Source organism: Bradyrhizobium sp. Ken64, assembly GCF_055807555.1.
The window spans coordinates 164,071-272,273 of the sequence record NZ_JBVVPA010000006.1 but is presented as its reverse complement, the minus strand read 5'-3'; the positions used below and the strand labels follow the sequence as shown (position 1 = coordinate 272,273).

Genomic DNA, 108,203 nt, shown 5'->3' with positions numbered 1-108,203 from the left:
AATTGTCGGCTTCGGCGCGCAACCGCTTTGCGCTGTCTTTCATATCCTGCATGGGCATTCACCTCCGCAGAGACATCTTTCGCCTTGCCTGACGGCGGCCGCCGGATTTACACTTCGCGCCATTCTCAAACGGGAGGCGGACGTGGCGACTGGTACCGTGAAATGGTTTAACGCGACCAAGGGTTTTGGGTTCATCCAGCCCGATGACGGCGGACAGGATGTTTTCGTACATATCAGCGCCGTCGAACGGGCCGGGCTTTCAGGCTTGTCCGAGGGACAGAAACTCTCTTTTGAAGTCCAGGTTGACAAAAAACGGGGCAAGAGCAGCGCCGAAAATCTGCGCGTCTGACGTCTGTGAACGCGCTTTAGAGCAGCGCGCCGGTAGCGACCTTATCTTCTTTTTCAGAACCGCGCGCGACGATTTTAAGATCGGCATCAGGTAGAGGACGCTGCAACGCCTTGGCTTCATCCCAGGGCGCTCTCATCCAGACGTCCCGCTCCTCATCCGTTGCGAGAATGACGGGCATCGCCTTTGGGTGAATCGGGCCGACGACCGCGTTCGGCTCGGTGGTCAGAAAGCCGTACACCAGATGCGGGCCCGGGACCGGCTTTGACTTCGGCCCGCGCTCACCTTTGAATTCCGTCCAGATGCCGGCGAAAGCAAACAAGGGACGGTCCTCGCTCAGCGCGAACCAGACGATATCCTTCTTGCCGGTCGCAGGATTAGGTTCGGGCGCGTATTCGGAGAAGCTCGAAGCCGGGACAAGGCAGCGGCTTTCAGGCTTGAGCCATCCGCGCCAGTGCGGCGATGACGTGTTGCGGATATTTGTAACGGGCGGGCCGCCGAATTTTGGCGGCGGCGGCATACCCCAGCGCATTTTGAGGAGCTCGCGGCCGTCCGGCCTGTTCCGGACAACCGGGGCCTCCTGATCGGGAAACACTCCGGTCAGGCTCGGCAGATTGCCTGCATTATCCCAGACGGCGCCGAATAATCGGCGGATAGCTTCCTGGTTGGTCGTGACGCTGTAGAGATTGCACATGGCGCAATTCTACCAACAGCATCTTTTCGCGGCAAACTTAATGTATCGGCTTCGGCGGACCGAACAGCTCGTACGCGGATATTCGCGCCCGCTCCTTTGCTTTGTACTCTCCGCCGCAAGTGCACTCCTGATCGTAGTACGACTTCACTGCGCAAAACCGTGTGCCGCCGGGACCGTTTTTCGTGAGGACAAAGATCGGCTGCTCGCGTCCCTCCCGCATCGCTGACATCATGGTGGCGTACGAATAACCGCCCTTGTTATCTACCAGCTGTCCACGGATCTGCTTCTCGCCAATCGCATTGTCAGTTTCGTTCGTCCCCTCAGACTCGCAGATAAGGGCGAAGCGCGTCGGCCGGGTGGCCGTCCCGAGGCGCTTGCCCGCCAGCTTGTAGGAGAAGACCGACATGGCATCGAACGCATCTGCTTTGAGCGACCGCAGCGTATAGCTGAGAAGTGAGAATGTCGGGCCGACATGTTTCAGGCCATCCACCGCGATCATAACCGCGTAGAGGCATGCCAATGCCACGACAACCGCACAAACGAAGCGGCAGAGGCGCGTCTCACGTAATCTTTCAAGCCGGGAGAGCATGGGCGGAGAATAGCAGCCTGGCGCGAAACGAGCCGAGTTTCCCAGGTTAACCGTAAACCCGGCCCGTGTTAAAGCATGAAACCTCGCCGAGTGCGCGGCCCGCTTAACTACTTAGTCGTATCCCTCCCTCCTTGCGCCCCACATGGCTTGATTTAACGCGGGCAGCGCGCGAAGCTTCGTTTTTTAAAGAGGTTTTGATTGGAGAAACGCCATGGCGGGCCCCGACGACCTTTTAGTCGGCCTCAATCCTTCGCAGCCGCGAAAGAAGATTTTCTCACTTAGAAACTGCCTGCTGATCGCGACTGTGCCGGGCGCCTTCCTCGGATTTGCCGGCACATTGGTTGAATCCAGCCGCAAAGAGCCGTTCGCGTTGCTGTCCCATGTCTGGGGATTGTGCACGGATTTCCTTCCGGTACATTTCAGCAAGTCGCTCGACATGCTTTGGTTCGGCATCACGAATTTCCAGCTGTACTATATCTTCGTGGGGCTGCTGATCTTCCTGCTCATGAGCGGTTTTGCCGCCCTGATGGTTGGCGTCGTGATCGGGACATTGCTCGGCGGGATTCTGTACTGGTTGATTTCGATCGCTCAGCCGTAAGGCCGCCTGTGCTATCGGAAGTTACGCGACTTTACGGTCAGTGAGTCTATATGCAGGTCGGGGATGAATATGTCTCTCGCCGCGTGTCTCAGCGCCTTCGCCTCACGGCTGTCAGTCCCCCCGCCTCCGCCATGGACGGCCTCGTCCCCGCGTCCTGACGGTTTGACGAAAGCCTCATCGAGCCCCCCTATCGCGCGCAACATCTCGGTATCGTCCGTAATGCTCTCGCAAATCAGATGGACAACGCCGTTCGCGGCCTGCACCTTGCCCCGGCAGGTCATCATGCTCGACCCGAGAACCGCCCTGCGGTGCTTGTCGAATACGGACGGCCAGACGATAAGGTTCGCGATGTCGGTCTCATCCTCCAGCGTGATGAACATGACGCCCTTGGCGGAGCCCGGACGCTGACGCACCATGACGAGACCGGAGACAGTTATCCGGGAATTATTCTTCACGACACGCAGTGCCGCGCAGGGACTGATCTTCCTCGCAGCAAGATCGCGCCGCAGAAAGGCAAGTGGGTGCGCGCGCAGCGTAAGGCCGTGCGAGCGATAATCCTCTACGACTTCGCGACCGAGCGTCATGCCGGGCAGCGAAACTTGTTGTTCAACCTGCTCCGGCACGATTTCATTTGCGCGCTGTTCGGCAGCTTCGAACAGCGGCAGCGCACTACTCCGCAGAGCCTTGATTGCCCACTGCGCCTGGTAACGCGAGAGGCCGAGCGAGGAAAATGCATCGGCATTCGCTATGTGCACAAGCGCGCCGGGGCCGATGTTTGCACGCCGCGAGAGTTCGGCGATGCTGTGATAGGGTTTTATCCCGCGCGCTGCGACCAAAGCGCGCCCGTCTTTTTCGGCAAGGTGCCGGGTCATGCGCAGTCCAAGCCGGACGGCCCGATATTTTCCATCCGAGGGTTCTAGCGTGCAGTCCCAGAGCGACATGTTGGCGTTGATCGGCCGCACTTCGACGCCGTGCTTCAAGGCGTCGCGCACGAGGTCCGAGGGTTCATAGAAGCCCATCGGCTGCGCGTTTAGTATCGCAGCGAGGAACACGTCCGGATGGTGGCATTTCATCCAGCTCGACGCATAGGCGATCAGCGCGAAGCTCGCCGCGTGGCTTTCAGGGAAGCCGTAAGAGCCAAATCCTTCGAGCTGGCGGAATGTCTTGTCCGCGAACGCGTCATCATAGCCGTTATCGATCATGCCCTGGATCAGCTTGTCCTTGAATTTATTCACCCCGCCCGTGAACTTGAACGTCGCCATCGCGCGGCGCAGCTGATCGGCTTCAGTAGCGGAGAAGCCTGCCGCGACCATTGCGACCTGCATGGCCTGCTCCTGGAAGAGGGGGACGCCAAGGGTCTTGCCCAGCACTTTTTCTAGCTCAGGCTTGGGAAACTCGATCGGCTCGCTGCCTTCGCGCCTGCGCAGATAGGGATGCACCATGTCGCCCTGAATAGGGCCGGGACGGACAATGGCGACCTCGATGACCAGGTCGTAGAATGTCTTCGGCGCCATCCGCGGCAGCATCGACATCTGAGCACGGCTTTCGATCTGGAACGTGCCGACAGTGTCCGCCTTGCGGATCATCTCGTAAGTGGCCGGGTCTTCGGCGGGTATTGTCGCAAGATCAAGCACGATATTCTTCGAGAAGCGCAAAAGATCGAAGGCCTTATTCATGCAGCCGAGCATGCCCAGCCCCAGCACATCGACTTTCATGAATTTAAGCGCTTCAATATCGTCCTTGTCCCATTCGATCACCTGCCGGTTCTCCATCGCGGCAGGCTCGATGGGCACAAGTTCGTCAAGCCGGTCGAATGTGAGCACGAAGCCGCCCGGATGCTGCGAAAGATGGCGCGGCGTTCCCATCAGCTGGCGAGCGAGTTGCAGGGTAAGCTGCAGGCGGCGGTCGGAGAGATTCAGATTGAGTTCCTTGAGCTCGGTTTCAGAGACCCCGTCCTCGCTCCAGCCCCAGGTGATGCGCGCAAGCGCCCCCGTAATGTCTTCAGGAATGCCGAGGGCCTTGCCGACGTCCCGGATCGCGCCGCGCGCGCGATAGCGGATAACGGTCGAGGTCAGCGCTGCCCGCGTCCGGCCGTAGTTTGCGTAAATCCACTGGATGACCTCCTCGCGACGGCCGTTCTCGAAATCGACGTCGATATCGGGGGGCTCGCGCCGTTCTTCCGAGATAAAGCGCTCGAACAGAAGTCCCTGCCGAACGGGATCGATGGAGGTGACGCCAAGCACAAAACACACCGCAGAATTCGCGGCGGAGCCCCGGCCCTGGCAAAGAATGCCTTGCGAGCGCGCAAACCGGACAATTGATTCAACGGTCAGGAAGTAAGGCGCGTATTTCAGGCGCTCGATAAGCCCAAGCTCATGGCGCAGCTGCATCGCGACGTTGTCGGGCAGGCCTTCGGGATAACGCTGCGCCGAGCCCTCCCAGACCAGTTTTTCAAGGCGATCCTGCGCGGACAGCCCGTCTTTCAGTTCTTCGGTTGGATAGGTATAGGTCAGCTCATCGAGAGAAAACCTGCATCGCTGTGCAATCTCTGCCGTGCGCGCCACAGCCTCGGGATAACGGCGAAACAGTCGTTCGACCTCCTCGGGGTCTTTGAGGTAGCGGTCGGCATGCTTCTCCTTGAGAAATCCCGCGCGGTCGATGATCGTTCCCAGCCTGATGCAGGTAACGACATCCTGCAGCATGCGCATTTCAGGGACGTGATAAAGAATATCGTTGGTCGCAACGGTCGGCACGCGCGCCCGGCTCGCTATATCCGCGACATCATGAATACAGGCGGCATCGTCCGGCCGGAAGCGGCGCGTCAGCGCGCAATAGGCGCGGTCTCCAAATGCATGTTTCAGGCGCTGCAGCTGCGAGAACAGATCATCCGTCAGCTTGTCGGTCACGAGGACCGCAATCTGTCCCTCGCTCCAGGCGACGACATCATCAAAGAAGAGCGTGCACTTGCCTTTGCCTGCGCGTGATTTGCCAAGGGTAAGGAGGCGGCAGAGCCTGCCATATGCTGCGCGGTCAGTCGGATAAACGAGGATCGACGGAAAGTCTTCAAGATCGAGACGGCAGCCCACGATAAGGCGCACGCCCGTGACGCTCGCGGCTTCATAAGCGCGCACAACGCCCGCCAGCGAATTGCGGTCGACGACTGCCATGGCTTCGATGCCGAGGGTAGCGGCAGTGGAGAACAGGTCTTCCGCGCTTGAGACGCCGCGCAGAAACGAGAAATGGCTTGTGGCCTGGAGTTCGGCATATTTCATGCCTCACCCAGCCCATGCAGCCACCATTTTCCGCCAGCCTGCGCAGGCGCGTCGCGAAACAGCCAGAAGCGCTCGCCAGTCTCGTTTTCGACGCGGTAATATTCCCGCTGCATGCCGAGCTCCTGATCTGAGAGCCACCACTCGCCCAGAATGCGTTCCGGCCCGTCGGCGCGGGCAATCTTGTGCCGGGTTTTGCGCCAGACAAAGAAAAGCGGCGGGCTGTCCGGGACCTCGGCGACAGCCTGGACTTGTTCGGGCGGTGCGAGAAGCCGCGCGGGCCGCGGCAGATCGCGCGGCCAGGACGCACCGTCCATCTTCTCCGTCGGGGCGATACGCCGTGTCGAGCGCTCGGGAATATCGCTCTCGACAGGTGAGAGGCGGTAGACGCGCTCGTTCCCAAGCCGCACGCGGAGCGTATCGACGAGCTGGCTGATATCGGCTTCCGCGCGGCCATCGCCGACATGACTGCCGACAATCTGGCGCTCGGTAAGAGCTTCCACCCAGGAGGCGGTAAGGGTTGCTTCCTCGATGCCAAAGCCCGGCTCGACAAGGACAAGCCGTTCGGACAAAAGCTTCGTCAGATGCTTCGCGTCGCGGTTTGGCCGAGAGGTGCCGATGCGGATGGCCTGTGCGATATTATCCACCCGCTGGAACACCATATCGAGACGGCGCGCACCGACACCGCGCGCGGCAAGGTCAACCATGAGCTTGTCGCACAGCAATGCGAGCACCCGCTCAAGATCATCGGGATTACCGATAGGCTCGACGAACCTGATGGTCATGCGCGGCACCTCGCGGGCGATAAGCGGCGCGAGCACCTCAACACTTGCGCCAAGCGCCTGATCGAGGCGCAGAAGGACGTCACCGGAAAACCGCTGGCGGAGCGAGGACCGGGGCAGCGCGGCAAGCTGGGCGATGCGCTCGACGCCCACCTCCCGGAGGCTGATGACATCGCGCCCCGAAATTCTCAGGGCAGCGACGGGAAGCCCCCCGAGTGCATCCGAGCTGCGCCCCTGCGAAACAATCTCCTCCTTCCCGAAATGCGCCACTGCCCACGCACAGCCGGGCGTGTCGGCGATTGCAACACGGGCTTTAAGATGCGCGGATGACAGGCGCGCATGAAGGTCTACAAGAAGCGCGGCCTCACCTTTGAACAGATGCGATGAACCGGCAACGTCGATAAAGATGGTGTCCGGCGGCGCTGGCGTGACAAGCGGTGAATAACGCGAGCACCAGTGTCCGAGCCGCGCAAGCGCGGCTTCATCCTCCTCCGGCTTCGCCTCCTCGACCAGAAGATCCGGCACGAGCGTTTGCGCGTGCGCAACCGTCATGCCTGCAGCAAGTTTGAGCTTGCGCGCGGCGTCATCAGCCGACGCGAGCACGCGGCGGCTGCCGTCCTGGATCGCCGTGACCATCGGCCGCTCACGCGGTGGATCGCCGCCGTTCCTCCGCCGAATCTGATCGGTAGGGAACGTCGGCAGGAAGAGCGCAACGACCCTCCGCATTGCATGCCTCCAAAATCCAGTCTTTAGGCGATGCGCCCCTGCATCGCATAAGTTCAACATGCCAGAGCGGGCGGCCCATCCTGATCGGGTCGATACGCGTCGGCGGCGCAGGAGAGATGCTCCAGCGCGTCATCGCGGCGTTATTCTCGGTAAGGTGCTCGGCAGAGCGCCTGATGATAAGGCACGGCACGGCGGAGGTCTCCGCGGCAAGCTGCAGCCGCCGTGACGGCGTAAGAGGCAGGCGCTTCAGTTCACCGACAACGCCCGCGAGGCCGCGCATGCGCAGCCCTTCTTCCATCGCAGGCAGGATCTCCGCGTCCTTGTAAGTTTCACAAAATATGATGCGGTCAGGATGCAGCCCGACGCGGGCAAGCGCGGGTGCGAAGAGGTCGCGGCTGTGCAGGCACCACAGGACCGGACCCGTGAGTCGCGCGAGAATGCCGGCGGCGAATAGCACGGCGCTTGCCGCATAATGTCCGCGGACGCCGACTTCACTGAACTCATGGAGCGCGCCGAGCGCGAGACCGCCGCCGGGCAGCGCCGCGTCGATGTCCTCGATACCGAACGGCAAGACCTCCTGGGGCGCAGCTGCGTCACCAGCAGCCGTCATCATCCGGCGAAGCTCGGCCAAAGAAACAGAAGATGGATTGGCCGCGCTTGCCATAACTTGTTTGTCCTCCTAATACTAGAACAAATAGTGAACACGTTCGGTTGCCATCGAGTCAATGAATTTTGGTGAGGCATTGATTCAGCTGGATTTTTGCGTTCGGCGGAAACGGTCGATAGCAGTCTGGGACGGGCGGGGCTGGAACCGCAAAAACCTCCCGTCGTTTGACTTACAGTCATGGCCAAAACCGACACGCAGACAGTCATCCGCCTCCTCCGCGAGTATGCGCTGAGGTCGTCGCTGCGCGGCGGCAACCCATACCGCGCGAAAGCTTATCTGCGCGCAGCGGAAAGCCTGTCCGCGCTCTCGCAACCGCTCGCCCGCATTATCTCAGCCGGCACGCTCACTGACATTCCGGGTATCGGCGATGCCATCGCGGACATCGTCACCAAGCTTCACGAAACAGGATCGCATCCCAGCCTCGACAAGCTGCGCAAGGAAGTGCCTGAGGGCCTCCTGGAATTATTCGCCATCCCCGGCATCCGTCCCGAGAAGATCCTGAAGCTGCACCAGGAGCTCGGTATCTCCTCGCTCGCAGAACTTGAGACAGCCGCGAAGGAGGACCGTATCCGCAGTGTGAAGGGCCTTGGCGCCGCACTGCAGACTAAGATCCTGCAGAACCTTGAAATCGCCCGCAGCGGAGAAACGCAGCTTCATCTGCACAAGGCGGCGGCTCTCCTTGAGCATTCGGTTGCGACGGTCAAACAGGAGCATCCTGAATATCCGCGTGTGGAGATCGCAGGAGATTTTCGCAGAGGATGCGAGCTCGTCACCAGGCTTGCGCTCGTCGCGGAAGCAAAGAAACCGCAGGCGCTTGAGGAGCCGTCCGGCGGGCTGCAGCTCGTCGTCACCGACAAGAAGCGCTTCGGCGCAAGCCTTCTCGACGCGACGGGATCGGCGGAGCATCTGGAGCAGCTGAAGAAATACGCTTCCGGCAAAGGCTTCGATCTCAAACCCGACGGGCTCTACCGGGGCAGAAAGCTGATCGCCTCGTCAACCGAACAGGATATTTACAAAGCCCTTGGCCTGCAGTTTATCGAGCCCGAACTGCGTGAAGGCCGGGGCGAGATTGAGCAGGCCGCGAAGCATAAACTGCCCTCCCTCGTGGGCGATGAGGATTTGCGCGGCATCCTGCATTCCCACACGACAGCCTCAGACGGCACCGAGACGCTTGAAGCGATGGCGGAAGCCACGCGCAAGCGCGGCTTCGAGTATTACGGCGTCGCCGATCATTCGCAGTCCGCGCATTACGCAGGCGGGCTTTCCTTAGAGGAAATCGCGGAGCAGCACCGTGAGGCCGACCGGCTGAACAAGCGCTACGGGGGCAAATTCCGCATCCTGAAAGGGATCGAGGCTGACATACTCGCGGACGGCTCGCTCGATTATCCGGACGATATCCTGGAAGACTTCGATTTTGTGGTTGCGAGCGTTCACAGCCGGTTCAAACTGCCGAAGAAGGAACAGACCGAGCGCATTCTGAAAGCGATCAAAAATCCACATACGACGATTATCGGACATATGACCGGACGACAGCTGCAGCGCCGTCCGGGATACGACGTGGACATCGACAAGATTCTAAAGGCCTGCGCGAAACACGGCGTAGCGGTTGAAATCAATGCGCATCCGTGGCGCCTCGACCTTGACTGGCGGTGGCATCAGAAAGCGCTCGGCTATGGTTGCATATTCAGCATCAATCCCGACGCCCATTCCATCCGGGAGCTCGACCACATGCACTGGGGCGTCGAGATGGCCCGCAAGGGCGGCGTGCCGGCCGATCGCGTCCTGAATGCCATGCCCATTCCGAAACTGCTTGCGCATCTCTCGAAACGAAAACGCGCGACTGCAAAAGGCTCTCGCCGCCGCGCGCCGTCGCGGGAAGCTACCGTGCGATAGATGGGCAGCTCGCGCGCAGTATCATTGCCAAAGACTAGCGCAGGCATTCTCCTGTTCCGGCGCAATCGGGGAAGTGTGGAAGTTCTCCTCGGGCATCCGGGCGGACCGTTCTGGAAGAAAAAGGATCATGGCGCCTGGAGCATTCCGAAGGGCCTGATCTCGTTCGGCGAAGCGCCGCTCGATGCAGCTAAACGGGAATTCGAGGAAGAGACGGGGCACAGGCCCCGCGGAGAGTTCACCCCGCTTGGCGAGGCAAAACAGCCGGGCGGCAAAACCGTTCATGTCTGGGCCGCGGAGGACGACTGGAATCCGGATGAGCTCAAGAGCAACATGTTTGAAATGGAATGGCCGCCGCATTCAGGCAGGCTTCAGAGCTTTCCCGAGCTGGATCGTGCCGGGTGGTTCGACATCGCAGAAGCCCGTGAGAAAATCCTGAAGGGCCAAGCCATATTTCTTGACCGGCTCGTGGAAGGGGCGCGGTCGCACCAGCCGACAGCGGAACTGTAATTCGACACAAACGTTGTTCCGCATCTTAACAGGAGGCTCAAATGGGATTCGGCAAAGGCGCACTTCTCTGGCTTATCGGAATTCCGCTTCCGATCATCCTCCTTCTCGCCCTCTTCATGCATCACTGAGGCGGCTATGTCCGGTTTGACGCACAAGATCCAGCCGGACCGCAGCAAGATCAACCTGCATGATCGCAAGGAGCTCGATTACTGGCTCAGGCATTTCCACGTTTCGCAGCAGGACCTGCAAAACGCCGTGGACAAAGTAGGAAATTCGGCGGCCGCCGTCCGCAAGGAGCTGGCAGTCTAGCCGAGCGCGTGCGGTATACTCGCGATCTTCTGGAGCGAGGCCCGCGCGCTGCGCTCATGTTGAACGGCTCATTTTTTTTGTTGGGGCGAGCCCGTTTGCGCGAGGATTTGAAAATGGCACATTCCTTCCGGCATGCCGGGCTTCGATCCGTCAGAGCCGGCATTCTTCACGACCGTCTTACCGATACCAGGCAGACATGGACCGGTGACGACGTGGAAGACTTCAAGAGCAATTCGAGGGCGCTGCCGGACGGCGCCATTGCATGGCGGGATTTCGAATTCGACGGCTGGGGCAACGTGCTCGGCGGCTGACAGATCTGCACCTTACGAGCGAGGCTTCTCGCGCTCCAGGACGACATCCTTCGCCTGCTTGTCTGTTCTCAGCCCGAGATAAACGGGATGCCGCATCTCTCCTGAACTTGTCCATTCGGTAAACTTTATTTCAGCGACGAGCTCCGGCTTGACCCAGGTGGTGACCGCTTCATCCTTTACCTTCTTGCCGAAAGGCGATTTGACGGTCTTCAGCTTGATAAGTTTTTTGTGGAGCTCTTCCAAGGTTTCATGACTGAAGCCCGTCCCGACATGGCCGATATAACGCCAGCCGTTGCCTTCGCGCAGCGCGAGCGTCAGCGCCCCGAAAAAAGGCCGCGTCTTCCGCGGGGCCGTAAACCCCGCTATGACTGCTTCCTGGCGTTTCGACGTCTTTATCTTGAGCCAGTCATTGGTTCGCGCGCCTGACAGGTATTTGCTGTCGGCGCGTTTTGCCATGATCCCTTCGAGACCCTTGCGCTCCGCCTCCTCGAAGAATTTGACGCCGGATGTCTTCCGATCCCGGCTGTACCCAACGAGCCTGTGCTTCGGCAGGATGGCCTTGAGGCGCTTCTTGCGCTCGGTGAGGGGCAGGCCACGAAGGTCTTCCCCTTCGTGAAACATCAGGTCGAAGGCGAAGTACTGCAGCTTTGCTTCATGGCGCAGGGCGTTCTGCAGGAGCTGGAAATGCGACACGCCGTCCTTGCCGATCGCTACAAGCTCTCCGTCAATGACGGCATCGCCTTTGACAGCTTCGAGCGCCCGGGCGACTTCGATATAGCTGTGGCTGATGATCTTGCCGTTACGGCTATAGAGTGTGACCTTGCCGCCGTCGATCTTTGCGACCATGCGGAAGCCGTCATACTTGTCCTCGAATATCCAGCCCTTGTCGTCGAACGGCGCGTCGGTCAGTGTCGCGAGCATGGGCTGGAGCCGCTTCGGCAATGTGGATACGCGCGCCACTAGGATGCAACTCCTTCGAGGAGGTTACGAAATGTCAGCGAGTAGCGCAGGCTTTCGACGCCGGGAATGCTGTGCTGCCATTCGGTGCGCGACGACCCGCGCAGAAGGTAGATGGAGCGCGGCTCGGCAACGAGCGTCGCCCTCTCGAATGAAGTGGCCGTTCGCCTGCGCAGCCTGAAGCTACATGGGGCAAGCAGCGAAATGCCGGCAACATCGCCGAAGACCGAGCGATCCTTATGCCAGCCGATCCCGGCGCCGGGCGCGTACTCGGTCACGAGAACCTGCTGGAAGCTGCCGGGCGCAATGCGGGCGAACGCCTCGGCACGCGCCCGGACCGGGGTCAGGAATACAGGCATGTCCTCGGTTCTGGTGAGACCACCGCCATTGAAGTCGTAGCGCCAGCCGAAGGAAACGGTACGGCGCTTGCCAGTGAAGCCGCGGAATTCGAATTCCCTGAATGGAAGCTTTTCGATGTCAGTCAGAAGCGCACGCTCTTCGTCAGACGAGAGAAACTCCGGCTGGTACTTCATGCCTTCCGGTAGGAAAGCGCCTCCGAAGAGATCGAGGGTTGCGTTACTTGCGGGCACTCGATTTTTTCCGCGCCTTGGATTTTGCAGGCTTGCGGTCGCCCCGGTCACCCTGCCCCGCTTTGACTTTCTTCTTGGCCGTCTTGCGGCGGTCCTGGGATAGCGAGCGGCTTACATCATCGCTTTCCTCGATGCGGCCTTTCGCATCGCGGCGGATATACCGCTTGTCGCCGCGCGGCGCGATCAGCTCACGTTTCGCCGCCGCCCGCCATTTCGTAACTCGCTTCATGTGCTTCCCCAGCGTTAATTTCCTGCTCTACCAACTTACCCTGCAGGCTCCCGGTTCCGTGTTGGGCGCGTCCGCCTGCTGCGCAGCCGGCCGGGCTCTAGCGCGTCCCGCGCCCGGGTCTTCGTCCCGGCCATCCGGTGACGATCCCTCGCGCGAAAGGGGCTGCCGCCCCTTCAGCCGTCAAGGGCAAAGCCCGCGCGAGCGCGGTTGCGTCGCCGCACCCTTGACCGCTTTCCCCTGCTCATTGCCGCGTGGCTAGCCGGGTTGCTGGCCGCAACCCTTTTCAGGCAGGAACCAAGCCCGGGCCGCTCCGTTGGAGCTCACTTTCGAGGACGGCGCCAATGGCAAAGAACGATGAGCTCCGCTACGGGGCACCCGGAGAAAATGCGGTTTCGCGCAGCGCAAGCATGAGGCTTGTGTCGTGAGCAATTCCTATCTCGTGCAGATTCTGCTGCCGAAACAGAAAGGCGGCGGCGAGCCGGTTTCGCAACGCTGGTTCGAGGACTTCCTGGAAGAGCTGACCGGCCGGTTCGGCGGAGCGACCAGCTTCGTCCGGGCCCCGGGCCAGGGTCTATGGCGCAGCGGCAACGAGACCGAGCGGGACAATATCGCCGTCATCGAGGTCATGGCCGCGAAGCTTGCACCCGAGTACTGGCGCAGCCTGCGCGAGCGTCTCGAACGCGAGCTTGCGCAGGAGGAGATCGTCATCCGCGCCCAGGAAATCATCCCGTTGTGAGCTCTCCACGGAACGCTCGTCCCTACCGGTTGTTTGAAGGTGCGGACCCACCCAAGGAGGATACGATGGGCTTTTTCACCAAGGACATAAAAACACTGGACGACCTCTTCGTGCACACGCTGAAGGATATTTACTACGCCGAGCAGCAGATCGCGAAGAACCTGCCGGACATGATCGAGAAGGCGAGCGATCCCGGCCTCAAGAACGGCTTCCAGACGCATCTTTCCGAAACCAAGGGCCAGATCACCCGGCTTGAGAAAGTGTTCGAGATGCACGGCGTGCAGGCGAAGGGCGTCGATTGTCCGGCCATCGACGGCATCCTGAAGGAAGCGAGCGAAGTCGCGGGCGATATCGATGACAAGCAGGTATTGGATGCGGCGCTGATCGCGGCCGCCCAGGCCGTCGAGCACTATGAGATCACGCGGTACGGCACCCTGATCGCATGGGCAAAGATGCTTGGCCGTGAGGACTGCGCCATGGTCCTGCAGCAGAACCTCGACGAGGAAAAGGCGACGGACGAGAAGCTGAATACGATGGCGCTGCGCAGCGTGAACCGAAAAGCCGCTTAACCGGTTAGCCACATGCAAGCGAAAGGGCCGCCCCGGGCGGCCCTTGTTTTGAGAAGGGACACATGAGCCTTGAAGTATTAAGAACCGTGGCAGCCGCCATGACGATAATCGCGGCCGCCATGGTGGCGGCGAACTGGAACGCGCGCATAACCGTGTGCGGCTTCGTCCTCTTTATCGCGGCATCCATTGCGTGGATCGCCGACGGGATATTGGAGCCGAAAAGTTCGCTCGTCATCCAGAACGCCGTTCTTCTCCTGATCAACGTGCTCGGCGTATGGCGCTGGCTGCCGCGCGCCGGCAAGGAAGCCGCCGCATCCGGGGATCGCGCGACACGATAGGATTGGGTCAGGCCTGTTTTCTGTCGGAGATAGCCCACCGCGCGAGGGCAGCTTCCCCCGCTTCAGTCAAGGCACCGAGCGTAGTCTGACCCTTCTTCGCGCAGGCGACCATGGCGTCGGCGATAAAGGATCTCAGTCCGTGATCGGCACCGTCCGGTCTGCCGTCGCAGACCCGGTCAAGCGCGGCTTCCAGGTTTGCGATAGTGCGGCGATCAAAGCTTTCAAGGATCATGGGCGCATCTCCTGTAGCGGCCGAACGAACTCCAAAGCCGTAAGTTCCATGGCCGGAACCGAATGTTCCGTCCTAGGGAACAAAGCTGCATCGGGGAACATTTGACCATGATGCCGCGCAAACTCAAGGTTTTTCAAACGTCCCAAGGGTTTTTCGATCTCGCGATCGCGGCGCCGTCCATGAAAGCGGCGCTGGAGGCATGGGGCGCAAGCAGCAACCTCTTCCATCAGGGCTTCGCAGAGGAATCCGAAGACGGCGCGGTGATCGCAGCCGCCATGGCGAAGCCCGGCATCGTGCTGCGAAGGCCAGTCGGATCAAGCTCCGCTTTCAGGGAGCACGCGGACCTGCCGTCCGCCGCATCGCTTGACGCACGCCCGCACAAGGAAAAAGCCAGGGCGAAGAAGGCGGCTTCCGCAAAGCCTTCGCAGCGGGATGAAAAATCAGAGCGTGAGGCCGCCGCAAAATACGAGAAGGAAGAGCGGCAGCGGGAAAAGCTGCGCGCGAAGGAAGAGGCTGAAGCCGCGAAGGCCCGCGAGAAGCGAAACGCCGCGGTTGAGAAAGCGCAAACTGCCCTGCTGCAGGCGGAGGCGGAGCATGAGGAAAAGGCCGACGCTCTTGCGAAGGATCTGGATGCGGTACAGCGCCGCGTGGAGGCCGAGGAAGAACGCTGGCGTAAACTCAAAGAGCGTCTCGACACAAACTTGCGAAAGGCAAAGGACTGACCGATGCCCCGCTCGCCTGCTCCTGAGATCAAAGAATTGACGATAGAGGAAAGACGCGAACGGCGCCGGCTTCGGCGTGAGAAACAGCGCGAAAATAATGTCGCACGCGCAGCGAAGATGCACCGAACCCGCCTTAAAATGGAGAGCGAGGGACTGAAGCCCGCGACGGCTTTGAAGAAGACCGTCTTCGTAGGCTGTTCCGGCTGGCGCTACTGGAAATGGCGGGACTCGTTCTATGCGGACGTGCCGCAACCGGACTGGTTCGAGCATTACGCGTCCGCCTTCGACACGGTCGAGATTAACGCGTCCTTTTACTCATGGCCGACCGTCGCGAATGTCCAGGCCTGGCGCCGTCAGCCGGGCGGCAAGGATATCGTCTACACCGTGAAGGTCTGCGAGCTCATCACACACGTCAAAAAGTTCACAGGTACAAAAACGCTGATCCGCGATTTCGGGATCATCGCCGATATTCTTGGCGAGCAAATGGGCTGCTTTCTTTTCCAGCTGCCGCCGAGCTACCGCTATACCAAAGCCCGGCTGAATTCGATCGTCAGCCAGCTCGATCCGGCCCGCCGCAACGCGGTCGAGTTCCGGCACAAAAGCTGGTGGAATGAAGATGTCTACGCTGCCTTCCGCAAGGCCGGGATTATCTTCTGCTCCTGCAGCGGTCCGCGTCTGCCGGACGAGCTCGTCCGGACGGCAGACGAGGTGTACGTGCGCCTGCACGGGCCCGAGCGCTGGTATCGGCACAATTACTCAGACGATGAGCTATCGAAATGGGCCAGCAGGATCAAGGAGAGCGGCGCCAAGCGCGCGTGGATTTATTTCAACAACGACTACGACGCCCATGCGCCCCGAAACGCGAAAACCCTGCACCGCATGCTCTTGCCTCCGCGGCCCAAACGACGAAGCACCCGTCCTACTTAGGAACTGCGGCGCCCGCGCAAGCTTAACCTGCGCGGCCCGCCAAATGCGTCAGTGCCGTCCGGCAGGGTCGTGCATCCGGCCGGTGCCATTCCGAACCCGGAGGTCGCATGCTTTTCTGGTATTCAGCCCTAATACTGATGGCCGATGCTCTCCAGGTGATGGATATGCGGCTTCGCCAGATTGCGGCGGGCAATGGCACCTCCGATGAAATGTTTCTTATGGTGACGGAAAAGCTCGATGCTGCGGCAGAGGCCCGCACCATTTTCGTTCGTGGCGGCGATTACAGTCACGTCCTTGATCACTACCGGAAAATCGTCGCCGCGAATGTCGAGCGCTTGTCGGCGAGGTAGACGTTGGGTCAGCGCTTTTTCTGTGTTTAGGAACGTGGCGTCTGCAAAAGTGACGACCGTCTTGCGATCACGAGGACAAATCTCAAAGGTCCTCAGTCGACTGCAAATACCCGCTCACATTCCGACTTGTAGAGGCGCCATTGGGTTTTCCGGCAGGCGGTGGGCTCGGGTTCGGTAAGCCGTACTGCTCAGCCCGTTTAATTGCCAGCTTCCGATAGGAAGCCGCTTGCTTGAGCAACTCCGTTCTGAACGTGCTGTCGGATTCGCCGTCCGCAAGACTTTCCAGTTGCAGCGCCCTTTCAAGATACTCGGTGAGCAACTTCATCTGTAAGCCGATCTGGTCGTTCCGGTCACGAACGTCGGGCACCTGCCAAAGGTTCCTGTCAAGGAACCGTAGAGCCGTTCCAACGCTCGTATATTAGAAATTGCCGCTTTATCCCAAGATTTTTCTTGCCGAATAATTTCGCTCTGGCATGCTCTCCAAACCGGGGGCTGGTTCATTTCGTATCTATTTTCACCCGGGCCGGTGCGGCAGCAATGCTGCACCAAATGTTTTGAGTACGCATTTATCACGGCTGGTTCTACTACTCGGGCCGCCTTCGGGCGGCCTTCCCTTGCAAGTTAAGAGCGCAGCGATCGAGTTTCTTGCTAGCTTTTCCTTCTGGAAATCGGAAGACATCCGCTTTTAAAGTATCATTCTCGGGGACATTGCGATGGCAAAACCTGCCGTTTCCCGTAATGCGTTTCGCGGGCTATTCGCCTTCTACGCCGCGAAGGCCCATCACGACCACAATAGCGAGGGCGAACATCGCCTTCTGAAGCTGTTCGGCTCTGCGAACGACATTCCCGACGGTTTATTGCAGCGATGGTCGGATGGAGTGGATCCACTCAACTCAGAGACGGTCGGTAATATCTTGGGGCCTCGCGCCCATCAAATTGCCGAAGGTAAAGCGCAGTACGATCACGCTAGCGATTTTCTTCGCACGCTCCTGAGAGACCTCGGACAAAAATCGCAGTGATCGAACTGAGCGGCGCGTTGTCGGACCTGGCGCTCGGGCATTGGGCAAGCTGATCGCGGCAGCTACCGCGAGAGCGTCGCTATGCACCGCTGCAGCTCGTCCAACTTGAAAGGCTTCATCAACAAGGGCCGACCGTGAAAACCTTCCGGCAGTCCGTCGGCTCCGTATCCACTTGCGAAGGCGAACGGGATTTTGCGGCTCTCTAAAGCTTCAGCGATTGGCCTGCTGCTGTCCCGGCCTAACTGCACATCCAAAATCGCCAAGTCAAAATCCTTACCGCCTTCCGCGAAGGCGAGCCCGGAAGCCAAATCGCCAGCTTCGGCCACGACCTGATGCCCAAGCTCAGTGAGCATGTCATCCACCATCATGCGGATGAGTGCTTCATCCTCGACAAGGAGTATGGAAGCCATCGCCTTGTCCCTTAGCTAGATTTGCGTGTGCTTGTGACAGGTACGAGTGCCTGAAGGGCAGTAGCGCGCAATTCTCCCAGCGCATAGGAAAGGCGTTCCGCAGCACCAAATGTTCGACGAGTAATTTCAGGACCACGATGAGGAAGCTCGCGGCATAGGCCTTCCAGCACCAATTCCATCTGGACGCGTTCAGATAGGGTCATCGCACTCACCAGGCGCAGAAACAGCAGCAGGGAACTTTATGGAACCCTGTCCCGATTGTCGTCAAGCTGCCGTCTAGGAATTGCTGACCTGCTCTGTGCCCCGTCTTCAGTCCGCCCAAGCGACATCGACGCCTCACGTTAGGCGAGCTCGGCAACCAGATGGAAATACTCTTGGTTTAGTCTGGGCGCACTTCGGCAGGCGCGTATCAAAAGCCAGCCTGACAAGTGTGCGAGGTCGTTTGCCTCTGTCGAGGCCGCTTGGGCCTCATCGGCGGAGTCGTCTGACTCCTTGTTTTGTCTGGGGCGCAGGTCCCTCTAGGCGCGATAGATGCGACGTGTTTACACAGAATAACTACACATAACACATCGTACAGCAATATAACCATAAATTTCAATTAGTTAGCTTTACGCTCAAGGGACTTAAAATCCCTCAACGGCAACGTTATCCGGGTTCGAGTCCCGGTGTCCGCACCAACCATTTCAACGACTTAAACTGGATTTTTGTTTCAGGTTTCAAATTTCGATTTGGTGTCGTCAACAGACCGTCAACAGCCCATACACTGCTTGATCGCACACGAATTCACGTCGAGCCGATGACCCCCTACCCCGTCAAGATCACGTTCGGCGAGATGCGCCAGATGGGCGTGCGCGGCGTCCTGATCTACTGCCGCCACCGCTGCGGGCATCACACCGATCTCAATGCCGAGCAATGGCCCGACAACGTCCGGCTCAGCGACGTCGAGCCGAAGTTCGTCTGCACAAGATGCGGTCGACGCGGCGCCGAGATCCGGCCGGATCATCAGCCGGCGCGGATGGGCAGCAACGCTTGACGCCGAAGGACTGCCGCTCTTTTTTACCGCTCTTCAGGTTCGGATCGGGATGCCCGATACGAAAATCTTGTCTCCGGCATCCGAGACACCGGCAGTAGTAAGCGCACCCTTGAACGCCTCATACATTGCCAGAGGATAAGGTGAAGGACCGATAATCAGACGGTCAAACATCGCCGCGAGATCAAGCTCTGCGAGAACAGGCGAAACCGAGTCATCGAGCGGAATTTTACAGATCATCTGTGGGACACCGCCGATGACCGCCGTCGATTGCTCCATGAAAGCGGAGGGCGCTCGCTTCGGCGAGTAAATCGCCCGCCATTCCAACTCCTCGCCGAACCCCTCGTGCTTAAGACAAGTAACACCAGCCAAAAGCATCTGGAAAACGTAGTTTTTGATGACCTGCCGATCAACACCGCTTAGGAGATCACACTCGCGGCCTACGTTCTTAATGACCTCGCCGATGATGTCGTGAGTTTCAGTTTCGGTCAGATACGCCACCGGACTGAACAGCAAATTCAGAGCGTCCGCTCCAGCCGAAGCGTACGGAACGCGAATGACCAACGCGACACGGGCGGACGTGTTTCCGAACGCGCGCCACATCGATAAACGACCATGGAGGTCTTCCGTCGCTTTGTGTTCGGAAATCGATGCAATATAGGTGTCGTCACGAATGTTGTTCCACCACCCATTAAACAGGTTGATGGCTTCCATGGCCGCGCCGGGCGCGCACTGATCAAGCGCGGTCGTAAAAGCATCCAGACGCGGCTTGTCGGAAAAAAACTTCGCAAGAATGTCGAACCCATGATGCACCTCGCGATAATCCGACATGCACGTCGTGTTGCGCATCCACAACCGCTTCGTGTTGATGATGTTGAGCGCGTTTTCTGCTGACGTGTAATGAACAAACCGTGGGTCTGGATTTGGCCCGCTGAAGAGAGCATCGCGTTGCTTCCGGGCTTGAGGCATGAAGATGGCCTCCATCCGGTTTGCGAATACAATCTGTTCTGGCGTCCGCGCAGCACTTGGTGGTGATGCCGTCATTTAATCACTCCCCGTTATTATTTTTTCGGACGCACTCAAGGCGACTTCGGAGCGGTGACCGCAGGCGTCGACGGATAGAAATGCTCTTTCACCACTACGCCCGCAAAAAACGCAACGATTGCGCTGACCATCATTAGGATCAATTGATCTCGGTTTCGTTGAAAGAAACCACGTCTTTCGGAGCGGCGCTGCATCTTGATCACAGATACCCGGCGCAGGTTCACGTAGCTAACCCACGGTCCCCACAGCGACAGTCCATTCAAAACGCCAGAGGCTATCTGAGCGGCCAATTCAGGCCGAGCGTTCAGAACGAAAATATTTAGCAACACCGATACCGTGGGGAGGAGCATCGCGAACCAGAAACGGTATGCCCAAGGAAACGGCCTTTGACATCGCGACAGAATGCCGTCGAGTTCGAGCCGTAGCTGCGCCGCTTGTGGACCCGGCGAGATGAAGAGCCGCGCCTCCATGCGACTGAGTTTTATCGAAACGGACGGCTGAGTGGTGTCGACATCCAAGACGAAGATTGTCGCTTGCTCACCAACATGTTCTTTCAATTCATCAAGACTTTTGAACTCGTAATCCGCCGTGCTGATGGTGACCTCGGCGTGCTGTTTCAGAGAGTTGACGATCTCGGTTAGATCCTCCCACCAAAGCACGACCGGGCCATAGCTGCGCCAAAAGGACTGTTGCTTCCTGACTTTTTCCAATGTTGATCCCGCGCTCAGCTTGATGCGTGCCGGCGGGATGCTAATCGACTATAGATTGCCGGCGATATGGGACTGTGCCGGCTATCCCCAGCCAAAATGACTGGCAATCGGCTCAGCCAAGCGCATCCATCACGCGGGCAAAGGCCGGATGCTGCCGGTTTTTCACCTTGATCCAGTTCGGCGACCGGCCGGCGCGATACCAGCTGTCGGAGCGTTTCGACACCAGCCCCTCAAGGCCGAGCTTGCAGGCGTGCCTGAACAGATCTGGGCCAACCTCGCCCTGTTCGAACGGCGCGAGGTGGACGCCGTCAACCGGCCGCGCCAGCAGCCGCTGCAAATTTGTCTTGCGCAGGGTCAGCGGCAGCTTGCGCAGATCCTCGCCATCCACGATCAGGACGTCGAAGGCGTAGAGCTGTACGGCATCGTCGTGCTTCCTCGAATGCAGGCCGTCGAAGTCGGAGACGCCGTCAACGTTGAGCAGCACCGCCTCCCCATCGATCACGAAGTGCGCAGTCCTGACACGCAGCGCCGCCTCGACGATCCGCGGGTAACGCGTGGTCCAATCGTGGCCGTTGCGCGTGAACAGCCGCACCCGGTCGCCAACGCGCTGGACGATCAGCCGATAGCCGTCATGTTTGATTTCGTGGATCCAGTCGGGACCGGTGGGAACCTTGGTGCTGCGCGTCGGCAGGCACAGCTGGAACGGGGATTTCCGCATGCGGGCTATCTAGGCAGTTTCGCTGCACTGAACAACGGTCTCAACGGGCTCACTCGCGCCACTCAAAGGCGATCAAATATTTTCTTGCAGCTCCGATCCCAACGGAACCTTGGATCCTCTTCGCGAGGTTCAGCTTTTTGCCCTGAAGCAAGGTTGCATACGCGATGGTTGCGTAATTTACAAATGCTCGCGGACGGATTGTGATCACGTCAGGCCCTGGCAGAGCCCCCAAGCAATTCGAACACGTCGCGCCGCAAGCCCCCAAAGCCCCGGCATGACGTCTAGGCGATCCGGTCTCTTCTGACAGGGCGACCGGGTCGCTGCTTGTTTGGAGGGAAATGATGTCGGACATGCCGAGTGCCAGCCGCATTTTTGCCGACCGCTACTGCCGCGACCTGAAGCGGTTGGAAGCCCTGCACGCCAGTAACATCTCGCCCGGCACCACAACATGGCGCGATGCCATGATGTCGCTGGTCGCACGGGTAGCGCAGGCACGCAGCCCGATCAAGCGGGCGGACATCCTGCGCAAGGCCAGCGCCTATCTCGACAGTATCGAGCCTGAGAACCACACCCATCTCAGGATGGCCACCCAGATCGCATCGAGGTCGGCCCGTCTTGCCCTTGCCACCTTCAACGTCGATCTGCATCCACTGATCGGCGTCGAGGAAGTTGGCATCAAGGTCATGCATCATGCCTGCCAGTGCGAACGCAATGGCCGCTATGACGGGATGTGCGATGTCGATCTCGCCTTTATCTCAAAGCACGCTATCGGTCGCCTGCACGAACGCGGTCATGAGCCGAGCAAGCTCGGTACGACCCGCGTGATCGCCTTCATCGGCATGCTCGGCTATCTGACCAAGGCCAGCGACAAACACTTCATGGGCCAGCTCTGCCTGCACTTCGATGACACGCTGGTGGTCGGCTCCCTGAAGCATTCGCGGAAGCTGCTGCTGGACGGTCAGCCGATCAACGGCACGTTCTATGACGTTCGCACCGTGCTGCCGGCCGATGAGGTCAAGAACACCGACATGATCGAGCAGGGCCGCATCGCCACCGGCGTGGTCGCGTCGTGCTTCACTGACCCCACCAAGGTCTTGCACAAGCTCGCCGATCAAATCCCGTTCCTGCCGCGGCGCCCGGATGACTACACGCTGCGCGTGGCGGTGGTGAGACATTGATGACGACGTGGAGGGAACAGCAATGACCGAGAAGCCGTCAAATAAAGTGACCGATGCTGATCTGATTGCCTTCGTAGAGAAGGCACGGGAAACAGCGCAACTGGATCTAGGGTACGAGGTCAAGGAACGCTACGCGCGGATTTTCACCAGACGAGACCAATTTGGCGAACAGGTCAGATCAGTTTTCCGCTTCGTCGACCTGACCAATGGCAATGTCCTGAGAGCCGATGGCTGGAAGCGCCCGAACCTGAAGGTGAGCAATTCGATCCAAGGCAACATCTACGATGCTGATCGAGGCTGCGCTCTCATGCTTCCTGGCGGCGGGCACCGCCGAGAAATATGACTGTCCGGAAACAACCGAAGCTTCGCCACAACGCGCGAACGTATGAGCAGCAATGCATGCGTGACGCCGAGATGCGCAAAGCGGAGAAAGCAGCGGAAATGTCTGCACCATATAGATTTGGGGTGGATGCGCGCGCTGCGGCGCGCAAGATCCTGCGCGGGCAATGGGCCATCGAAGATGCCGAGCAAGCCTCGCAGGCGGTGTCGCTGCCGCCGCACATCAGCCGACTGGAGCCCGGCGAGCTCGACTCCGACAAGCTTCAGTATCTGCGCCGGCCATATCTAGCGGCGATGCGGTTGCTGGAGCCTCGCGACCGTGAACGCGAAGTGCAGCGGCTGATGCGGGAGCTGGCACTGGAGTGAGCCGGAGGAGAGATAAACTGACCGCTAAGCAGTGAGAGATACTGCAATTAGAAGCCGGAGAAACTTGCTGGACTGAGCGGCGTGTGATCGGACATTAACCCAACTTGCAGGAGGTTGTTTTTGAACCCGCAGCTGCCCTAATTTGCCTTATTGGCCGCCCACTTCTGGACGTTGCCCAAAAACAAAAACGGGGCGCGGAAATGGTCCGTACGACCGGAGTTCCTAAAACTTCTACCATTTGGTTGAAACAGGACGAAGATCAGCTCTTGCAGATGCGCGAGAGCGGAGTCTCATTCAGAGAGATCGCGAAAGCCCTCGGTCGCAGCCAAGCATCGGTCGAATCTCGTTTTACCTTTTTGAACAAACGGATCAAATCGAAAGCTTGAGCCACTCACGGGCTTGATGGGTGCCCGAAAGGCCGCACACCGTCTCTTGCTTGCGCTGATATTGGAGCCGCCAGTTGCTTGCTACCGTGGTGGTCCTTCTGACGATTCCGAAGCAAGTGCCGCCAGCGTCAGTTGTGTTGGCTGCCCGCGCGAGCCACCGGCATTGGCACAAAGTGCAGTAGCCAAATACGGGCATTCTGTTTGTCTAAGGTGGCGCCTTGCCAGTCTTTAAAGCCCCCAAGCTTCCGACGATTGGCGAGAGCGTCGAAGGCCCCGGCGCGGCCAGCTTCGCCGGGGCCGGTCAACGCGGGATAGCTCAAGACGATGGACGCTGAGGCCGAACGGCAACGTGGTTTGGAGTTGGGCCGGCGGTGGGCGGAGCACGCTTCGGCACACGAGCTGGCCACCATGGTGAGCGGCTCATTCGATGACCTTAGCCAGATGCTGCCAGCGGACCTGTCAGATCATTTCGTCGGCGGCTTTCGCGAAGGCGTGTTGCACGTCTGGCGTGGAGCCTAGGCCCTCATCACTGCCCCCCGATGATTATCATTTCCGGGCGCAAGGCGCTTGCCGCTCCACTTCTGATTTTACGGAAACTTAATAAGTCATTGCCAACGTCTTGAGCATTGCAACGCGTCGCGGCAGCGACTCCGTTTCCGCCAGTTATCATCTAGGACCTGCTCGGTTGGCAGTCTCTTCATGGGAGAGGCCGATGCTCAAAGGATGCATGATTGCTGCTTTCGCACTGCTTTTTTTGGCGTTGTGCGATCATCAAGTGTCAAACGGAAAGTACACTGACGCGGTTCTGGTCATGACGAAGCAGATAACTCGCTCGTTTGGCGTCTGACAGAGCGGCGAATCCATTCAGACGGACGAAGCATAGACAAACGTGAAAAGTATCGGCTAGTCATTTCGCATGGGCTGGATTCCGAATTGGCTGCGACGGGCAGATGTCACGCTGCGGCCTAGGGCCGGCGCTCAGGTCGACTTACAACCGCTGTCGGAGCGCAGCGGCCGATGGCTGAAGGCGAACTTGTTTCGCTTTCCGGGCGCGGTGTGGTCGCGGAAGCGTGGCTGTGTGGAGCTGTCAGAGGGCGACGTGATCGCGCTGCATCTTGTTGTCGAACGGATCACGGAAGCCGGGTTGAAGGTGCGGCTGTCGGGGCGCCTTCGCGGCTGGGACGGCGCATCGCCTGTCTGGACTTTGCTGGTGCGCAAGCGTTAGCGGCGCAAAGGGGCGCTCCTAAATTGAAGTAGGATACTTTGGGCCAGAGGCCCACCGCCAGCAAGAGAGCCGCCTGCTTTGGCGGCCTTACTCTTTGGTCTCGGGGTGTAGTTCAGCCTTCCTTGCGATCAGGTCGGCGACGAGTTGGGCGATTCCGGTAGCGGCTATCTGGTCGTTCACGCGAGAAGCCATCTCGCGGTATCGTTCGATCTTCTTGTTGAGATCGATGCACTTCTCACACATGGGCCGCCCCGCTGCGGGTGTACGCGGTTCCCAATTGACAAATGATCAGATGGTTCCCCCGCTAAGCCCAAAGCAGGGGCCTTGCCGCCGAATGTTGCGCAGTCCCACCAAGGAACATTCGCCACGTTGCCCCATTGTCCCGACGACGTTTCCCCAACGTCAAAACAAGTACAAACGGCCTCAGCTTCTCGCCTTGCCCCCCGGAGCTGAGGTCGTTTCGCTTTGCCGCTATGTCACGTCTCTTTGGCACAGGCATTGCACATCGATTGGTGACTGGGATTGCTGGTCCCCAGTTCGGTACAGGGCGCCGCCGGGACGCTTCATTTCGAGCCCGGCGGCGTATCTTTGTGGAACATCAAAAAGCGCAGCTAACAGGTCGGTATCCTTGTCGCGGATGCGGGCGCCCCTTGAGCGGTGGCGTGATGGCTTCCCGTTTGTTAGCGCAACAGAGACGCTAGACAGCGCTCAAGCTCCTCGATTGGGAACGGCTTTTCGAGGACCGGATAACCCTTAAATCCTTCAGGCACGCCGCCCGCCCCATATCCGCTCGCAAAGGCAAACGGAACGCCGTTGCTTTGCAGCACTTCTGCGATGGGAGCAGAGCTATGTGCTCCAAGCTGTATATCGAGAATGGCGGCATCAATGCCCGGCATGGAGGCGAGCAAAAGCCCATCTTGCAAATCATTAGCCTCACCAGCGACGCTATGACCTAGCTCGACCAACATATCCGCCATCATCATGCGTATGAGCGCTTCATCCTCGATCAGAAGCACGGACGCCATAACACTACCCCCGAGCACGTTTTGCGCGAGTCCTACATCGTTCCGGCTACGGAACGCAAGTTCCGATCCTGCGTTAATAGCCGGTGCCGGTGCGTCTTCGGCTTTGTTGCGCCAGCCTATGAAGCCGAGCGAGAAAGTTTACTCTTCGTGAAATTGTTAACCGAATACCTCGAACGAGCACTTCAGCTAGAACAGCTGGCTTTGGGCGAGGCCGACACCCGCTTCAAAGACCAATTGTTAACCCAAGCACGCGCCTACCGGAAGCTCGCGGCCAACCGGGCAGCGGAATACGGGCTTACGCCACCGAGCCCGCCTGATCCGAACGCGTCCGTTTGAATAGACGCCGAGATCTCGGCGTTTCCTGATTCCCACCGTCGCGACTATGCTGTCTCGAAACTGATGGGAGACCAAAGCGAGACCAGCGTCAGTTTGCTTTCCTCGGGACAGGCGCGTGGCGATCACTGGAATTGGTTGTTTTGCTTGGCCCTAGCAAGAGTTTGGGAAGGTAGTTCACGAAAGGCGCGACGGTAGATGCGCGAGAAATCGCCCAGGTGCCAGAAGCCGTTGGCGAGTGCCACCGCCTTGACGCTACACGCGCCCGTCGAAAGTTGAAGCCGCACATTCGAGAGCCTTCGCGAACGAAGGTAAGCATGCAAGCTCATGCCAAGCACGGAGACTGAGGCCGAGTGCAACTTGCGCACGGATGTACCGATTTGCTCCGCGAGATCTCTGCTGTAGAGCGGTCGTGAAGGCGGCAGTACGCGAACGAGCGCGTCTAGCTCGGCAATAATTGCACGTTCACGTCGTCGCAGCTCATCGGTGGCGCTCATCGGTCCCTCGAGCACCATGACCGGTCAGCTAAATGATCGAGTGATGTGGGACAGCATGGTAGTCGCCGCTCGTGAGTAGCGGCCATGGTTATATTGCTCGTCCACGAAATTAAGCGCGAGGAGAGCGACGATAATGGCGCCTGCAACTCTCATACCGAGACGATGGTCCTTACCCATTAGATTTCAGTTAACAGCTCGCAATCTTCGTGCCTTTCGGACCGGTCGACCTGAAGCAGGCGTATGAAAATACCTGCATTACAACTAGCAGCGGGACGGCGGCTGCCGCCGAAAGAAATTTCGCTCGGTTTGCAGCGACACCGAAATCACGGCGGCAGAGGCGCTCGTCGGCTTCGGCCACACGCGCCGGCGAATTCGGAAAAATCCCCGTCAGGCTTCGCGCACGCGCACGAAACGCTTCTCGGGCGGCGTCTCGCGCTCGACCTCCTGCGGGACCGGCATCGCAAAGAACTCTCCAGCCCAACCCGGACGTGACCGCGTGACGGTTGTCGGCTTCGGCTTGACCGGCTGCGGGCCGGTGACGGTGGCCTTGGCGACGGCCTCGGCATCGTAATCGTTTGGGCCGCGCTGCCACGGGTCGGGGCAGACATAAGATCGCACAGGCTCGCGGTTTTTGGACCGAAGCAGATCCTGTTCGGCGTCGAATTCGGCGCTGATGTCCAGCACTTTGGTCAAGGGGTGCTTGATCGCCGCAGGAAGATCGTGGCCGGCGATGAAGTTTTCCAGATCGCTGGAGTTGACCCGCGGTCCGCTGTGGTCCGGAAGATTGCCAGCAAAGCTCTTGGCGAGCGCGGCAGTAGTGGCATCGTCAGCGTCGTCGCCGGCCATGCGGCGGGCGATACCGAGCGCGGCGGTCCTGTTGCTGTCCTGATCGAGGAGCTCGTTGATGTCGCGCGCAAACACCGACAACGCGCGCCTGCGGGCGCGGGCTTCCAAGGTCCGGCGCAGGATCATGGTCCCGGTGATCGGGGCCTCTTCAGCTTTCTTGGCGAACATACTCATGGCTTGGGATCTCCTTTGATGCCGAGAACACGCGCGATGGCGACGTATTGCTTGTCGGTGAGACGGTCAAAACCGAGCGCGACCTGCTGTCTGGCGACGTCGATGCCGGCTGCGTTGGCGACTTCCGGCGACAGTGCGTAGACCAATCGTCGTTTGACGGTGGCGATGAGATCAGCGGACATGATCGTCGCCTCCGGTCGGGAGTCTCGCGACCAGCGTCGAGAAAGACGTCGGTTGCCGCTTCAGGCGCGCGGCGGGCAACGTTCCGATGATGTAGGCCGGCGCTGCGGCAATCGTTAGCTGAGGCGGCGGTGGCGGTGTCGGGGCCTTCACGGTGTTGCTGACGAACACCTCCAATCCGTCGCGGAGGCGCCCAATCGATGCCAGCAGAGCATCGTGCGAGCTCAATTCCGCTTGAGCGGAATTCATGTCGCGCCGGTTGAGGACGACCGCGTTGGCGTTGGCAGGCGACGGCGTCAGAGAGATTTCGGTGATGACGGCACGGCGGATCAGTGCGTGGAATCCCGATGGGCTGTCGGGATAGACGATCTCAGCCTCGAGGACGGTCGCGCTGATCGAAAGCCCGCCCATGCGGCAAGCCTCGAGGTCGTTGACTTCGGCCTTGATGGCGAGCCGGCCGCGGTCGTCCTCGGTGAGCTCGAGGATCCGGCCGGCCGGGCGAGCGGCATCGTGCCGGACGAGCAACGGCAATGTCTCGAGCCTTGGCCAACTGAGTGCACCCTTACAAAAGGCCATCCGATCCGAATCGGCGTCGACGGTCGACGCGAATCCGGTGATGAGTTGCGGACCGGTGACGGGCTCGAGCGGCGGCAGCGACGGACGCGCGACTGGTTGCACGCGGTGTCGCTTGCACAGTTCGGCGAGCTCGATTTTCAACTGGTACCCGCGCAGCATCGTCATTTCCGCTTCGTCAGGTTGAGCCTCGCCGTCCTCAGCCGACCCGCGATCTCGGCGACCGCCTGCTCGAGCGCGGTCCCGGTTGGCAGATCCCGCGAACGACGCTTGATGATCGGGCTCGAGGTCAGGCGCATGCCTTTCTTGATCTGGCTGCGGCGCGGATCGTCGGCCGGGTGCGCGACGCCTGTGAGGAATTCGCCGGCCATATGAATCCGCTGCGTCATCGTTTGTCTCCGTCCTTTTAGGGCGAGGAAGCCGGACGCCTTCACTCGTCCGGCCTCCCGCCTCCTGACCGGGGCCGATGGGTGCAACACCGGGAGCCTGTAGCCTAGCACTTCACCGCTTAGTCTTCGCCTTCGTCCTCCAGAGCGCTGCCAGTGCCTGTAAGCCGGTGCGCAGGCATTCGAGCTCGGCAAGTCCGGTCGGGACATAGTCGCGGACGACGATCTGGTCGACGGCGGACTCGGCGCAGCGGCCCGCGGTCTTCAAGGCGTGTTTGCCGGCGATGAAGGCGGCGCTGGCGCGCTCGTGGCGTCTGGCCTCCCGGATGCCTGCGGGGGAATCCGGATCGAGCGGCGAGCCGCCTGCTTTATCGAGCGCGACGGTGCGCGGTCCCTGCGGCGCCTGCGTCGCGACGGAGTAGCTGGCCGTGAGCTCGGCCCATCTACGGCCCGCGGAATACTCCCCCTGCGAAATCTTGCCGGCAAGCAGCAGCCGGCCGGCGATGGTTGCCCATTCCGCGCTGCGCAAGCCGATCTCGGCCGCGTCAACGAGGCGGCGGACCTCGCCGGGCGGCAGCATCTCGCTGGTGCCGGCGGTGGAGATGCGACCGCTCGGCGTGCGGGCCCGGAGGACTTTGCGGCGGGACATGGGCGAACCTCCACGGTTCGCGCAACAATCAGCCCGGATCGTTGCCCTGGCAACTGTCAGTTTCGAGCTCGGGGTACAGTCGAGGTCGGGGTTTCTATCAAACGGGAATGTCCCGAATGTCAGAGCCCGCCCACTGAGGCGGCCTTACCCACATGGCGGAACGTGTTCACGGTGGGAGAACTATGCGGGGTTTTGTCTCTAGTCGGAGAACTACGGTCCCCCTGAGGCGACCTTAGGTCTTGTCTCGGCGCGGCTTTTCCCAAAGGAGCTTTTTACAGTCGGGGCAACGGAAGATAACAATCGGCCCCTCGGGTGAGCCAATCGCGTCAACAAACGTCATTTGCTTACTGCACGCCGCACAAACCGGCGTCAGTTTAGTCGCTTGCTCCGCCATCGAACCCGAACGCGGGAACAGTGGGCGGGGTTTCTATTCCTTCGAGTTGCTCTAGATGCCACATCTTGGGGGGGCGGCTTTGAAGCAGCGCTATCGATGCTGCAATCTGCTCCTCAGACCGGCGAATCATTTCCGCCGACATTTGCTTGCTGCCGAACTGAGGCTGCACGACCGGATGCGTGTCAAATTGCTGGTCTGTGTGCATGGCGGAGTTCCACCGGGTTGTTCCATAGGTCTAGGTTAAGAACTCGATCTGAACAGCCCAAAAGTGAACTTAAGCCACTGCGAAAAGCAAACTAGGCAACTAGCGTCGGAAACAGGCCAGTGCCAATCCGTTCGGGACGCCTGCGGCTCGGACCAGATCGTACACCAGGACGGAAAGCCGCCGCGCTCCGAGCGCACAACGCCCGCGCGGCCGCAATGATTGGCCGGCGGACGTTGCTCACGCACTGGCCCCGCGAAATGGCAAGGTACCCCAGCCCTTCAACGTACGTGACTGCCGGGCTGAGGTTTCAAATGCCGCCGGGCTGGCAGCCCCAGCGCCGGACCGACCGCCAGATCGTCAGCGGGGCGGCTGGGTGCGTCGGCCGGGCTGGCCGCTATCGGACAGCGGCCAATGCTCGAGGGGCTGCGGGAAAGCTTGGGAGAGCCGGTTCCCCGGTCGATTTTCGGCGAAAAACTCCGCGGGATTTCCGGGTTTGGCTGGAGATTGTGCTTTATTTTGGCGTTTATTGCAGGTTGAGTAGCGGATTTTGGATAAATGTCTGAACTCGGTGCCGCCCTCGCGAAGTTCGAGGCCCGGAGGTAAACACCCCTCCCCCCTGGTGGTCAGTGGTGTTCGAAACCGGTTGACCTCGCTTCAATCAAGCGTCACATACTCGTCAACGTTCGTTGACCGATTTGTTACGGTGATGAGTAGAGGTACTGAGATGACGTCGCACGGCAAATTTATTGCGTATTTCCGAGTCAGCACCAAGCGACAGGGCCGAAGCGGGCTCGGTCTGGCTGCGCAGCGTGAGGCCGTTACAAATTATTTGAACGGTGGCAAGTGGCGGATCGTCTCCGAGCACGTCGAGGTCGAGACCGGCAAGCGTTCTGATCGGCCGCAGCTCGATGCAGCGCTGGCCGCAGCGCGTCTGCATCGGTGTCCGCTGGTGGTGTCCAAGGTCGACCGCTTAACCCGCTCGGTGGCGTTCTTGAGCCGCTTATTGGAAGCCGGAGTCGATGTCCGCTTTGCCGATCTGCCGCAGATCGAAGGGGCCACCGGCCGATTCATGTTGAACCAGATGGCGGCGGTCGCACAGCTGGAAGCCGACTTCATCAGTTCGCGGACGAAGGCAGCACTGGCCCGCTCGAAAAAGCAACTCGGTGGTGATCGTGGTCAGGTGCCGTCTCGGCGCGCGCATAAGGCTGCACAGGAGGCGATTCAGGCGCGCGTCGCGGCGCGGGCTGCGGATCTGGCGCCAGCCGTGCGCAAGCTACAGGCGGCCGGCGCTACGTCGCTGCGGGCCATCGCAGCGGGACTCAATGCTGAAGGCATCTCGACCGCGCGCGGTGGAACGTGGAATGCACAGCAAGTGTCGCGGCTACTCGAACAGATCGGCTGAGCTACATTCCCCGCGGGAATCTTTTCGGCGGAATCGGCGACGGCCCTCGCATCGGTGCGCGCTGCTCGCGCAATCGCCGCAAATAAAGCGGCTCTTCTTCCGGCTGGTCGAACGACGTCGCGACCTCTTCGACCGGCTCGAGCTCGCGCGAGAGTTCCGGCTCTTCGATGACCGGCGCCGGCTCGGGTGACGTCGGGCGATATTCCAGCAACTGCGGTTCGCGCGATTCACTGGCCGGCGCGCTGGTGATGTTGACCACCAGCGGACCGGCAGTCTCAGCCGGCGGTGCGACCGCGAGTTCACTTTCGAGCGTGCCGCGGATCTCGCGCAGGCAGAAAAACAACCTGGTCGCTTCCTCGGACGGCAACCGACCACGAACAACAGCCCGATAAAGCCGGCTTTGCTCGATCCGGATCGCCCGGAAACTGTCCAGCCGCTGCGTATGATGCGGATTCAGTGGAGAGAGAGCCTCCGCTTTGGCTTTCCGTGGCAAAAGGATGCTCCCGCTATGCTTGGGGGAATTCGGTACCTTCCGAACCTACACCGGTCCGGTCATTCGTCCAGCACCGGTTCGAGCTCGGGGTTTTTTCGTAACTCCGCCGGGATCGTCGGGCGTCAGACCTCGCACGGCCTGCCACCGCGTGGTGTCGTCAGACCGCGCTCCGCATAGGCCTCTCGGGCCGCTGCAAGCAGCTGGAGTGAGTCCCGGATCTCGGCGGCGCTGCGGTTGCGATTGAACAGCGCGCTGATCTCCGACCGCCGCAAGCCGTCGGGTTCGGCCTGTAACGCGGTCAGGATGATGGTGTCTGGCGGCATCGGCGGTTCCTCCGACCCGTGGAAGCTACACCCGACCACCGAAAAATGTGCGACTACCGCCTAAAATGTTCAGCTGAGAGACCATTCGTTCTGACCTTTTCGTTGAAATCATTGAGATGTTCACGAGTTCGGCTTGTTCGGCTCCAAAAACCGCCAGCCCCGGAGACCCCATCCAAAGACCGCCAGCTTCCTTTGGCTGCTATTCTTATTTTTAAGTAGAACAAGTAGAACAATAGAACACTGGTGATGGATCAAGGGGTTGGAGTGTTCGCCTTCACCCGCGCATGTCCCCCCAAAGCCGAACACGATTTTGGGGACTATTAGTCATCCTCTTCGTCGTCCACCTCCTCGGCCTTCCTCCGTCGCAGTGCCGTCAGCACGTCCTCGGCCTCCAGATGCTTCAGCTCGGCAAAGTCCTCGAAATCGGTGTGCTCCGGTTGCCATTCCGCGAGATCGGGATTGCGCCACGTCCATCCCGGATAGAGCGCTTCCCATGCGGCCCGGCACTCGCTCAGCGGCGGAAAGCTCCAGCCTTGTCGGCGCATCACCTTCCTGGTGTTGCTACACCCCTTCTCCTTCAGGAAGCGACCGAGCATATGATCGCTGGTGTAGTTGCGCAGCCGCGGCTCGATCTGTCGTGCCTGATCGAAGATGCCAAGCTGGGTGAAGGTCCGCGGTTGCTTGCTGACCGTCGTGCTGTAGGTCACCGTCTCGACCTCGACGATCCGGACATACGCATTGCAGACCGCGCGATGGGGATAGCGCGGATCTGATCCGCGCAACGTGCCGCTCTCCAGCAGCTCGCACCACCATGCATCAAGCGGCGACAGGCTCTGGTCGCGCTGTTGTCGCAGCGCTTCGGTCTGCGGCACTCGGCGCACGTTGAAGCCGGTGAGGTCGATGTCGTACAGCAGATGGTGCAGCAACGCCTCGTACCCGCCATTGTCGAGCTCGGCCTGCAAGCCGGTGAAATAGGCATGATCTCCAACGCGCGCTGCTGACATCGTCGGAACGAAGAACCGCCGCGCCGTGGTGCTGATCGGGATGAAATGCTCGGAATTGCTGAGGATGGTCATGTTCAAATAGTTGGGCGCGGCATAGACGCCGCAGCCCTTCGGCTCGATGGTCAACGCAGGTTCGGTGATCAGGCCGAACAGCGCGTTGCGATGCCGGGGATCGCCGACGAACAGCGCTTCGTCGGCCGTCAGCCGCAACAAAACCTCCAGATGCGGATTGAATTTGCCGGTGATGTGGTCGGCGTTGCCGAGCTGCATCGCGTGATTGCCGAGCAGCCGGCTCATGGTGCGCTCATAGAAACCCTTTCCTGCGCCTTCCTCCTTGGTCTGAAGCGCCAGCGCGACCTCGCTGCGGGTACGCTTCTGCACGATGAAAGCCTCGCGCCTGATCAGATAGTCGAAGTGCTCCTCGACGCCGTTGCAGACGACGTCACGGGCGAAGCCGAGAAATTTCGAGCAATCTCCCCTCACCGGTTTGACGCCGAAGCCGCGCCACAAATTCAGCTTTGGGCCGGTGTCCGCTTCGCGCTGTGGCATGAATGCCATGCCTTCGTCGTACTGGCGGCGCTTCGGATTGGTGATCCAGTAATTGCCGAGCGGGATTTCCTCGATCTCGCCCTTCGCATTCTTGTAGGTGTGACGATAGCGGTTCATTAGCGCCTTGAAGTCGTCGATGGTCTGCATCATCACGATGGTGGTGCGGCCGGGGAATTCGGGCAGCTCGCCGAACGTGACGACGCGGGTCTTGCCGCCAATCGGCAGCACCGCGTGCTTTCGATTGAGGTGATCGATACTGCTTTCTCTGACGGGACGGGCCTGATCGGGGTCGGCGATCAGTTCCTCCGCGCCGCCGACCAGTCGTGGAATATCGTCATAACGGTCCAGCCAGCGCTGATCTCGGGCAGCGGCTGACTTGTCCATGAACCCGCGCAACATGTTGGTGGCGGCGCCACCGCCCATGCCGGATCGTACCAGCTTGGCTGCGAGATCGCGCAAGCTGTCGTGCAACTCCTCGCCTGCGAGAATGCGAGCGATCAGAAAATGCCAGTCTTCGGATCCGTGAGGATCGATGTCAGAACCGTTGAGGCCGTTTGACTTCTTTCGGCCACTGCTGCGAACATAGCCGAATTCGGTTACCAGCAATTCCGCGGCGGCTTCCATCAGCTCGCCGGCTTCAGCTTCCGTGATCGGCGGCAGCTCCGAGCGCTTCACCTTGTCGGGCTCGCCGCCGAACCAAGCGTAAGCTTTCTCGGTGTCCGGATGGACGCCATCGACGATGACCTGCTGACCGTCACCGAGAAACTCGATCTTCTCCTCGGTGCCAGCGAAGTTGATGATGATCTTCTTGAACGGCGCATCGGTCCGAAAAAAATACGCGCGCTTTGGCGGCTTTCCAATCCGCACCATGAGGTGACCGAGCTCCTCGAACCGCTCGCGGACCAAGGCCTCGACGGCTTCGGCAGCTTCCGGATTGAGGATATCGACGTCGAGCGTGGGCACGTCACGGGTCAGGATGCCGGTGTTGATCGCACCGGGCCATGTCCTGCCCCACAGCTTCAGTTGATCCGCAGTGACAGCTTTCAGCTCTGACCAGTTGTTAGCCGAAGGCTTCTTGCCGAACGCCGGCAACGGTGTGTAACCACCGCGCAGCAAGTTGAGCCGCAGCGCCGACACGTTCACGGGCGGACTGCGCTCGCTCACGACTTCGTCTCTCTTGAATTTGCTCATGGTCGCTGGGCCACGCTGATGTCGAATTTATTTTGTTCGGCTCGACGTTGCTTCGTCATCACCAATCCGGCGAGCGTCTCGGTGGCGGCAAACGTCGCGTGGTAGCCGCCCGTGAGTTCGTAGAATCGCCCGGTGCGCTTATTGAGCCAGCCGCAACCGCACGCATCGCCGATCTTGGCCCGGATCTTGGCGTGTGAGACCACGGCGCAATTGTGCCGGCGGCCGAGCGCAGTCGGCGAGACGACAACCGAGACGAAGATCTCGTCATTATCGGTCCTGACGGCGGCGATCACGGGCAAGCCGACGATCTCGAATTCAAAAAACCGGAGCTTGTCGTCGTAGACGATCAGCCCGCGCACGAACGCGGTATCCAGTGTGGCCGTCAGCAGATTGAGCTTGGCCTTTTCACGGATGGCTGGACGTTGGCCGTTCATGACAACGTCCTCCGCAGGCTGGTACTGTCGGGACTAGGGCCGTCGCCAGCGGGATCGCTGCTGCGCCCCTTGATCGTACCGCTACGGGAACGGGAGCGGCGGCGTCGTGCCCGTGGCCGGCGCCGTGAACAGGCGCCGTTGTCCGGGCTCATCGAACACGGGCAGACCGTGACGATCCGCGCGTCGATGTCGCGCCACGGTGCGTCGTCGGGAAAATCGTCGCGGAAGATGAGGCCGCTCTTGGTCTCGAACATGGGCGCAGACTCCACACTGGAAGGAGCGCGGCACCGGGTGCCTATTGAGAAGGGACCGTTCGCGTGATAGTAGGAAGCTTCCGACATCCTACTCGCGCTGCCTGACAGTCTCCGCTCGGTGGCGCCCGCTACCGGGCGGTTTCGTTCTTAAATAAGCGTCATGTTGCGCGTCCCTTTGTGCCGCCAGCCTTAAGCCACCTTGTGAGCGCTTGTTTAGAATAAATGATACGGCGGGCCACCTCGGCGTAATCGGGGCCGACGCCTTGCTTGCGATATTCGATGAGAGTTTTGGGCTGAACATCGATGGCAGCCGCAGCTTCGATTTCATCGAAGTAGCCAAGCTCAGCCAGTAGATATCCGGGCGGCGGAGGATCGCGGGGTTTGCTCATCGGGACAACTCCACTTGCTTGAAGCGCCCTACTCAAATGCCCCAAAATCGACTGTCATTAATAGCCGGAATCTACTGTCATTTAATCGGCAGGTCCTCTGGATCTACAATAAGGTCATAGAGTTTGAAAATGTTGTATTCGTAGAAACCGAGCTTCCCTGTCGATAATGGGGTCTGTCGCTGGAACGCGCTCTCGATTTTTCGGAACAATTTCTCTTCGGCTGCGCTCAATTGATCGGTTGCTTTATCAATGTGCCCGATCATCCATTCAATTTTCCTCAGACGGTTCTCTAACTCGCGGTCGCGGCGACGGGCCTTATCCTGATTGAATGCTCGCCAGAGGCGATACATTTTCGAGAGTGACCCCCACCGCTTGGCGTTACGCCGATGCACACGAAAGAATGCCAATTCAAGGTTTCCGTGGCGCTTCATGGAATCGCGCCCGCGCTCACGCTCGACCATACGACCGAACGTAACGGCCTCATCAATCGATGACGCCGGTCGCCCGCGTTTCTTGGCCGTCATTTACGAACGCTCGACCAGATCGACCAGATCGCGGTCAACCAGATGCGAATAGCGCGCTGTCGTTGCCGGTGCAGTGTGGCCGAGCACCTTGCCGATCTGCATCAGCGACGCGCCGCCACGGGCGAGCGCACTGGCGCGGCTGTGCCGGAGGTCGTGGATGCGCACGTCAGGGCGGCCAATGATCGCTTTTGCGCGATCCCAAGCACGACGACAGGCGTCGTAATCAGGTAGCCCAATGCGCAACAGCTCCCTGGCGATGGGCAGCACTTCGGCCTGTAGCGGCACAATGTGTGTTTTCTTTTGCTTGGTGTGTGCGCTTGGCTTGATCCAGATCCGACGCTTGGCGTCGATCTGGGCAGGCTCGATCAGCAACACCTCACCAATGCGGCATCCGGTGAGAAGCGCCATCCTGAGCGCCAACGCAGCGTTGCGGGTACCGTCTGCATCGAGCGCGGCATGGGCGGCTGTGATCTCGTCGGCATCGAGAAACAGATGGCGCTGGTTCTCGGTCCGGCGGCGCACCCGCTTGCACGGATTGGCAGCGATCTTCTCGTCGTGCTCCAGCCATGACATGAACGCCGACAAGGTCGCCAGCGCGCGGTTGGCTTCAATCGGCGCGCTCTTCGCGATCTGGCCGTGCCACTGTTCAATGGCGTTGCGGCTAATCGCCCTCGGCTCGCCCTTGCCAAAAGCAGGCAGGATGTGTTTGTCGATCAGGCGCAGATAGCTCTTGGCGGTGCTTGGTCGCCGCGTCAGCTTGACGACGTTGCGCCACAGCGTGTTGTCATCCTCATCCCGCCCCCATTCGCCGATCAGGTCGGCGACGCGACTGCCACGGCCGGGTGTGACGACCTCGCCTGTATCGGCCTTGAGACGCATCTTGCCGGCGGCGGTGCGGGCCTTGCCGATGGTCCACGCGGGGTGCTTACCGATGGTGGTGCGGCGCTGCTTGCCGTTCTCGCGCCAATCAAAAACAAAAGTCTTGCCGCCGGTCGGGTAGACACGGACGGCCAAACCGCTAACCTCGCTGTCGAAGAAATACTGGTCCGCGTCGGCTGCTTTAATGGCGGCGATGCCGCGATTTGTAAGGCGTTCGGCCATGAAATCTCGCGGTTGTCCCTTGGTGAAACCGTCAACAAACCGTCAACACTTGAGATTTAATTCAGAGGGTTTTGAAGGGCAAGTGAAAAGGCAGGCAAACGGTAGGGAAACCGATTAAGCCACTGATCCTGTTGAAGTTATCCGACACAAACCATTGACGCTGCTGAGCAATCAAAACGCGCCCAAGAATGACTTAAAATCCCTCGGTGCGCAAGCGCTGTGCCGGTTCGACCCCGGCTGCCCGCACCACGATCAACGGGGCCAAGATCAGGCCCGCGCTCCTGTTGATTGCTCTGCGGTCACGACCGGCCCTCCGGTAGCTCATCAAAATATCGAGAATAACCCATCCAAAGGAGCCGATGCGATCTCCATGAGGCCCTCTGCAGTATCGTGCAGATCGCACCGTGACTGAACGTCCTGGTCGGCCGGTTCGGGTTGAGCTTCAGCAGCGTGTTCATTACGCGAGCTTTAGCGCACTGCCACCGAACCCTGCGTCCTCCGGACGTAAAGCAGACTTTACTACCGCCCACGGTTGTGCAACCTTGAGACGTATTATTTTAGCGATTTAAGCTCTCCGTTGGGAGATGACATGCCCGGGCGCCAAGTTGACAACGAGACTGATTCCTATCCCGCCAAACTAGCAAAGCTAATTCCAGCCGAGGTGTCAGCGGCGTACTTGGCGATCAACTCGCTCGTACCTGCAGGAGAGGGCTTCAGCCCACCCATCTGGGCCTCGCTCGTCGTTCTGACGGTGTTTTGTGCCTTGTACCTCTGGAAAATACAGAATGTAACAAACGTTCTCCAGATTGCTTTCACAACAGCGTCCTTCCCGATCTGGGCATTGAACATCTCATCGACCCGCAGCGAGATGATTAACCCGGTCGTCCTTGGCGTCGTCTTGATTCTCGTCACCGTCGCAATTCCGCTAGTACCCACGTCTCGCCAAGACTGACTGTCATACGAGGTCCACCATGCGCTTCCTTCTACGAGCGTTTCTGATAGTTGCGGCCGTCTGTGTCTCCGATGCGGTTCATGCGCAATACGGCGCCGCGTTCGTATTCAATGAGCAATCCACCTATGGAAGCGAGTTTCTGCGGCAGCCCGCGGCGCAGTCTGGTCTGATCGTCAAAAGCGGCTGCGGCACAACGGGCCTGACCGGTCGACGGTCCTACTTGGTCAAGAGCGGCGCGATCTATTGGGGCCTCGCCGATGAATGCGTTCGCGTTATCGTCAATCACCGCGCGACAGATACAGATACCGCCGTGCCCACCTACCTCGGCGTTCAAGTTATCGGCTTCTACGACGACCCGCAGAGCAGCTCGATTGTTCTGAGGCGCAAGGGCGCGTTCGTACGCGACGGAAAGATCCTTCCCCCGTATGACGACAAGAGCCTATCGTCCGATGAACTCGATCACGACACGTGGGATAGCCTGCATACCGATGGCACTCTCCAAAACGTTGATGACAAGGTTGGCAAGTGGCACGGCACTCCGCAGGGCGGGATTCACGATTCCTGGGACGATCGCCGCTGGTTTCGAACGTCCCGTGCTTACGATCCGCAATTGCAGGTCAAATACAAGACGCTCGACAACCGCCTGATCCGCTTCACCCCGTACCCGGCGAATGGTTCGCCTCAGGACGGCCCGCTCAGCTTCAATGTAAATCGTCGTGGCGCTCGCGTAGTGGTCGTACGGGTATTTTCGCCCTCGAATGCAGATTATGAAAACAACTTTGCGTTGGTCTATGAATCCGACCCGGACCGGGTTGCGCAGCTTGTGAATAATATACAAGTCGTGCAGGCGGGCTTGCTGTGGCGCATCTTTAGATAATCGTCGCACCGATCGCGACCTGCATGAGACTCGCAACCTGCGAATGCCGCATCATCGACCGAATGTTCGACTACAATCCCAACACGGCGCGGCGGATACTGTTTCGACACGGCGAGCGCTTCAAGATTGGGAAGCCGGCATCGCGCGCTCTACACGTCGGCCCACGGCTGCCGACCTCTCCTACAAGATCGAAGACGCCAGCCGTCTTTTGCTTTCGATGACCCGTCGCGGGTCGATGGCGACCTCAGCAAGGCTTGTCCGCATCCGCCACGCCTGCCAGCTATCCCGAAACATGGGTTGTGCGACGCAACATCGGCAATAGATAAGACCTCTGAAAATCAGAGGTGCGCTTCTTGTCCGACGTCAATGCCGACGATTGGGTGTCCTCGGGACACCGTCCGATGGGTTTTCCCGAATTCGTCATCGTGATCGCGTCGATCATGGCGCTGAATCCGCTTGCGATGGACATGATGCTGCCGGCGCTGCCCAATATCGGGGCAGCCTTCCAGATTCCCAACGCCAATCATCTTCAACTGGTGCTGTCGACCTTCCTGATCGGCTTTGGCGCGGGTCAGTTCGTCATGGGCCCGTTGTCGGATCGCTTCGGCCGCCGCCCGGTGCTGCTCGGCGGGATGGCGGTCTATGCGGTGGCGAGCGTGCTGGCGATTGCCGCGCCTTCGTTCGAGACGCTGCTGCTGGCGCGAGCACTGCAGGGCTTCGGCACCTCGGCGACGCGCGTGATCGCGACCTCGATCGTGCGCGACTGTTACGTCGGCCGCCGCATGGCGAGCGTGATGTCGCTTGCGATGATGATATTCATCGCGGTCCCCGTGATCGCGCCCTCGTTCGGACAGGCGGTGCTGCTGGTGACGGCGTGGCGCGGCATCTTCCTCGTGCTGATGCTCTACGGTCTGCTCGCGCTCGCATGGTCCGTGCTGCGGCTTCCGGAGACCTTGCCCGAGAGCGAACGCAGGTCGCTTGCCCCGGCCGACGTGCTCACGGCCTATTGGCAGACCGTGACCCATCGCCAAACCCTCGGCTACGCACTCGCAGCCGGCAGCGTCATGGGCGCGCTGTTCGCCTACGTCTTTTCGGCCCAGCAAGTTTTTGTCGGCATCTATCACCTCGGCCATTATTTTCCGCTGGCCTTCGCCGCGATCGCGGCCGGCACCGCCATTGCCGGCTTTCTCAACGCAAGATTCGTCGGGACCCTCGGCATGCGCGTGATCTCGCACGGCGCCCTGACGCTCTACACCACGGTGGCAGGCGTGATGCTGCTGACGGAAAGCCTTGGCGCGTTGCCACTTCCCCTGTTCATGGTGCTTTCGGCGCTGATGATGTTCTCGTTCGGCATGATGGTCGCGAACTTCACCGCGCTCGCCATGGAGCCGCAGGGCCATATCGCCGGCACCGCGTCCTCGCTCTACGGCTCGATCACCACGCTGATCGGCATCGCCATCGGCATGGCGATCGGACAAAGCTTCGACGGCACGCTGCTGCCGTTCTCGGTCGGCTTTTTCGTGTCGTCACTCGCCGCGCTCGCGATCGTGCTGGTGGTGGAGAGGGGACGGCTGTTCAAGCCGCATCATCGCGCCATCGGGTGAGGAACTTCGCGGCGCTCTCGATGTTGTACTGCAACATTCGAGAGGAAGGCGAGATGGAACCCGAGAGCAGATTCGACCAGCCCGCGCGCGAGATCGAGCGGCCCGCCCCACGGCAGCCGGTTTCTGAGCAGCAGCCGGACAGAAGCCTGCCGTTCGCAGGTGAAGGGCTCGAGCAGCTGCGCGACAGCCACTGCTAGAAGAGGTCGAGCCAGTACCGCTTCATGGAAACGGCGCCGCGGAGGGATCCACGGCGCCGTTTCGCTTTTAGACCAGGAGCCTTCGCCCTACTCCGACTTGTCGACGTTCCAGAACAACGGGGTCGCGGGACCGTCGAGCACGCCGGTCAGCGATTTGCGCCAGCCGCTCGGCAGGAGATACTGCCCCAGCGGGATGTAGATCACCTGCTCATAGGCTTCCTTCTGGATGTCAGCAGCGATCTTCTTCTGATCGTCGAGCGAGGCGGCGCGAACGAAGTCGTCCTTGAGCTTTTCGATCTTGGCGTTCTCGGCCCAGCCGAACCAGCCCTTCTTGCCCTGGCCGCCGATCGAGAGATTGGCGATCGGGTTGGAGACGTCGGCCGCGACCCAGTTCGTGAAGAACATGTTCCAGCCACCCTCCTTCGGAGGCTTCTGGCTGGCGCGGCGGCTCACGACCGTCTGCCAATCGGTCGCTTGCAGGTCGACCTTGAAGCCTGCCTCGCGCAGCAACTGAGCCGCAACGATCGGCTGTGCCTTCAGCGTGGTGACATCGCCGGGGGCCATGATCACGATCGGGGTGCCGTCATAGCCGGATTCGGCGAGCGCCTTCTTGGCTTCGGCCATGCCGTTGCCCTTCACCAGCGTCTCCCCGCCGACTTCGGTCGCGAACGGCGTATCGCACACGAAGAAGGCACCACAGATCTTCTGATATTTGGCGTTGCCGACGAGCGCGTCGAGAACGTCCTTCTGGTTGATCGCCAGCAAGGCAGCACGGCGCACTTTGACATTGTCGAACGGCGGATGAAGGAAGTTCATTCGGCCGAGCGTCTGGAAACCGAACTTGTTCGAGACCTCGATCGTGATCTCCTTGTTCGCTTCCAGCAACGGGAGCATGTCGTAGGGCAGATTTTCCACGAAGTCGATGTCGCCCGACTGCAACGCGTTCACCGCGGTCTGCGAGTCCGGCATGGTGATCCACTCGACGCGGTCGACCTTCACCACCTTGCCGCCGGAGGTCCAGCTCGACGGCTCCTTGCGCGGCACGTAATCGGTGTTCTTGACGTAGACCGCCTTCACGCCTGGCTGGAATTCCGACTGCACGAACTTGAAAGGACCCGAACCGATCTGCTCGGGGATCTGCTTGTCCGGCGGCGTCTCGGCGAGGCGCTTCGGCATCATGAAGGCAACGCGGGAGGACGGCTTGCCGATCGAGTCGAGCACGAGGCCGTAGGGCTCCTTCAGCTTCAGCGTGATGGTCTTGGCATCGGTCGCCTCGATGCTCGCGGTGAAGTCGAGCAGTTTCTGGCCCATGCCGTCGACTGCGGCCCAGCGCTTGAGCGAGGCAACGCAGTCCTCCGCCGTCACCGGCGCACCGTCATGCCACTTCAGGCCGTCGCGCAGCGTGAACGTGTAGGTGAGCTTGTCGTCGGAGATCTTCCAGTCCGCCATCTGCGGCTGGATCTTGAAGTTCGAATCGGGCGCCACGAGCGTGTCGTAGATCATGTAGCCATGGTCGCGCGTGATGTAGGCCGTGGTGAAGATCGGATCGATGATGCGCAGATCCGAGTGCATCACCGCCGTGATGGTCTTGCCGGCCGCAAGCACCGGCGAGGCCAGTGCGGTCGAAAGCGCGACGACCGACAGCGCAAGTTTGGAGGCGAACGCGCGAGGCCCCCGGCGCATCAACTTAAACATAAAAAGTTCTCCTGACGTGAAACTGTTCAAAGGCAGGTTATCGATTGAGCATCCGGTTCGTTCTTTAGGCGAACTAACCTCATGCAATGCCTTTATCTTTTCGAGACTTGCAGACAGTGCCGAGCGCGTCAATCCGGTTTCGCTGCAAGCCCAAGCGGCGCGCGCACGGGCTCCACAAGGATCGGTTTGGCTCTACAGTGCTCTCCGCCTGTCCTGCCCTGCCCTGCACCGATGCAATGCGCGTTCCATGTTCCGAAGCCCAAGAGACATTGGAGAGACATTGAGATGAATCCAGCCAATCTTCCCTTCGATTCCGAAGCAATGCTCCAGGGTCTGCGCGGCTGGGTGGAATGCGAAAGCCCGACCTGGGACGCGAACGCCGTGAACCGCATGCTCGATATCGCAGCGCGGGAGATGGCGATCATGGGTGCGACGATCGAGCGCATCGCCGGTCGCCAGGGCTTTGGCGGCGTAATCCGCGCCCGCTTTCCGCATCCGAAGCAGGGCGAGCCGGGGATCCTGATCGCCGGACACATGGATACCGTCCACCCCACGGGTACCATCGAGAAGCTGAAATGGCGCCGCGAGGGCAGCAAATGCTACGGACCCGGCATCTACGACATGAAGGGCGGCAATTATCTTTCGCTGGAAGCGATCCGCCAACTGGCCCGCGCCTCGTTCACGACGCCGCTGCCGATCACCGTGCTGTTCACGCCCGACGAGGAAGTCGGCACACCCTCCACGCGCGATATCATCGAGGCGGAGGCCGCGCGCAACAAATACGTGCTGGTGCCCGAGCCCGGGCGCGCTGACAACGGTGTCACCACCGGACGTTACGCCATCGCGCGCTTCAATCTCGAGGCGATCGGCCGGCCCAGCCACGCCGGGGCGACCTTGTCGGCGGGCCGCTCTGCTATCCGCGAGATGGCGCGGCAAATCCTCGCCGTCGACGCGATGACGGGCGAGGACTGCACGTTTTCGGTCGGCGTCGTGCACGGGGGTCAATGGGTCAATTGCGTTGCCACGACCGCCACCGGCGAAGCGCTTTCGATGGCCAAACGCCAAGCCGACCTCGATCGCGGTGTGGAGAGGATGCTGGCGCTCTCCGGTACAACCAATGATGTCACGTTCAAGGTGACGCGCGGCGTGACACGTCCGGTCTGGGAGCCCGATGCCGGCACCATGGCGCTTTATGAAAAGGCGCGCGGAATCGCCAAATCGCTCGGCGCAGAACTGCCGCATGCGAGCGCCGGCGGCGGCTCCGATGGCAATTTCACCGGCGCAATGGGCATCCCGACTCTCGACGGCCTGGGCGTGCGTGGCGGCAACGGCCACACGCTCGAAGAGTATATCGAGGTCGAAAGTCTGGCCGAACGCGGCCGGCTGATGGCGGGGCTGCTCGCGACGCTCGAGTAATGGCGCGAGCCACGTCACCAAAACCGGGCCAGGTCACCAAAGCGGGGTGACCGCACTGCAAAAACCGCGGCCCGGATGGCATGGGAATTGCTGAAATGTTAGGCTGGTGGCAGAACCCCAGGCTCCAGCCGCTGTCTCTGATTTGACTCTAATCTGACGGGATCCAACTTGCTCGGATATCTCCTTCGCCGAATTCTCGCCGCCGTGCCCGTGATGGGCGTGGTGGCGCTGTTCGTCTTCCTCCTGCTCCGCCTCACCCCGGGCGATCCGGCCGCGATTCTTGCCGGCGACAACGCCACGCCGGAGCGGCTCGAGCGCATCCGCACCTCGCTGGGCCTCAACGAGCCGCTGATCGTGCAGTTCATCACCTGGCTGAACAAGCTGCTGCATGGCGATCTCGGAACTTCACTCATCTCCAACCTTCCGGTGATGAAGATGATCGGCCAGCGGGTCGAGCCGTCGATCTCGATTGCGCTGTCGACCATCATCCTCGCCGTCATCGTCGCTGTTCCCCTGGGCGTGATCGCGGCCTGGAAGCACGGCACCTGGATCGACCGTTTCGTGATGGGCCTGTCCGTGCTCGGCTTCTCGGTGCCGGTGTTCGTGGTCGGCTACATCCTGATCGAGGTCTTCGCGATCGACCTGCGCTGGGTGCCGGTGCAGGGCTTCCGCAGCATCTCGAACGGTTTTGGGCCGTTCTTCGAGCGCATCATTCTGCCGACCTGTGCGCTGTCCTTCATCTACATCGCGTTGATCGCGCGCATGACGCGCGCGGCGATGCTCGACGTGCTCGGCGAGGATTACGTCCGCACCGCGCGCGCAAAAGGCATCAACGAAGTCGCCGTGATGATGCGCCATGCGCTGCGCAACGCCGCCGTGCCCGTGATCACGGTGATCGGTACCGGCTTTGCGCTTCTGATCTCCGGGGTCGTCGTCACCGAGAGCGTTTTCAACATCCCCGGCATCGGCCGCCTCACGGTGGATGCGGTGCTGGCGCGCGACTATCCGGTGATCCAGGCGATGATCTTGCTGACGTCGTTGATCTACGTCGTCGTCAATCTCCTGATCGACGTCGCCTACACGCTGCTCGATCCCCGGATCCGGTACTAGGGCTAAGGATAACAACAAAAAATGTCGGTCGATACCCTTCCCCAGTCGTCCATCCCGATCACGTCGCCGCTGCGGCCGCGCTTCGGATTCCTGACCTCGACGCCGATCATCGCGGCAGCGACCATCTGCCTGGCGTTGGTTGTGCTGATCTCAATCCTGGCGCCGTTGATCGCGCCGTATGATCCGATCCAGCTTGCGCCCTCGCAGCGGCTGAAGCCCTCTTCGGCGCAATTCCTGCTCGGCACCGATGCCTATGGCCGCGACCTGCTGTCGCGCGTCATGTATGGCGGGCGCATTTCGCTTCTGATCGGCATCGGCTCGGCGATCATGTCGATCGTCATTGGGTTGGCGATCGGCCTCGTCTCCGGCTTCTTCAAGCTGGTCGATTCCGTCATGATGCGGATCATGGACGGCCTGATGGCGATGCCGAGCATCCTGCTGGCTATCGCCGTGGTGTCGCTGTCCGGCGCCAGCCTCTGGACCGTGCTGATCGCGATCACGATCCCCGAGGTTCCGCGCGTGGCACGCCTGGTGCGCTCGGTCGTGCTGTCTGCGCGCGAAGAGCCCTATGTTGAAGCGGCGATCTCGGTCGGCACATCCCTGCCAAAGATCATGTGGCGGCATTTGATGCCGAACACGATCGCACCTCTGATCGTGCAGGGCAGTTACGTCTGCGCGTCCGCGATCCTCACCGAGGCCATCCTCTCCTTCCTCGGCGCCGGCATCTCGCCGGAAACGCCGACCTGGGGCAACATCATGGCCGAGGGCCGCCAGTACTTCCAGCTCAAGCCGACGCTGATCTTCTGGCCCGGCCTGCTGCTCTCGATCGCCATCCTCAGCATCAATTTGATCGGCGACGCCGCCCGCGACGCACTCGATCCGCGCATGAAGCAGCGGGAAGGCAAATGATTTGTCTCGCCGGCCGTGCCCCTTGTTCCGTCATTGCGAGCGAAGCGAAGCAATCCAGTCTGCATCCGCGGACAGATTTCTGGATTGCTTCGTCGCTTCGCTCCTCGCAATGACGACGGAGTAACCTGATGACCAGCCCCATCCTCGACATCAACAACCTCGTCGTATCCGTCGGCCAGAAGCCGAATGCTGCAAACATCATCGATCGCATCTCGATCCAGGTGCACGAGCGCGAGACGCTGTGCCTCGTCGGCGAAAGCGGCTCGGGCAAGTCGGTGACCTCCCTGACCACGATGGGTCTGCTGCCGAAGGGCACGCTGATTCCCACCGGCGGCAGCGTCAAGCTGGTCGGCGAGGAGATTCTCACCGCGACCGACCGCCGCCTGCGGCAACTCCGCGCGACCCGGATGGCGATGATCTTTCAGGAACCGATGACGGCACTCAATCCGGTGATGCCGGTCGGCCGCCAGATCGACGAAGTCCTGCGCGCGCACACCAAACTCGATGCGAAGGCGCGCAAGAAGCGCATCCTCGACATGATGGAGCAGGTCCGCCTGCCCCAAGTCGAGCGTATCTTTGCCTCCTACCCTCACCGACTCTCCGGCGGTCAACGCCAGCGCATCATGATTGCGATGGCACTCGTGCTCGAACCGAAGCTGCTCATCGCCGACGAACCAACCACCGCGCTCGACGTGACAACGCAGAAGCAGATTTCGACCCTGATCCGCGATCTCCAGCGCGATCACGGCACCGCCGTGCTGTTCATCACCCATGACATGGGCGTGGTCGCCGAAATCGCCGACCGCGTTGCGGTGATGCGGCAGGGCCGACTGGTCGAGACCGGAACGCTGGATTCCATCCTGCGCAATCCGACCATGGAGTACACCCGCAACCTGCTCTCCGCAGTGCCGAGCCTGGTGCCGCGCGCGGCACGGCCTGAGACCAAGGAACCGGTGGTGCTGGAGGCCAACGAACTCGGCAAGGTCTACCGCGAGCGCGCGTTCTTCGGTAAAGGCCGTGAAGTCGTCGCTGCCGACAAAGTCACGCTGACGCTGCGCAAGGGCCGCACGCTCGGCATCGTCGGCGAGAGCGGCTCAGGCAAATCGACCGTGGCGCGCTGCATCGTCCGCCTGATCGACCCGACCTCCGGCGGCGTGCGCCTCTCCGGCCGCGAGATCTCGGACATCTCGCGGCGGCTGTTGCAGCCGCATCGGAAGAAGATCCAGATCGTATTCCAGGACCCCTACCGCTCGCTCAACCCGCGCGTCACCGTCGGCGAAAGCATCGCGGAAGGCCCGATCAATTACGGCGTGTCGCATGCCGACGCAATGAAGCGTGCCCGCGAGTTGCTCGAGCTGGTCGGCCTGCCCGCCGATGCGGTCGCGCGCTATCCGCACCAGTTCTCCGGCGGCCAGCGTCAGCGCATTGCGATCGCCCGCGCGCTCGCGCTCGATCCCGACGTGCTGGTGGCGGACGAGGCGGTCTCCGCCCTCGACGTCTCCGTGCAGGCGCAAGTGCTGGAACTGTTCGACGAGATCCAGAAGCGGCTCGGCATCGCCATCCTGTTCATCACTCACGATCTGCGCGTCGCAGCACAGATCTGCGACGAGGTCGTGGTGATGCAGCACGGCCGCGTCGTCGAGCAGGGTCCGGCCGCCGAAGTGCTGACGCATCCGAAGGAAGCCTACACCAGAGCCCTGCTCGAGGCAGCGCCAGGCCGCGGCTGGGATTTTGCGAACTTCCGGCCGGTGTCGGAGGGCGTGGCGGCCACTCTGTAGCAACACTCTCCGCTGTCGTCCCGGCGAAGGCCGGGACCCAAACCGCGTGATCTATCGATCGCGTGCGGCGCCAATCCCAAACATCCAGTCTTCGCCAAACTGCTCCCTGTGGCTATGGGTCCCGGCCTTCGCCCGGCCTTCGCCGGGACGACACCGAGAGCGTGGTGGCGTCTTTAGCACCAACACCCACGCATCCGCAGCAATCCCAAAATGGCTTGACCCTATGCGCGGCGCGATTGCTTCCCGGCTTGCTCTCGCCGCAAGCACGGGGCTAACGTCGCGCACTTTCAATTGCTGGACTTGAGTTGATGACACGTATCGCCGTCGGCGGCTTCCTGCACGAGACCAACACCTTCGCTCCGACGAAGGCGACCTTCGCGGACTTCCAGCACGGCGGCGGCTGGCCGGCGATGACGCAAGGTCCCGACGTGCTGAAGGTGATGCGCCGCATCAATGTCGGTCTCGCCGGTTTCGTCGACAGCGCCGAGGCCAACGGCTGGGAACTCGTTCCGACAATTGCCTGCGGCGCGAGTCCTTCGGCGCACGTCACCAGGGACGCCTTCGAGCGCATCGTCAAAGCGATGATCGACGGCATCGCGGCCGCCGGCCCGATCGACGCCGTCTATCTCGATCTGCACGGCGCGATGGTCACGGAACATCTCGACGACGGCGAAGGCGAGATCCTGGCGCGCGTGCGCCGCGTCATCGGCAAGGACATTCCGCTGGTCACGAGCCTCGACCTGCACGCCAACGTCACGCCCGAGATGATGGAGCACGCGGACGCGCTGATCGCCTACCGCACCTATCCCCATGTCGACATGGCCGAGACCGGCCGCGCCTGCGCGCAACATCTCGCATTGCTTCTGAAGACAAAGCAGCGTTTCGCAAAGGCCTTCCGGCAATTGCCGTTCCTGATCCCGATCAGCTGGCAGTGCACCAACGACCAGCCCACCAAGGGCATCTACGAGAAGCTCGCTGCCCTGGAGAGCGATGCGGTTCCGACCCTGTCTTTCGCGCCGGGCTTCCCGGCTGCGGATTTTCGCGACTGCGGGCCGAGCGTGTTCGCCTATGGCAAGACGCAACAAGACGCCGACCGCGCGGTGGATGCGATCGTGAAACTGATCGAAAGCCACGAGGACGATTTCGACGGCAAGATCTGGTCGCCGGACGACGGGGTGCGCCACGCGATGGAACTGGCGAAAGGCGCCAGTAAGCCGATCATCATCGCCGACACCCAGGACAATCCCGGCGCCGGCGGCGATTCCGACACGACGGGCATGCTGCGCGCGCTGGTGCGCAACAAGGCGAGTGCTGCGACCGGCGCGATCTACGATCCGGCATCGGCGAAAGCCGCGCATGAAGCCGGCGTCGGGGCGACCGTCTCGCTGTCGCTCGGCGGCAAGTCCGGCATTCCCGGCGACGAGCCCTATCGCGAAACCTTCGTGGTCGAAAAGCTCTCCGACGGCCGCTTCATCGCGCCCGGGCCTTATTATGGCGGCCGAGAGATGGAGATGGGCCCCTCCGCCTGCCTGCGGATCGGCGATGTCCGAATCGTCGTCTCCTCGCACAAGGCGCAACTCGCCGACCAGGCGATGTACCGCTATGTCGGCATCGAACCGACCGAAGAGAAGATTCTGGTCAACAAGAGCTCGGTGCACTTCCGCGCCGATTTCGAGCCGATCGCGGAAAAGCTGATGATCTGCGCCGCCCCCGGCGCGATGCCCGCCGACACAGCCACGCTGCCATGGACGCGCCTACGGCCGGGCATCCGCATCAAGCCGAACGGCCCGGTTTTCACTCCCTCCTCACGCTAACTGGACAGAACACATGCCCACGATCGACCGCATCGACGGCTATGCCGACGAACTCACAGCTATCAGGCGCGACCTTCACGCCCATCCGGAAATCGGCTTCGAGGAAGTGCGCACCTCCGGAATCGTCGCGGACAAGCTGAAGAGCTGGGGTATCGAGGTGCATCGCGGTCTCGGCGGCACCGGCGTGATCGGCGTCATCAAGGGCAAGGGTTCGGGCGGCAAGCGTATCGGGCTTCGCGCCGACATGGACGCGCTGCCGATGGAGGAGAACACCAATCTGAAATGGAGTTCGAAAATCCCCGGCCGCTTCCACGGCTGTGGCCATGACGGCCACACCACCATGCTGCTCGGCACCGCGCGCTACCTCGCCGAGACCAAAAACTTCGACGGCACAGTGCACCTGATCTTCCAGCCGGCCGAGGAAGGCCTCGGCGGCGCCCGCGCCATGATCAAGGACGGGCTGTTCGAGAAGTTTCCGTGCGACGAGCTCTACGGCCTGCACAACGCGCCCGACCTCAACCACGGCGAAATCGCGATCCTGCCCGGCCCGGCGATGGCCAGCGCCGACTTCTTCGATCTCCGCATCACCGGCTATGGCGCGCACGGCGCGATGCCCGAACGCTCCAAGGACGCCGTGATCATCGCGACCACGCTGGCGCAGGCGATCCAGACCATTGTCAGCCGCAACGTCGAGCCGCTGCAGGCCGCCGTCGTCTCGATCACGCAGATTCACGCCGGTTCGGCGTACAACGTCATCCCCGGCGACGCGCATCTTTGCGGCACCATCCGCACTTTCTCGAAAGAAGTCCGCACTCTGATCAGCGAACGCATTCGCACGATCTGCGCCGGCATCGCGAGCGCCTATCAGTGCGTGATCGACGTCGACATCCGCGACACCTTCGATGTGCTGGTCAACCAGGTCGAGCAGTCCAAGGTGGTCGAGGAGGTCGCGCGCACCATCGTCGACCCCGCCAACGTGATCACCCGCGCCCAGCCGAAGATGGGCAGCGAGGATTTTGCCGACATGCTGCAAACCATTCCCGGCGCCTATTTCTGGGTCGGCCACGACGGCTCGGTACCCGTGCACAATCCCGGCTTCGTGCTCGACGACAAGATCCTGCCGATCGGTGCCAGCATGTTCGCCCGGATCATCGAGACCCGTATGCCGGTGGGTGCCCATGCATAAAAAGGGTGTCGAAGAGGAAGTCACCTCGCTGCACGATCTCTCCGCGGTCGACCTGATCGCGGGCTATCGCGCCAAGCAGTTCTCGCCGAGCGAGGTGCTGGAAGACGTACTCGCGCACGTCGCCGCGTGGGAGCCGCACCTCAAGGCGCTTTATGCATTTGATCCCGACGGTGCGCGCGAGGCCGCGAAGGCCTCGACCGCACGCTGGTCCGGGGGCGAGCCGTCCGGCGCGCTCGACGGCGTGCCGGTGACGGTGAAGGACAATATCGCGACCAAGGGCGTGCCGGTGCCGCTGGGCGCGGCCAGCGTCAAGCTCGTGCCGGCCGAGAAGGACGCACCACCGGCCGCGCGCCTGCGCGAGGCCGGTGCGATCATCTTCGCCAAGACCACCATGCCCGATTACGGCATGCTGTCCTCGGGGCTCTCCAGCTTTCATGCGCTCGCGCGCAATCCCTGGGACCTCTCCAAGAATCCCGGCGGCTCCAGCGCCGGCGCGGGCGCTGCGGCTGCGGCCGGCTATGGTCCGCTGCATCTCGGGACCGATATCGGCGGCTCGGTCCGGCTGCCCGCGGGCTGGTGCGGCCTTGTCGGGTTGAAACCGAGCTTTGGCCGCGTGCCGATCGATCCCACCTATGTCGGCCGCGTCGCCGGTCCCATGACCCGCACAGTCGATGATTGCGCGCTGATGATGAGCGTGATCGCAAAGCCCGATCGCCGCGACGGCATGAGCCTGCCCGCCGAGCCGCTCAACTGGAAGGGGCCGGAGAAATCCCCGCGCAAACTCCGCATCGGATTGATGCTCGATCCCGGCGTTGGCCTGGCGCTGGAGAAACCAGTGCGCGAGGTCGCTGTGAAGGCGGCGAAAGCGTTCGAATCCGCAGGGGCCGTCGTCACCGAGGTCGACGGCATCCTCACGCGCGAGATGCTCGACGGCCTCGACAACTTTTGGCGCGCACGGATGTGGGATGATCTGTCGAAGCTGACGCCCGCCGAACAGGCAAAGGTGCTGCCCTACATTTTCAAGTGGGGCGAATCCGGCGCGAAGCTCTCGGGTATCGACGTCATCAGGGGCTTCAACCAGACCATGGCAATCCGCGCTGCGGCATCAAAACTGTTCTGCGAGCTCGACTATGTGATCTCGCCGACCGCGCCGAACGTGAACTATCCGGCGGAGTGGGCCTCGCCGACCAACGATCCCATGAAGCCGTTCGAACACATCGCCTATACCGTGCCATGGAATATGTCGGAAAATCCGGCGATCTCGATCAACGGCGGCTTCGACGCCAGGGGTTTTCCCATCGGCGTGCAGATCGTCGGCCGCCGCTTCGACGATATCGGCGTGCTTGGCATGGCCAAGGCATTTGAGAGCCTGCGCGGGCCGCAGAAGCCCTGGCCCAGCCCGCCGGCGAAGTAATCTACATACTCCGTCATGGCCGGGCTTGTCCCGGCCATCCACGTCTATACGCTTGCACCGAAGCAAGTACGTGGATGCCCGGGACAAGCCCGGGCATGACGGCAGGCTGCGTAGCAACACCAATAACAAAGAAAAGGAAGGAAACCACCATGGCGTATGAGACGATCAAATACGAGGTCGCCGAGCAGATCCTCACCATCACGCTGAACCGGCCCGACAAGCTCAACGCCTTCAACGCGCAGATGCAAGGAGAGCTGATCGACGCGTTCGACGCCGCCGACAAGGACGACGACGTCCGCGCCATCATCGTCACAGGCGCCGGTCGCGGTTTTTGCGCGGGCGCAGATCTTTCGTCTGGCGCCGACACCTTCGATCGCGACGCACGGCGCGGGCCCGTCAAACGCTTCGCCGACGGCAAGGTCGACTACAGCGATTCCCAGGTGCGCGACGGCGGCGGCCAGGTGACGTTGCGCATCTTCAAATGCCTGAAGCCGGTGATTGCCGCGGTAAACGGTCCCGCGGTCGGCATCGGCGTCACCATGCAGCTCGCGATGGACATCCGCATCGCGTCCGACGCCGCGCGCTTCGGCTTCGTGTTCTCCCAGCGCGGCATCGTGCCGGAGGCCGCCTCGAGCTGGTTCCTGCCGCGCATCGTCGGCATCTCGCAAGCGCTGGAATGGTGCTATTCGGGCCGCGTCTTCCCGGCCCAGGAAGCCCTCGCCGGTCGCCTCGTCAGCAAGGTCGTAGCCCCTGATGATCTGCTGCCGACCGCCCGTGCGCTCGCCAAGGAATTCGCGGCGAAGACGGCGCCGGTGTCGGTGGCGCTGATCCGCCAGATGATGTGGCGCATGATGGGCGCGGACGATCCGATGGAGGCCCACAAGGTCGACAGCCGTGGCATCTACGCCCGCGGCCGCTCGGACGATGTGAAGGAAGGCGTGGTGTCGTTCCTGCAAAAGCGCCCTGCGCAGTTCAAGGACAAGGTGTCGAGCGATATGCCGGACTATTTCCCGTGGTGGACGGAGCGGGAATACAAGTAGCGCACCGTCATTCCGGGGCTCGCGAAGCGAGAACTCTGGTGCGCACTTGCGCACCTGAGAATCTCGAGATTCCGGGTTCGCCCTTCGGGCGCCCCGGAATGACGGTGGATGGAGGTCACTCCATCAACAACGCCACGCGCCCGATCGCCTTGCGGTCGATCAGCAGCCGCATCGCCTTCGCAAACTCCTCCAGCGGCAGGCGATGCGAGACGTTGGGGCGCAGCTTGCCCTCCTCGGCCCATGTGAGCAGCGCCTTCAGCCGCACCTCACCGAGCGCGGGATTTTTCCGTACCGCTTCGCCCGCGCGCACGCCGAGCACGCTCGCGCCCTTGATGAGCAAGAGATTGGTTTTCGCTGAGCCGATGCCGCCGGTGAAGCCGATCACCAGCAGCCGCGCGCCCCAGGCGATGCAACGCATCGAATTCTCGAACACTTCGCCGCCGACGGGATCGAACACGACGTCGGCACCGCGACCGTCGGTGATGCGCTTGACAGCATCACGAAACGGCTCGCGGTCGTAGCGCACGAGATGATCGGCGCCGCGCGCCTTGGCAATCGCGAGCTTTTCGTCGCTGGACGCCGTCGCGATCACGGTCGCGCCCAGCATCTTGCCGATCTCCACGGCAGCAAGGCCGACGCCCCCGCCGGCGCCATGCACCAGCAGCACCTCTCCCGGCGCAACCCGGCCGCGGTCGATCAGCGCGTGATAGGCGGTGCCGTGCCCGGCGAGATAGGTCGCGGCTTCCGCATAGTCGAACGTCGACGGCATCGGCGTGAGCTGCGATGGGATCGCCACCGCTTCATCGGCGAAGGCGCCGTGCCGCATCTTGACGATGACCTTGTCGCCGACGGCGACGCCTCTCGCCTCTGCGCCAACCTCGGTCACGTCGCCGGCTGCCTCCATCCCCGGCGTAAACGGCAGCTCCGGCTTGAGCTGGTATTCGCCGGCCGCCATCAGCACGTCGGGGAAATTCAAGCCGGCGGCACGGATCGCGACGCGCACTTCGCCCGGCTTCAGGGCGCGCGACGGAAACGCTTCAAGCTGCAATTTTTCGGGCGCGCCGAGCGCGCGGCAGACGACAGCCCGCACCATCAGGCCGCGCTCGCCTTGCGCAGCAGAGCCTCGCGGATCAACGGCAGGCGGTCATTGCCGAAATACATGTCGGTCTTGCCGACGAAGATCGTCGGCGACCCAAAACCGCCGCGGGCGACGACCTCTTCGGTGTTGGCCTTGAGCTGGTCCTTAATCCCCTGCCCCGAAATGCCCGCAAAGAATTTCTGCTCGTCGAGGCCCACCTTCCTGCAGATCTCGGCGAGCACTGCGTCCTGCGAGATGTCCTTGTCTTGGCCCCAATAGGCCTCGAACACCGCCGTGGCGAAAGGCACCGTTTCCTGCCCGAGCCAGATGCAGCCGCGCATCGCCTTCACGCTGTTGACCGGAAACACCGTCGGCGGCATCTTGATCGCGAGACCGGCCGAGCGGGACCAGTCGGCAAGGTCCTTTTTCATGTAGCGTGCCTTCAGCGGCACCGGTGTCTCACGCTGCGCATAGACACTTGGGTTGACCGTATTGAAGATGCCGCCCACCAGGATCGGCCGCCAGATGATCTCCACGCCAACCTCCCTGGCCAGCGGCTGGATGTTGTGGAAGGCGAGATAGGTCCAGGGGCTGGAACAGTCGAAAAAGAATTCGATCATGGCGTTTCCCGTCCGGCGCCGCCGGTTTCGAGGCGACTTTTGTTGTTCTGTACCTCGACGTTAAGACATGGCAGGAAGGGGCGCAATCATAACCCGCCGTGAGGGCCGCCATGCTGTTTCCAACCACGATCGCCGGCTCCTTGCCGAAGCCGGAATGGCTCGCCGAACCCAACATGCTCTGGGCGCCCTGGAAGTCGCAGGGCGAGGAGCTCGTCCGCGCCAAGCGCGATGCGACGATGCTTGCCGTCAAAGTCCAGGAGGATGCCGGCATCGACATCGTCACCGAGGGCGAGCAGGCCCGGCAGCATTTCGTCCACGGTTTCCTGGAGAAGATCGAGGGCATCGACTTCGCCCACAAGGTCGAGATGGGCATCCGCAAGGATCGCTACAAGGCGATGGTGCCGCAGGTCGTCGCCCCGCTCCGGCTGAAGAGCCGCGTCCACGCCGACGAGGCGCGCGTCGCCCGCGCGCACACGAGAAAGAAGCTGAAATTCACCCTGCCCGGCCCGATGACCATCATCGACACCATTGCCGATCGCTACTATGGCGATCGCGTCAAGATGGCCTTTGCGTTCGCCGAACTCCTGAACGAGGAAGCCAAGGCGCTCCAGGCCGACGGCGTCGATCTCGTGCAGTTCGACGAGCCCGCCTTCAACGTCTACATGGACGAGGTCAACGATTGGGGCATCAAGGCGCTGGAGCGCGCCGCGCAAGGCCTGACCTGCGCCACCGCCGTACACATCTGCTACGGCTACGGCATCAAGGCCAACACCGACTGGAAGGAAACGCTCGGCGCGCAATGGCGGCAGTACGAGCAGATCTTTCCTGCGATCGACGCCAGCCCGATCCAGCAGGTCGCGATCGAATGCCGCAACTCGAAGGTGCCGCTCGACCTGCTCGCCCTGCTCAAGACCAAGATCGTGCAGGCTGGCGTGATCGACGTCGCGAGCGACACGGTCGAGACCGCCGAGGATGTCGTGCAGGTGATCGACGCCGTTTCGAAATTCGTGCCCAAGAGCAACATCATCGCCACTACCAATTGCGGCATGGCGCCGATGCGGCGCGAGATCGCCGAAGCCAAGCTGATGGCGCTCGGCGCCGGTGCCGCGCTGGCCCGCGAGAAGCTGGGTTGAGGCGGTGGTCCGTCTGACGTTCACCATTGCAGCGCTTGCAGCGTTCGCGCTGCCTGCGCATGCGGAGGATCGTTCCGTGCTGCTCAATTGCAAAGCCATCGTGGAGCGTGCGTCGAAGGATGCGAATGTTGCGAGCGAAGCCGAGCTGACACGGTGCCGCCAAGTGATCCGCGAATGGGCGTTGCGCGATGCGCGGACGACAGTGGATGAAAACGGTAAGCCGCTGCGCTAGCTGCGCGCGGTCGGATGCAGCACAGGTTGATATCCAGCGATGATCGCGCGCAGCGTGGAAGGCGGCGTCAGCAACATCGGATGATCGAGGGCGCTCGAATGCGGGGCGTAACCCGCGGATGACCACAGCAGCGCCTTGCCCTGCGCGATGAGGAAGCAGTCGTCGCCCTGTTGCACCATCGCGCCGGCCGGCAATTCCGCGAGCGGCATCGGCAGCGCGTGCAGTCGTTTCTTGCCACGATCGAGTCGTTCCCGATGCAGTACGGCATCCATCGCCTTGGCGCTGGTGCCGCGGGCATCGTTGCCCATCTCCCATGCTGCGCGAAAGCGCTTCGCATCATCGCGGCGGCAGAAGAAGCAGGGACGGTGTCCCGCGGCAAAGGCGGTGGCCTCGTCAAGGAAGAACAGCTCGGTCCAGCTCCGCCGTGCCATCACGGGCCGGCGCCAACCGCGGAATTCGCACAGGCAGGTGATCCAGGCCGGCGACGACCAGCGCTTTTTCAACAGCGTCTTCGTCGCGGGATCATGGATGATGCCGCGGTTGCCGGTGAACAGGCCGCGGTGCGGCGTGGCAATGATCTCGCCAGTCGGCGTGACGCGGTTTTGCAGGGGCATGGTCGCCTCCGCCCGTCATTGCGCGGAGCGAAGCGACGAAGCAATCCAGACTGTTTCCGCGGACACATTTCTGGATTGCTTCGCTGCGCTCGCAATGACGGCGATGATTACGCCGCCCCGTCGCGAAGCGGCGGGTGATAGGACAGCGCGGTGTCCCAGGGGAAGAAGATCCAGGTGTCCTGCGAGACTTCCGTGATGAAGGTGTCGACCAGCGGACGTCCCTTCGGCTTGGCGTAGACGGTTGCGAAATGCGCGTCGGGCATCATCGCACGCACCAGCTTGCCGGTCTTGCCGGTGTCGACGAGGTCGTCGACGATCAGGAGCCCCTTGCCGGTGCCGCCGCCAAGCTTCATCACGTCTTCGGAAATGCCCTTCAGCACTTTGAGGTCGCCCTGCTTGTCGTGGTCGTAGCTGGCGATGCAGACCGTATCGATCACGCGCACGCCGAGCTCGCGCGCCACGATCGCCGCCGGCACAAGGCCGCCGCGGGTGATCGCGATCACCGCATGAAACGGACCAACCTCATTGAGCCGCCAGGTCAGTGCCCGGCAATCCCGGTGGAACTGGTCCCACGAGACCGGAAAGGGGCGGCCCGCCCGTTCTTCCGCACTTAGTTCCGGTGCTTCACCAGCCATCCTCGTCTCCTGCTTCGCCTGCCGGCAGCTAGGTTGCTAGCGGGTGATGTTCAATCCCGCCAGCATTTCCTTCACCGCCGCCATTGCGGCTGCGAGCTTGTCCGCATCGCGCGAGCGCACCACCAGATTGGTGTTCGGCTTCTGCTCTTCATCCATGAAGGGATAGCTGCCGATGATGGTGTCGGGATGTTGAGCGGCAATCGCCCGCAGCGGGCCGCCGATGTCGCCCTCCCGCGCATTGGCGCGGACCGATTCGGAAAGCATGCGCACGCCCGATTTCAGCTTGGGCGAGACGATGTCCATCATCGCCTGCATGATCGAGGGCACGCCCGCCATGACGATGACATTGCCGATCTTGAAGCCCGGCGCGAGGATGGTCGCGCTCTGGATCAGCTCGGCACCATCGGGAATGCGGGCCATGCGCAGGCGGGCCTCGTTGAGGTCCTGCTCGCTCCAGCGCTCGCGGAAACGGGCGACCACCTCCGGGTGATGGTCGATGCCGACGCCGAACGCCTTGGCGACGCTGTCAGCGGTGATGTCGTCATGGGTCGGCCCGATGCCGCCTGTGGTGAAGACATAGGTGTAGCGATGCCGCAGTGCATCCAACGCCGCAATGATGTCGGGCTCGTCGTCGGAGACGACCCGGACCTCCTTCAGGTCGATGCCGATATTGGTCAGGTATTCGGCGATGAAGCCGATGTTCTTGTCCTTGGTCCGGCCGGACAGGATTTCGTCCCCAATGACCAGAATGCCCGCCGTGACGATCTCGCTCATACCTCAAGTCCCTCACCTATCGGCCCGACTTTGCCGAGGTAACGCGTTGAAGTCACGCGGTTTTGCTGCCGAAATAAGCAGTCCTCAGCCATTTTTTCAGGCAAGCCGCCGGCCATCCCCGGCAAATGTCCTCTCCCCATGCTTATCGCGCTGGCCCGGCCCTTGCTACCGCATGAAAGTCATGCACTCTTGCCGCATGGCCAGGACGTTGCGGTCTTCACCAAGGCCTGGCGACCTGTCGAATGGCGCAACGCCTTGCGGAGACAAGTCGGGATCTATGGCAGTCGCGTTTGATGAAATGAACATTCCCGGTGGGGACCTTCGCCCCGCCTATCAGGAGCTGGCGCGCTGGCTCAAGGAGACGCCTCCCGAGGCGCTCGAATATCGCCGCCAGGAGGCCGAGCTCCTCTTCCGCCGCATCGGCATTACCTTCGCGGTCTACGGGGACTCCGAGTCCACGGAGCGCCTGATTCCCTTCGACGTGATTCCGCGGATCATGTCCGGCAAGGAATGGGCGCTGCTGGAGAAGGGCCTGAAGCAGCGCGTGCGCGCGCTCAACATGTTCTTGCGCGACATCTATCACGGCCGCGACATCCTCCGCGCCGAGATCGTACCCGACGACCTCATCTTTCAGAACCCGGTCTTCCGTCCTGAGATGAACGGCCAGCAGGTGCCGCACGACGTCTACGTGCACATCGCCGGCATCGACATCGTCCGGGTCGATTCCGAGGACTTCATCGTGCTGGAGGACAATGCGCGCACGCCCTCCGGCGTGTCCTACATGCTGGAAAACCGCGAGATCATGATGCGGTTGTTTCCGGACCTGTTCGCCCGCCACAGGGTGGCGCCGGTCGAACGCTATCCGGACGAGTTGCTGTCCGCTCTTCGCTCTGTGGCGCCGCAAAGCGCCTCCGGCGAGCCGACCGTCGCGTTGCTCACGCCGGGCGTCTACAACTCGGCCTATTACGAGCACTCCTTCCTCGCCGACAAGCTCGGTATTGAGCTGGTCGAGGGCCGCGACCTCATCGTCAAGAACAACGAAGTGTTCATGCGCACGACCGAGGGCGTGAAACGGGTCGACGTGATCTACCGCCGCGTCGACGACGACTACCTCGATCCCCTCACCTTCCGCCCCGATTCCGCGCTCGGCGTGCCCGGGCTGATGTCGGCCTATGCGGCAGGCAACATCACGCTCGCCAACGCCGTCGGCACCGGCATCGCCGACGACAAGGCGATCTACTCCTACATGCCGGACATCGTAAAATTCTACCTCGGCGAGGAGCCGATTCTGAAGAACGTGCAGACCTGGCGCTGCCGCGAGCCGAAGGATCTGGCCTATGTGCTGGATAATTTGAGCGAACTCGTCGTGAAGGAGGTGCACGGCTCCGGCGGCTACGGCATGCTGATCGGTCCTGCCGCGACCAAGGCGACGATCGAGGCCTTCCGCGAAAAGCTCAAGCGCGAGCCCGAAGGCTTCATTGCGCAGCCGACGCTGGCGCTCTCGACTTGCCCGACATGCACGGCATCCGGCCTTGCGCCGCGCCACGTGGACCTGCGGCCGTTCGTGCTCACAGGAAGCAAGAGCACCACGATCGTGCCCGGCGGGTTGACACGCGTTGCCCTGAAGGAAGGCTCCCTGGTGGTGAATTCGAGCCAGGGCGGCGGTACCAAAGATACCTGGATCCTGGACGAGTAGAGAGATGCTGTCGCGTACCGCCGAAAACCTCTATTGGCTCGCCCGCTACGTCGAACGGGCCGAGTATCTCGCGCGCACCATCGATGCGACGCTGCGCGTCACCGCGCTTCCCGCCGCCTATATCGGCAAGACCAACGAATGGGACTCGGCGCTTTTGACCGCCGGCGTCGCCGCCAGCTTCTATCAGCAGTATGAAGAAGCCAACGAGCGCAACGTCGTCGACTATCTCTCGTTCTCGGCGGATAATCCGTCGTCGATCAGGAATTGCATCGAGGCGGCGCGGCTGAATTCGCGCTCGGTGCGCACGGCACTGACGAGCGAGATGTGGGACACCATCAACTCGGCCTGGATCGAATTGCAGGAGGTCTGGAGCAGAGGGACCTCCACGCGCGAGGACCTCGCGAAATTCCTGCGCTTCGTGCAGGAGACCTCGTTGCGCTTCGACGGCTCGGCCTACCGGACCATGTTGCGCAACGACGCCTACTGGTTCTCGCGGATGGGCCTGCATCTCGAACGCGCCGACAACACCGCGCGCATTCTAGACGTGAAATACCATGTGCTGCTGCCCGAGGAGGAGCATGTCGGCGGCCCGCTCGATTTCTACCAGTGGACCTCGATCCTGCGCTCGGTCTCGGCGCTGACGGCCTATCACTGGGTCTATCGCGAGACGCTGAAACCCTGGCTGATCGCGGATTTGCTCATCCTCAACGATTCGCTGCCGCGTTCGCTCGCAAGCTGCTACGGCAATCTGGTGCGCAATCTCGATCAGATCGGGGTCGCCTATGGCCGCCAGGGCCCGGCCCAGCGCCATGCCCGCGGCATCCGCAACCGGCTGGAACACAGCAATATGAACGACATTTTCCAGCATGGCGTGCATGAATTCATTCAGGAATTCATCTCGGACAATTCCAGGCTGGGCGAAATCATCACGAAGCAGTATTTGATCTGATCTTCTGTCATTCCGGGATGGTCCGTAGGACCAGACCCGGAATCTCGAGATTCCGGGTTCGATGCTGACGCATCGCCCCGGAATGACCACCTAGAAATCACGGTCCCCCATGCGCCTGCGAATTCTGCACACCACGACCTATCGCTACGAGCCGCAGGCCACGAGCGTGATCCAGATCCTGCGCATGACGCCCGGCAGCCATGACGGGCAATATGTGGCGGAGTGGCAGATCGACGTGTCGACCGACACCAAGCTCGACACCCACGAGGACGCGTTCGGCAACGTCACCCATGTGCTGTCCTGCGGACCCGTCGGCGACATCAAGATCACCGCCGAGGGCCTGATCGAGACCCACGACACCGGCGGCGTTCTTCGCGGCGCCGACGAGCGCTTTCCGGCCGGCATGTTCTTGCGCGCCACCGACCTCACCACGGTCAATCCGGCGATGAATGCGGTCGCGCGCCAGCTGCGCAGCGAGGCCGAGAGCGACACGCTCGGCTTCCTGCACACGCTCATGACGCAAATCAGCGATCACATGACCTTCGACGAGGACCCCACCAACAGCGGCACGTCGGCGGCGGAAGCATTCACGCTCAAGCGCGGCGTCTGCCAGGATTACGCGCACATCTTCATCGCCTGCGCCCGCAGCGGCGGCGTGCCGGCGCGCTTCGTCTCCGGCCACTTTCTGCGCTCCGACGGCACGGTGCATCAGGACGCGGGCCATGCCTGGGCGGAGGCCTACGTCGACGGCCTCGGCTGGGTCGGCTTCGACCCCGCCAACAGCATCTGCGCCACCGACGCCCATGTCCGCGTCGCGATCGGGCTCGATTATCTCGGCGCAGCCCCCGTGCGCGGCACCCGCTATGGCGGCGGCGCGGAGACGCTTTCGGTGGCGGTCAAGGTCGAGCAAGCCGGCCGCGGCGGACAGTCGCAATCGCAGTCCCAGCGGCAGAGCTGAGCCGCGCGGCGCGCGCCCCTCAGCCACGGCCGGTTTCCACCCTGCCGCCCCGCGGCAATCGGGGGTTGGAGCGGCCCTTGAAATTGGCTAGTAATTCCGCGCAAACGCGTTCGGGGACAGGAAATGACCTATTGTTGCGGAATTCTGGTTCGGGACGGTCTGGTGATGATCGCCGACACCCGCACCAATGCCGGCCTCGACAACGTCTCGACCTTCCGCAAGCTCCACATCTTCTCCAAGCCCGGCGACCGCATCATGGCGATCGCCAGCGCCGGCAACCTCGCGATCAGCCAGTCGGTGCTCTCGACGTTGACCGAGGGCCTCGAAGACCCCAACACGGGTGAGATCGAGACGCTGATGAACGCGCCGACCATGTTCCAGGCCGCCCAGCGCATCGGCCGGGCGATCCGGGCCGTGCACACGACCGAAGGGCCGGCGCTCAAATCAGAGGACGTGTCGTTCGACGTGTCCTTCCTGTTCGGCGGCCAGATCAGCGGCGCGCGCATGCGCCTGTTCATGGTCTACACCGCCGGCAACTTCATCGAATGCACCACCGACACACCCTATTTGCAGATCGGCGAACACAAATACGGCAAGCCGGTGCTCGACCGCGCCATGCATTACGACGTCGAGCTCTACGAGGCGCTGAAGACCGGGCTGATCTCGATGGATTCGACCATGCGCTCGAATCTCGGCGTCGGCCTACCGATCGACGTGCTGGTGGTGCGCGCCGACGCCTGCGAGGCCGATCTCAACCACCGCATCGAGGCGGGGGAGCCCTATTTCCACGATTTGCGCTCGCGCTGGTCGGCGGCCTTGCGCGCCGCGCATCAGAACATTCCGCGGCCGCCCTACAAGAACGAAAAAGAATCCAAAACCTGACAACTCAAGAGAAAAGGCAGGAAACGATGAGTGAAGCGAAAAAGATCGCGGTGGTGACGGGCGCCGGCACTGGAGTCGGGCGCGCGGCGTCGCTTGCGCTGATGAACACAGGCTTCACCGTGGTACTCGTCGGGCGCCGGCCGGATATGCTCGAGGAGACGGCCAAGCTCGGCCCCGCCGGAAAGAGCCTCTGCGTCACCGCCGACATGACCAAGCCGGACTCGATCGCCGCGCTGTTCGACAAGGTGAAGGCCACCTATGGCCGGCTCGACGTGCTCTTCAACAATGCCGGCATGGGCGCACCGCCAGTGAATTTCGAGGATCTCAGCCTCGAACAGTGGCAGGCGGTGGTGAACACCAACCTCACCGGCCCGTTCCTGTGCACCCAGCACGCCTTCCGCATCATGAAGGAGCAGAGCCCGCGCGGCGGCCGCATCATCAACAACGGCTCGATCTCGGCGCATGCGCCGCGGCCGTTCTCGGCGGCCTACACCTCGACCAAGCACGCCATCACCGGCCTCACCAAGGCGTCCAACCTCGACGGCCGCATGTACGACATCGCGGTCGGCCAGGTCGACATCGGCAATGCCGCAACGCCCATGACCGACCGCATGGTCAACGGTCCCGGCGTGCTGCAGCCCGACGGCACGTCGAAGCAGGAGCCGCGCATGGATGCGAAAGCGGTCGGCGATGCCGTCGCCTACATGGCCGGCCTGCCGCTCGATGCCAACGTGCTGACCATGACCGTCATGGCCACCAAGATGCCGTTCGTGGGACGGGGCTGAATCAAAAACGCGAAAACAACCCCATGCACAGTAGGCGGCATGGGGTTGCGACCTCGCTCTGCAAGCGGACGTGAGGTCGGCTAAATCTCACCACTGCTTCAACAATCGTCATTGCGAGCGCAGCGAAGCAATCCAGACTACCACCGCGGCAAGATTCTGGATTGCTGCTCCTACTCCAGCCTCTCCACCTGCCGCAGGCTCGGGAACAGCTTCATCCACAGCAGCGCCACCGCGACCGTGCAGACGCCGCCCAGCACGGCTGCCGGCATGGCGCCGAACAGTGCGGCGGCAACCCCGCTCTCGAACTGGCCGAGCTGGTTGGAGGCATTGATGAAGAGGAAGTTCACCGCACCGACCCGGCCGCGCATCTCGTCGGGGGTCGCGAGCTGCACCAGCGAGAAGCGGATCACGACGCTGATCGTATCGGCCGCGCCGAGAACGGCGAGCGCGAGCACCGACAGCCACATCCAGGACGACAGCGCGAACACGATCGTTGCGACGCCGAACACGATCACCGCCTGAAACATGCGCAGGCCCACATGCCGCGAAATGGCGTGACGGGCCAGCACCAGGGTCATCAGCAGCGCGCCGACCGCGGGCGCAGCGCGCAGGATCCCGAGCCCCATCGGGCCGGTCTGGAGGATATCTCGGGCATAGATCGGCAGCAGCGCCGTGACGCCGCCGAACAGCACCGCGAACAGATCGAGCGAGATGGTGCCCAAGATCGCCGGATTGCTGCGGATGAAGCGCACGCCGGCAAAGATATTGTCGGCGCCCGCCATATCCTTGGCGATGGCCTGCGGTCGCGGCCGGATGAAGCCGGTCAGGATCATCCCAAGGATCCAGAACAGCACCATCACTGTGTAGGCAAGATGCGGCGCGACCGCGTAGGCAAAACCGCCGAGCGCCGGCCCTGTAATGGTCGCGACCTGCGCCGCACCACTGGAGACAGCGGTGGCGCGCTGGAGCGAGCCCTGCGGCGCAATCGCCGGCAGCAGCGCGGCAGTGGTCGGACTTTCGAAGGCTCCGGCAATGCCGAGCACGAAGGTTGCCACGAAAATCTGAACTTCGCTGACCAAGCCGAGATAGGTGATGATGCCGAGATAGAGTGCGGTCGCCGCCTCCACCAACTGGCAGAGCTGAACCACGCGCTTGCGCTCGTAGCGGTCGGCGGCATGGCCGGCGACGAACACCAGCAGCGCCGTGGGCAAGAACTGCACGAGACCGACCATGCCGAGGTCGAAGGCCGAGCCGGTGAGGTCGTAGATCTGCCAGCCGATCGCGACCGCCGCGATCTGGCTGGAAAAACGCGACAGGCTGCGCGAGAGCAGGAAGAACAGGAAGGCGCGATGGGAGAGGAGCGCGCGGGCACTGACCGGCGGGTTTCCCGATATTGGCTGGTCTGGCATCGCCTCTTCGGTCACGCTCGGACTATCCGGCTCCTGATGTCGACGTGCTCCGCGTGGCTGACGCGGACCTGCTTGTCAACAGCGTGACGCCCCGCCAATCTCCCGGCATTGCGTTTGCAACGCAGGGGTGGCCATAATCATCGGGGTTTGGGGGCATCATGCTGCGGCTGCAATCGGCACTCGGCGTTTTCGCATTGCTGTTGATCGCCCTGGCACTGAGCGAGAATCGCCGCGCGGCCTCGCTGCGCCAGGCGGCGATCGGCCTCGTCGCCACCTTCGTCACCGCGATCGTTCTCCTGAAGGTGCCAATCGTCGCGCGCGCCTTCGGTGCCATCAACGACGCCGTGGGCGCGATCTCGGCGGCCTCGCGCGCCGGCTCCTCCTTCGTATTCGGCTATGTCGGCGGCGGTCCCCTGCCCTTCGACCTGAAAGCACCGGGTGCCGATTTCATCCTGGCTTTCCAGGCGCTGCCGATCGTGCTGGTCATGAGTGTGCTGACGACGCTGCTGTTCTATTGGCGTGTGCTGCCGCCGATCGTGCGCGGCATGGCGTGGCTGCTGGAGCGGACGCTCGGCGTCGGTGGCGCGGTCGGGCTCTCGACCGCCGCCAACATCTTTCTCGGCATGGTCGAGGCGCCGCTGTTCGTGCGGCCTTATCTCGCGCGGATGACCCGCAGCGAGTTATTCCTGGTAATGACCGGCGGCATGGCCGGCATCGCCGGCACGGTGCTTGTGCTGTATGCGACGCTCCTTGCTCCCCTCATTCCCGACGCAGCGGCGCATTTCGTCATCGCCTCGGTGCTGGGCGCGCCGGCCGCGATCCTGGTCAGCCTCATCATGGTGCCCGAGACATCCGACAAGCGCACCGGCGGCGCACTGGAAGATCCCGACATGGAAGTCTCCGGCACGATGGATGCGATCGTGAAAGGGACCGGCGCGGGGATCGAGCTGCTGATCAACATCGTCGCCATGCTGCTGGTGCTGGTGGCGCTGGTCTACCTCGTCAATGCGATCCTCGGCCTGCTGCCTGATATCGGCGGCGCCGCGATCTCGTTGCAGCGCCTGCTCGGCCTCATGATGGCGCCGGTGTGCTGGTTGATGGGATTGCCGTGGGACCAAGCGATCACCGCCGGCAGCCTGATGGGCACGAAAACCGTACTCAACGAACTGATCGCCTATGTCGACTTCTCGAAGCTGCCGCCCGGCACGCTCGATCCGCGCTCGCGCCTGATCATGCTCTATGCGATGTGCGGCTTCGCCAATTTCGCCAGTCTCGGCATCATGATCGGCGGTCTCGGCGTGATGGCGCCGGAACGGCGCGAGGAAATCAACGCGCTCGGGCTGAAGTCGATCGTGTCGGGGACGCTGACGACGTGTCTGATGGGCGCGGTGGTGGGGGTGCTGACGTGAAGCTTGTGTGAGGCTGGCGTCCTCGTCGCTCCGATGGGGCGCAGCGCAATCCGAACAATCCTTCCATGTTAATCTCGTCGGGAGATTCGGGTGGAATTGATTCATGAGCGACAGCGTCGGCCAGCGTGCATTTCAAAACTCGCGGCTTCAGAAACGGCAAAAAGCAGAGGTGGGGCCGTTGCTAGCGGGCGCCCTCCAGCTGCATAAGGCAGGACTTCTCCGCGAGGCCAAGACGGCCTATCGCGAACTCCTGGAGCTTGCGCCCAACCAATTCATAGCGCTGCATTTGCTGGGCGCCCTGGAGTCTGAAGCCAAAAACTATCGGCAAGCCCAAGTTCTGCTGAGCCGAGCGGTTGCCGTGGATCCGCGATCTGCCGAAGCTCATATGAGCCTGGGCGTCGCGCTCAACGGGCTAAAACGTCACAATGAGGCCCGCGAGAGCTATCGAAAGGCCCTCGCCTTGCGACCCAACTACGCCTTGGCTTTGTCTAATCTCGGTAACGCGAGCGCGGCCCTCGAGCTTTACCAGGAAGCGCTCGAGAGCTACGACAAGGCGCTCGCAATTGACGGAAAACTTTCCGAAGCCCATAACGGCCGTGGCTGGGCGCTCTGCCGTGTGCGCGCCTATGACGAGGCTATCGCAAGCTTAAACCGCGCGCTATCGATCAAGGCTGACTATGCCTCGGCGCTGTCGACCCGCGCCGTTGCTTTGCGAGAACTTCAGCGATTTGACGAAGCCATGGCGGATTGCAATCGCGCAATCGCGCTTGCACCCGACGACGCGAATGGATGGCTCTGGCGGGCCAGTATCTTGCTCCTGACCCGGCAAGTTGCCGAAGCATTGTCCGATTGCGAGAAGGCTCTCGCGGCCGATCCCGGCTTCTCTCAGGCCCACAGCCTGCTCGGACAATGTCTCGCGGCACTTGGCCGGGTCGACGAAGCCCTCGCCAGTTTCGACAGAGCTATCGACATCGAGCCTGATCAGAGCACGATCTCGAGCAAGATATTCACCCTCGATTTTATCGCCGACGCCAGCGTTGCGCAGCATCAGCAAGCGCGACATGTATGGTGGGAGCAGATCGGTGCGAAGATCGCCTCGGCAGCGGCGGCACCGCATGAGAACAGCCGAGATCCGGATCGCCGTCTGGTACTGGGTTATGTCTCGTCGGATTTTCACGCACATTCGGCGGCGTTCATTTTCAAGCCGGTCCTGCAGCACCACGATCGGGCACGATTCGAGATCGTCTGCTACGCGTGTTCAGTGAAAACGGATGCGACGACCCGCGAATTTCAGGGGATGGCCGATCGCTGGCGCGACGCCTCGCAATGGTCCGACGATCGCCTCGCCGCTCAGATCCGGGCCGATGGCGTCGACATCCTGATCGATCTGTCCGGCCATACCAGCGGAAACCGCCTCGGCGTGTTTGCGCGCAAGCCGGCACCTGTTCAGGCGCATGGCTGGGGCCACGGTACCGGGACCGGGCTGCCAACGATCGATTATCTATTCTCCGACCCCGTCGCGATTCCTGTCGCGGTTCGACATCTGTTTGCGGAGACCATCGTCGACCTGCCGTGCTTTGTGACGCTGGCGCCGCTGCCGGCCGGGATTGCGCGGGCGCCGACGCCGGCGATTGCGAACGGCTTCATCACATTCGGTGTCTTCAACCGCATCAGCAAGATTTCGAACGAGGCGGTGGAAGTGTGGTCCAGGATTCTCGAGCGGGTGCCGGGATCGCGACTGCTGATCAAGGATACTGCGCTGGATGCTCAGCTGGTCCGCGACAATCTACTGGCGCGGTTTGCCGCTTGCCGTTTGCCGGCCGAACGCGTCGATCTGCTCGGAGCCACGTCACGAGACGAACATCTGGCAGCGTTCAATCGCGTCGATATTGGCCTCGACCCATTCCCCCAGAATGGCGGCGTCAGCACGTGGGAAGCATTGCAGATGGGCGTGCCGGTGGTGGCGAAGCTCGGTCACAGCCTGCCGAGCCGTGCTGCCGGCTCCATCCTCACCGCGCTGGGCCTGCCGGAGTGGGTCGCGGATAGCGATGAGGCCTACGTCGAAATCGCAGCGAGCCGTGGGTCGCAGATCGGCGAGCTCGATAAGTTGCGCGGCGAACTGCCCGGACAGATCAGGGCTGCCGCCGCCGGCAACCCCGTCTCATACGCGCGAGCGGTGGACGATGCCTATCGCGCGATGTGGAAACGCTATTGCAACGACGGCGGCTGATCTCCGCCTCGCCTACGCCTTCAACTCCACGGTCCTGAACTCCGCCGGCAGGATCACCTCCAGCAGCTCGACGTCGTCCGAATAGTCCAGGATCATGTGCTTGATCTTCGGCGGCTGGGTCCAGGCGCTGCCTTGTTTCATCAGCGTCTCGCCCTCTCCGTCCATATAGGTCTTCACCCAGCCCTTGAGCACGTAGACCATCTGGAATTCGACGTCGTGGAAGTGCAGCTTCGACACCTCGTCCGGATTGCAAGGGCCTTGCAGCCGGATCACGTGCGCCTGCGCGAGGCCGTGGCTCGCGGCGGCGATGCCGAGATCGCGATACTTCGCGTAGGTGCGCAGACCGTCGGCCTTGAAGTCTTCCTCGCGGTGATGGCTGATCGCAATGCGCTGCTTGGGGCGCGCCGGTTTCTTGACGGATGACTTTGCCGGTGTCGCGCGAGCTTTCGCCTTCACCGCCTTGCGCGCCAAGGATCGTGCGGCGGGTTTGGCCCCGCTTCGCTTCTTCACCGCCGCCTGCGATGCGCTACGCGATTTTGCTTTCTTGGCCATGGGCGGTCTCCCCTTTTGTTATGGGGAGAGGCTAGCACAGAATGCGAAATCGCAGGGTGGGTTAGCGCTAACGTACCCACCACTTCTTTCCGCAACCGTTGAAGCATGGTGGGTTACGCTGACGGCAACCCACCCTGCAGCCCCGCGCTCGCCTTCAATGCAGCCGGAACACGCCGTCCACCGCGCGCAACTCGGCCGGCTTGATCAGCTTGGAATGCGCCACTGTCACCGAGTGAAGCGGTCCGTCGAGCTTTTCCTGCCAGAACGCCAGGAAATCCTTCAGCGCCGGAAATTTCGGAAACATGTCGTAGTCCTGCCAGACGTAAGTCTGGAGCAGTGAGGGATGATCCGGCATCCGATAGAGAATCTGCGCGGTCGTCATTCCGTAACCCAGCAGCTGTTTCCGGAAATCGTCCGAAACGGCTCCACTCCGCAAGCCCATGCCAACCTCCTTTGCAGGAGCGCATTCAAGGGGTGGCTTTCCGGTGCGCCTTAAGAGCCACCCGCTGCTGATGCGCTCACATGAGAGAAATGTGACGCAAACTGACAATCCATCTCAAGCCCAAAAGTTTAACAAGCTGTTGAAATTCAATGCGTTAGCAGCAGATACAGCTCCGTGCTAATACGGGCGCCGAGCGCGATTAACGATGGAAAGAGATTTTGGCAGGCGGCGCTTCCGAGTGCTATTTTTCTGCTACAAGCCCTTGCTCCCGCCAAAATCCTGCCTTATCTCAGCTGTGCCTGTGCTAGCACTCGCCGGCACAGACTGCTAACAATCCAAAATTTCCAACTCGTGCAAAAGCTTAGGAGAACTGCATGAATTTCCGTCCGCTTCACGACCGCGTCGTGGTCAAGCGCATCGACGCAGAAGAGAAGACCGCTGGCGGCATCATCATTCCCGACACGGCGAAGGAAAAGCCCTCGCAGGGCGAGATCGTCGCCGTCGGCCCGGGTGGCCGCGACGAAGCTGGCAAGCTGATCCCGATCGACCTGAAGGTCGGCGACCGCGTGCTGTTCGGCAAGTGGTCCGGCACCGAGGTCAAGATCGACAACGTCGACCTGCTGATCATGAAGGAAAGCGACATCATGGGCGTCCTCGACGTCCCCGCTTCCAAGAAGAAGGCGGCCTAAGAGCCCCTCTCTCATCCAGTTAAACACCTAAGGAAAAAATCCAGATGGCAGCTAAAGAAGTCAAATTCTCCGTCGATGCGCGCGACAAGATGCTTCGCGGCGTCGACATTCTCGCCAACGCGGTGAAGGTCACGCTCGGTCCGAAGGGCCGCAATGTCGTGCTCGACAAGTCGTTCGGCGCTCCCCGCATCACCAAGGACGGCGTCACCGTCGCCAAGGAGATCGAGCTCGAGGACAAGTTCGAGAACATGGGCGCGCAGATGGTGCGCGAAGTCGCTTCCAAGTCCGCCGACGCGGCCGGCGACGGCACCACCACCGCCACCGTGCTGGCCCAGGCGATCGTGCGCGAAGGCGCCAAGTCGGTTGCCGCCGGCATGAACCCGATGGATCTGAAGCGCGGTATCGACCTCGCGGTCGAAGCCGTCGTTGCGGACCTCGTCAAGAACTCCAAGAAGGTCACCTCGAACGACGAGATCGCCCAGGTCGGCACCATCTCGGCCAACGGTGACGCAGAGATCGGCAAGTTCCTCGCCGACGCCATGAAGAAGGTCGGCAACGAGGGTGTCATCACCGTCGAGGAAGCCAAGTCGCTCGAGACCGAACTCGACGTCGTCGAGGGCATGCAGTTCGACCGCGGCTACATCTCGCCCTACTTCGTCACCAACGCCGACAAGATGCGCGTTGAGATGGACGACGCCTACATCCTCATCAACGAGAAGAAGCTCTCATCGCTGAACGAGCTGCTGCCGCTGCTCGAGGCCGTGGTGCAGACCGGCAAGCCGCTGGTCATCGTCGCAGAGGACGTCGAAGGCGAAGCGCTTGCGACCCTGGTCGTGAACCGTCTGCGTGGCGGCCTGAAGGTCGCTGCCGTCAAGGCTCCGGGCTTCGGTGATCGCCGCAAGGCCATGCTGCAGGACATCGCGATCCTGACCGGTGGCCAGGCGATCTCGGAAGATCTCGGCATCAAGCTCGAGAACGTCACGCTCAACATGCTCGGTCGCGCCAAGAAGGTGATGATCGACAAGGAGAACACCACGATCGTCAACGGCGCCGGCAAGAAGGCCGACATCGAAGCGCGCGTGGCTCAGATCAAGGCGCAGATCGAGGAAACCACCTCGGACTACGACCGTGAGAAGCTCCAGGAGCGTCTTGCCAAGCTCGCTGGCGGCGTCGCGGTGATCCGCGTCGGCGGCGCGACCGAGGTCGAGGTGAAGGAGCGCAAGGATCGCGTTGATGACGCGATGCATGCGACTCGCGCGGCTGTGGAAGAAGGCATCGTCCCGGGCGGCGGCGTCGCCTTGCTCCGTGCCTCCGAGCAGCTCAAGGGCCTGCGCACCAAGAACGACGACCAGAAGACCGGCGTCGAGATCGTGCGCAAGGCGCTCTCCGCGCCCGCTCGCCAGATCGCGATCAATGCCGGTGAAGACGGCTCCGTCATCGTCGGCAAGGTCCTCGAGAACAAGTCGTACGCCTACGGCTTCGACTCCCAGACCGGCGAATATGTCGACCTCGTCAAGAAGGGCATCATCGACCCGACCAAGGTGGTCCGTACCGCGATCCAGAACGCAGCCTCGGTTGCGGCTCTCTTGATCACCACGGAAGCCATGGTCGCCGAGCTGCCCAAGAAGGGCGGCGCCGGTCCGGCGATGCCCCCGGGCGGCGGCATGGGCGGCATGGATTTCTGATCCAGCCATTCCGGCAAACGACAAAATGCGAAACCCCGGCAGCGATGCCGGGGTTTTTGTTATTCGGTGTCATTCCGGGGCGCGCGAAGCGCGAGCCAGGAATCGATAACCACGAGCCTCAGTTCGCTATCCCGGGATAGAGATCATCCCAGTTCGGGTTTTGCTCCTCGATCAGCCGCGTCTTCCAGTCGCGCCGCCACTTCTTGAGCTCTTTCTCGCGGGCAATGGCAGTTACGGCGATGTCGAAGATCTCGAACAGGACGAGCTTGTTGACGCCGTACTTCGTTGTGAAGCCGGGAACGGCTTTAGTCCTGTGCTCGTACACGCGACGCACGAGATCGTTGGTTACTCCAATATAGAGCGTGCCGTACTTCCTACTTGCAAGGATGTAGACGTAGTAGGCCATCACACCTGCCTGGGGTTATGGATTCCGGGCTCGGCACTTCGTGCCGCCCCGGAATGACGAACTCGAATCACCACACCTTCCCCAGCCGCTCCATGTGCGGCTCGCCGTGTTGGTCGAGCGACCAGAATATCCGCGTCACCTTGCCGACCAGATTGTCCATCGGCACGAATCCGATCGACGACATCACGCGGCTGTCGCTCGAGTTGTCGCGATTGTCGCCGAGCACGAAGAAATGGCCCGGCGGCACGGTGTAGACGTCGGTGTTGTCGTAGTAGCCGTTGTCGATGCAGTCCTGCGTGACGTAGGAGGCGCCGTTCGGCAGCGTCTCGCGCCAGCGCTTGGCCTTCGCACCGTCATCCACGCCGCAGGTGGAGCCGGCCACCACCGCCTTCAGGGCAACGCGCGTCACCGGGCGGTCGTTGAGGATGAGTTGGCCCTGCCGCATCTGGATGCGATCACCGGGCAGCCCGACCACGCGCTTGACATAGTCGACCGAGGTGTCCTTTGGCGTCCGGAATACGACGACGTCGCCATACTCGGGCTCGGCGGCCCGGACACGCCCGGAGATCCATGACGGCGCGAAGGGAAACGAATAGCGGCCATAGCCATAGGCATATTTTGCGGCAAAGACGTAGTCGCCGACGACCAGCGTCGGCGTCATTGAGCCGGACGGGATGTTGAACGGCTGAAACAGGAAGATGCGAAACAGGAACGGCGGCGACCACAGCACCGGGATCAGGAGGATCAGGATGACGATCGCCTTCCATTCCCGCACTTTGGCCTGCGGGTGGATGGTTTCCTGAAGAGTGGTCATGCGCCTGCCCTAATCAAGCCCGTCGTCGTCGCGAGATTACGCAACCTTTGCGCGCGCGCAATCCCATAACTTGGTCGCGCCGCGCACGGATCGCGTTCACGCCGCAATCAGCCGCGCGCGAGATCGCTGAAGCAGCGGCGGATCCATTCGATGGTGAGCCGCGTCGCCGGATCGCGCTTGAGATGGTTCTGCACCAGCAGCCAGACGTCGCGGCGCCCAGGCAGCAGCGTGGCGCGCAGGCGGCGATCGCCGAGCAAGTCGGCGCAGACGTGCTCCGGCAACACACCCGCGGCCTGATGCGCGCGGATCAGATTACGGATGACGCGAACGTTGTCGGTGACGCAGCGCGCGCGGGCTTTCTTCGTGCGCAGGAACTGCATCTCGGGAATGGCACCGAGTTCGTCCGGATAGGCGCACAGCACCGGCTCGCCCTCGGTCGCGACAGGCTCGAAATAATAGAGCTTGACATCACCGAGCCTGGAGATCGCGAAGTCGCCCTTGTCGGGCTTGCGCAGCCGGATAGCGAGATCGGCTTCCCAGCGCGAGAACTTGACGTTCTCGCTCGAGGTGAGGAATTGCAGCGTCAGGCCGGGATTGGCGCGCAGGAAGTCGCTCGCGCGCGGCGACAGAACCTCCTCGGCGACCGTGTTGGTGGAGGCGATACGCAGGCGTCCCACCGGGCCTGCCAGACTCTCGCCGACGCGACCGATCTCGGCGGCATGTGCGGCCATCGCCTCGACATGCGCCAGCACCGCCTCGCAACTCCGCGTCGGCCGGCGCTGGCCGTCCACCGCATCGAACAGCGGCACGCCGAGATCACGCTGGATGCGTGCGAGCCTGCGGCCGACGGTGGTCTCGTCGATGCGCAGCCGCGCGCTGGCGCCGGCATAGGTGCCCTCGTCCCTGACCGCGGCGATGATGCGCAGATCGTCCCAATTCATGGTGATGAGCCTAGCAGGCGCGACCGGTGCCTGCAAATTTGCAGCCATATGCTGCAATAGTCCTGCACATTGGCAGGGCGCCACCACGCTAGTGTCGCGCCATCCGATATTCCCCAAGAAGGCCCGACCCGCATGACCGCCCCTAAAACCCTGCTTGAACTGTCCGGCGCCGATCTCACTCCGCCCAGGCTCGCCGATTCCTGCCTCGTGCTGATCGACATCCAGAACGAATATTGCGCCGGCCCGCTCGCCTTGCCGGATGCGGAGCCCGCGATCGCCGCCGCCGCGCGTCTGCTCGCCCGCGCGAGGGCGAGCGGCGCCGCGATCTTCCATATCGCGCACAAGGGACGTGCCGGCAGCCTGTTCGACCGCGAGGCCGCGCGCGGCGCGATCGTCGGCAAGCTGGCGCCGCTCGCCAGCGAAGCCGTGATCGAAAAGGCGCTACCGAACGCTTTTGCCGGCACCGACCTGCAGGGCCAGTTGGCCGCAACCGGACGCACGAACATCGTGCTGGCCGGTTTCATGACCCATATGTGCATCAGCTCGACCGCCCGCGCCGCGCTCGACCTCGGCCTGCGCACGACGATCGCAGCCGATGCCTGTGCCACACGCGATCTTCCCGACGGCCGCGGCGGAGCGCTCTCCGCAAGGACCATCCACGAGGTCGCCCTGGCCGAATTGTCGGACCGGTTTGCGATCATCGCGCAAACCGAGACGTTGACCTGAAGGAGCGTGGGCGATGCTGCAACTCTATTTCTCGCCGATGGCCTGCTCGCTAGCGAGCCGCATCGCGCTGATGGAAGCGGGCCTCGATGCGCGCTATCATCCGGTCCGTCTCCAGACCAAGCAGGTCGTCGACGACGGCAGCGATTTCCTCGGCGTTTCGCCGAAGGGCGCGGTGCCGGTCCTGGTGCTGGAGAATGGCGAACGGCTGACAGAAAGCTCGGCGGTGCTGCAATACATCGCCGATCTGAAGCCGCAGGCGGGCCTTGCACCCGCATTCGGCGATCCCGACCGCTATCGGCTCCAGGAATGGCTCAGCTTCATCGGGGCCGAGATCCACAAGGCGTTCCTGTTTCCGACCTTCTGGTACAAGGACGACGCCTCGCTCGCCAAGCCGCGTGCAAGGATCACGCAGACATTATCGGTGCCATCCGCGCACCTTGAGGGCCGCGAATTCCTCGTCGGCAACAGTTTTACAGTCGCGGATGCCCACCTCACCTGGGCTTTGCTGCTGCTTCGTCCCGCAGGCGTGGACATCGCGCAATGGCCATCCTTGTCGACCTATCTCGCGCGCATGCAGGCGCGGCCCGCCGTACGGGACGCGATTGCGACCGAAATGGCGGTGCGCAAGACGATGGCGGCGAGCCCGGCGTGACAGGATGTCACGGCCGCGAAATCCAAGCGTTTTCTCTGGCGGGGCATTGATGTCGGCGCGGCATGCGCTAATCTGGAGGGATATTTTTCTACATTTCCTTGGAAGGCATTCATGCGTGCTCTTTCCAGATTTTGCCTCGCCAGATTTTGCCTCGCCAGACTCTGTCTCGCCCTCCTGGCTTGCTGGCTTTTCCTTGCGCCGGCATCGGCAGAAACCCGCGTCGCGCTGGTGATCGGCAATGGCGCCTATGCCAGTACGGCGAAGCTTCCCAATCCGTCGCACGATGCCGAAGACGTCGCCGCCTCGCTCAAGCGCAGCGGCTTCGAGGTGCTCCAGGGCATCGACCTGCGCCAGGCTGACATGCAGGACCTCACCATCCGCTTCGCGCGCGCCGCGAGCAAAGCCGATGTCGCGATGTTCTACTACAGCGGCCATGCGATGCAGTACAACGGCGTGAACTATCTGATGCCTGTCGACGCCGTGCTGAGCGACGAAGCCGACCTGAAGCGCTTCGTGCGGGTCGACGACATCGTGAACGATCTGCAGCAGGCCAAGAACCTGCGCATCCTCATCCTCGATTCCTGCCGCGACAATCCACTGGCCGACATGCTGAAGCGCTCTGCGACTCGCGCCGCCTCGATCGGGCGAGGCTTGTCGAAGGTCGAAGCACCGCGCGGCACGATCGTGTCGTTCTCAACCCAGTCCGGGCAAACCGCGGCCGATGGCAACGGTCGCAACAGCCCTTACACGACGGCGTTCCTGAAGCACATCGAGGAGCCGCAGGAGATCGGCGAAGTCTTTCGCGACATCAGCAGCGACGTCTACGATTCCAGCGGCAAGACCCAGCTCCCGGAGCTGTCGCTCTCGATCATCGGCAAGTTCTATCTGAACGGACCGGTGTCGGTCACGGTGGCGCCGGCGGCGCCGCAAGCCGCATCCCGGGCTGACCCTTGCGCGCCAGCAGAAGCGCACTGGAAGGCCGCGGACGGCATCGGCACGCTTGGTGCCTACGAGGACCATCTCACGAGATTCCCCAATTGCATCTTCGCCACGCTTGCCAAGGCGCGAATTGAAGGCCTGAAGCAGAAGGTGGCGCTCGCGCCTTCAGGCAACGGCCGGACCGGCGGCAGCAAGGATTATGACGGCAACTGGGACGTGACGTTGAACTGCCTGGCCTCCGGCAAGGCGCAGGGCTTCACCAGGCCCCTGGCCGCCACCGTCACGAACGGCGTGTTTCATGCCGAGGCGCAGGACCCCGGTAACAACATCAACCGGCTGGAGATCGACGGCCAGATCCCGGCGGACGGCAAGACCACCTTGAGCGCGCGCGGAACGACGGGGGCGAGCACCTATACCCTCAACAATCTCGCGCCCGGCTCGCCATACGCCTTTACGGTCGATGCACAGTTCGACCGCACTCGCGGCACCGGCAAGCGCAACGAGGCACGCGCCTGCAATCTGGTCTTCGTCAAACGCTAGCCGCGCATCGTCCAGCGTTCATACGCCGGTCTGGCTGATGAACTTTGTGTTGAAATAGCCCTCCATCGCCTCGGTGCCGCCCTCCGAACCGTAGCCGGAATCCTTGATGCCGCCGAACGGCACCTCGGGCAGCGCGAGACCAAAACTGTTGATCGACATCATGCCGGCTTCGACCGCCGCACCGATCGCGGCCGCCGTCTTGGCCGAGCTTGTGAAGGCGTAGGACGCCAGCCCAAAAGGCAGCCGGTTGGCCTCCTCGACCACCTCGTCGAAGGATGAGAAGCGCGAAATCAGCGCGAGCGGGCCGAACGGCTCCTCGTTCATGGCGCGCGCATCTTTCGGCACGTCGCTCACCACGGTCGGCTCGAAGAAATGGCCCTTGTTGCCAACGCGTTTGCCGCCGGTCTCGAGCTTTGCACCCTTGCCGACGGCATCCTGCACCATGCCTTCGATGGCGGTGACACGGCGCGGATTGGCGAGCGAGCCCATTTTGGATTCGGGGTCGAGCCCGTTGCCGACCTTGAACGACTTGGCGCTGTCGACAAAGGTGTCGACGAATTCACGGAACACGTCATCCTGCACCAGCATCCGAGTCGGCGAGATGCAAACCTGTCCGGCATTGCGATATTTTGCTGCCGCCAGAATCTTCGCAGCCGACGTAACGTCGGCGTCCTTGAAAACGATCGCCGGCGCATGACCGCCGAGCTCCATGGTGGCGCGCTTCATGTGCAGGCCCGCGAGCGCATTGAGCTGCTTGCCGACGTGCGTCGAGCCGGTGAACGAGATCTTGCGGATCACCGGATGCGGAATGAGATATTCAGAGATCTCGGCAGGAGCTCCGTAAACCAGGTTGATGACGCCATCTGGCACGCCAGCATCCGCAAACGCGCGGATCAGCTGTGCGGGCGAGGCCGGCGTCTCCTCCGGGGCCTTGACGATGATTGAGCAGCCGGCGCCGAGTGCGGCGGAGAGCTTGCGCACGACCTGATTGATCGGAAAATTCCAGGGCGTGAACGCCGCGACCGGACCGACCGGCTCCTTCATCGCGATCTGGTAGATGCCCGGGCCGCGCGCCGGGATCAGCCGGCCATAGGCGCGCTTGGCTTCTTCCGCAAACCACTCGATCACGTCCGCGGCAGCCATCGCCTCCATTTTGGCCTCGCCAAGAGTCTTGCCCTGCTCCATCGTGAGCAGCGGCGCGATCTCGTCATTGCGCTCGCGCATGATCGCGGCGGCCTTGCGCATGATCCGGCAGCGCTCGAAGGGGGCAACGTTTCGCCAGATCTTGAAGCCGGCGCTGGCTGCGGCGAGTGCCTCGTCGAGATCGGACTGTCCGGCATGAGCGACGGTGCCGATCACCTCTTCGGTCGCGGGATTGCGGACCTCGATCACCCTGCCCGAATGAGCCGGTCGCCATTTCCCGCCAATGAAAAGTTGGGTGTTCGAATAGGCCAACGGATTCTCCTGTGGTCTTTTTTGCCTTAGGTCGGGATGGGAATGGCTCGGTGACAAATCGCGTCCGCCGCCTTTGTCATCTCCGGCCCAAGATAGGAGCGGAAGCGCGGCTCGGCGACCAGAGCGCCGAAATCGGCCACGCGCGTCACCCCGCCGCCGGCCACAAAAAGGAATCGCCCGGCAATCTCGGCGAGAATGTCGAGGTGCCAGGCCGCTGTCGGATGCATGCAGAGAATGACCAGCCGGCCCTCGTCGCGCAGCTTGCGGAAGAAATCGAGCATGAAGCCGATATAGCCATCCTGCAGGTTGAACTGCGGTTCGTCGAACAGGTGAACCAGGGGCGTCCGGGTCGGGGACGGCGCCAGGAAGGCGGAGGGAATGCGCTTGCGGAAGCGCCTGACCTGATAGGACTGGTGATAGTGGATCGCGAGCCGGTCGCGTTCCCGATATTTGACACCATGGATATCGGTGCCCGCGACCAGCACGCGTCCCGAGGTCGGGGCGTTCGAGCCCGTCATCATCTCAAACAAGGTCGTCTTGCCGGCGCCATTCGGGCCGACGACACCAACGATATCAGGTTCGTCCAGCGACAGATTTGCCTGTAGCGTGAATGTCGGTCGGCGGATCACGCGGCCCCTTGTATAGACCTTGCGAACGTCGTCGAGAACCAGCAGCGGTGCGGCCACTTATTGTACTCCCAGCAAGCGCTGACGAAGCCCGCGATCATCCCGCAAGACCGCGGCCTCGCCGGTCCAGACGATCCGGCCGCGATCGATCACCGCGGCATGGTCTGCGACCGATAGCGCGATCTCGGCGTTCTGCTCCACAACCAGCGAGGCAATGCCCTCGTCCTTCATGCGCAGAATCGTCGCAAGCACGTCGCCGACGATTTTCGGCGCCAGTCCCTGGCTCGGCTCGTCGAACAGCACCAGTCCCGGCGAGCCGACCAGCGCGCGGGCGATCGCCACCATCTGCATTTCGCCGCCCGACAGGTTTTCGCAGTCGCGCTCCATGAGATATTCGAGCGGCGAGAAGATCGCAGCGGCCTCCTTGACGCTCCAGTGGCGAAAGCGCGTGCGCTTTTGCGCGATCGACAGGTTGCGCGCGACCGTCAATGTCGGGCACAGCCGTCGGTCGTCGGGCACCCAGCCGATGCCGGCGCGCGCAATCTCGTGGGTCGGATCGCGCGTGACGTCGTGACCGTCGAAACAAACCGAGCCGCGGCGCGGACGCGTCAGCCCGAGAATCGAGCGGAGCATGGTCGTCTTGCCGGCGCCGTTGGGGCCGAGCAGCGCAAACACCTTGGCGTGCTCGATGGCGAGCGAGGCGCCGAACAGCGCCTGGGTCTCGCCGTAGAAGGTATCGACCGCGTCCACTTCGAGGATCATGCGAACTTCCCGAGATTGGAGCGCCGCACCCATTCGTTCTGCTGCAGTTCGTGTGGCGTTCCGCGCGCCACCACCTGGCCCCAATGGATGACCGAGATCCGGTCAGCCAACGAGAACAGGAACTCCATATCGTGCTCGATGGCGACGATGGTCAGCCGCCCCTTCAGGCGTGCAATCAGGGCTGCGAGCCGCTGCACCCCGTCGGAGCCGAGGCCGGAGGTCGGTTCGTCCAGGCACAGCACGCGCGGTGCCTGCGCCAGGGCGACCGCGATCTCCAGCGCGCGCCGGTCGCCATAAGACAGGTCCTTGGCGCGGATGTCGCCCTTGTCTGCAAGCCCGACTGCCGCCAGCGCTTCGGAGGACTTCGCGGCAAGCCGACTGTCGCCCGCCGCTGCGTGCGCGATATCGTGGCCACGGGCGCGAAACTCGGGCAAGCCCATCATGACGTTGTCACGCGCGGAGAATTCGTCGAACAATGTCATGATCTGAAACGAGCGGGCGATGCCCTTGGCGGCGATGCGGTGCGGGCTGAGGCCCGTGACATCCTCGCCGCCGAGCAGGACTCGGCCCCGGTTCGGCTTCACCCGTCCGGTAAGGACGTTGAAGAACGTGGTCTTGCCGGCGCCGTTCGGACCCATCACACCGTGAAACTCCCCCTCCGCGACCGCGAGATCGACGCTCTCCAGCACGACGCGATCGCCGAAGCGGACATGAACGGCTGCGGCCTCGATCATGTTCATCGCCCGCTCCCGAACAGCAGCCGCATCGCCGACGTACCCCTCTGCCGTAGGGCGCCAAGTGAGTGTTGCTGCACGGCAGCAGATATCGCGCCGGCAATGCCTTCGGGGCGAAACAGCACGATCGCGATGAACAGCAGACCAAAATAGAGCATCCAGGCATTGGTCAGCGCGCCGATCACGTCTCGGGCGGTGAGGAAGAGAAACACGCCGATCACCGGACCCCAGAAGCTGACAAGCCCACCGCCGACGAGCGTCATCATCACGACGTAGCCGGATTGATGCAGGCTCATGACGTCAGGGAATGCGGCGAGCTGAGCCATGGCGAACAACCCGCCGGCAAAGCCCGAAACTGCGGCCGACAGCGCAAAGACCGCGACCTTGTAGAGCCACACATTATAGCCAAGATGGCTTGCCCGAACCTCGCTCTGCCTGATCGCAGCGACCACGCGGCCATAAGGCGAGTTCACTAGCCGCCACAACGCGGCGGTGCCGACCGCAAAGACGGCGAGCACGAAATAGTAGAAGGCGACATTGTCGTTGAGATCGAACGACACAAGCCCAAAATCGGCCGGCAACCGTTTAATCTTGAGAAGACCGTCTTCGCCGCCGGTGATCCGGTGCGATTTGATCGCCAGCGTCCAGAAGATCTGGCCGAACGCAATCGTCATGAAGGCGTAATAGATGCCGCGCCGGTGCGAGATGAACATCGCCACCAGCACGCCGGCGAGGCCCGCGACCGCGGCCGCGGCAATCAGACATATCCAGAGATTGGCAACGATTTCGAACTGGCAGAGACCGAACGCATAGGCGCCGATGCCGAAATAGGCACCATGACCGAACGACGGAAGTCCGGCGGTGCCCAGCACCAAATTGAACGCGAGCGCATAGAGCGACCAGATCAGGATCTCGATCCCCAGATAAGGATAGAGCCCGACCCGCGTGATCCAGAGCGGCACCGTTGCAAGCACGAGCCAAAGCACCAGCATCGTCGGCGTCACGAGGCGCGCGGCGTCCGGTGAAGATTTTGATTTCACAATCATTCGCTTTAGGCCTCGAGCACGCTCTTCTTGCCCCACAAGCCGCGCGCGCGGAACGTCACGACGGCAACGAGCAAGATGTACATCGACAACAGCGACCATTCAGACGCGTAGGCACCGGCAAGGCCGACACACAAGCCGACCAGCAGTCCGGCCGCGACCGCACCCCAAAAGCTGCCGACGCCCCCGAGCACGATCACCAGGAACGCAGGAATGACGGCATCGACCCCCATATGCGGACGAATGCCCCAGATCGGCGCGACGATGATGCCCGCGATCGCGGCCAGCATCGTGCCGAACACGAACACCAGCAGCCGCAATCGTGACAGGTTGATGCCGAGCGCGCGCACGATCTCACTGTCATGAGCGCCGGCCTTGACCGTCGCGCCGAACGAGGTCTTTTCGATCAGCAACCAGACCAGGCCGATGATCCCGGCCGCGATACCTGCTGCGTAGAAGCGATAGGTCGACCAGATCAGATCGCCGAACAGGAAGCCGCCATTGATGGCGGACGGCACCTGCAGCACGTAATCGCGCGTGCCCCAGACCAGGCGGATCATCTCCTCGATCACCATCGCGGCGCCGAAGGTCAGGAGCAGCCCGTAGAGCGGATCCTTGCCATAAGTGCGCCGCATGCAGAGCTCGATCAGCATGCCGACCAGACTCACGATCACGGGCGCGATGACCAACGTGGCGGCATAGCGCCAGCCGAGCGGCAGCGCGAGCCACGCTTTCGCAAGTTCCATCGGCAATGGCGGGCGCGGCCCCGTGAGCTGCATGGCGACATAAGCCCCGAGCGCGAACAGCGAGCCGTGCGCGAGGTTGATCTGCTCCATCAGCCCGACAATGAGCATGAAGCCGAGTGCGATCAGTGCGAACAACAGGCCGAGCGTCAGGCCGTTGAGGAGATGCGGAAGAAGGTCGAACAAGGTTTTGGGCTCTCGCAACTGGCATGTTTCACCCGGGACGCCGACGGTCCCGGTGCGCGGCGCACGAGATCGCGCGCCGCTCGTTGTGCGATGTGACGCACCGTCTTCAGGAGTCGACGGTCGGCACCTGCTCGTAGGGCGTGAGCTTGCACTTGCCGGCCGCCGCATCGTCGGCGGCGGATTTCGGCTCCGTCCAGCTGATGATCTCGAACAGATCGGTATTGTCGGCCGGCTTGGCGTTGCGCCGCGCCAGATAGATCGTCTGCTGCATCTGGTGCGTCATCGGATCCATGTAGGCGTCGAAATGCTGCATGCGGTCGGTCGCCGAGACCTTGAGGTTCTCGAGCTCCTTGATGATCTTGACGTTGTTGGTCGACCCTGCCCGCTCGATCGCACGAAGCAGTTCGCGCGTGGACATGTAGCCGTTGTAGGAGACGTTGCCAGGCACCGGGATCGGGCCGTCCTTGTTGGCGGCCTGCCACTTCTTGACGAATTCGGCGACGCCGGGCAGCGGCAGCTTGTGATACCAGGTCGTGCCGAACACGCCGAACAGGCTGTCGGGCGCGCCCCACACGTCGGGCCAGTCCTGCTGGTTGTTGATCCAGGCCGGTTTGCCGTCGAGCTTGAGCTGCGCCACCTGCTCGCGCAATGCCTTGATATCGTCGCCGCCAACCGCGGTCGCCACGACATCGGGCTTGGCCTGCTGGATCTTCAGCAGATAGGCAGTAAAATCGCGCGTGTTCTGCGGCACCAGCAGATTGTCGAGGATCTTGCCACCGGCGCTCTCGACCTGCGTCCTGGTCGCGGCAGACGTCGTGTGACCCCAGACATAGTCGTTGGTCAGCAGCATCCAGTTTTTGCCGATGGAGTCCACCGCGTTCTTGACCGACGCCTTGGAAAAATTGGTGCCGTTGCCGTCCCAGACGAATTTCACGCGTGAGCAGTTCTCCCCGGCTTCGCTGGGCGCGGAGGAATTGGTGTTCATGTAGATCACACCATATTTGCTGGCGACCTGCGTGATGGCGTTGGCGACGCCCGAATGCAGCGCGCCGATCAGGATGGTGCAGTCCTCACGGGTGATGAAGCGTTCGGCGACGCGGCTGCCGGTGGCTGGCGTCGTCTCGGTGTCCGCGGTGATGAACGTGACCTGGCGCCCGAGCACGCCACCTTTGGCGTTGATCTCGTCGATCGCCATCTTGATGCCGCGGAAATCATCCTGGCCGCTGTTGCCGTATTGACCGCTGGCATCGCAGGTCAGGCCAAGCTTGATCGGTTTCGCGCCTTGCGCCCAGGCATGATTCTGCCGCCACGGCCCAAAGAAGCTGCCGGTGCCGCCGATGACACTCGCCATCAAGCTGCCCTTCAGAACGCTTCGCCGTGAGATCTGACGCCCTCTCATCGTGTCCTCCCGTCTCAGTAGCCTTTTGCTTTTTGTGCGATTAGAATATTCATTCCATCTGTTATGTAAAGTAGAATATTTGATCCAAACGGGGAAATGCCGTTAAACAGGCGACCGATCCGGAGATCCGACTCGATGAACAAGGCGGCTGGCGCCATGAGTTATGACGAACTGCGCGGCGCGATTGCGCAGCGGCACCGGGCGCTGTCCGGCCGGCTGCAGCAGATCGCGGAGTTCGTGCTCGATCACCCGACCGATGTCGCACTCGGCACCGTGGCGGAGGTGGCGCAGCGCTCAGGAGTGCCGCCGTCGGCGATCGTTCGCTTCGCGCATGCGCTCGGGTTCGGCGGCTTCACCGAGATGCAGCAGGTGTTCCGCTCACGCCTCGTCGCCGGCGTCGCGCCAAGCTACAAGTCGCGCCTCGCCCGCATGAAGAGCCAGGAGAAGTCAGTGCTCGGCCGCCAGCCGGCCGCGGTATTGTCGCGCTTCGTCTCGGAAGCCCAATCGGCGCTGGTCACGCTGAGCCAATCCGTGCATGCGCGCGAACTCGACGCCGCAACCGCGATCCTTGCCAAGGCGCGCGACATCTATCTGCTCGGCCTCGGCGGCTCGTTCCCGGTTGCGATTCATTTGGCCTACGTGCTGCGCAAGCTGGGACGGCGTGTCGTCCTGCTCGACGGCACCGGCGGCAGCATCCACGAGCAGTCGCATGCCGCGACCACGGAGGACGCACTGGTCGCGATCAGCTTCCGGAATTACTATCCGGATACGGCGCGGCTGTTTCCTGAACTCGTCGCGCGGGGCGTCCCCACGATTTCCATCACCGACAGCCTCCTGAGCCCGATCGTCGAGGGCGCGAGCGTCGTGTTCGAGATCCAGGACATGCCTGAGCCTGCGCTACGCACGCTTGTCGCACCGATGTGCCTCGCGCAGGCGTTGGCGATCGGCCTCGATCTCGCAGCAGACTGATAGTCACAACAGGAACAAGATCATGACATCGCATGACACCAACAAGGTTCTGGCGGGCAAAGTTGCGCTGGTGACCGGCGCGGGGCGCGGGCTCGGCCGCGCGTTTGCAGAGAAGCTTGCCGCGCTGGGCGCTGACCTCGCCATCCACGGCATGCGCGAGAACGGGCCGGCCGAATATGGCGAGGGCACCACCCTCACCGCGGTCGCCGCCGAGATCGGACGGGAATTCGGCGTTCGCAGCCAGCGCGTGCTCGGCGATCTCACCAAGGGCGAGGACATCGCACGCGTCATCGCGGAGACCGAAGCGGCACTCGGCCCGATCGACATTCTCGTGCACAATGCCGGCGGCGATATCGCGGCCGGCGGCGGCAAGCCCGATCCGAACGATGCGGTGAACATCAACGAGGCCGATGTGCGCGCGGTGCTGGAGCGCAATCTGCTCTCCACCATCCTGACATGCCAGGCGGTCGCGCGCGGCATGATGGAGCGCCGACGCGGCCGCATCGTCACGCTTGGCTCGGTCGCCGCTTTCAAGGGGCGTACTCAGGGCTCGATCTATGCGGTGTCGAAGGCCGGCGTGACCCACTACACGCGATGCCTGGCCGACCAGCTCCGCCCCTACGACATCGCCGTCAACTGCATCGCGCCCGGAGATACCCGCACCGGCCGCTTCCTCGGAACGCGCGCAGTCGACCCCGACAGAACGGTTGAGACCGGCACGCTCGACCGGATCGCGACGGTCGACGAGGTTGCGCGCGTTGTCGAATTCTTCGCAGGCCCCATGGGCGCCTTCGTTTCCGGCCAGGTGCTGCGGATCGACGGCGGCGGGCAGTGCTGGCCGGGCTAAAACGCAGGCGCGAAGCGAAACAGAAAAGGGCCGCTGCAGGCGGCCCTTTTGCGTGATCTCGAATTGACTGAGCCTAGTCCACCCGCGCCAGCACCGCGAGCTTGCGGATGCCCTTGTTGCGGTAGGCGTCGAGGAACGCGTAATAATCCTTGAAGGACACGCAGCCGTTGGAATCGCCATTCGGCCCGAGCATGAAGGTGTGCGCGAGAAGGCCGTCGCGGCCGTAGATCGCGCTCTCACCGCCAATCGGGGTCAGGCGCAGCGCAGGCACGCCGTGAAACAGCGCCTCGCGCGGCTTCAGCGTGTAGATGTGCGGCGGCGTCACGCCGCGCATGCGGACGCGCGAGGAGCGCGGGTCGTCGAGGTTGGAGCCGAGGCCGGAATGCGCCTCGAGCTTGGTGCCGTCTGGCAAGTAAACCGCCTTGGCGGAGATGTCGTAGACCGCGGTGTCGCGCTCATAGGGCGCCGAACCGCCGAGCATGGGGTTCTGCTCCCTCGGCGCGATGGATGCGGTTACGCTGGCGTCGGCCGAGGCATAGGCGAGCAGCCCACCGGACGGCTCGCGCTTGCCCCAGAGCTTTTCCACCATCGACTGGCGCGGTCCGGTGATCGACATCACCGCAGCCTTGGCGCGATCGGCAATCGATCTTGGCTTCGCCTCAGGCGCCGGCACGATCTCGGCCGGATCCGCCGAGGCAAGCTGCACCGGCGCGTCGGCGCCGCGCTTGGATTTGGCGGCGTCAGCGATCTTGGCGGGACCTGGCTTCAGGACTTCCGCGACCCTCGCGATCACGCTCGGCTTCGGCGCGTCCTTGGCTTCGGCGACCTTGGTTGCGGGCGCGGCGCTGGCCGCATTCGATGTCACGCCTTGGGTCGCAGCCGCGGCAAAGCGATCGTTGAACATCTCGCGCGAGATCGGCGCCGCCACCTGCAACCGGTCGGGCAAGAGCGCAAAGGCTTCCTTGACGGCCTCACCGGCCTCACGCACCGCGACCCGGGGCGCACGCTTGATCACGGGCTCGTCGTAGCCGCTGCTGCCGACCGTCGGATAGACGCTGGCGGCAAAGATGTTGCTGTAGACGGTCCAGCCGGCGCCAAGCACGACGCAGCCGATCACGGCGGCGCCAAGCACGTTGTGGGTCGTCATTTTCCGGGAAGGCTTCCGATAAGAAGTGCTCGAGAATCCTTTGGACTTTCGTGCCGCGATGCCTTGCGCAGCGATACTCGTACTCATTCGCCTTGCGTCCAGAACGGTGTCACTCAGTCCCCCTTCGAAGCGCCGCTGGTCACGATCCGGGAACAGCATTTCGCAGAGGGTCGGAGCGTCATTAAGGCCACTTTTAGTTAAATGCGGATTAAGTTCGGGCGGATGTGGGGCAACCCGTTCGGGTCGTCCCATTTCGAGAAAAAAGCCCGCAGGACTACGGACTTAAGCGCGTCTGTTAACCATGATTCTCGGCGGGATTTGGCGTTGCCGGCGACCGTCTCCGGCCGCATCTCTAAGGCCATCCAACCAAGTCGTTTTCGTGGTCTTCAATACCCGGAAGATAGCGGGCAAACGTTGCGCGAGGCTGGTGCGCACAGCACCCTCTCCTCCGCAGCCGCAGCGCGGCTGGCAGCAGCCACATCACTCACCGCGCACGCGAGCCGGTGCCCTGACCGAAAGTTGATCGCACCGCATTGGAAAAGGCCGCAGCGAGAAAATAGCTACGGCAACCGGCACTTTTCAGCAGCCTCTGCGTGTGATACGGTACCGTATCAACATCGCCTTGGACTGTGCCTGGCACGCAAACGGAGGCTGGCATGAGAGAGTTCGCGCGCGCAGGGCTTTTCGCTCTGGCGGGGTCGTTTCTGTTGATCGGACATGCGATTGCCCAACCTGCCGCCAATGTGGGCTGCACGGCGGCGCCGTCTGCTGCCGGTACGCAGACCTGGCGCTGCGACAACGGCGTCACGATCGTTGCCGAAAGCGGTGCCAGATTTGAACTTAAGGACGCTAACCGCGACGGACATATAGACTCCGTGGAGTTGAGCAGCAAAGCGCTGCTGGTCGAGGTGCCCAAGAAGCCCGGCGGCAATCCATTCAAGGTCCTGACGCCGCAGGCGATCGCCGCGGTGCGCGGCACGAAATGGGCGGTCGATGTCGCGGAGGCCAAGACCTCCGTCTTCGTGGCTGACGGCCGTGTCGGCGTGGGCCGCAGGCGCGGCGGGCGCAACGTGGTATTAGGCCGTGGCGAAGGCGTCGACGTGGAAGCGACAGTCGCGTTGACGGTCAAGACATGGGGCCAGCCGCGCGTCGACGCATTGATGGCAAGACTTGGTCAATAGGGCTAGGTCACGAGACCAGGTCAATAAAACCAGGCCAATAAGTTCGGGTCACCTGGGCCCGGCGAACAGCATTTGGACGATAGAAACAATTGCAACACGACCACATGAGTAGCCGACGCGTTCAGATCCTGGTGGCACTCGTCCTAACCGCGCTGTGGGGCGCGGGCATCTATGCCGGTCACGCCAACGGTCATCTGCGTTTTCTCGATCGCCTCGAGGCGACGCTGACGGATTGGCGGACTCAGGTCCGCGGCGTGCGGGTTCCGCCCGATCTCGTCACCATCGTCGCGATCGACGACACCGTCGTGAAGCGCGGCGGCAGCTACCCGCTGCCGCGGGCCGATCTCGCCCGAATCGTCGACACCATCGTGCAGTTCAAGCCGAAGGTCGTCGCGATCGACCTGCTCCTGGTCGACCGCAGCGCTGCGATCGGCGACGCCACGCTGGCAAATACGCTGGCTACCGGTCCCATGGTTCTTGCCGCCGCGGCGATCTTCCCGTCCGCCAGTGAGACCGTGGAGACCAGCGGCCAAGGTCCCCTCGCCGCCCTGCCGCAGGCCGAGCGCTTCCTGCTGCCCTTGCCGGCGTTCGCCGATCATGCCGAGGTCGGCGTCGTCAACGTTGCGACCGGACAATCGGGCTCGCCGCTCTCGGTGCCGATGCTGTTCCGGACCAGCGACAAGGTCGAGCTGTCCTTCCCGTTGCGGGTCGCGGCGCGCGCGCTCGACAAGTCGCTGACGATCGCGCCGGACCATCTGATGCTCGGCGACCGCGCGGTGCCGACCGATACCGACTTCGCGCTGCCGATCACCTATTACGGCCCGCGCCGGACCATCCGCACCGTCAGCGCACAGAGCATCTTCGACGGCACGCTCAATCGCGCGGCGATCGAGAACCGGATCGTCGTGATCGGCGCCTCCGTCGCCGGCGGCGGCGATTTCTACCCGACGCCGTTCGAATCTCTGATGCCCGGCGTCGAAGTGGTCTCCACGGCGATCACCCATCTGGTTGCCGGCGACAGCATCGTGCGCGACCGCAAGGTCCACATCGCCGACGCACTCATCGCGATCCTGTTGCCGATGCTGCTGGTGGGCCTGCTCGCCTGGCGGCGCAGCGCGCTCGGCATCATGGCGGCGGCCACGGTGATGATCGCCTGGGCCGGCTTCAATCTGTTCGCGTTCACGCACGGCGTCTGGCTGAACGCCGCGACCACGCTCGCCGCAGCAGTGCCGCCGGTTGCGGTCTTTGCCGGCGTGCAATTATGGGCGGGAGGCCGCCGCACGCAATATTTCGCAGCCAAGAGCCGGTCGCTCGCGCAATTCCAGGCCCCGGCGGTGCAAGAGTGGCTGGCGCGCGATCCGAATTTCCTGTCGAAACCCGTCCGGCAGGACGCAGCAATGGTCTTCATCGATCTCTCCGGCTTCACGGCGCTGAGCGAGCGGATCGATCCGGGCGAACTCCAGGACATTCTGAAGGCGTTTCACGCGCTGGTCGAGAAGACCGCGGTCGATTGCGGTGGCATGATCAGCGGCTTTCTCGGCGACGGCGCCATGATCCTGTTCGGCCTGCCCGGCGCGATGCCCGACGACGCCGCGCGCGCGCTGAAATGCGCGATCGACCTGCACCGTGGCGTCGAACGCTGGATCGCATCGTTGCCGCCTGCGATGCGGGATCAACTCGGCTTCAAGATCGGCGCGCATTTCGGCCCGATCGTCGCCTCGCGCCTCGGCGAAAGCCATCAGCACATCACGGCGACGGGCGACACCGTCAACGTCGCGAGCCGGTTGATGGAGGTTGCCGTTCAGAACGGCGCGCGCCTCGCGCTCAGCGACACGCTGCTGGATGCGGCCGACTTTCAGGGCGGTCCCGACGGCGTTCTGTCGGGCCCCCTGCTCACGCAGGTCCGCGGCCGCTCCGGCGTCGTGACCGTCTGGTTCTGGCGCGACCAGGACAGGCCGAACCAGGCCGCGACCAAGGCCGAGAGGATCAACTGAACCTTCGCCGTCGTTCCGACGAAGAGCTACCGCGCTTCCGGCGGTGGCGAGCGGTCCAGCACGTCGCCCTTGGCGCCTTCGAGCAGATCGATGCTGTAAGTCTCAATGACGAGCGGGCCGCGCTTGCGCTGCAATTGCGCGACCTGCGTCACCTTCGCAAAGAGATCGTGGACGGCGGGATGGCCGTCAGGACGCAGCTCATCGACATAGATCAGCTTGCCCGCAAGCAGCTTTGGATCCGGCTCGGGCATGTTGGCCCAGCGGATGCGCTGGTTCTGCTGCGCCACGCAGCTGCCGCGCGGCAGATAGAAGGCAAGCCAGCCTGTCGTGCCGTAGTCCGGCGCAAGCACGCAGGTCGCGCCATTGCGGACGCGCACCGCTTCGATTTCGGCAGCGAGCTCGCGCCAGCCGACGCCGACGCTGCGCACGGTCGCATCGCGGCGATAGCCGGACAGCCAGCCGGTGTTGGCCTGCACGATCAGCGCGGCAAACATCACGATGCCGGTGGGTGCGGCCCAGCGCAGGCAGAAATCCACCAGGCGACGCTGCCGCGGCTTCCACTGCACGAGATTGGCGGCGGCGGCCGCCGCGATGACGAAGGGCGGATAGACCGGCGCAAACCAGTTGGCCTCGACGCGGGCATGCAGGGAATGCCAGACGAAATAGGCGACGATGGTCCAGAACATCGTCTCGATCAGCACGCGCGAGGCCAGCGCGCCGGCCCGGCGCCAGGTCAGCGCGTGCAGCCCCATCGCGCCGAGGATGAACACCAGCGGGGTTGCGAACGCGATCTGGGTCGGGATCAGCTCGGCAATGAAGACCGGACGAAAATCCTCGATCCTGGCGCGCCCGAGCTGCTTTGCGAACGACACCCATTGATGATCGGCGTTCCAGAGGATCACCGGCGCGAACAGCGCCAGCGCAACGCAACCGCCCAGATACGGCCAGGGCGAGAGAAACCAGTGCCGCAGTTTCGGCACGGCAGCGAGCCAGATCAGGATCGCCAGCCCGAAGAACATCGCGGTGTATTTCGACAGGAGCGCCGCGCCGACGGCTGCGCCGACCGCGAGCCACCAGACGCCGCGGCCGCTCTCCAGCACCTTGGCGAGAAAGAACAGCACGAAGCTGGAGGCAACCAGCAGCGGCGCATCGGGCGTGACGATCAGCGTGCCGACCGAGGCCAGCAGCGTCACGTTGAGCAGGATGGCGCTGGTCGCGGCCACCCGCGCGCCGCCGATCAGGATCGCGGCGGAGCGATAGATCGCATAGCTCATCGGCAGCGCGAGCAGGATCGAGACCAGCCGGACGCCGAGTTCGGTGTCACCCGCGATCAGGGTGCCGGCGCGGATGACGTAGGCAACCATCGGCGGGTGGTCGTAATATCCCCCGGCGAGGTTCTGCGACCACATCCAGTAATAGGCTTCGTCGAAGGTGATCGGCGTGACGGCGGCTGCGACGAGCCGCAAGCCGACCAGCGCAAGGATCACCAGCGCCGTATTGCGGACGATCCGCGCATCAGCCCCGCCCATCGTGAGCTATTTCTTGCGCCAGACGAACAGTCCGGACATCGCGTAGTTCCACACCACGCCCATCAGCGCCCCGGCCGCGCCCGCAAGCCACCAGATCGGCTCCTGGTCGTAGACCGAGAAGGCGACGCCGACATTGGCCAGCAGGCCGACGCTGCACACGATGTAGAACGCGATCAGGCCGCGCAGCAGCGCAAAGCCCTTCAGCCGCTGGTCGCGATAGGTGAGGAAGTTGTTGAGAACGAAATTGCTGGTCATCGCGACGATGGCGCCGGAGGCCTGCGCTTCCGCGAACGGTTCCTTGAACAGCTCGAGCGATATGAACAGGGTGGTGAGATGCACCACGAGGCCGATTCCGCCGACCATCGCGAACAGCAGGAAGCGCAACGAGACAGCATCGTTGGTGAACTTCGCCAGCACCAGGCCAAGAAAATCCAGCGCGACCATGGAATCGAGCTTGCTTTCGCCGTGCTGACGCTCACCGAAGGTGTAGGGAATTTCGATGGCGCGCAAGCTGCCATTGGCGCTCGCGACGAGGTCGAGCAGGATCTTGAAGCCGTGCACGGAAAGTTTCGGCGCGAGCTGCTCGAAGCGGTCGCGGCGAACCATGAAGAAGCCGCTCATGGGATCGGCGATCTCGACCCGCAGCGCTTTCCTGGCGAGTTCCGTTGCCAGCGCGCTGGCGCCGGCGCGCTGCTTGTTGAAGCCTTCGCTCTTGTAGCCCTCGATGTAGCGGCTGCCGACCACGAGTTCGGCCTGCCCGCTTGCGAGCAGTGACAGCATCTTCGGCAGTTGCGTCTCGTCGTGCTGGAGGTCGGCGTCGATCACGGCTGCATAGGGCGCGCTGGAGGCCAGGATGCCCTCGATGCAGGCCCCCGACAGGCCGCGGCGGCCGATGCGGCGGACACAGCGCACGCGGCTGTCGCGCTGGGCCAGCGCACGCACGACGTCCCAAGTGCCATCAGGCGAATTATCGTCGACGAACACGACCTCCCAGGCGATGCCGGCCAGCACTGCCTCCAGCCGCCGGTACAGCACCGTGACATTGTCGCGCTCGTTGAAGGTCGGGACGACGACCGACAATTCCGGCGCCGGCGAAGCCGCCTGTGGGGTATCGGAGCCCGGTCTGATCGCTTGATTCATGACGGCAGCGTATATCCGCCACGTCCTGTGCTGCCAAGAACTTGTGCTGGCAAGAACTTGTGCTGCCAAGAACTTGCGCCAGCAAGCCGGGGTTTCTCTGGGGAGCGGCCCAAAAGGGGCCCAAAAATGCCAACGACCCCGGAACGGCGGGCTGCGCGTACATCCGGCGCAGCCTGTGCTATTCCAAGGTCGTTCCAGCGCCGGAGTTTTTCGCTCAACGTCGCCGTTAGAAGCTAAATGGGAACGGCAACGCCGCTTTACAAGGGTCGAAAGAGGCCTTTTTCACGCCCTTACTGGTTCGGGACTTCCTTGACTACCGGCCCTCGCGGCACGGGCGCGGCAGGGGCCGCCGGCGCCGCAACCCCGGCCGGCTCAGCCTTCGCAGGTTTGGGCGGCTTGCCGTACTGGCCGATCGGCCCAAAGACGACGGCGACCGCAAGCACGATCGCCGCGACGATCGCGCCCAAAATGCCCCCCACCGACTCAGACGACATGGAAACCCATCCCTGTTCCAGATGCGCCCAGTGATACCATGGATGAGCGCGCTGCCGGAAGGGCTTGCCGGACGCACCGGTTCAATGGGCTATTTCTGCGGCGGCTTGTGCTTGACGAAGGCCATCACGATGTCCTTCTGCGCCGCCTCCACCGCCCTGTTCGCGGTCGCGAGATGGGCGCCGGCATCGATAGCCGGATATTGCGTGGTGAGATAATCGAGCAGTGCCACCCGGTAATATTGCCGCTCCGACGGACAGGCTCCGGCGACGGAGCGGCCAAAATCCTGTTCCGACAGGCCCTGATTGCCGTCGCGCGAATATTCCCGCGCCAGGCAATGCCAATAATCATCGCGGCCCTGCATGGCGAGCTTCTGCGCACCCTTGGCATCGTCATCGTCGGCCATGACTGAAGACATCATGGCAGCAGATGTCATCATGACGAGCGCCGCTCCCACTATCAGCATCCGCATCTTGTTCTCCATTTCTTCGCAGATCCCGTCGCGAGCTTAGACGGGACGTCGAAACTGGCCAATCACAACTGGTTTGATTAGGATGGAGGTCCTCCTCCCGTCATCCGAGATCCTCCGTGGCCAAAGCAAAAACCGCGTCCAAAAAATCCGGCAACATCTTCATCGGCATCGGCGGCTGGACCTTCGAGCCCTGGCGCGGTGTCTTCTATCCGGAGAAGCTCACGCAAGCCAAGGAGCTGTCCTACGCCGCCTCGAAGCTGACCTCGATCGAGATCAACGGCACGTATTACGGCTCGCAGAAACCGGAGAGCTTTCGCAAATGGGCGAGCGAGGTGCCCGATGGTTTCGTGTTCTCACTCAAGGGACCGCGCTTCGCCACCAATCGGCGTGTGCTGGCCGAGGCCGGAGATTCCATCAAGCGGTTCTATGATTCCGGCGTGCTGGAACTGGGCGATCATCTTGGGCCGGTGCTGTGGCAGTTCGCGCCGACCAAAAAATTCGACGGCGCCGATTTCGGCAAATTCCTCGAGCTGTTGCCGCGCAAGCTCGACGGACGCGCGCTGCGCCACGTCGTCGAGGTCCGTCACGACAGTTTCTGCGCGCCGGACTTCGTCGCGCTGATCCGCGAATTCGAGACGCCCGTCGTCTTCGCCGAGCACGGCAAATATCCGGCGATCGCCGACGTCGCCGGCGATTTCGTCTATGCCCGGCTGCAGAAAGGCAATGACGCGATCAAGACGTGCTATCCGCCGAAGCAGCTCGATGCCTGGGCCAAGCGCTTTCAGGACTGGGCCGAGGGAAGTGAACCCGACGACCTGCCGAAGGTCGACAAGGCCAAGCCGAAGAAGGAGCCCCGCGACGTGTTCGCCTATGTCATCCATGAGGGCAAGGTGCGTGCGCCGGCCGGCGCCATGGAACTGATCGCGCGAGTGAGTTGAGGTGTTTCGCTAAAGGTGTCTCATGGCAAAGGCCAAAAAACTCTTCACCATCGGCTATGAGCAGACGCCGCCCAAGGCGGTGCTGGACGAGCTGGAGCAATCCGGCGTCAAGCTCGTCGTCGACGTGCGCGCGGTGACGTCATCCCGCCGTCCCGGCTTTTCCAAGAAACAGTTGTCCGCCGGCCTCGATGAACGCGGCATCGCCTATGTCCACCTCGCCGCGCTCGGAACGCCCAAGGAAGGCCGTCTCGCCGCCCGCAGCGGGCAATACGATGTGCTGGAGAAGATTTTCTCAAAGCACCTGAAAACGCCGGAGGCCCGGGAGCAGATGGACGAACTCTCGGCACTGGTGAAGAAAGCCGGTCCCGTCTGCCTGCTCTGCTACGAGCGCGATCACACCCATTGCCACCGCCAGATGATCGCGGAGATCATCGAGGATCGGGATGGCGTGACGGTGAAGAATTTGGCGGGACGGCAGGTGTAGCTGCCGCCGTAGCCGTCATCCTGAGGTGCCGTAGCGAAGCGAAGGCCTCGAAGGACGACGGCGTGACGCCAATGCAGCACCTCGGCCGTACATCCTTCGAGGCTCGCTAGAGCTCGCACCTCAGGATGACGGGGAGAGAGCGGCTACCTACCCCTCCCCAGCGAGCCCAAACGTCCCTTCCATCATCTGCACGCAGCTACCGCCGACATGGGCCGAGACGATCTTGCCGTCCTGCTTGCGCACGCGCGTCTGCAGGATGCTGGGCCGGGCCATGTCAAAGCCCTGGCCGACCGTGAGCTTCAACTCGCCATCGCGCGTGGCATCGAGCTCGGCGAACAGCGCGGCCGCTGCGACCGTGGCGCTGCCGGTGGCGGGATCCTCGGTGAGGCCGCTGGCGCCGCGCATGAACATGCGCGCCTGCCGCTGGCACGGCGCCTCCGCCGCGGGCACATCGCGCGTATAGAACCACGCCGAGAACGCGCCGTCGCACGGAAATACCTTGCCGAAGGCCGCCGCGTCGGGCCGCGCCCGCTTGAGCGCATCGCGCGAGTTCACCTCAATCACCAGAAACGGCGTTCCAACGCTGACGACCTGTGGCGCGTGACGGTCGACCTTGATGTCGTCTGCACTGAGCGAGATGCAGCTCGCGGCATCGGCGGCAGACAATTGCGACAGGCGGGTCAGAGGCTGCGGCGCGGTAAGCTCGGTGCTGATCACGCGGCTCTGGTCGCGCACAATATCGACGGGCACCAGCCCCGCCTTCTCCTCGAACCGCAGGCGCGGCTTCGGCTCTTTCGCGATCGTCGCAAGCACGAAGGCGGTACCGACATTGGGATGGCCCGCGAAAGGAAGCTCCCTGACAGGCGTGAAGATGCGCACCTCGGCATCGTTCGCCTTGTCGCGCGGCGGCAGCACGAAGGTCGTCTCGGAATAGTTGAACTCGGTCGCGATCGCCTGCATTTGCGTGGTCGACAACCCGCCGGCATCGAGTACCACGGCGAGCTGGTTGCCGCCGAAGGCGCGGTCGGTGAACACGTCGACGGTGATGTAGCGGCGCTGCATCTTTCATTCCCTCATGCAAGGCGCGGCCGCAACCGGCCGCATCGCGCGCCAGTCTACAAGCCGGCGGCACCGCTCGTCATGCCCCACAATTCGGTGCAATCGGAGCAATCGCGATGACGCGTTGAAGCCGAGAGCCGGCTTCCACAATGCAAGACCCGAAAGCTAGCGGAGATAGTCCATCACGCGCCTTCACCGAAGTGCAGCTCGCGCTTGAAGACCGGTTACCCCAATTGAAACACCGCCACCTTTTGCTCATAGCCGCGCACCTCGACCTCGCCGAGCGCGACGGCATCGCTGCCGTCCTCGCCCAGCGCCTCGCGCACGGCCGCGGAGATCAGGAGCTGCGAACCGAACTCCTTGTTCAGCGCCTCCAGCCGGGAAGCGAAGTTCACGGTGTCTCCGATGACGGTGTATTCCTTGCGCCGGGGCGAGCCGATATTGCCGGCGACGACCTCGCCGAAATGGATGCCGATTCCGATTCTGAGCGGCCAGCTCGTCTGCGCGTTGATGCGCTCCATCGCGGTCAGCATCTCGCGGCCCGCGGCGACCGCGCGGTGCGCGGCGTCGGAGGCCTCGAGCGGCGCACCGAACAGCGCGAGAAAGCCGTCGCCCAGAAACTTGTTCACGATGCCGCCCTCGCGGTCGAGAATGTCGACCAGCACGGCGAAGGCGCCGTCGAGCCGGTCGACCACCTCCTGCGGAGTGCGCGACTGCGCGCCGGCGGTGAAGCCGCGGAAATCGACGAACATCACGGCGACGCGGCGTAGGTCGCCGGCGGCGCTCGTCCCCGCCGCCATCAGCCGCTCGACCACCTGCGGCGAAACGTGCTGGCCGAACAGGTTGGTCACCCGGTCGCGCGCGGTCGCAGCCGCAATGCTCGCGGCGAACTGGCGGCGGAGCTGCGCACCGACCGCGCCTGCAAGCACGCCGCAGATCAAGATGATGGTGCTTCGTACCGCGTGAAAATAGATCTGCGGCTCGCCGCTCCCGCTGGCAGGATCGAAGATCAGCGCCACGGCGAACAGCTCGGCCGCGGCGACAAAACCGGTGAAGGTGGAGAGCCAGAAATCCAGCCGCAGGGTCGAGAGGATGACGAAGATGAAATAGATCAGTGGCACCGCGAAGCCCAGCGCCTGATTCGCGCCCATGGTCCGGATCTGGAGGATCAGGATCACCGTGGGTACCGAGGTTTCGATCAGCGCGCCGATATAGCGCCTGACAACCGGCAGATCGCGATCTAGCTTGAGGTTCTTCCTGATCTGGGTGTGGACCCAGACCTCGAACAGGATGAAGCCGACGAGCAGGCCGTAGACCTCGGCCAGCCCTTCGGTGCCGCGCCAGACCCGGCCGACGACGGCGGGATCGACCAGGTTGATCGCAGTGAGGAACAGCATCATGACGCAGCCCGTCATGATCAGCGCCCTCACCCGCAACAGCTCGGTCCGCAGCACCTCCCGCGTCAGCTCGCGCTCGAAGTCCTCGGACATCACGGCGTGTTGCCGGGCCTTCCTGCTCGCAAAACTGACCATTCCGCCCCCTTGATTCCAGGGGCATCTTGCCTCAATCCAGCGTGCGGCGGAAGCGCGTCACGGCGATGGTCATGGCGAGCAGCATCAGGACAGCCAGGGCCAACGCATCGAAACGCAAATTTTGCATGCTCGCGCCCTTCAGCATGATGGCGCGGACGATGCGCAGATAATGCGTCAGTGGCAGGCACTCGCCGACATATTGCGCCCAGGCCGGCATCCCGGCAAACGGGAACATGAAGCCGGACAGCAAGATGCTCGGCAGGAAGAACATCATCGACATCTGCATCGCCTGGAGCTGGTTCTGCACCAGCGTCGAGATCGTATACCCGATCGCCAGGTTGGTCGTGATGAACAGCGTCGAGAGCAGGGCCAACAGGAACAGATTGCCGAGCACCGGCACGCCGAACAGGCCGACCCCGATGCCGATGATGAGGAACGCCTGAACGAAACCGACCAGCACGTAGGGAATGATCTTGCCGAACATCACCTCGACCGGCTTGATCGGCATCGACAGCAGGGCCTCCATCGTGCCGCGCTCGACCTCGCGCGTGACCGAGAGCGCGGTGAAGATCAGCATGGTCATGGTCAGGATGGTGCCGACGAGGCCCGGCACGATGTTGAGGCTCGACGCCGCGGCGGGGTTGTAGCGGGCGTGCGCGCGGATCTCGAACGGCATCTCAGGAGGATCTCCGATGTAGAGATCGTGCTTGAGCGCGGTCTGCACGACCATGCCGAGCGAGCCGATCGCCGCGCTCGCCGCCACTGGATCGGTGGCGTCGGCCGCGACCAGCAGCGCCGGCTTATCGCCGCGCCGCACTGCCCGCTCGAAGCCACGCGGGATCTCGACGCCGAACAGCACTTTGCCGGATTTCAGGAGATTGTCGAAATCCTCGACGTCGTGGACTTCGTAGAGAAAGCGGAAATAGGCGGTGTTCTCCAGCGCCTTCAGGATCGAGCGTGCGAGATCGGAGTCCTCCTGGAGCAGCACCGCGCTCGGCAGATTGTGCGGCGTGGTGTTGATGGCGTAGCCGAACAAGAGCAGCTGCATCACCGGCAGCATCACGATCATCGCAAACGACACCCGGTCCCGCCTGAGCTGGATGAACTCCTTGATCAGCATCGCATAGGAGCGCCTCCAGAAGCCGAAGCGCTCCCGGATCGCGTGCCGTGGTTCGGGACGATCGACGGCGGTCATTGGAAATTGTCCTTGGAACGGCCCATCAACTCGATGAACACATCTTCCAGTGACGGCGACGATTTGTGCCAGTGCAGCCCGCTTTTCTCGCACCATGGTGCGATGCTGGCTTCGAGCGCGGCGACGTCGCGGCCGGAGACGTGCAGCGACGTGCCGAACGGCGCCACCATGTCGATTCCCGGCTTGCCGGTGAGCGCAGCCGCGAGCTCGTTCAGGTCCTCGCCCGTCACGGTGTAGGTCGTCAGCGCGGATTTCGCGATCACCTCCTCCACGGTGCCGTGCACGAGCAGATGGCCATAGGCGATATAAGCGATCTCGTGACAGCGCTCCGCCTCGTCCATGTAGTGGGTCGAGACCAGCACGGTGAGACCGTCGGCCGCGAGTGCATGAATTTCGTTCCAGAAATCGCGCCGCGCCTTCGGGTCGACGCCGGCGGTCGGCTCGTCGAGCAGCAGCAGTTTCGGACTCGGCAATGTGCAGGCACCCAGCGCCAACCGCTGCTTCCAGCCGCCGGAGAGCTCGCCCGCGAGCTGTTCCTCGCGCCCCGAGAGCCCGATCCGCTTGATCATGTCGCGCGCGGCGCCGCGTGCATCGCGAAGGCCGTACAGCCGCGCGACGAATTCGAGGTTTTCGCGGACTGAGAGATCCTGATAGAGGCTGAACCGCTGGGTCATGTAGCCGACCTGGCGCTTGATCTTTTCGGCATCGCGCCTGATGTCGTAGCCGAGGCAGGTGCCCTCGCCGCTGTCGGGCGTGAGCAGGCCGCAGAGGATGCGGATGGTCGTCGTCTTGCCGGAGCCGTTTGGGCCGAGGAAGCCGTAGATCGAGCCGCGCTTCACCTGCATCGACAGATCGTGCACGACCTCGCGGCCGCCGAACGATTTGGTCAGGCCCTTGACGTCGATCGCAATGCCATTGGCGCCGCTCATCGCTTGTCCGCCACCGGAGTCTTTGGATTGAGATGGACGTCGATGGGTTGTCCGACACGCAGCGCATCGGGGCGCGAAGGCCGCGCTTGGATCAGATAGACGAGTTTGTTGCGCTCCTCGAGGCTATAGATGACAGGCGGCGTGTATTCGGCCGAAGTCGCGATGAAATAGATCTTTGCGGTGAGATCGGCGGCGCAATTGTCGCACGCGATCCGCACGGTATCGCCGATCGCAAGCTTCGGCAGCTCGGTCTCCGGCACGAAGAAGCGCAGCTTCATGTTGCCGGGCGGCATGATCGAGAGCACCGGCCGCTGCGCCGCCACCATCTCGCCCTCGCGAAAATAGATCTGCTGGATGGTGCCGGCGACTGGCGCAAACCCTTTGCGCCGCGCCATCCGCGTCTCCGAGGTCGCCACCCGCGCCTCGGCGACGCGCAAGGCGGAAACGGCCGAGTCGAGATTGGCCTGCGTGCCCGAGCCGGTCTTGCTCAGCGAGGCCGCGCGGTCATAGGTCTGCTGCGCATTCGCCAGCGTCGCCTTGTTCTGGTTGAGATCGGCAAGCTGGAGATCGTCGTCGACGGAATAGAGGTGATCGCCGACCTTGACTTCGTCGCCCTCGCGGATGTTCAGCTTCGTCACGCGGCCCGCCTCGTCGGGGCTGACGAAGATCATGTCGGCCTCGACCCAGCCCTGGAAGCCGGGCTCACGCTTGTCCTTGCAGGCCGCCAGTGCAATCGCGAGCAGGATAGCCAATGCAAGTCTGAAAATTGCTTGCGACGACCTCATGTCGTGCTCCGTTCGCCAAAAATCAAATCGAGATGAACGCGCAGCATGTCCTGCGCGTCGAGCGGCGCGTGCCGCGCAAACAGGCTCTGCCAGATCACCGCGATCATCGCGGGTGCGACCAGGATCTGCGGATAATGCGCCAGGTTCTTCTGACGGATCTCGCCGCGGGCAATGCCGAGCTCGATCAGCGCGCGCATGGCGGCGATGCCGCGCGAGACAACCTCGCGGTAGTAGAAATCGGCCACGGAGGGAAACCGTGGCCCCTCGGCCACGATCAGGCGCACGAGATCGCCGCGCCTGGTGCCGATGACCTCCTTCAGGAAGTTGCTGGCAAACGCCTCGACGAGATCGCGCACCGAGCCCGCCGGTGGCGGCAATGCCGTCAACCGGGTCACGACAGGCACGATCACCGTCCGCACCAGCTCCTCGAACATCGATTCCTTGTCCTTGAAGTGCAGGTAGATGGTGCCCTTGGCGACACCCGCGCGCTTCGCGATGTCGTCGAGCCGCGTGGCGGCAAAGCCGCGCGCGATGAATTCCTCCATCGCGGCCTCCACGATCGCCGCACGTCGTTCCGCCGCGCGCGTGGCGCGGCTCGACGCGGGCATGGCTTCGTTGCCAGCGTGCGAAGCGTCCTTCGCGTTCGCGCGAGCTGCGGGTGGCGTGGCGGCTTTGGCGGGCTTTCTGGTCATGCACACCATTTGACTGACTAGTCAGTCATAGTCAAGACAGTACGGCAGACCCAGTCTGACCAACAAATTAGCCTTGACTAATTCATTAGCATATACTAATCTGAATCCTATGATCGAAGCCGCTCCAAATCCCGTGACCACCGTGATGCGCGCCCTCGCCGATCCGACACGGCGCGCCGTGTTCGAGCGCGTCTTCGAGAGCAAGGAGATCAGCGTCGCCGAGCTCACGCGCGGAAGTGGCGTGACGCAAGGTGCGATCTCGCAACACCTGAAGTCCCTCAAGCAGGCCGGCCTCGTCGCCGAGCGTGCCGAGGGCCGCAACGTCTATTACCGTGCCGCGCCGCAAGGCCTGGAACCGCTGGTCTCCTGGATGGACCATTACGGCGTGTTCTGGCGCGAGCGCTTCCAGAACCTGCGTGACCTCTTGAAGGAGATCGATCCGTGAGTGCTGTTGAATTGAAAGCCGAGACAAAAGACATCGTCCTCGACGAGGTGCTCCCTCACGCACCTGAGACGATCTGGAAGGCGCTGACCAGCGCCCAGCTGATCGCGCGCTGGCTGATGCCGCCGACCGGTTTCGAGGCCGTCGAAGGCAACACTTTCACCTACCAGACCACGCCGGGCGGCGCATGGGATGGCGTCATCCATTGCCGCGTCTTGGAGGTCATGCCGAACCGCCGCCTCGTCTACGCGTGGCAGGGCGGGGATGAGCGCAACACCGGTTACGGCGCGCCGCTCGACACTGTCGTGACGTGGTCCCTCACCCCGGTCGAGGCCGGCACGCGGATCCGTCTGGTTCATGCGGGCTTCGTCATGCCCAGGAACGAATCCGCCTACACGGGCATGAGCGGCGGCTGGAAGAAGGTCGTCCGCCAGCTCGATGAGATCAGCGGCGAAGACAAGTAAGGAGTTATCGCAATGACCAAGCCGTTTACCGGCGGCTGCGCCTGCGGCGCGATCCGCTATTCGATCGCCAGTGAGCCCCTGTTCAGCAATCACTGCCAATGCCGGGACTGCCAGCGCGAAAGCGGTAGCGGCCACGGCTCGTATATGACCTTCGCGCGCGCCGGCGTCACCGTGACGGGCGAAGCGAAGCACTGGGAGATGGTCGGCGACAGCGGCAACGTGAAAACACGCGGTTTCTGCGCCCAGTGCGGCTTGCCTGTTTATCTGACCTTCGCGGCCATGCCCGACATCTTCACCATCCGCGCCGCAAGCCTCGACGAACCCGCCCGCTACGAGCCGCAAGTGGTGACTTACGCCGCACGCGGACATGCCTGGGATCGCCTCGACCCGGACCTTCCGAAGTTCGCGGGCATGCCGCCGGGGTGATAGCTGCCGCGCAAACGGTGCGCTCCCTCCCCCGCTTGCGGAGGGTTGGGGAGAGGGTGTCGCCGCAACGGGACAATCCCCAAGCGGAGAGAGCCCTCACCCGCGCCTTCGGCGCGACCTCTCCCGCAAGCGGGAGAGGTGAAACAAAAAGCACCTGCCTCAACTATGAAACTTCAACCCGTCGACGATCTTATCGATCACCTTGCGCTCGGCGCGCACAGCGAGACCGACGAGGTTGAGATCGGCCCGCGCCACCGCCCGCACCGCTTCGCGATTGGCGGCATCATGTGTGGTCTTGAACATGTCCTCGGTATAGACCGCCGGCTTGACGTTGCGCGTCAGTGCCCGCTCGAGCGCGCGCGTCAATGCGGGACCGTCGGCGCCATAGATCAGGATGGGCTGGCCGATGAGCGCGTGATAGTTCGTGCCCGAAGCGTCTTCATAGGGTTCGCCAATGCAATCGGGAAACGCAGCCGCGATGCCGCTGGTGAGGAAGGCCGCGACGTTGAGCTTCTGCCAGGCTTGAAGATCGGTGCGGATCACAATGGCGATCTTGGTATCGAACTGCATGCAACTCCTCGACTGTCATTCCGGATTCGATGCTACGCACCATCCGAATGACTGCAACAGGAATCAACCCTTCGCGTCGCAGGCCCAGGCGCGGATCACGCATTCCTTGCCGCCGTATTTGTAGCATTCACGCGTGGCGGCATTGAGCGTGGCCGAGATCTTCGGCTTGACGGCATAGCCGTAGGCGCCGCAGGGATTGGAAAGATCGACCGACATCGCGGCGCAGGCGCGCTTCATCGTCACGGTCGTGCAGTCGCCTTTGCACTGCTTCTGCGCCGCCGCACGCGCTTCGTGCTCGGCGCCATAGTCAAAGGCCTGGCCATAGGCGCCGCACTTGCCGACCGCAAATGCACCAGCGGCGTGCGCATCCGTGATGTGGCGAGCGCCCGCGACGCAGACGGACAGCGCAAAGAAAAACATCGCGCAACGGCGCGCGACGACGTTCGAAGCCATGGAAAAACCCCTCCCCCCAAGGCAGGTGAAGGCGACTCTAAGCGCCGGTCGTTTCCAGATGGTGAACGGGGCGTTGAAATTGAGGCGTGCCACCAATTTCGGATCGCAGTCTGGGCAATGGTGGGCATGGCGCTACGCGCCTTAGTCCAACCTAAGTCAGCGTCAGCCCCGCCGTGCCGCTTCCAACGCCTGCGGCGTGTCGATGTCGAGAAAGGCGCTCTCGCCGTCGACCGGCACTTCGGCGACCGCCTCGGTGTGCTTGGCGATCAGATGGCGCGCGCCGACATCGCCATCGAGCGTCATCAACTCCTTGAAGAAGCGGCGCGACCACAGCACGGGGTTGCCGCGGCGGCCTTCGCTGACAGGCACGACGATGAGATTGCCGCGGTCCGGTGCGAACGCGTCGATGAGACGGTCGATCAGACCGGCATCGATCAGCGGCATGTCGCCGAGGCACACCACAGCGCCGTCGGACGTCTCGGGCACGGCCGCAATGCCGGCCTTGACCGAGCTTGCGATGCCGCCGGCGAAATCCGGATTCCGAGCGAAACGCACCTTCAGGCCTTGCAAGGCTTGCTCGATCAGCTCGGTCTGGTGGCCGGTGACGACGATGACCTCCGATGCTTTCGAGGCCAGCGCCTGCTCGGTCGCAATCCGCACCAGCTTCTTGCCGTCGAGCTCGGCCAGTAGCTTGTTCGGCCCACCCATCCGGGTCGAACGGCCCGCCGCGAGTACGATGACCGCGACGTGGCTGTTGCCCTCGATCTCCGGTTTTGCGCGCGGCTGCGGGCGCGTGACGATCTCCATGAGGAGGCCACCGACGCCCATACCCATAAGCTCGGAACGGGTCACCTTGATGCCGGCCAGCAGCCGCATCAGCACCCAGTCGAAGCCGTTCTCGACCGGCGACCGCGCGCAGCCGGGCGCACCCAGCACCGGCACGGTGCCGGCCCGGGCAATCAGCAGCAGATTGCCGGGATCGACCGGCATGCCGAAATGCTCGATCTCGCCGCCGATGCCGGTCACGGCCGCAGGGATCACGTCGCGGCGGTCGGCGATCGCGGATGCCCCGAACACGATCACGAGTTCGGCGCCAAGTCCCAGCAATTCCTCAATCGCAGCCGACAGCGCCCGCTCCTCATGGGGGACCCGCCGCTCGGCGATGATGCCAGCGCCGGCTGGCGCCAGCCGCTCGGCGGTGACGCGCAACGTCTTGTCGATCACCTTGGAGGACAGGCCGGGCAGCAGCGTCGAGACCACGCCGACACGCTTGATGACGTAAGGCGCGATCTTCAGAACGTCGCGACCCGCGGCCTTCACCGCGGCATCACGCAAGTTTCCTTTGACGCCGAACGGGATGATCTTGACGGTGCCGACCATCTCACCCTCGACCACCGGCTTGAAGGCCGAGAGCGTGGCAAAGGTAATGGCCTCGTCGATATTGTTGATGCGGTCAACCGCGGCGCGATCGATCACCAGCACGCCCGGGCGCGCGGCGAACAAATTGGCGCGACCGGTGAAGGCGCGCTCGACATGGATGCCATCGCCGCCGACCGCGAGCGCGATGCTGGCGGCAGCGATGTCCTCGGAGACATCGCCCTCCTCCATCCGCACCACCACAATGTCCTTGATGCCGGCGCGCTCCAGCGCCTCGACCTCGGTGGGCCCGATCGTCGTGCCCTTTTTCAACACCAGCGGTCCCTGTCGCAGGGTGTGGACGGTCACCCCGCCGATCGCATCCCTGGGGCTCGCCGGGCCGAACTTCATGCGGCTTCTTCTTTTTCTTTGGGCGGCAGGCGAAGCACCGCCGTGATCTCGGCCATGATCGACACCGCGATCTCGGACGGCGAGACCGCGCCGATCGCAAGCCCGATCGGCGCGTGGATGCGCGCGATGTCAGCCTCCTTGGCGCCCTGCGCCCGCAGCCGGTCGCCGCGCTTGGCGTGCGTCTTCCCCGAGCCGAGCGCGCCGATATAGAAGCAGTTGCGCTCGAAGGCGTGCAGCAGCGCGGGGTCGTCGATCTTGGGATCGTGCGTCACCGCGACGAAGGCCGTGTAGGAATCGACATTGAGCGGCGGTAGCGCCGTGTCTGGCCATTCCGCGACCAGCGGAACGTCGGGGAAGCGCTCGGGGCTCGCAAAGGCCGTGCGCGGATCGACCACGGTGACGTCGTAGCCGAGCGAGCGCGCCAGCGGCGCCAGAGCCTGGCTGATATGGACGGCGCCGACGATGACGAGCTTTGCGGTCGGCGCATAGACGTTGAGGAATAGCTTCTTGCCGCCGGCTTCGACGCTGGCGCTTTTGCCCATGCGGAGCTGCTTGTTCAGCTCGGCGCGCAAGGGATCGCTAGCGAAGTCCCTGGCCTTCACCAGGCGCTGCTCACCGCTCTCGGTGTCGGTGACCAAAATCACCGGGCGGCGCGCGGCGCGCTCGGCATTGAGTTCGTGCAGGATCTCAAGCTTCACGGCTAACCGACCTTCTCGACGAAGACGCGGATGGTGCCGCCGCAGGACAGCCCGACATTCCAGGCAGTCTCGTCGGCAACGCCAAACTCCAGCATCCTGGGCTTGCCGCTCTGGATCACATCCATGGCCTCCGTGACCACGGCGCCCTCGACGCAGCCGCCGGAGACCGACCCGAGGAACGTGCCCTCGTCGTTGATGACGAGGCTCGAACCAGCCGGGCGCGGTGCCGAGCCCCAGGTCTCCACCACGGTGGCGAGCGCGACGCCACGGCCGGCCTTCTGCCAGTCCTCCGCCGCCTTCAGAATATCCTCGTCGCGATCGAGCATGGCTACCTCTCAGGCTGCGGAGCGGATCAGGCTGCGGTGATGCGGCGGCAGCGGCCGGGAGAGCGTGATGATCAGCTCCTGGATCGAGCTCAAATTATGTACCGGGCGGAATTCGTCAACGTGCGGCAGCATCATTTTGATGCCCTGGGCCTTGGCCTCGAAGCCGCCGAACCGCAGCAGCGGGTTGAGCCAGATCAGCCGCCGGCAGGAGCGGTGCAGCCGGTCCATCTCGAAGGCGAGCTTGGAATCGGCCTCCCGCTCGAGCCCGTCGGAGATCAGCAGCACGATGGCGCCCTGGCTCAGCACGCGCCGCGCCCATAATTTGTTGAAATTGTGCAGGGAAGCCGAGATCCGCGTGCCGCCGGCCCAGTCCTCGACCGAGGCCGAGCAGCTCGCCAGCGCCTCGTCGGGGTCGCGCTGGCGCAGCGCCCGGGTCACGTTGGTGAGGCGCGTGCCAAACAGGAACACCGAGACACGTTTTCGCGCGTCCCCTATGGCATGCAGGAAATGCAGGAACAGGCGGGTGTACTCGCTCATCGAACCCGAGATGTCGAGCAGCGCGACGATCGGCGCCGGTTTCTCGATCCGCCCGAGGCGATGGATGTCGATGATGTCGCCGCCGGTGCGCAAGGACGCGCGTAAGGTGCGGCGCAAATCGAGACGAAGCCCGCGCGCATCGGGCCGGTGCCGGCGCGTCAGAAGCTCGGCCTGCGGCAATCGCATCCGCTCGACGGCGCGGAGCGCCTCAGTGATCTCAGCCGCGCTCATCTGCGCAAAATCCTTCTTCTGAAGGATTTCCTTGTCCGAGACCGACAGGCGCAAATCCTGCTCCTGGTGCTGCGGCGTCTCCGTCATGCGCGGCTGCGACATCGCCTCCTGGACCCGGCGGGAGCCGGCCTGGGGCTTCTTCTTGGCCTGCTCCGGCAACGGCACCGAATCCAGCATGTGCTTCCACTCTTCCGATGCACGGAAGAACAGGTTGAAGGCCTGCTTGAAGATCAGCGCATGCTCGTGGCGCTTGACGAAGATCGCCTCCAGGGCGGTGAAGACGTCGGCGCGTTTGCCGATGTCGATCACCTCAAGCGCGCTCATGGCATCGATGACCGCACCCGGCCCGACCGGCATGCCCGTCGAACGCAGCGCACGGGCGAAGCCGACGATGTTGTCGGCGAATTGCTCGGTTTGCTCAGGCGCAAGGTGGTTGATGGCCATGCTTCATCACTCTCAGCCGTCATTCCGGGGCGCGCCTC

At 62.6% G+C, this 108,203-nt stretch carries 122 protein-coding genes and 1 tRNA gene (1 of these 123 running past the window's edge); 56 read left to right on the top strand and 67 right to left on the bottom strand.

The annotated features are described in order from the left end of the window. Window positions 1-52, bottom strand: partial view of a hypothetical protein gene (locus AC0L2F_RS13720; RefSeq protein WP_473248715.1) — the start only. The gene continues 134 nt to the left of window position 1, outside the view; only the first 52 of its 186 coding nucleotides appear in the window; it begins with the start codon at window positions 50-52; its stop codon lies off the left edge, out of view. 90 nt (window positions 53-142) lie between these two features. Here AC0L2F_RS13720 and AC0L2F_RS13715 point away from each other — a divergent pair, with 90 nt between their 5' ends. Beyond that, window positions 143-349 carry a cold-shock protein gene (locus tag AC0L2F_RS13715; protein ID WP_247819072.1) on the top strand — a complete coding sequence of 69 codons (207 nt, stop codon included), beginning with the start codon at window positions 143-145 and terminating at the stop codon, window positions 347-349. A gap of 16 nt (window positions 350-365) precedes the next feature. Here the strand turns inward: AC0L2F_RS13715 and AC0L2F_RS13710 are convergent, their stop codons facing one another. Together AC0L2F_RS13710 and AC0L2F_RS13705 are read right to left on the bottom strand one after the other, a co-directional pair. Next, window positions 366-1,040 (bottom strand): SOS response-associated peptidase, encoded by a 675-nt coding sequence (locus AC0L2F_RS13710; protein ID WP_473248714.1) that lies wholly within the window; start codon window positions 1,038-1,040, stop codon window positions 366-368. A gap of 37 nt (window positions 1,041-1,077) precedes the next feature. Further along, window positions 1,078-1,566, bottom strand: coding sequence for a hypothetical protein (locus tag AC0L2F_RS13705; RefSeq protein WP_473248713.1), 489 nt, complete (start codon window positions 1,564-1,566; stop codon window positions 1,078-1,080). Window positions 1,567-1,840: 274 nt separating this feature from the next. Between AC0L2F_RS13705 and AC0L2F_RS13700 the strand changes: the two genes are divergently transcribed. Beyond that, window positions 1,841-2,227, top strand: a complete 387-nt coding sequence (locus AC0L2F_RS13700) for a hypothetical protein (RefSeq protein ID WP_473248712.1) — start codon at window positions 1,841-1,843, stop codon at window positions 2,225-2,227. Window positions 2,228-2,238: 11 nt separating this feature from the next. Here AC0L2F_RS13700 and AC0L2F_RS13695 read toward each other — a convergent pair whose 3' ends face one another. The 3 genes from AC0L2F_RS13695 to AC0L2F_RS13685 are packed head-to-tail and all read right to left on the bottom strand — an operon-like array spanning window position 2,239 to window position 7,668. Further along, a complete protein-coding gene (locus tag AC0L2F_RS13695) occupies window positions 2,239-5,499 on the bottom strand; it encodes an error-prone DNA polymerase (protein ID WP_473248711.1) in 3,261 nt (1,086 codons plus the stop codon). Then, window positions 5,496-6,914, bottom strand: coding sequence for a DUF6504 family protein (locus tag AC0L2F_RS13690; RefSeq protein ID WP_473248710.1), 1,419 nt, complete (start codon window positions 6,912-6,914; stop codon window positions 5,496-5,498). Before AC0L2F_RS13690 ends, AC0L2F_RS13695 begins: the two co-directional genes overlap by 4 nt. Before the next feature lie 7 nt (window positions 6,915-6,921). Beyond that, window positions 6,922-7,668: an ImuA family protein gene (locus AC0L2F_RS13685; RefSeq protein ID WP_473248709.1), complete on the bottom strand. Its 747-nt coding sequence runs from the start codon at window positions 7,666-7,668 to the stop codon at window positions 6,922-6,924. 180 nt (window positions 7,669-7,848) lie between these two features. Here AC0L2F_RS13685 and AC0L2F_RS13680 point away from each other — a divergent pair, with 180 nt between their 5' ends. The 4 genes from AC0L2F_RS13680 (at window position 7,849) to AC0L2F_RS13665 (ending at window position 10,691) form a co-directional block, all read left to right on the top strand. Continuing rightward, window positions 7,849-9,564 (top strand): PHP domain-containing protein, encoded by a 1,716-nt coding sequence (locus tag AC0L2F_RS13680; RefSeq protein WP_473248708.1) that lies wholly within the window; start codon window positions 7,849-7,851, stop codon window positions 9,562-9,564. A gap of 24 nt (window positions 9,565-9,588) precedes the next feature. Beyond that, a complete protein-coding gene (locus AC0L2F_RS13675) occupies window positions 9,589-10,071 on the top strand; it encodes an NUDIX hydrolase (RefSeq protein ID WP_473248771.1) in 483 nt (160 codons plus the stop codon). 135 nt (window positions 10,072-10,206) lie between these two features. Continuing rightward, complete coding sequence (locus AC0L2F_RS13670) at window positions 10,207-10,380, top strand: DUF3606 domain-containing protein (RefSeq protein WP_473248707.1); 174 nt, start codon at window positions 10,207-10,209, stop codon at window positions 10,378-10,380. 113 nt (window positions 10,381-10,493) lie between these two features. Continuing rightward, window positions 10,494-10,691 (top strand): hypothetical protein, encoded by a 198-nt coding sequence (locus AC0L2F_RS13665; protein ID WP_473248706.1) that lies wholly within the window; start codon window positions 10,494-10,496, stop codon window positions 10,689-10,691. A 12-nt stretch (window positions 10,692-10,703) separates the two neighbouring features. Here the strand turns inward: AC0L2F_RS13665 and ligD are convergent, their stop codons facing one another. From ligD to AC0L2F_RS13650, 3 genes are read right to left on the bottom strand one after another with little or no spacing between them, the layout of a single operon-like run. Beyond that, window positions 10,704-11,651: a non-homologous end-joining DNA ligase gene (ligD, locus tag AC0L2F_RS13660; protein ID WP_473248705.1), complete on the bottom strand. Its 948-nt coding sequence runs from the start codon at window positions 11,649-11,651 to the stop codon at window positions 10,704-10,706. Further along, a complete protein-coding gene (locus AC0L2F_RS13655) occupies window positions 11,651-12,181 on the bottom strand; it encodes an alpha-ketoglutarate-dependent dioxygenase AlkB (protein ID WP_473248704.1) in 531 nt (176 codons plus the stop codon). The genes ligD and AC0L2F_RS13655 overlap by 1 nt, the downstream gene beginning before the upstream one ends. A 43-nt stretch (window positions 12,182-12,224) precedes the next feature. Next, complete coding sequence (locus AC0L2F_RS13650) at window positions 12,225-12,467, bottom strand: hypothetical protein (RefSeq protein ID WP_473248703.1); 243 nt, start codon at window positions 12,465-12,467, stop codon at window positions 12,225-12,227. A gap of 421 nt (window positions 12,468-12,888) precedes the next feature. On the opposite strand from AC0L2F_RS13650, the gene AC0L2F_RS13645 reads away from it, so the two are divergent. From AC0L2F_RS13645 to AC0L2F_RS13635, 3 genes are all read left to right on the top strand, one after another. Beyond that, a complete protein-coding gene (locus AC0L2F_RS13645) occupies window positions 12,889-13,203 on the top strand; it encodes a hypothetical protein (RefSeq protein ID WP_473248702.1) in 315 nt (104 codons plus the stop codon). Window positions 13,204-13,268: 65 nt separating this feature from the next. Next, window positions 13,269-13,772, top strand: coding sequence for a YciE/YciF ferroxidase family protein (locus AC0L2F_RS13640; protein WP_473248701.1), 504 nt, complete (start codon window positions 13,269-13,271; stop codon window positions 13,770-13,772). Window positions 13,773-13,834: 62 nt separating this feature from the next. Beyond that, the gene (locus tag AC0L2F_RS13635) at window positions 13,835-14,110 is read left to right on the top strand and encodes a hypothetical protein (protein ID WP_473248700.1); all 276 of its coding nucleotides are present in this window, start codon (window positions 13,835-13,837) and stop codon (window positions 14,108-14,110) included. Between the two features lie 7 nt (window positions 14,111-14,117). On the opposite strand, the gene AC0L2F_RS13630 is transcribed toward AC0L2F_RS13635, so the two are convergent. Then, a complete protein-coding gene (locus AC0L2F_RS13630) occupies window positions 14,118-14,342 on the bottom strand; it encodes a hypothetical protein (protein WP_473248699.1) in 225 nt (74 codons plus the stop codon). 107 nt (window positions 14,343-14,449) lie between these two features. Here AC0L2F_RS13630 and AC0L2F_RS13625 point away from each other — a divergent pair, with 107 nt between their 5' ends. The 3 genes from AC0L2F_RS13625 to AC0L2F_RS13615 all read left to right on the top strand — a co-directional run bounded on the left by AC0L2F_RS13625 (window position 14,450) and on the right by AC0L2F_RS13615 (window position 16,341). Beyond that, window positions 14,450-15,064: a cell envelope biogenesis protein TolA gene (locus AC0L2F_RS13625; protein WP_473248698.1), complete on the top strand. Its 615-nt coding sequence runs from the start codon at window positions 14,450-14,452 to the stop codon at window positions 15,062-15,064. A 3-nt stretch (window positions 15,065-15,067) separates the two neighbouring features. Continuing rightward, window positions 15,068-15,991, top strand: a complete 924-nt coding sequence (locus AC0L2F_RS13620) for a DUF72 domain-containing protein (protein ID WP_473248697.1) — start codon at window positions 15,068-15,070, stop codon at window positions 15,989-15,991. A gap of 107 nt (window positions 15,992-16,098) precedes the next feature. Continuing rightward, window positions 16,099-16,341 (top strand): hypothetical protein, encoded by a 243-nt coding sequence (locus AC0L2F_RS13615; protein WP_473248696.1) that lies wholly within the window; start codon window positions 16,099-16,101, stop codon window positions 16,339-16,341. A gap of 82 nt (window positions 16,342-16,423) precedes the next feature. Here AC0L2F_RS13615 and AC0L2F_RS13610 read toward each other — a convergent pair whose 3' ends face one another. Then, window positions 16,424-16,708 (bottom strand): hypothetical protein, encoded by a 285-nt coding sequence (locus AC0L2F_RS13610; RefSeq protein WP_473248695.1) that lies wholly within the window; start codon window positions 16,706-16,708, stop codon window positions 16,424-16,426. A 346-nt stretch (window positions 16,709-17,054) separates the two neighbouring features. On the opposite strand from AC0L2F_RS13610, the gene AC0L2F_RS13605 reads away from it, so the two are divergent. Beyond that, window positions 17,055-17,360, top strand: coding sequence for a hypothetical protein (locus AC0L2F_RS13605; protein WP_473248694.1), 306 nt, complete (start codon window positions 17,055-17,057; stop codon window positions 17,358-17,360). Window positions 17,361-17,422: 62 nt separating this feature from the next. Here the strand turns inward: AC0L2F_RS13605 and AC0L2F_RS13600 are convergent, their stop codons facing one another. Beyond that, on the bottom strand, window positions 17,423-17,770 hold the full coding sequence (locus AC0L2F_RS13600; protein WP_473248693.1) for a response regulator: 348 nt from the start codon (window positions 17,768-17,770) through the stop codon (window positions 17,423-17,425). Between the two features lie 524 nt (window positions 17,771-18,294). Here AC0L2F_RS13600 and AC0L2F_RS13595 point away from each other — a divergent pair. Together AC0L2F_RS13595 and AC0L2F_RS13590 are read left to right on the top strand one after the other, a co-directional pair. Then, window positions 18,295-18,447, top strand: a tRNA-Leu gene (locus AC0L2F_RS13595). Window positions 18,448-18,566: 119 nt separating this feature from the next. After that, the gene (locus AC0L2F_RS13590; protein ID WP_473248692.1) at window positions 18,567-18,803 is read left to right on the top strand and encodes a hypothetical protein; all 237 of its coding nucleotides are present in this window, start codon (window positions 18,567-18,569) and stop codon (window positions 18,801-18,803) included. 33 nt (window positions 18,804-18,836) lie between these two features. Here AC0L2F_RS13590 and AC0L2F_RS13585 read toward each other — a convergent pair whose 3' ends face one another. The 3 genes from AC0L2F_RS13585 to AC0L2F_RS13575 form a co-directional block, all read right to left on the bottom strand. Then, window positions 18,837-19,844 carry a DUF2971 domain-containing protein gene (locus AC0L2F_RS13585; protein WP_473248691.1) on the bottom strand — a complete coding sequence of 336 codons (1,008 nt, stop codon included), beginning with the start codon at window positions 19,842-19,844 and terminating at the stop codon, window positions 18,837-18,839. 35 nt (window positions 19,845-19,879) lie between these two features. After that, window positions 19,880-20,554, bottom strand: coding sequence for a hypothetical protein (locus tag AC0L2F_RS13580; protein WP_473248690.1), 675 nt, complete (start codon window positions 20,552-20,554; stop codon window positions 19,880-19,882). 112 nt (window positions 20,555-20,666) lie between these two features. Beyond that, the gene (locus AC0L2F_RS13575; protein WP_473248689.1) at window positions 20,667-21,272 is read right to left on the bottom strand and encodes an ATP-dependent DNA ligase; all 606 of its coding nucleotides are present in this window, start codon (window positions 21,270-21,272) and stop codon (window positions 20,667-20,669) included. Window positions 21,273-21,622: 350 nt separating this feature from the next. Here AC0L2F_RS13575 and AC0L2F_RS13570 point away from each other — a divergent pair, with 350 nt between their 5' ends. From AC0L2F_RS13570 to AC0L2F_RS13550, 5 genes are all read left to right on the top strand, one after another. After that, complete coding sequence (locus tag AC0L2F_RS13570; protein ID WP_473248688.1) at window positions 21,623-22,450, top strand: hypothetical protein; 828 nt, start codon at window positions 21,623-21,625, stop codon at window positions 22,448-22,450. Between the two features lie 22 nt (window positions 22,451-22,472). Further along, window positions 22,473-22,793: a hypothetical protein gene (locus AC0L2F_RS13565; protein WP_473248687.1), complete on the top strand. Its 321-nt coding sequence runs from the start codon at window positions 22,473-22,475 to the stop codon at window positions 22,791-22,793. A gap of 56 nt (window positions 22,794-22,849) precedes the next feature. Continuing rightward, window positions 22,850-23,155: a hypothetical protein gene (locus AC0L2F_RS13560; protein ID WP_473248686.1), complete on the top strand. Its 306-nt coding sequence runs from the start codon at window positions 22,850-22,852 to the stop codon at window positions 23,153-23,155. Between the two features lie 104 nt (window positions 23,156-23,259). Beyond that, entirely contained in the window at window positions 23,260-23,541 is a 282-nt protein-coding gene (locus tag AC0L2F_RS13555; protein ID WP_473248685.1) for a hypothetical protein, read from the top strand. A 916-nt stretch (window positions 23,542-24,457) separates the two neighbouring features. Next, complete coding sequence (locus AC0L2F_RS13550; protein WP_473248684.1) at window positions 24,458-24,766, top strand: hypothetical protein; 309 nt, start codon at window positions 24,458-24,460, stop codon at window positions 24,764-24,766. A 680-nt stretch (window positions 24,767-25,446) separates the two neighbouring features. On the opposite strand, the gene AC0L2F_RS13545 is transcribed toward AC0L2F_RS13550, so the two are convergent. From AC0L2F_RS13545 to AC0L2F_RS13510, 8 genes are all read right to left on the bottom strand, one after another. Continuing rightward, complete coding sequence (locus AC0L2F_RS13545) at window positions 25,447-25,791, bottom strand: response regulator (RefSeq protein ID WP_473248683.1); 345 nt, start codon at window positions 25,789-25,791, stop codon at window positions 25,447-25,449. A 458-nt stretch (window positions 25,792-26,249) separates the two neighbouring features. Then, complete coding sequence (locus AC0L2F_RS13540) at window positions 26,250-26,621, bottom strand: helix-turn-helix transcriptional regulator (protein WP_473248682.1); 372 nt, start codon at window positions 26,619-26,621, stop codon at window positions 26,250-26,252. Between the two features lie 387 nt (window positions 26,622-27,008). Next, window positions 27,009-27,593 (bottom strand): hypothetical protein, encoded by a 585-nt coding sequence (locus tag AC0L2F_RS13535; protein WP_473248681.1) that lies wholly within the window; start codon window positions 27,591-27,593, stop codon window positions 27,009-27,011. Window positions 27,594-27,637: 44 nt separating this feature from the next. Further along, entirely contained in the window at window positions 27,638-27,823 is a 186-nt protein-coding gene (locus AC0L2F_RS13530; protein ID WP_473248680.1) for a hypothetical protein, read from the bottom strand. After that, window positions 27,813-28,562: an HK97 family phage prohead protease gene (locus AC0L2F_RS13525; protein ID WP_473248679.1), complete on the bottom strand. Its 750-nt coding sequence runs from the start codon at window positions 28,560-28,562 to the stop codon at window positions 27,813-27,815. The genes AC0L2F_RS13530 and AC0L2F_RS13525 overlap by 11 nt, the downstream gene beginning before the upstream one ends. Beyond that, complete coding sequence (locus AC0L2F_RS13520; protein WP_473248678.1) at window positions 28,559-28,783, bottom strand: hypothetical protein; 225 nt, start codon at window positions 28,781-28,783, stop codon at window positions 28,559-28,561. The genes AC0L2F_RS13525 and AC0L2F_RS13520 overlap by 4 nt, the downstream gene beginning before the upstream one ends. A 112-nt stretch (window positions 28,784-28,895) precedes the next feature. Continuing rightward, window positions 28,896-29,429, bottom strand: a complete 534-nt coding sequence (locus tag AC0L2F_RS13515) for a hypothetical protein (RefSeq protein ID WP_473248677.1) — start codon at window positions 29,427-29,429, stop codon at window positions 28,896-28,898. A 374-nt stretch (window positions 29,430-29,803) separates the two neighbouring features. Next, window positions 29,804-30,028: a hypothetical protein gene (locus AC0L2F_RS13510; RefSeq protein ID WP_473248676.1), complete on the bottom strand. Its 225-nt coding sequence runs from the start codon at window positions 30,026-30,028 to the stop codon at window positions 29,804-29,806. Between the two features lie 724 nt (window positions 30,029-30,752). Here AC0L2F_RS13510 and AC0L2F_RS13505 point away from each other — a divergent pair. Then, a complete protein-coding gene (locus AC0L2F_RS13505) occupies window positions 30,753-31,430 on the top strand; it encodes a recombinase family protein (protein WP_473248675.1) in 678 nt (225 codons plus the stop codon). Window position 31,431: 1 nt separating this feature from the next. Here the strand turns inward: AC0L2F_RS13505 and AC0L2F_RS13500 are convergent, their stop codons facing one another. The 8 genes from AC0L2F_RS13500 to AC0L2F_RS13465 all read right to left on the bottom strand — a co-directional run bounded on the left by AC0L2F_RS13500 (window position 31,432) and on the right by AC0L2F_RS13465 (window position 37,692). Beyond that, window positions 31,432-31,773 carry a hypothetical protein gene (locus AC0L2F_RS13500; protein WP_473248674.1) on the bottom strand — a complete coding sequence of 114 codons (342 nt, stop codon included), beginning with the start codon at window positions 31,771-31,773 and terminating at the stop codon, window positions 31,432-31,434. Between the two features lie 272 nt (window positions 31,774-32,045). Then, on the bottom strand, window positions 32,046-32,246 hold the full coding sequence (locus tag AC0L2F_RS13495; protein WP_473248673.1) for a hypothetical protein: 201 nt from the start codon (window positions 32,244-32,246) through the stop codon (window positions 32,046-32,048). 320 nt (window positions 32,247-32,566) lie between these two features. After that, window positions 32,567-34,963, bottom strand: a complete 2,397-nt coding sequence (locus tag AC0L2F_RS13490) for a bifunctional DNA primase/polymerase (RefSeq protein WP_473248672.1) — start codon at window positions 34,961-34,963, stop codon at window positions 32,567-32,569. Window positions 34,964-34,986: 23 nt separating this feature from the next. Continuing rightward, window positions 34,987-35,424 carry a hypothetical protein gene (locus tag AC0L2F_RS13485; protein WP_473248671.1) on the bottom strand — a complete coding sequence of 146 codons (438 nt, stop codon included), beginning with the start codon at window positions 35,422-35,424 and terminating at the stop codon, window positions 34,987-34,989. Beyond that, window positions 35,421-35,678, bottom strand: a complete 258-nt coding sequence (locus AC0L2F_RS13480; protein WP_473248670.1) for a hypothetical protein — start codon at window positions 35,676-35,678, stop codon at window positions 35,421-35,423. The genes AC0L2F_RS13485 and AC0L2F_RS13480 overlap by 4 nt, the downstream gene beginning before the upstream one ends. Window positions 35,679-35,836: 158 nt before the next feature. Next, on the bottom strand, window positions 35,837-36,067 hold the full coding sequence (locus tag AC0L2F_RS13475; protein ID WP_473248669.1) for a hypothetical protein: 231 nt from the start codon (window positions 36,065-36,067) through the stop codon (window positions 35,837-35,839). Window positions 36,068-36,144: 77 nt separating this feature from the next. Further along, window positions 36,145-36,591: a hypothetical protein gene (locus AC0L2F_RS13470; RefSeq protein WP_473248668.1), complete on the bottom strand. Its 447-nt coding sequence runs from the start codon at window positions 36,589-36,591 to the stop codon at window positions 36,145-36,147. Further along, window positions 36,592-37,692 carry a tyrosine-type recombinase/integrase gene (locus tag AC0L2F_RS13465; protein ID WP_473248667.1) on the bottom strand — a complete coding sequence of 367 codons (1,101 nt, stop codon included), beginning with the start codon at window positions 37,690-37,692 and terminating at the stop codon, window positions 36,592-36,594. It lies immediately after the preceding gene. A 589-nt stretch (window positions 37,693-38,281) separates the two neighbouring features. Here AC0L2F_RS13465 and AC0L2F_RS13460 point away from each other — a divergent pair. The 4 genes from AC0L2F_RS13460 (at window position 38,282) to AC0L2F_RS13445 (ending at window position 41,322) form a co-directional block, all read left to right on the top strand. Beyond that, window positions 38,282-38,644 carry a hypothetical protein gene (locus AC0L2F_RS13460; protein ID WP_007611854.1) on the top strand — a complete coding sequence of 121 codons (363 nt, stop codon included), beginning with the start codon at window positions 38,282-38,284 and terminating at the stop codon, window positions 38,642-38,644. Between the two features lie 19 nt (window positions 38,645-38,663). Continuing rightward, complete coding sequence (locus AC0L2F_RS13455; RefSeq protein WP_473248666.1) at window positions 38,664-39,521, top strand: hypothetical protein; 858 nt, start codon at window positions 38,664-38,666, stop codon at window positions 39,519-39,521. 353 nt (window positions 39,522-39,874) lie between these two features. Next, entirely contained in the window at window positions 39,875-41,125 is a 1,251-nt protein-coding gene (locus AC0L2F_RS13450) for a multidrug effflux MFS transporter (protein WP_473248665.1), read from the top strand. Between the two features lie 53 nt (window positions 41,126-41,178). After that, on the top strand, window positions 41,179-41,322 hold the full coding sequence (locus tag AC0L2F_RS13445; protein WP_007611868.1) for a hypothetical protein: 144 nt from the start codon (window positions 41,179-41,181) through the stop codon (window positions 41,320-41,322). 87 nt (window positions 41,323-41,409) lie between these two features. Here the strand turns inward: AC0L2F_RS13445 and AC0L2F_RS13440 are convergent, their stop codons facing one another. Beyond that, window positions 41,410-43,017 (bottom strand): ABC transporter substrate-binding protein, encoded by a 1,608-nt coding sequence (locus tag AC0L2F_RS13440; RefSeq protein ID WP_007611869.1) that lies wholly within the window; start codon window positions 43,015-43,017, stop codon window positions 41,410-41,412. Between the two features lie 285 nt (window positions 43,018-43,302). Here AC0L2F_RS13440 and AC0L2F_RS13435 point away from each other — a divergent pair, with 285 nt between their 5' ends. The 8 genes from AC0L2F_RS13435 (at window position 43,303) to AC0L2F_RS13400 (ending at window position 53,684) form a co-directional block, all read left to right on the top strand. Further along, the gene (locus AC0L2F_RS13435) at window positions 43,303-44,433 is read left to right on the top strand and encodes a M20/M25/M40 family metallo-hydrolase (protein ID WP_473248664.1); all 1,131 of its coding nucleotides are present in this window, start codon (window positions 43,303-43,305) and stop codon (window positions 44,431-44,433) included. Window positions 44,434-44,601: 168 nt separating this feature from the next. Continuing rightward, the gene (locus AC0L2F_RS13430) at window positions 44,602-45,543 is read left to right on the top strand and encodes an ABC transporter permease (protein ID WP_007602533.1); all 942 of its coding nucleotides are present in this window, start codon (window positions 44,602-44,604) and stop codon (window positions 45,541-45,543) included. 21 nt (window positions 45,544-45,564) lie between these two features. Then, a complete protein-coding gene (locus tag AC0L2F_RS13425) occupies window positions 45,565-46,452 on the top strand; it encodes an ABC transporter permease (protein WP_007611875.1) in 888 nt (295 codons plus the stop codon). A gap of 128 nt (window positions 46,453-46,580) precedes the next feature. Continuing rightward, complete coding sequence (locus tag AC0L2F_RS13420) at window positions 46,581-48,230, top strand: ABC transporter ATP-binding protein (RefSeq protein WP_473248663.1); 1,650 nt, start codon at window positions 46,581-46,583, stop codon at window positions 48,228-48,230. Window positions 48,231-48,538: 308 nt separating this feature from the next. Further along, window positions 48,539-50,044 carry a M81 family metallopeptidase gene (locus AC0L2F_RS13415; RefSeq protein ID WP_473248661.1) on the top strand — a complete coding sequence of 502 codons (1,506 nt, stop codon included), beginning with the start codon at window positions 48,539-48,541 and terminating at the stop codon, window positions 50,042-50,044. 13 nt (window positions 50,045-50,057) lie between these two features. Further along, window positions 50,058-51,230, top strand: coding sequence for a M20 aminoacylase family protein (locus AC0L2F_RS13410; protein ID WP_007611885.1), 1,173 nt, complete (start codon window positions 50,058-50,060; stop codon window positions 51,228-51,230). Continuing rightward, entirely contained in the window at window positions 51,223-52,644 is a 1,422-nt protein-coding gene (locus AC0L2F_RS13405; RefSeq protein WP_473248660.1) for an amidase, read from the top strand. Before AC0L2F_RS13410 ends, AC0L2F_RS13405 begins: the two co-directional genes overlap by 8 nt. 149 nt (window positions 52,645-52,793) lie before the next feature. Then, window positions 52,794-53,684 (top strand): crotonase/enoyl-CoA hydratase family protein, encoded by an 891-nt coding sequence (locus AC0L2F_RS13400; protein WP_473248658.1) that lies wholly within the window; start codon window positions 52,794-52,796, stop codon window positions 53,682-53,684. A 115-nt stretch (window positions 53,685-53,799) separates the two neighbouring features. Here the strand turns inward: AC0L2F_RS13400 and AC0L2F_RS13395 are convergent, their stop codons facing one another. Both AC0L2F_RS13395 and AC0L2F_RS13390 read right to left on the bottom strand, forming a co-directional pair. Beyond that, window positions 53,800-54,777 (bottom strand): NADPH:quinone oxidoreductase family protein, encoded by a 978-nt coding sequence (locus AC0L2F_RS13395; protein WP_473248657.1) that lies wholly within the window; start codon window positions 54,775-54,777, stop codon window positions 53,800-53,802. Continuing rightward, window positions 54,777-55,382: a 2-hydroxychromene-2-carboxylate isomerase gene (locus tag AC0L2F_RS13390; protein ID WP_063995838.1), complete on the bottom strand. Its 606-nt coding sequence runs from the start codon at window positions 55,380-55,382 to the stop codon at window positions 54,777-54,779. Before AC0L2F_RS13390 ends, AC0L2F_RS13395 begins: the two co-directional genes overlap by 1 nt. A gap of 110 nt (window positions 55,383-55,492) precedes the next feature. Here AC0L2F_RS13390 and AC0L2F_RS13385 point away from each other — a divergent pair, with 110 nt between their 5' ends. Both AC0L2F_RS13385 and AC0L2F_RS13380 read left to right on the top strand, forming a co-directional pair. Next, window positions 55,493-56,515, top strand: a complete 1,023-nt coding sequence (locus AC0L2F_RS13385) for a methionine synthase (RefSeq protein ID WP_007611891.1) — start codon at window positions 55,493-55,495, stop codon at window positions 56,513-56,515. Window positions 56,516-56,519: 4 nt separating this feature from the next. Beyond that, the gene (locus AC0L2F_RS13380) at window positions 56,520-56,747 is read left to right on the top strand and encodes a hypothetical protein (RefSeq protein WP_473248656.1); all 228 of its coding nucleotides are present in this window, start codon (window positions 56,520-56,522) and stop codon (window positions 56,745-56,747) included. Here the strand turns inward: AC0L2F_RS13380 and AC0L2F_RS13375 are convergent. The 3 genes from AC0L2F_RS13375 to AC0L2F_RS13365 form a co-directional block, all read right to left on the bottom strand. After that, window positions 56,744-57,361: a hypothetical protein gene (locus AC0L2F_RS13375; protein WP_063995837.1), complete on the bottom strand. Its 618-nt coding sequence runs from the start codon at window positions 57,359-57,361 to the stop codon at window positions 56,744-56,746. The two genes, AC0L2F_RS13380 and AC0L2F_RS13375, sit on opposite strands and share 4 nt — an antisense overlap. Before the next feature lie 107 nt (window positions 57,362-57,468). After that, on the bottom strand, window positions 57,469-57,996 hold the full coding sequence (gene gpt / locus AC0L2F_RS13370) for a xanthine phosphoribosyltransferase (protein ID WP_007611893.1): 528 nt from the start codon (window positions 57,994-57,996) through the stop codon (window positions 57,469-57,471). Between the two features lie 36 nt (window positions 57,997-58,032). Next, the gene (locus tag AC0L2F_RS13365) at window positions 58,033-58,770 is read right to left on the bottom strand and encodes a competence/damage-inducible protein A (RefSeq protein WP_063995835.1); all 738 of its coding nucleotides are present in this window, start codon (window positions 58,768-58,770) and stop codon (window positions 58,033-58,035) included. Window positions 58,771-59,047: 277 nt separating this feature from the next. Here AC0L2F_RS13365 and AC0L2F_RS13360 point away from each other — a divergent pair, with 277 nt between their 5' ends. From AC0L2F_RS13360 to AC0L2F_RS13340, 5 genes are all read left to right on the top strand, one after another. Then, entirely contained in the window at window positions 59,048-60,466 is a 1,419-nt protein-coding gene (locus tag AC0L2F_RS13360; protein ID WP_007611895.1) for a circularly permuted type 2 ATP-grasp protein, read from the top strand. A gap of 4 nt (window positions 60,467-60,470) precedes the next feature. Further along, window positions 60,471-61,415: an alpha-E domain-containing protein gene (locus tag AC0L2F_RS13355; protein ID WP_007611898.1), complete on the top strand. Its 945-nt coding sequence runs from the start codon at window positions 60,471-60,473 to the stop codon at window positions 61,413-61,415. Window positions 61,416-61,524: 109 nt separating this feature from the next. After that, window positions 61,525-62,373 carry a transglutaminase family protein gene (locus tag AC0L2F_RS13350; RefSeq protein ID WP_007611900.1) on the top strand — a complete coding sequence of 283 codons (849 nt, stop codon included), beginning with the start codon at window positions 61,525-61,527 and terminating at the stop codon, window positions 62,371-62,373. A gap of 123 nt (window positions 62,374-62,496) precedes the next feature. Further along, window positions 62,497-63,255 (top strand): proteasome-type protease, encoded by a 759-nt coding sequence (locus AC0L2F_RS13345; protein ID WP_007611902.1) that lies wholly within the window; start codon window positions 62,497-62,499, stop codon window positions 63,253-63,255. Window positions 63,256-63,281: 26 nt separating this feature from the next. Further along, complete coding sequence (locus AC0L2F_RS13340) at window positions 63,282-64,040, top strand: SDR family oxidoreductase (protein ID WP_063995833.1); 759 nt, start codon at window positions 63,282-63,284, stop codon at window positions 64,038-64,040. Window positions 64,041-64,210: 170 nt separating this feature from the next. Here the strand turns inward: AC0L2F_RS13340 and AC0L2F_RS13335 are convergent, their stop codons facing one another. Beyond that, on the bottom strand, window positions 64,211-65,449 hold the full coding sequence (locus tag AC0L2F_RS13335; RefSeq protein ID WP_473248655.1) for an MFS transporter: 1,239 nt from the start codon (window positions 65,447-65,449) through the stop codon (window positions 64,211-64,213). A gap of 158 nt (window positions 65,450-65,607) precedes the next feature. Between AC0L2F_RS13335 and AC0L2F_RS13330 the strand changes: the two genes are divergently transcribed. Together AC0L2F_RS13330 and AC0L2F_RS13325 are read left to right on the top strand one after the other, a co-directional pair. Beyond that, window positions 65,608-66,858, top strand: a complete 1,251-nt coding sequence (locus tag AC0L2F_RS13330) for a NupC/NupG family nucleoside CNT transporter (RefSeq protein WP_473248654.1) — start codon at window positions 65,608-65,610, stop codon at window positions 66,856-66,858. Between the two features lie 103 nt (window positions 66,859-66,961). Next, window positions 66,962-69,088, top strand: a complete 2,127-nt coding sequence (locus AC0L2F_RS13325; RefSeq protein ID WP_473248653.1) for an O-linked N-acetylglucosamine transferase, SPINDLY family protein — start codon at window positions 66,962-66,964, stop codon at window positions 69,086-69,088. 12 nt (window positions 69,089-69,100) lie between these two features. On the opposite strand, the gene AC0L2F_RS13320 is transcribed toward AC0L2F_RS13325, so the two are convergent. Together AC0L2F_RS13320 and AC0L2F_RS13315 are read right to left on the bottom strand one after the other, a co-directional pair. Then, a complete protein-coding gene (locus AC0L2F_RS13320) occupies window positions 69,101-69,640 on the bottom strand; it encodes a cupin domain-containing protein (RefSeq protein ID WP_063995830.1) in 540 nt (179 codons plus the stop codon). Between the two features lie 154 nt (window positions 69,641-69,794). Beyond that, window positions 69,795-70,082 carry an usg protein gene (locus AC0L2F_RS13315; RefSeq protein ID WP_007611911.1) on the bottom strand — a complete coding sequence of 96 codons (288 nt, stop codon included), beginning with the start codon at window positions 70,080-70,082 and terminating at the stop codon, window positions 69,795-69,797. Between the two features lie 374 nt (window positions 70,083-70,456). Between AC0L2F_RS13315 and AC0L2F_RS13310 the strand changes: the two genes are divergently transcribed. Both AC0L2F_RS13310 and groL read left to right on the top strand, forming a co-directional pair. Further along, complete coding sequence (locus AC0L2F_RS13310; protein ID WP_007611913.1) at window positions 70,457-70,771, top strand: co-chaperone GroES; 315 nt, start codon at window positions 70,457-70,459, stop codon at window positions 70,769-70,771. Between the two features lie 44 nt (window positions 70,772-70,815). Next, the gene (gene groL / locus AC0L2F_RS13305) at window positions 70,816-72,456 is read left to right on the top strand and encodes a chaperonin GroEL (RefSeq protein WP_007602475.1); all 1,641 of its coding nucleotides are present in this window, start codon (window positions 70,816-70,818) and stop codon (window positions 72,454-72,456) included. A 118-nt stretch (window positions 72,457-72,574) separates the two neighbouring features. On the opposite strand, the gene AC0L2F_RS13300 is transcribed toward groL, so the two are convergent. The 3 genes from AC0L2F_RS13300 to AC0L2F_RS13290 form a co-directional block, all read right to left on the bottom strand. Continuing rightward, on the bottom strand, window positions 72,575-72,862 hold the full coding sequence (locus AC0L2F_RS13300; protein WP_473248652.1) for a GIY-YIG nuclease family protein: 288 nt from the start codon (window positions 72,860-72,862) through the stop codon (window positions 72,575-72,577). A 67-nt stretch (window positions 72,863-72,929) separates the two neighbouring features. Further along, window positions 72,930-73,676: a signal peptidase I gene (gene lepB, locus AC0L2F_RS13295; RefSeq protein ID WP_473248651.1), complete on the bottom strand. Its 747-nt coding sequence runs from the start codon at window positions 73,674-73,676 to the stop codon at window positions 72,930-72,932. 107 nt (window positions 73,677-73,783) lie between these two features. Then, window positions 73,784-74,617: a LysR family transcriptional regulator gene (locus AC0L2F_RS13290; RefSeq protein ID WP_473248770.1), complete on the bottom strand. Its 834-nt coding sequence runs from the start codon at window positions 74,615-74,617 to the stop codon at window positions 73,784-73,786. A gap of 132 nt (window positions 74,618-74,749) precedes the next feature. Here AC0L2F_RS13290 and AC0L2F_RS13285 point away from each other — a divergent pair, with 132 nt between their 5' ends. The 3 genes from AC0L2F_RS13285 (at window position 74,750) to AC0L2F_RS13275 (ending at window position 77,474) form a co-directional block, all read left to right on the top strand. Continuing rightward, the gene (locus AC0L2F_RS13285) at window positions 74,750-75,343 is read left to right on the top strand and encodes a cysteine hydrolase family protein (protein ID WP_473248650.1); all 594 of its coding nucleotides are present in this window, start codon (window positions 74,750-74,752) and stop codon (window positions 75,341-75,343) included. 13 nt (window positions 75,344-75,356) lie between these two features. Beyond that, a complete protein-coding gene (locus AC0L2F_RS13280; protein WP_473248649.1) occupies window positions 75,357-75,995 on the top strand; it encodes a glutathione binding-like protein in 639 nt (212 codons plus the stop codon). 111 nt (window positions 75,996-76,106) lie between these two features. Beyond that, window positions 76,107-77,474 carry a caspase family protein gene (locus AC0L2F_RS13275; RefSeq protein WP_473248648.1) on the top strand — a complete coding sequence of 456 codons (1,368 nt, stop codon included), beginning with the start codon at window positions 76,107-76,109 and terminating at the stop codon, window positions 77,472-77,474. An 18-nt stretch (window positions 77,475-77,492) separates the two neighbouring features. On the opposite strand, the gene AC0L2F_RS13270 is transcribed toward AC0L2F_RS13275, so the two are convergent. The 7 genes from AC0L2F_RS13270 to AC0L2F_RS13240 all read right to left on the bottom strand — a co-directional run bounded on the left by AC0L2F_RS13270 (window position 77,493) and on the right by AC0L2F_RS13240 (window position 84,374). Then, entirely contained in the window at window positions 77,493-78,929 is a 1,437-nt protein-coding gene (locus AC0L2F_RS13270) for an NAD-dependent succinate-semialdehyde dehydrogenase (RefSeq protein WP_473248647.1), read from the bottom strand. Between the two features lie 26 nt (window positions 78,930-78,955). After that, window positions 78,956-79,615 (bottom strand): ATP-binding cassette domain-containing protein, encoded by a 660-nt coding sequence (locus AC0L2F_RS13265; RefSeq protein WP_007611926.1) that lies wholly within the window; start codon window positions 79,613-79,615, stop codon window positions 78,956-78,958. Continuing rightward, a complete protein-coding gene (locus tag AC0L2F_RS13260) occupies window positions 79,616-80,317 on the bottom strand; it encodes an ABC transporter ATP-binding protein (protein ID WP_007611928.1) in 702 nt (233 codons plus the stop codon). Then, window positions 80,314-81,057: an ABC transporter ATP-binding protein gene (locus AC0L2F_RS13255; RefSeq protein WP_473248646.1), complete on the bottom strand. Its 744-nt coding sequence runs from the start codon at window positions 81,055-81,057 to the stop codon at window positions 80,314-80,316. The genes AC0L2F_RS13260 and AC0L2F_RS13255 overlap by 4 nt, the downstream gene beginning before the upstream one ends. Then, window positions 81,054-82,097: a branched-chain amino acid ABC transporter permease gene (locus tag AC0L2F_RS13250; RefSeq protein ID WP_473248645.1), complete on the bottom strand. Its 1,044-nt coding sequence runs from the start codon at window positions 82,095-82,097 to the stop codon at window positions 81,054-81,056. Before AC0L2F_RS13250 ends, AC0L2F_RS13255 begins: the two co-directional genes overlap by 4 nt. A gap of 5 nt (window positions 82,098-82,102) precedes the next feature. Then, window positions 82,103-83,023 (bottom strand): branched-chain amino acid ABC transporter permease, encoded by a 921-nt coding sequence (locus AC0L2F_RS13245; protein WP_007611932.1) that lies wholly within the window; start codon window positions 83,021-83,023, stop codon window positions 82,103-82,105. Between the two features lie 106 nt (window positions 83,024-83,129). After that, window positions 83,130-84,374 carry an ABC transporter substrate-binding protein gene (locus tag AC0L2F_RS13240; protein WP_063995819.1) on the bottom strand — a complete coding sequence of 415 codons (1,245 nt, stop codon included), beginning with the start codon at window positions 84,372-84,374 and terminating at the stop codon, window positions 83,130-83,132. A gap of 183 nt (window positions 84,375-84,557) precedes the next feature. Here AC0L2F_RS13240 and AC0L2F_RS13235 point away from each other — a divergent pair, with 183 nt between their 5' ends. Both AC0L2F_RS13235 and AC0L2F_RS13230 read left to right on the top strand, forming a co-directional pair. Next, window positions 84,558-85,391 (top strand): MurR/RpiR family transcriptional regulator, encoded by an 834-nt coding sequence (locus tag AC0L2F_RS13235; protein WP_473248644.1) that lies wholly within the window; start codon window positions 84,558-84,560, stop codon window positions 85,389-85,391. 22 nt (window positions 85,392-85,413) lie between these two features. Next, entirely contained in the window at window positions 85,414-86,238 is an 825-nt protein-coding gene (locus tag AC0L2F_RS13230; RefSeq protein ID WP_473248643.1) for an SDR family NAD(P)-dependent oxidoreductase, read from the top strand. Window positions 86,239-86,311: 73 nt separating this feature from the next. Here AC0L2F_RS13230 and AC0L2F_RS13225 read toward each other — a convergent pair whose 3' ends face one another. Next, window positions 86,312-87,385, bottom strand: a complete 1,074-nt coding sequence (locus AC0L2F_RS13225; protein WP_473248642.1) for a DUF2778 domain-containing protein — start codon at window positions 87,383-87,385, stop codon at window positions 86,312-86,314. Window positions 87,386-88,041: 656 nt separating this feature from the next. Here AC0L2F_RS13225 and AC0L2F_RS13220 point away from each other — a divergent pair. After that, a complete protein-coding gene (locus AC0L2F_RS13220) occupies window positions 88,042-88,566 on the top strand; it encodes a FecR domain-containing protein (RefSeq protein ID WP_473248641.1) in 525 nt (174 codons plus the stop codon). Between the two features lie 104 nt (window positions 88,567-88,670). After that, complete coding sequence (locus AC0L2F_RS13215) at window positions 88,671-90,560, top strand: CHASE2 domain-containing protein (RefSeq protein WP_473248640.1); 1,890 nt, start codon at window positions 88,671-88,673, stop codon at window positions 90,558-90,560. Between the two features lie 26 nt (window positions 90,561-90,586). On the opposite strand, the gene AC0L2F_RS13210 is transcribed toward AC0L2F_RS13215, so the two are convergent. From AC0L2F_RS13210 to AC0L2F_RS13195, 4 genes are all read right to left on the bottom strand, one after another. Further along, the gene (locus AC0L2F_RS13210) at window positions 90,587-92,089 is read right to left on the bottom strand and encodes a glycosyltransferase family 39 protein (RefSeq protein ID WP_473248639.1); all 1,503 of its coding nucleotides are present in this window, start codon (window positions 92,087-92,089) and stop codon (window positions 90,587-90,589) included. A 6-nt stretch (window positions 92,090-92,095) separates the two neighbouring features. Next, window positions 92,096-93,229: a glycosyltransferase family 2 protein gene (locus tag AC0L2F_RS13205; RefSeq protein ID WP_063995814.1), complete on the bottom strand. Its 1,134-nt coding sequence runs from the start codon at window positions 93,227-93,229 to the stop codon at window positions 92,096-92,098. A 290-nt stretch (window positions 93,230-93,519) separates the two neighbouring features. Continuing rightward, the gene (locus tag AC0L2F_RS13200) at window positions 93,520-93,723 is read right to left on the bottom strand and encodes a hypothetical protein (protein WP_473248638.1); all 204 of its coding nucleotides are present in this window, start codon (window positions 93,721-93,723) and stop codon (window positions 93,520-93,522) included. A gap of 89 nt (window positions 93,724-93,812) precedes the next feature. Then, on the bottom strand, window positions 93,813-94,193 hold the full coding sequence (locus AC0L2F_RS13195) for a hypothetical protein (protein ID WP_007611959.1): 381 nt from the start codon (window positions 94,191-94,193) through the stop codon (window positions 93,813-93,815). A gap of 116 nt (window positions 94,194-94,309) precedes the next feature. On the opposite strand from AC0L2F_RS13195, the gene AC0L2F_RS13190 reads away from it, so the two are divergent. After that, window positions 94,310-95,131 carry a DUF72 domain-containing protein gene (locus AC0L2F_RS13190; protein WP_473248637.1) on the top strand — a complete coding sequence of 274 codons (822 nt, stop codon included), beginning with the start codon at window positions 94,310-94,312 and terminating at the stop codon, window positions 95,129-95,131. Between the two features lie 22 nt (window positions 95,132-95,153). Continuing rightward, window positions 95,154-95,615 carry a DUF488 domain-containing protein gene (locus tag AC0L2F_RS13185; protein WP_063995813.1) on the top strand — a complete coding sequence of 154 codons (462 nt, stop codon included), beginning with the start codon at window positions 95,154-95,156 and terminating at the stop codon, window positions 95,613-95,615. A gap of 147 nt (window positions 95,616-95,762) precedes the next feature. Here AC0L2F_RS13185 and AC0L2F_RS13180 read toward each other — a convergent pair whose 3' ends face one another. From AC0L2F_RS13180 to AC0L2F_RS13155, 6 genes are all read right to left on the bottom strand, one after another. Further along, window positions 95,763-96,677 (bottom strand): PhzF family phenazine biosynthesis protein, encoded by a 915-nt coding sequence (locus tag AC0L2F_RS13180; protein ID WP_473248636.1) that lies wholly within the window; start codon window positions 96,675-96,677, stop codon window positions 95,763-95,765. Window positions 96,678-96,898: 221 nt separating this feature from the next. Next, on the bottom strand, window positions 96,899-98,206 hold the full coding sequence (locus AC0L2F_RS13175) for an adenylate/guanylate cyclase domain-containing protein (RefSeq protein ID WP_007611971.1): 1,308 nt from the start codon (window positions 98,204-98,206) through the stop codon (window positions 96,899-96,901). A 31-nt stretch (window positions 98,207-98,237) separates the two neighbouring features. Continuing rightward, the gene (locus AC0L2F_RS13170) at window positions 98,238-99,401 is read right to left on the bottom strand and encodes an ABC transporter permease (RefSeq protein WP_007611973.1); all 1,164 of its coding nucleotides are present in this window, start codon (window positions 99,399-99,401) and stop codon (window positions 98,238-98,240) included. Continuing rightward, entirely contained in the window at window positions 99,398-100,330 is a 933-nt protein-coding gene (locus AC0L2F_RS13165) for an ABC transporter ATP-binding protein (RefSeq protein WP_007611975.1), read from the bottom strand. Before AC0L2F_RS13165 ends, AC0L2F_RS13170 begins: the two co-directional genes overlap by 4 nt. Next, window positions 100,327-101,115: an HlyD family secretion protein gene (locus AC0L2F_RS13160; protein WP_473248635.1), complete on the bottom strand. Its 789-nt coding sequence runs from the start codon at window positions 101,113-101,115 to the stop codon at window positions 100,327-100,329. The genes AC0L2F_RS13165 and AC0L2F_RS13160 overlap by 4 nt, the downstream gene beginning before the upstream one ends. Next, window positions 101,112-101,807, bottom strand: a complete 696-nt coding sequence (locus AC0L2F_RS13155; protein WP_473248634.1) for a TetR/AcrR family transcriptional regulator — start codon at window positions 101,805-101,807, stop codon at window positions 101,112-101,114. The genes AC0L2F_RS13160 and AC0L2F_RS13155 overlap by 4 nt, the downstream gene beginning before the upstream one ends. Window positions 101,808-101,916: 109 nt before the next feature. Between AC0L2F_RS13155 and AC0L2F_RS13150 the strand changes: the two genes are divergently transcribed. The 3 genes from AC0L2F_RS13150 to AC0L2F_RS13140 are packed head-to-tail and all read left to right on the top strand — an operon-like array spanning window position 101,917 to window position 103,139. After that, entirely contained in the window at window positions 101,917-102,252 is a 336-nt protein-coding gene (locus AC0L2F_RS13150; protein WP_007611986.1) for an ArsR/SmtB family transcription factor, read from the top strand. Next, window positions 102,249-102,713, top strand: a complete 465-nt coding sequence (locus AC0L2F_RS13145; RefSeq protein WP_473248633.1) for an SRPBCC family protein — start codon at window positions 102,249-102,251, stop codon at window positions 102,711-102,713. The genes AC0L2F_RS13150 and AC0L2F_RS13145 overlap by 4 nt, the downstream gene beginning before the upstream one ends. A gap of 12 nt (window positions 102,714-102,725) precedes the next feature. After that, complete coding sequence (locus AC0L2F_RS13140; protein ID WP_473248632.1) at window positions 102,726-103,139, top strand: GFA family protein; 414 nt, start codon at window positions 102,726-102,728, stop codon at window positions 103,137-103,139. Window positions 103,140-103,298: 159 nt separating this feature from the next. Here the strand turns inward: AC0L2F_RS13140 and AC0L2F_RS13135 are convergent, their stop codons facing one another. The 6 genes from AC0L2F_RS13135 to AC0L2F_RS13110 form a co-directional block, all read right to left on the bottom strand. Beyond that, on the bottom strand, window positions 103,299-103,709 hold the full coding sequence (locus tag AC0L2F_RS13135; RefSeq protein ID WP_473248630.1) for a DUF2000 family protein: 411 nt from the start codon (window positions 103,707-103,709) through the stop codon (window positions 103,299-103,301). Between the two features lie 63 nt (window positions 103,710-103,772). Continuing rightward, entirely contained in the window at window positions 103,773-104,162 is a 390-nt protein-coding gene (locus AC0L2F_RS13130; protein ID WP_007611990.1) for a DUF4189 domain-containing protein, read from the bottom strand. A gap of 162 nt (window positions 104,163-104,324) precedes the next feature. Then, entirely contained in the window at window positions 104,325-105,929 is a 1,605-nt protein-coding gene (locus tag AC0L2F_RS13125) for an NTP transferase domain-containing protein (protein WP_473248629.1), read from the bottom strand. After that, window positions 105,926-106,627, bottom strand: coding sequence for an XdhC family protein (locus tag AC0L2F_RS13120; RefSeq protein WP_473248627.1), 702 nt, complete (start codon window positions 106,625-106,627; stop codon window positions 105,926-105,928). The genes AC0L2F_RS13125 and AC0L2F_RS13120 overlap by 4 nt, the downstream gene beginning before the upstream one ends. Before the next feature lie 2 nt (window positions 106,628-106,629). Further along, window positions 106,630-106,953 (bottom strand): XdhC family protein, encoded by a 324-nt coding sequence (locus AC0L2F_RS13115; protein ID WP_007602422.1) that lies wholly within the window; start codon window positions 106,951-106,953, stop codon window positions 106,630-106,632. Between the two features lie 9 nt (window positions 106,954-106,962). Continuing rightward, window positions 106,963-108,165, bottom strand: coding sequence for a vWA domain-containing protein (locus tag AC0L2F_RS13110; protein WP_473248626.1), 1,203 nt, complete (start codon window positions 108,163-108,165; stop codon window positions 106,963-106,965). Between the last annotated feature and the right edge of the window lie 38 nt (window positions 108,166-108,203).

Excerpts from the sequence above, each read along its gene's own strand:
- AC0L2F_RS13710 (WP_473248714.1), bottom strand. The coding sequence starts at position 1,040 with ATGTGCAATCTCTACAGCGTCACGACCAACCAGGAAGCTATCCGCCGA.
- AC0L2F_RS13700 (WP_473248712.1), top strand. The coding sequence starts at position 1,841 with ATGGCGGGCCCCGACGACCTTTTAGTCGGCCTCAATCCTTCGCAGCCG.
- AC0L2F_RS13695 (WP_473248711.1), bottom strand. The coding sequence starts at position 5,499 with ATGAAATATGCCGAACTCCAGGCCACAAGCCATTTCTCGTTTCTGCGC.
- AC0L2F_RS13690 (WP_473248710.1), bottom strand. The coding sequence starts at position 6,914 with ATGGTCACGGCGATCCAGGACGGCAGCCGCCGCGTGCTCGCGTCGGCT.
- AC0L2F_RS13685 (WP_473248709.1), bottom strand. The coding sequence starts at position 7,668 with ATGGCAAGCGCGGCCAATCCATCTTCTGTTTCTTTGGCCGAGCTTCGC.
- AC0L2F_RS13680 (WP_473248708.1), top strand. The coding sequence starts at position 7,849 with ATGGCCAAAACCGACACGCAGACAGTCATCCGCCTCCTCCGCGAGTAT.
- AC0L2F_RS13670 (WP_473248707.1), top strand. The coding sequence starts at position 10,207 with ATGTCCGGTTTGACGCACAAGATCCAGCCGGACCGCAGCAAGATCAAC.
- AC0L2F_RS13665 (WP_473248706.1), top strand. The coding sequence starts at position 10,494 with ATGGCACATTCCTTCCGGCATGCCGGGCTTCGATCCGTCAGAGCCGGC.
- AC0L2F_RS13655 (WP_473248704.1), bottom strand. The coding sequence starts at position 12,181 with ATGAAGTACCAGCCGGAGTTTCTCTCGTCTGACGAAGAGCGTGCGCTT.
- AC0L2F_RS13650 (WP_473248703.1), bottom strand. The coding sequence starts at position 12,467 with ATGAAGCGAGTTACGAAATGGCGGGCGGCGGCGAAACGTGAGCTGATC.
- AC0L2F_RS13640 (WP_473248701.1), top strand. The coding sequence starts at position 13,269 with ATGGGCTTTTTCACCAAGGACATAAAAACACTGGACGACCTCTTCGTG.
- AC0L2F_RS13635 (WP_473248700.1), top strand. The coding sequence starts at position 13,835 with ATGAGCCTTGAAGTATTAAGAACCGTGGCAGCCGCCATGACGATAATC.
- AC0L2F_RS13630 (WP_473248699.1), bottom strand. The coding sequence starts at position 14,342 with ATGATCCTTGAAAGCTTTGATCGCCGCACTATCGCAAACCTGGAAGCC.
- AC0L2F_RS13625 (WP_473248698.1), top strand. The coding sequence starts at position 14,450 with ATGATGCCGCGCAAACTCAAGGTTTTTCAAACGTCCCAAGGGTTTTTC.
- AC0L2F_RS13620 (WP_473248697.1), top strand. The coding sequence starts at position 15,068 with ATGCCCCGCTCGCCTGCTCCTGAGATCAAAGAATTGACGATAGAGGAA.
- AC0L2F_RS13615 (WP_473248696.1), top strand. The coding sequence starts at position 16,099 with ATGCTTTTCTGGTATTCAGCCCTAATACTGATGGCCGATGCTCTCCAG.
- AC0L2F_RS13605 (WP_473248694.1), top strand. The coding sequence starts at position 17,055 with ATGGCAAAACCTGCCGTTTCCCGTAATGCGTTTCGCGGGCTATTCGCC.
- AC0L2F_RS13600 (WP_473248693.1), bottom strand. The coding sequence starts at position 17,770 with ATGGCTTCCATACTCCTTGTCGAGGATGAAGCACTCATCCGCATGATG.
- AC0L2F_RS13590 (WP_473248692.1), top strand. The coding sequence starts at position 18,567 with ATGACCCCCTACCCCGTCAAGATCACGTTCGGCGAGATGCGCCAGATG.
- AC0L2F_RS13585 (WP_473248691.1), bottom strand. The coding sequence starts at position 19,844 with ATGACGGCATCACCACCAAGTGCTGCGCGGACGCCAGAACAGATTGTA.
- AC0L2F_RS13575 (WP_473248689.1), bottom strand. The coding sequence starts at position 21,272 with ATGCGGAAATCCCCGTTCCAGCTGTGCCTGCCGACGCGCAGCACCAAG.
- AC0L2F_RS13570 (WP_473248688.1), top strand. The coding sequence starts at position 21,623 with ATGCCGAGTGCCAGCCGCATTTTTGCCGACCGCTACTGCCGCGACCTG.
- AC0L2F_RS13565 (WP_473248687.1), top strand. The coding sequence starts at position 22,473 with ATGACCGAGAAGCCGTCAAATAAAGTGACCGATGCTGATCTGATTGCC.
- AC0L2F_RS13560 (WP_473248686.1), top strand. The coding sequence starts at position 22,850 with ATGCGTGACGCCGAGATGCGCAAAGCGGAGAAAGCAGCGGAAATGTCT.
- AC0L2F_RS13550 (WP_473248684.1), top strand. The coding sequence starts at position 24,458 with ATGGGCTGGATTCCGAATTGGCTGCGACGGGCAGATGTCACGCTGCGG.
- AC0L2F_RS13545 (WP_473248683.1), bottom strand. The coding sequence starts at position 25,791 with ATGGCGTCCGTGCTTCTGATCGAGGATGAAGCGCTCATACGCATGATG.
- AC0L2F_RS13540 (WP_473248682.1), bottom strand. The coding sequence starts at position 26,621 with ATGAGCGCCACCGATGAGCTGCGACGACGTGAACGTGCAATTATTGCC.
- AC0L2F_RS13535 (WP_473248681.1), bottom strand. The coding sequence starts at position 27,593 with ATGATCCTGCGCCGGACCTTGGAAGCCCGCGCCCGCAGGCGCGCGTTG.
- AC0L2F_RS13530 (WP_473248680.1), bottom strand. The coding sequence starts at position 27,823 with ATGTCCGCTGATCTCATCGCCACCGTCAAACGACGATTGGTCTACGCA.
- AC0L2F_RS13525 (WP_473248679.1), bottom strand. The coding sequence starts at position 28,562 with ATGACGATGCTGCGCGGGTACCAGTTGAAAATCGAGCTCGCCGAACTG.
- AC0L2F_RS13520 (WP_473248678.1), bottom strand. The coding sequence starts at position 28,783 with ATGACGCAGCGGATTCATATGGCCGGCGAATTCCTCACAGGCGTCGCG.
- AC0L2F_RS13515 (WP_473248677.1), bottom strand. The coding sequence starts at position 29,429 with ATGTCCCGCCGCAAAGTCCTCCGGGCCCGCACGCCGAGCGGTCGCATC.
- AC0L2F_RS13510 (WP_473248676.1), bottom strand. The coding sequence starts at position 30,028 with ATGCACACAGACCAGCAATTTGACACGCATCCGGTCGTGCAGCCTCAG.
- AC0L2F_RS13505 (WP_473248675.1), top strand. The coding sequence starts at position 30,753 with ATGACGTCGCACGGCAAATTTATTGCGTATTTCCGAGTCAGCACCAAG.
- AC0L2F_RS13495 (WP_473248673.1), bottom strand. The coding sequence starts at position 32,246 with ATGCCGCCAGACACCATCATCCTGACCGCGTTACAGGCCGAACCCGAC.
- AC0L2F_RS13485 (WP_473248671.1), bottom strand. The coding sequence starts at position 35,424 with ATGAACGGCCAACGTCCAGCCATCCGTGAAAAGGCCAAGCTCAATCTG.
- AC0L2F_RS13480 (WP_473248670.1), bottom strand. The coding sequence starts at position 35,678 with ATGTTCGAGACCAAGAGCGGCCTCATCTTCCGCGACGATTTTCCCGAC.
- AC0L2F_RS13475 (WP_473248669.1), bottom strand. The coding sequence starts at position 36,067 with ATGAGCAAACCCCGCGATCCTCCGCCGCCCGGATATCTACTGGCTGAG.
- AC0L2F_RS13470 (WP_473248668.1), bottom strand. The coding sequence starts at position 36,591 with ATGACGGCCAAGAAACGCGGGCGACCGGCGTCATCGATTGATGAGGCC.
- AC0L2F_RS13465 (WP_473248667.1), bottom strand. The coding sequence starts at position 37,692 with ATGGCCGAACGCCTTACAAATCGCGGCATCGCCGCCATTAAAGCAGCC.
- AC0L2F_RS13460 (WP_007611854.1), top strand. The coding sequence starts at position 38,282 with ATGCCCGGGCGCCAAGTTGACAACGAGACTGATTCCTATCCCGCCAAA.
- AC0L2F_RS13455 (WP_473248666.1), top strand. The coding sequence starts at position 38,664 with ATGCGCTTCCTTCTACGAGCGTTTCTGATAGTTGCGGCCGTCTGTGTC.
- AC0L2F_RS13445 (WP_007611868.1), top strand. The coding sequence starts at position 41,179 with ATGGAACCCGAGAGCAGATTCGACCAGCCCGCGCGCGAGATCGAGCGG.
- AC0L2F_RS13440 (WP_007611869.1), bottom strand. The coding sequence starts at position 43,017 with ATGTTTAAGTTGATGCGCCGGGGGCCTCGCGCGTTCGCCTCCAAACTT.
- AC0L2F_RS13435 (WP_473248664.1), top strand. The coding sequence starts at position 43,303 with ATGAATCCAGCCAATCTTCCCTTCGATTCCGAAGCAATGCTCCAGGGT.
- AC0L2F_RS13425 (WP_007611875.1), top strand. The coding sequence starts at position 45,565 with ATGTCGGTCGATACCCTTCCCCAGTCGTCCATCCCGATCACGTCGCCG.
- AC0L2F_RS13420 (WP_473248663.1), top strand. The coding sequence starts at position 46,581 with ATGACCAGCCCCATCCTCGACATCAACAACCTCGTCGTATCCGTCGGC.
- AC0L2F_RS13415 (WP_473248661.1), top strand. The coding sequence starts at position 48,539 with ATGACACGTATCGCCGTCGGCGGCTTCCTGCACGAGACCAACACCTTC.
- AC0L2F_RS13410 (WP_007611885.1), top strand. The coding sequence starts at position 50,058 with ATGCCCACGATCGACCGCATCGACGGCTATGCCGACGAACTCACAGCT.
- AC0L2F_RS13405 (WP_473248660.1), top strand. The coding sequence starts at position 51,223 with ATGCATAAAAAGGGTGTCGAAGAGGAAGTCACCTCGCTGCACGATCTC.
- AC0L2F_RS13400 (WP_473248658.1), top strand. The coding sequence starts at position 52,794 with ATGGCGTATGAGACGATCAAATACGAGGTCGCCGAGCAGATCCTCACC.
- AC0L2F_RS13395 (WP_473248657.1), bottom strand. The coding sequence starts at position 54,777 with ATGGTGCGGGCTGTCGTCTGCCGCGCGCTCGGCGCGCCCGAAAAATTG.
- AC0L2F_RS13390 (WP_063995838.1), bottom strand. The coding sequence starts at position 55,382 with ATGATCGAATTCTTTTTCGACTGTTCCAGCCCCTGGACCTATCTCGCC.
- AC0L2F_RS13385 (WP_007611891.1), top strand. The coding sequence starts at position 55,493 with ATGCTGTTTCCAACCACGATCGCCGGCTCCTTGCCGAAGCCGGAATGG.
- AC0L2F_RS13375 (WP_063995837.1), bottom strand. The coding sequence starts at position 57,361 with ATGCCCCTGCAAAACCGCGTCACGCCGACTGGCGAGATCATTGCCACG.
- gpt (WP_007611893.1), bottom strand. The coding sequence starts at position 57,996 with ATGGCTGGTGAAGCACCGGAACTAAGTGCGGAAGAACGGGCGGGCCGC.
- AC0L2F_RS13365 (WP_063995835.1), bottom strand. The coding sequence starts at position 58,770 with ATGAGCGAGATCGTCACGGCGGGCATTCTGGTCATTGGGGACGAAATC.
- AC0L2F_RS13360 (WP_007611895.1), top strand. The coding sequence starts at position 59,048 with ATGGCAGTCGCGTTTGATGAAATGAACATTCCCGGTGGGGACCTTCGC.
- AC0L2F_RS13355 (WP_007611898.1), top strand. The coding sequence starts at position 60,471 with ATGCTGTCGCGTACCGCCGAAAACCTCTATTGGCTCGCCCGCTACGTC.
- AC0L2F_RS13350 (WP_007611900.1), top strand. The coding sequence starts at position 61,525 with ATGCGCCTGCGAATTCTGCACACCACGACCTATCGCTACGAGCCGCAG.
- AC0L2F_RS13345 (WP_007611902.1), top strand. The coding sequence starts at position 62,497 with ATGACCTATTGTTGCGGAATTCTGGTTCGGGACGGTCTGGTGATGATC.
- AC0L2F_RS13340 (WP_063995833.1), top strand. The coding sequence starts at position 63,282 with ATGAGTGAAGCGAAAAAGATCGCGGTGGTGACGGGCGCCGGCACTGGA.
- AC0L2F_RS13335 (WP_473248655.1), bottom strand. The coding sequence starts at position 65,449 with ATGCCAGACCAGCCAATATCGGGAAACCCGCCGGTCAGTGCCCGCGCG.
- AC0L2F_RS13330 (WP_473248654.1), top strand. The coding sequence starts at position 65,608 with ATGCTGCGGCTGCAATCGGCACTCGGCGTTTTCGCATTGCTGTTGATC.
- AC0L2F_RS13325 (WP_473248653.1), top strand. The coding sequence starts at position 66,962 with ATGAGCGACAGCGTCGGCCAGCGTGCATTTCAAAACTCGCGGCTTCAG.
- AC0L2F_RS13320 (WP_063995830.1), bottom strand. The coding sequence starts at position 69,640 with ATGGCCAAGAAAGCAAAATCGCGTAGCGCATCGCAGGCGGCGGTGAAG.
- AC0L2F_RS13315 (WP_007611911.1), bottom strand. The coding sequence starts at position 70,082 with ATGGGCTTGCGGAGTGGAGCCGTTTCGGACGATTTCCGGAAACAGCTG.
- AC0L2F_RS13310 (WP_007611913.1), top strand. The coding sequence starts at position 70,457 with ATGAATTTCCGTCCGCTTCACGACCGCGTCGTGGTCAAGCGCATCGAC.
- groL (WP_007602475.1), top strand. The coding sequence starts at position 70,816 with ATGGCAGCTAAAGAAGTCAAATTCTCCGTCGATGCGCGCGACAAGATG.
- AC0L2F_RS13300 (WP_473248652.1), bottom strand. The coding sequence starts at position 72,862 with ATGGCCTACTACGTCTACATCCTTGCAAGTAGGAAGTACGGCACGCTC.
- lepB (WP_473248651.1), bottom strand. The coding sequence starts at position 73,676 with ATGACCACTCTTCAGGAAACCATCCACCCGCAGGCCAAAGTGCGGGAA.
- AC0L2F_RS13290 (WP_473248770.1), bottom strand. The coding sequence starts at position 74,617 with ATGAATTGGGACGATCTGCGCATCATCGCCGCGGTCAGGGACGAGGGC.
- AC0L2F_RS13285 (WP_473248650.1), top strand. The coding sequence starts at position 74,750 with ATGACCGCCCCTAAAACCCTGCTTGAACTGTCCGGCGCCGATCTCACT.
- AC0L2F_RS13280 (WP_473248649.1), top strand. The coding sequence starts at position 75,357 with ATGCTGCAACTCTATTTCTCGCCGATGGCCTGCTCGCTAGCGAGCCGC.
- AC0L2F_RS13275 (WP_473248648.1), top strand. The coding sequence starts at position 76,107 with ATGCGTGCTCTTTCCAGATTTTGCCTCGCCAGATTTTGCCTCGCCAGA.
- AC0L2F_RS13260 (WP_007611928.1), bottom strand. The coding sequence starts at position 80,317 with ATGATCCTCGAAGTGGACGCGGTCGATACCTTCTACGGCGAGACCCAG.
- AC0L2F_RS13255 (WP_473248646.1), bottom strand. The coding sequence starts at position 81,057 with ATGAACATGATCGAGGCCGCAGCCGTTCATGTCCGCTTCGGCGATCGC.
- AC0L2F_RS13250 (WP_473248645.1), bottom strand. The coding sequence starts at position 82,097 with ATGATTGTGAAATCAAAATCTTCACCGGACGCCGCGCGCCTCGTGACG.
- AC0L2F_RS13240 (WP_063995819.1), bottom strand. The coding sequence starts at position 84,374 with ATGGCGAGTGTCATCGGCGGCACCGGCAGCTTCTTTGGGCCGTGGCGG.
- AC0L2F_RS13235 (WP_473248644.1), top strand. The coding sequence starts at position 84,558 with ATGAACAAGGCGGCTGGCGCCATGAGTTATGACGAACTGCGCGGCGCG.
- AC0L2F_RS13230 (WP_473248643.1), top strand. The coding sequence starts at position 85,414 with ATGACATCGCATGACACCAACAAGGTTCTGGCGGGCAAAGTTGCGCTG.
- AC0L2F_RS13225 (WP_473248642.1), bottom strand. The coding sequence starts at position 87,385 with ATGACGACCCACAACGTGCTTGGCGCCGCCGTGATCGGCTGCGTCGTG.
- AC0L2F_RS13220 (WP_473248641.1), top strand. The coding sequence starts at position 88,042 with ATGAGAGAGTTCGCGCGCGCAGGGCTTTTCGCTCTGGCGGGGTCGTTT.
- AC0L2F_RS13215 (WP_473248640.1), top strand. The coding sequence starts at position 88,671 with ATGAGTAGCCGACGCGTTCAGATCCTGGTGGCACTCGTCCTAACCGCG.
- AC0L2F_RS13210 (WP_473248639.1), bottom strand. The coding sequence starts at position 92,089 with ATGGGCGGGGCTGATGCGCGGATCGTCCGCAATACGGCGCTGGTGATC.
- AC0L2F_RS13205 (WP_063995814.1), bottom strand. The coding sequence starts at position 93,229 with ATGAATCAAGCGATCAGACCGGGCTCCGATACCCCACAGGCGGCTTCG.
- AC0L2F_RS13200 (WP_473248638.1), bottom strand. The coding sequence starts at position 93,723 with ATGTCGTCTGAGTCGGTGGGGGGCATTTTGGGCGCGATCGTCGCGGCG.
- AC0L2F_RS13195 (WP_007611959.1), bottom strand. The coding sequence starts at position 94,193 with ATGCGGATGCTGATAGTGGGAGCGGCGCTCGTCATGATGACATCTGCT.
- AC0L2F_RS13185 (WP_063995813.1), top strand. The coding sequence starts at position 95,154 with ATGGCAAAGGCCAAAAAACTCTTCACCATCGGCTATGAGCAGACGCCG.
- AC0L2F_RS13180 (WP_473248636.1), bottom strand. The coding sequence starts at position 96,677 with ATGCAGCGCCGCTACATCACCGTCGACGTGTTCACCGACCGCGCCTTC.
- AC0L2F_RS13175 (WP_007611971.1), bottom strand. The coding sequence starts at position 98,206 with ATGGTCAGTTTTGCGAGCAGGAAGGCCCGGCAACACGCCGTGATGTCC.
- AC0L2F_RS13170 (WP_007611973.1), bottom strand. The coding sequence starts at position 99,401 with ATGACCGCCGTCGATCGTCCCGAACCACGGCACGCGATCCGGGAGCGC.
- AC0L2F_RS13165 (WP_007611975.1), bottom strand. The coding sequence starts at position 100,330 with ATGAGCGGCGCCAATGGCATTGCGATCGACGTCAAGGGCCTGACCAAA.
- AC0L2F_RS13160 (WP_473248635.1), bottom strand. The coding sequence starts at position 101,115 with ATGAGGTCGTCGCAAGCAATTTTCAGACTTGCATTGGCTATCCTGCTC.
- AC0L2F_RS13155 (WP_473248634.1), bottom strand. The coding sequence starts at position 101,807 with ATGACCAGAAAGCCCGCCAAAGCCGCCACGCCACCCGCAGCTCGCGCG.
- AC0L2F_RS13150 (WP_007611986.1), top strand. The coding sequence starts at position 101,917 with ATGATCGAAGCCGCTCCAAATCCCGTGACCACCGTGATGCGCGCCCTC.
- AC0L2F_RS13140 (WP_473248632.1), top strand. The coding sequence starts at position 102,726 with ATGACCAAGCCGTTTACCGGCGGCTGCGCCTGCGGCGCGATCCGCTAT.
- AC0L2F_RS13135 (WP_473248630.1), bottom strand. The coding sequence starts at position 103,709 with ATGCAGTTCGATACCAAGATCGCCATTGTGATCCGCACCGATCTTCAA.
- AC0L2F_RS13130 (WP_007611990.1), bottom strand. The coding sequence starts at position 104,162 with ATGGCTTCGAACGTCGTCGCGCGCCGTTGCGCGATGTTTTTCTTTGCG.
- AC0L2F_RS13125 (WP_473248629.1), bottom strand. The coding sequence starts at position 105,929 with ATGAAGTTCGGCCCGGCGAGCCCCAGGGATGCGATCGGCGGGGTGACC.
- AC0L2F_RS13115 (WP_007602422.1), bottom strand. The coding sequence starts at position 106,953 with ATGCTCGATCGCGACGAGGATATTCTGAAGGCGGCGGAGGACTGGCAG.
- AC0L2F_RS13110 (WP_473248626.1), bottom strand. The coding sequence starts at position 108,165 with ATGGCCATCAACCACCTTGCGCCTGAGCAAACCGAGCAATTCGCCGAC.